Origin of the sequence: Collinsella sp. CLA-ER-H11 (genome assembly GCF_040092445.1) — a bacterium.
Classification (GTDB): domain Bacteria; phylum Actinomycetota; class Coriobacteriia; order Coriobacteriales; family Coriobacteriaceae; genus Collinsella.
The window spans coordinates 1-115,343 of the sequence record NZ_JBBNLN010000007.1; the positions used below are offsets into that span (position 1 = coordinate 1).

Here is a 115,343-nt window from a genome sequence, read left to right on the forward strand (position 1 = left end):
GTCGGGGCTTTAGCCGGGGTGCCATGCGGCACCCCGGGGTATCCGGTATTACCCGTCCTTTCGGGCGGCTATCCCGGGGGAGGGGGCAGGTTCTCCACGTGTTACTCAGCCGTTCGCCACTCGCTTCTATCCGAAGATAGGTGCCGTTCGACTTGCATGTGTTAGGCGCGCCGCCAGCGTTCATCCTGAGCCAGGATCGAACTCTCCGTCCAAAATGTATGGGCTTCGAGCCCGTCCGGTCCTCTCAGTTCATCGCTGATCGGTTCCGTTCGATTCATATGGTTTTAGTATAGGAAAAGGAATTTCTCGGGGCCGCCTCTCGGCGGCCTTGCGAAAAACAAATCCAAGTTAGACCATTTCAAATGGTTCGATGTCTGCCCGGATGCGACACTTGAAGTGTCCATCCTCGCAGTATCCGGTTCTCAAGGTGCACGCTTTGCGGCTCATCCGGTCCGACCGGGCCGCGCGGCAAGGAGATATATTGCCAGACCGGAGGGGCGCCGTGGGCGGGAATCTGGGCGTACACATTTCCTACACATCTTGTGATCCGACTAACGTTTGCCAGCCGTCAACTACCGCTCGCCGAGCATCTCTTTATATAAGGCAGTCTCATGGTTAAAGCGGATACGTCCCCCTAGCTAAAGCACAGCCAGCATCGAGCAACTCATCACGTTCTTCCACCGAGAACCCCTCGGCGTAGACGCGCACCACTGGTTCGGTCCCGCTAGGACGGACCAGCAGCCACGTGTCATCCTCGAATGACAGACGCAAGCCGTCCATATGACTAACGTTTTGCGGCACCTTGCCACAAATCGACTTGGGGTTTACGCCCGGCAGCAGGGTTCGTAACGTTTCGGCATCTTCGGCCTCAAGGCGCAAATCGCGTCGACCGTAACTCGTCTTACCAAAACTGTCCTCGAGTTGGTCGACCAGAACGCCCAAAGGCGCGTCCGTCTTTGCCATAAGCTCACACAGAATCAGACAGGCGAGGATTCCATCGCGCTCGGGCATATGCGCGGCGATGCCGATACCACCGGCTTCTTCGCCGCCTATGAGGACGCCGCCCTTCTTCATCTCCGCCGCTATATATTTGAAACCGACTGGTTTGACGGTCACGCGGCAGCCAAGCGCCTCGGCAATGCGACGTACGAGCGTCGAGCATGAAAGATTGACGACGACGCGCCCCTCCAAATTACGAAATTGAACCAAGTCGCCCAAAACGAGCGCCATGATCTGATGCGGATGTATATATCTGCCGCGCTCGTCAACCGCGCCGATACGGTCGGCGTCGCCGTCGGTCACCAGGCCAGCGCAAGCTCCGTCCTCGACAACCGTGCGCTCGCAAGCGTCCACCCAAGGCTCAACGGGGTCGGGGCAGATATCTTCTTGGTCAGACGCCTGCCCGGCGTGAATCTCGTGCACCTCAACGCCAAGCTCGCGCAGCAAGTCGGCTAGATAGCCCTGGGCTGCGCCGCCCATGGGATCGACAACCACGCGCAGGTGCGCGGCGCGGATGGCTTCGGCATCGACAAACGATGCCACCGCCTGCATATAGTCAGGAATGATATCCGCGGTGCGATATTGCCCCTCGATCCCCATTGGCTCGGGAGCCATAGTCTCTTCGAGCTCTTCGATGACATCCTGGTTGGCGGTCGAGCCGTCACCCATGCGAATCTTGAGGCACAGATAGCCCTGCGGATGATGGGACCCCGTCACCATGAGCGCGCCGCACGCTTCACCGTCATAAGCCGCCGCCCACGTAAGGGCAGGGGTCGGGACAGGTCGCGAAGCGAGCACGGCGTCTAGCCCGTGCGCTGCTAGCACACCCGCCGCAAGCTCAGCGAACTCGCGCGCCAGGGGCCGGGTGTCGAACCCTATATATACCGTTTTGCCCGGATTGGTCTTTTGCCACAACTCGCCGACGGCATCGGCGATACGGGCAACGTTATCGGCAGTGAAGTCCTCATCGACGCGAGCGCGCCAACCGTCAGTTCCAAAATGAATTATCGCGCACACGCGCAGACACCTCACAGTGTTTGGATCATGGTACGCATGGGGTATACCCGCAACATGCACTCGGCAACCTGCCGGCACCAGCATTCACCATTTGGGCAAATGCTGCCGAGGACATGCAAGCAATAAAAAAACCGCCCCGTATGGAGCGGTTTTGCCCTTTATATATCGAGTGCCTCGGCCATCGCGGCCGTAGTGATTGCCGTGGTTCCACAGCAACTGCCCACCATTGCGGCACCGGCATGTCTCCATTCGATGCATGCGCGCGCGAAAGCTTCGGGGTTCTCGTGCCATACGGGGCCATCCTGAGTCTGGACCGGATCGCCTACGTTGGGACGCACCGTGACGGGAGTAGTCGCCGATGTAACCATCCTGGGCACCGCCGCGTTCGCGGCCGCAAGCGAACAGCAATTAACACCAACCGAGTTTGCGCCGTGTTTTTCGGCGTACAAAACGGCTGCCTCGATGTTGAGGCCATCGCCCAACAGGTCGCCTTTATCGTCAACGACAAAACTCACCAGAACAGGCATGCCATCGGCGGCATCTCGGGCGCCGGCAAGCATGGGCTGCAAATTACGGATAGACGTCACCGTCTCGATCAGCAGACCGTCAACGCCGGCATTGAGCAAGGCGTGCGCCTGTTCGCGCGCAATGCCTCGGATTTCACGATACTCGGCAGAGTCCTCGGCAAACCACTCAATACCGATCGGGCCCATCGAGCCTAGCAGCAGCTGAGGGTGCGCCTGGCGGGCATCGTCGACGGCCCCGCGATTGACCTCCGCCACGGACGGCGCAATCTGGTCGTGCTTGAGGGCATAGCTCGATGCCTGAAAGGTGTTGGTAATGAGCACCTGTGCGCCGGCGGCGACATACAAGCGATGGATACGAGAAACGGTCTGCGGCTCTGCCAGATTCCAAAACGCCGGTGGAATGTCGGCGGCATCGTACTCACTCAACAGAACACTGCCCATGGGACCCTGCGCCAACAAGGTCTCGCTCGACAAGCGGCGCGTAAGTTCCTCGGCACCAAACCGGTTGTAATAACTCGTATCCATATATATCCCGCTATTCCTCGACGCTGATTCCCTGCTTTTCGAGATAGGCGAGCCAGCGGTTCATCGTGTCCTCGGAAAGCGCATGCTCCATCATGCAGGACTCGGAATCGGCTCGCTCAAATTCGACACCGAGCTCCTGAACCAAAAACGTGCGGATGAGGCGATGACGGTACCAGATAGCCGTGCCAACCTCGCGGCCGCGATCGGTCAGGACTACCTTGCCGTAGTGCGATTGCTCGACAAGCTCGGATGCCTTGAGAGCCGAAACCGCTTTATTGACCGATGCCTTGGAGACGCCAAGGCGCTGCGCGATGTCGACCGATCGAACGCCGTTGGTTTCCCCCTCTTCGCTTTCAATGCGAACCATGCACTCCAAGTAGTCTTCGTTCGCCACCGTCAGATGTAGTTCGCGCGAGCTATTTGTCGTATCCATGATCTTCCGTCCCTTCTGCATTCAATGGCTGATTCTACCCCATCCAAGCGTCGCGGTATGCCGTGGCATACCGTGCTAGAGTTCTTGTTGCACACGACGACCAAGATTGGAGCGGTCTTTATGGAAAACACCACCACGAACCCCGATGTCCTCGAGCGCTTTTTGCGCTACGTCCAGATCAACACGCAGTCCGAGGATGCAAACTGCGACCAGGTACCCTCGAGCGCCGTTCAGTTTGACCTTGCCAACGTGCTGGCTGAAGAGCTGCGCGAGCTTGGTGCGGAAGATGCCCACGTGACCGAGCACGCCTATGTCTGCGCGCATATCCCCGCAAGTGCGGGCGCTGAGGACAAGCCCGCCCTGGGCCTGATCGCCCATCTCGACACCACCGAAGTTGCACCGGGTGCCGGCGTGAAACCGCACATCGTACACTACGAAGGCGGCGACCTGGTCTGCGGCACGGTTGACGGTAAGCCCGTTGCCATGAGTACCGCCAAGCTTCCCGCCCTGAACGACCTCGCAGGTGAGGACCTGGTCTGCAGCGATGGCACCACGCTGCTGGGCGCGGACGACAAGGCAGGCGTCGCCGAGATCATGTCGCTTGTCACGCGTATCGCTCAGGACCCTTCTCTGCCCCATCCCGCACTCGGCATTTGCTTCTGCCCTGACGAGGAGATCGGCCACGGAGCCGAGCTGTTGGATATCGATACCTTTGGCTGCAAGTACGCCTACACGGTCGACGGCGGCCCCATCGGCGAACTGGAGTGGGAATGCTTTAACGCCGCCGAGGCGACCGTCTGCTTTGAGGGCCAGTCCATCCACCCGGGCGACGCTAAGGGCCGTATGGTCAACGCAGGCAATCTGTTCTGCGACTTCAACGCGTTGCTCCCCTACGTACAGCGCCCGGAGTATACGGAAGGCTACGAGGGCTTTTATCACCTTGAGGGTGTATCTGCGACCGTCGATCACGCCACAGCGCGCTATATCGTCCGCGACCATGACGCCGCCAAGTTCCAGCAGAAACTCGACCTTATTGATGCCGCTGCCTCGATGCTCAACCAGCGTCTGGGTGAGGAGCGCGTGACGGTCGAGATTAAGCAGCAGTATCGAAATATGGCCGAGATCGTTCGTGACTATCCCGAGCTTATTGATGTTGCCAAGGAAGCCTACCTTGCCTGCGGCGTTGAGCCCCAAGTGCTGCCAATTCGTGGCGGCACCGACGGCGCCCAGCTGTCGTTCCGCGGTCTGCCCTGCCCCAACCTTTCCACCGGCGGCTATTGCTACCACGGCGTCAACGAGTTCGTCCCGGTCAGTTCGCTCGTCAAGATGACCGACGTCCTGCAGGAGCTCGTCGCCCGCTTTGCATAGGGAACTCGAACAATCTAGGTAAGCAAAACCGCCCCGTCCTCAGAACCGAGAACGGGGCGGTTTTTGGTGCAAGGGGAGTAGTCAGCACCGCAGGTTGAGCCAACGTCAGCGAGCGACGTCCAAGGCGAACAAGTTGGCATGAAAAAGGCAGGGCATTGACCTTCTGGTCATGCCCTGCCTTTTGAATGACAAATTGTCGCCTTGGGCGGCGCGCAGCGTCAAGCCGTTACGGCGTTTGGTAAAACGCCGTAACTTAGTAGTTGGCTTCGTAGCCGTTGCCGTCGCCGGTGGGCTCTTCGTAGTAGTCCGAATCGCTCGAATCGCTTGAGTCATCGGAATCGTCAGAGCTGACCGATGAGGTTGCGGTACCGTTTGCGTAGTCGTCAGACGTGTTGTTGTTCAGGTCGCCGATCGTAGAGCTGGAACCGTCGGAAAGACCCATGGTGTTGGGACCCTTGGGATCCTTGCCGGCATCGACGCGCTCCATCATTTCCTTGAGCTCGTCCTCGTAGACAAAGACGTAGCTCACACCGTCGATCATGGTGCTGTCGTCGGCATACGAGGGCAGGTTGGCCGAGTAGATACCGTCGACATCCATACCGCGCATGGCGTTGACCGTAGCCACGATATCCTGAACGCTCATATCGGTTACGAGCATATCGGACAGCGAATTAACCAGGCCAAAGATCTTCGTGGCATCGAAGTTATTGAGAATCTGGTTGGCAAGGGCGCCAAGCACCTGACGCTGGTGGCGCATGCGCGTGTAATCGCCGTCGGCATAGGTGTAGCGGCAGCGGGCATAGGTAAGGGCGGTGGCACCGTCCATATGCTGCTGGCCAGCGGTAATCTTAATATCCAGGTGCTCGGGGTCGTCAACATCATCGGTTGCGTTAATGTCGATACCGCCAACCGAATCAATCAGCGCCTGCATACCGTCGAAGCTGACCTCGGCATAGTGGGAAATCTGAACACCGCACAGCTCGTTGACCGCCTCGACCATGGCCTCGGCGCCGCCAACGGTATGGCAGGCGTTGATCTTCATGGTCTCGCCCTTGTACTCGACCTTGGTGTCGCGCGGAACGGAAATGAGCGTCGCCTGCTTTTGCGTGGGGTCGATGCGTGCCAGGATAATCGAGTCGGCACGATACGTATCCTCGCCCGGACGGCCGTCGGTGCCAAGAAGCAGCACGTAGAACGGATCCTTTGCCTCATCGGTGTCAACCAGAACCCGACGCAGATTGTCGGTAATGACATTAGAATCGCCGAGCTTGCCCATAATGGTGGCAAACCACAGGCCGGCAGCGGTAGTGGCACTCAGCAGCACACCAAGCACGACAATGAGCGCGACGTGACGAATCGTGTGGCTACGACGACGTTGACGAGCGCGCTCGGAATAGCGAGCCACGTTATCGCGACTGTAGATCTTGGCCTGCGCACCAGTTGAGGGTCTTCGGGCGGTGGTATCCGCGAGGGGCTTTTTATTAAACATAGGCAACCTGTATTAGTAGATGACGGGATCGGGGACGGTAGCATGCTCGACATGCGCGCCAAGCGCCTGCAGCTTTTCGACAAACTGCTCGTAGCCACGCTTGATGTGATGGATGGCCGAAACCTCGGTCGTCCCGTCGGCAATCAAGCCCGCTACGACGAGGGCCGCTCCACCACGCAGATCGGGCGAGGTAACCTGTGCACCCGAGAAGCCCTTGACGCCATGAATCATGGCATGATGGCTCTCGATACGAATGTCGGCACCCATGCGCACCAGCTCAGAGGCAAACATAAAGCGATTCTCGAAGATGTTTTCGGTAATAACGGAACTGCCGTCGGCAAGGGCGGAGAGCACCATAATCTGCGCCTGCATGTCCGTCGGGAAGCCGGGGAACGGAAGCGTCTGGATGTCGACCGGCTTGATACGCTCGGCACGGCTCACATGGACGCCGTCGTCGGTACGCTCGCAATCGATGCCCATAAGCTCCATCTTCTTGAGCACCATGCCCAAGTGAATGGGGCAAAAGCCCGTGACATCGACACCGCGATCGTCGGCCATCAACGCACCGGCGACGATAAAGGTGCCGGCCTCGATGCGGTCGCCCACTACGCGATGGGTAACGGGATGCAGCTCTTCCACGCCCTCGATGGTCACGACAGGCGTACCGGCGCCGACAATCTTAGCGCCCATCTCGTTGAGCATGTTGGCGAGATCGACGATCTCGGGCTCGCGGGCGGCATTGTCGATAACCGTGGTACCCTTCGCGCGCACAGAGGCCATGATGAGGTTCTCGGTCGCACCGACACTGGCGAACTCGAGCGTGACGGTGGTACCGCGCAGACCTTGGGGCGCATTAGCGTTGATGTAACCGTGGGCGGTATCGAACTCAACGCCCAGGGCCTCGAGACCAAGAATGTGCATATCGATCTTGCGAGCACCCAGGTTGCAGCCGCCCGGCATGGCGATCTTGGCGCGATGGAAGCGACCCAGCAGGGGTCCCATCACGGCTGTGGAAGCACGCATCTTGGCAACGAGCTCGTAGGGGGCCTCCCAAGAATCGACCTGAGAGGTATCAATCTCGAGCGTGTGCTCGTCGAGAACATCGATCGTAGCGCCCATGCCCTTGAGCACCTTGCCCATCACGTGGACATCGGAAATATCGGGCACGTTCTGCAGCGTCGTCTTGCCCGGCGCCAGAAGCGTTGCCGCCATGAGTTTGAGCGCGGAGTTCTTGGCGCCCGAGACGGGCACGGAGCCTCCGATGGCGTGGCCACCCTCAACGCGGATAATATCCAAGGTCTACCCTTTCAAAAAGCATGCCCGGGGTGGCTGGGCCATCCCGGGCATGATGTGTTCGCAAATGGTCGAACGCTAAATCGTTTGACTATTGGGCAAGCTTGAGCTTACACCATGCGATTTCATTATAGAGGTAGGCGCGGCGTGCATCATCCTCCGACAAATTACCCAGCTTCTCTTCAAAACCTTGAATATCAGCTTTAAGCTTGTCGGCATCGACGGTCGCCAAATCGCAAGCGCGCTCGGCGAGAACGGTCACGACATCGTCCGCAACCTGGGCATAGCCGCCGGCCACGGCAAACGTGTGGTCGACAGTGCCCATGGCCTTATCGGAAACGCGAACGTAACCGCGGTCGATCGTGCAGATCTCGCTGGAGTGAGCAGGCAGAACGCCAAACTCGCCATCCGTGGACGGAATCGACACAAACGCAGCGTCGCCCTCATAGGCGCAGCTCACGGGGCACACGATGCGGATACGCATAACCTACTTCTCCCCCATCTTGCGGGCGCGCTCGCGCACGTCCTCAATCGTGGAAGCATAGCGGAAAGCCTGCTCGGGCAGGTCATCGGCCTTGCCGTCGACAATCTCGGCGAAAGAGCGGACGGTATCCTCGACGCGGACGTAGACACCGGGGTTGCCGGTGAACTTCTCGGCGACGTGGAAGGACTGCGAGAGGAACTGCTGAATCTTACGGGCACGGTTGACCGTAAGGCGCTGCTCCTCGGACAGCTCGTCCATACCCAGAATGGCGATGATGTCCTGAAGGTCGGAGTACTCCTGCAGGAGCTCCTGGACCTTGACGGCGACACGGTAGTGCTCCTCGCCGACGATCGAGGGATCGAGAGCGTCGGAGGAAGATGCGAGCGGGTCGATAGCCGGGAACAGGCCGAGCGACGAAATGCTACGCGAAAGAACCGTGGTGGCGTCGAGGTGCGTAAACGTCGTGGCAGGCGCCGGGTCGGTCAGGTCGTCTGCGGGGACGTAGACAGCCTGGACGGAGGTAATGGAGCCCGTCTTGGTCGAGGTAATGCGCTCCTGGAGGTCGCCCATCTCGGTTGCCAGCGTGGGCTGGTAACCAACGGCGGACGGCATACGGCCCAGCAGTGCGGAAACCTCGGAACCTGCCTGGGAGAAGCGGAAGATGTTGTCGATGAACAGCAGAACGTCCTGGCCGCGATCGCGGAAGTACTCAGCGGTGGTAAGGCCGGCCAGACCGATGCGCAGACGCGCTCCGGGCGGCTCGTTCATCTGACCATAGACCAAGCAGGTCTTGTCGATAACGCCAGACTCGCTCATCTCGAGGAACAGGTCGGTGCCCTCGCGGGTACGCTCGCCGACGCCGGTGAACACCGAGGTGCCGCCGTGCTCCTGGGCGAGGTTGTTGATGAGCTCCTGGATCAGAACGGTCTTGCCGACGCCGGCGCCGCCGAACAGACCTGTCTTGCCGCCGCGGATGTAGGGCTCGAGCAGGTCGACGGCCTTGATGCCGGTCTCGAAGATCTCGGTCTTGGTGGTGAGCTCGTCGAAACGGGGCGCTGCATGGTGGATGGGGTAGAACTCCTCCACCTCGGGCATGGGCTTGCCGTCGACGGGCTTGCCCATGACGTTCCAAATGCGGCCGAGCGTCTTGGGACCAACGGGCATCTTCATGGGCTCACCGGTATCGGTGGCGATGAGGCCGCGCTGCAGGCCGTCGGTCGAGGACATGGCGACCGTGCGGACGACGCCGCCCGGAAGCTGGCTCTCGACCTCGAGGATCGTGCTCAGATGACCGATCGGGGTCTCGGCCTCGACCGTGAGCGCGTTGTAGATCGGGGGCACCGCGCCGTCAAACTTGACGTCGACGACAGGGCCGATGATTCGCACGATGCGACCATCACCGGCAGTCGTCTTCTTGGTGGCTTCCTCGACCGCAAGCTTTACGGTGTTATTAGCCATTACTGTTCCTCCAATGCTGAGGCTCCGCCGACGATCTCGTTAATCTCGGTCGTGATCGAAGCCTGGCGCACGCGACTATACGTGCGGGTAAGGGTCGAGATGATCGCGGTGGCGTTTTCCGTCGCGGAGTGCATGGCCTTGCGGCGTGCACCCTGCTCGGCAGCCGCCGAATCGATCAGGGCCTGGTAGATGACCGTCAGGATATAAGACGGCACAAGCTTGCCGAGAACATGCTCGGGAGAGGGCACGAACTCGAACGTGGACGAGATGCGCTTAGGGGCGTCGGTCTCGTTCTTACGCGGACCGTGGGCCATAGCGATCATCTCGGGGTCGAGCGGCAACAGATGCTCGACGCGAAGCTCCTGATCCACGCGGTTCTTGGCGTGGTGGTAGACAAGCTCGACACGGTCAAGCTCACCGGCACGATACGCATCGCAGATATGAGAGGAGATCATGCGGGCCTGATTGAAATCGGGCTCAGAGGAGTTGCCCTCAAAGTGCATGACAACGTTTGCGCGGTCACGGAAATACGTGGCCGGCTTACGCCCGCACGCGATGATCTCGCATTCGATGCCGTCGTTCGCCCAAGAAGCGGCGAGCTTTTCGGCCGTGCGCTCCACCGTCGTATTGAAACCGCCGGCAAGGCCGCGGTCCGAGGCAATAACGACAATCAGGCCATGCTTGACGCTCTCATGCTTCTGCAGCATGGGATCGGTGCCCGAACAGGAGGCGTCGCCGGCGACCGTCAACATGACGTCGGTCAGCGCCTCCTTATAGGGCTCGGCCTGCTTGGAGCGATCGAGGGCACGACGAATCTTGGCCGTAGAGACCATCTCCATCGTGCGCGTGATCTGCTTGGTCGTGGTAACCGAGGAGATTCGCTTCTTAATGTCGCGAAGGTTGGCCATGGGGCTTAGTTCTCCTCTGATCCAGAAACATCCGAATGGTGCTTGGCCATGAACTGCTGCTTGAAGTCGCCGATGACGCGCAAGAGCTCAGCCTTGGTGTCATCATCGATCTTCTTGGCGCGAACCTTGTCGAGCAGCGAACCAAAGCCATTGTCCATGTACTCGATGAGCTCGGCACGGAAGGGCAGCACGTCGGCGATCTCCAGGTCATCCAGGAAGCCCTCGTTGCCAGCGAACAGCGTAACGATCTGCTCGCCAACCTCAAACGGCTTGTAACGCGGCTGCTTCAGGAGCTCGGTCATGCGAGCACCGTGGGTCAGCTGCTTCTGAGTAGCCTCGTCGAGGTCGGAGCCGAACTGCGTAAAGCCAGCGAGCTCCTGATAGGAAGCGAGGTCCAGACGGAGGTTGCCGGCGACCTGCTTCATGGCCTTGGTCTGCGCATCGCCACCGACGCGGGACACGGAGATACCCACGTCGACTGCCGGGCGCTGACCCTGGAAGAAGAGCTCGGACTGCAGGTAGATCTGACCATCGGTAATGGAAATGACGTTGGTCGGAATGTAGGCCGAGACGTCGCCGTCCTGGGTCTCGATGATCGGCAGTGCCGTCATGGAGCCGTAACCGTTCTTCTTGGACATCTTGACGGCACGCTCGAGCAGACGAGAGTGCAGGTAGAAGATGTCGCCAGGATAGGCCTCGCGTCCGGGCGGACGATGCAGCGTCAGCGACATCTGACGGTAGGCCACAGCCTGCTTGGACAGGTCATCGTAGATGACGAGCACGTGGCCGCCGGGGTTGGTCTCGCTGGCGGGCTTGCCGTCCTCGCCGTTGTACATAAAGAACTCGCCAATAGCGGCACCGGCCATAGGCGCGATGTACTGCATAGGGGCGGAATCGGCAGCGGTGGCCGAAACGATGATGGTGTAGTCGAGCGCACCGTGCTGAGCGAGGGTCTCGCGGATGTTGGCAACCGTGGAGGCCTTCTGGCCGATGGCGACATAGATGCAGACCATGCCCTTGCCGCGCTGGTTGAGGATAGCGTCGATGGCGATGGCGGTCTTACCGGTCTTACGGTCACCGATGATGAGCTCACGCTGACCGCGGCCAATAGGCACCATGGAGTCGATAGCGAGCAGACCGGTCTGAACCGGCTCGCACACCGGGGTACGATCGATGACGCCGGGAGCCTTGAACTCGATGGGGCGACGGTGCGTAGCGACGATGTCGCCCAGGCCGTCGATGGGCTGGCCGAGCGGATTGACGACGCGGCCGAGCATGGCACGGCTCACGGGGATATCCATAACGCGGCCAGTGGTGCGGCACTCGTCGCCTTCCTTGATGGAGTCGACGGCACCGAACAGAACGGCGCCGACCTCGTCACGGTCAAGGTTCTGGGCAAGGCCGAAGACGGTCTCACCGGTATCGGAGCTCTTGAACTCCAGAAGCTCGCCTGCCATGGCGCTCTTGAGGCCGGAGACGCGCGCGATGCCGTCGCCTACCTCATCGACCGTTGAAACCTCATGCGTATCGACCGTCGCGGAGAGGCTCGTGAGCTGCTCCTGCAGTTTCTTGGCGATATCCTGGGCATTGAGGGTTTCGGACATTAGGCTTCACCTCCGTACGAATTAGCAGAGTTTGCGAGGGTCTCCTGCGCGATGCGCAGCTGCGTCTTGACGGAAATGTCACGACGCTCGCCGCGGGCCTCGAGCACCAGGCCGCCCACGATAGACGGGTCGACCTGCTCGATAAGGAATACCTTGCGGCCGAAGTCCTGCTCGCATTTCTTAGTGATGGTTTGACGCAGCTCGTCGTCGAGCGGGATCGCCGTGGTGACGGTCACGCCCACTACATCCTCGTCTTCCTCGGCAACATACTTAAAGGCAGCTGCCACCTTGGGAAGAAGGTCGAGCTGGTCGCGCTTGGACATGGTGTCGAGCACGGCGATGATCTCGGGGCTGGCAGAAGCCAGGCGCTCGATCATCTCGAGGTCCTCAAACACATGGTCCTCGGCCTTAGCGGCTTCCAGAAGGGAGCGCGCGTAGGTCTCGAGCACCTTGTCCTGATAGCGGCTAGTCGGCATTCAGGCTACCTGCTTCCTGGATGTAGCGCTCGATGAGCTTCTTCTGCTCGGCATCGTCCTCGAGTGCCTCGCCCACGATCTTGGTGGCGACGGCAACGGACAGGTCGGCGATGGAGCTCGCGGCACCGGCGTAAATGGACTTGCGCTCGTCCTCGACGGTCGTATGGGCCTTGGCGATGATCTCCTCGGCCTCCTTGTGAGCAGCCTCGATGATACGGGCGCGCTCGGACTCGGCGTCCTTACGGGCCTCGAGAACGATGTCGGCAGCCTGACGACGGGCGTCGGTGACGATCGAGTCGGACTCAGCGCGCTTGGCGATAGCCTCCTGCTTGGTCTTCTCGGCCTCGTCGAGGCTCTCCTCGATCTTCTTGCCGCGCTCCTCCATGGTTTTCATGATGCCCGGCAGGGCGACCTTGGCCAGCACGATCCAGATGATCAGGAAGGCGATAAGCGCCGGGATGAACTCCGCCATCTTAGGGATGAGGATGTCCGCACCGGCAGCGCCGTCCTCGGCGAACGCGGAAACCGGCATAAGCAGCGCGGCCGCGGACGCGGAGAGTGCGATCGCGCTCTTCTGGGATGAAAGATTCATACTTGACGCTCCGTGCTATTTAACGATCAGCGCGACAACGAAGCCGATCAGAGCCAGAGCCTCGCCGAAGGCGGAGCCCATGATGAAGACGGTGAACACGCGGCCCTGGACCTCAGGCTGACGGGCCATAGCACCCGTAGCACCCAGAGCAGACAGGCCGATAGCAAGACCAGCGCCGATAACACCGAGACCGTAACCGATAACTCCCACGATTCCTCCTTTGTCGTGCGTGTCTTATTTCACGCAGGATAACCTTTTTATAACTGCCGGGCTCCATGGGTACGGGCACCGGCGGTTTAACGAATTGCCTTACCTTTAAGGCGCGAACGGAAGATTACTCCTCCTCCGCGACCTCCTCTGCCTCGGAGACATACACGGCGGTAAGGACCGTGAAGACGTAAGCCTGGATGGCGCCGACCACAAGCTCGATCGCATAGATCAGGATGAGGATGGCAAGCCAGGCCAGCGAAGGCAGGGCGCCGACGGCGTGGGCCGCGGAAACCTGCTGAAGCAGCGGCTGCATGAACATGCTCGCCATGATGGCGAACGAGCCCATGACCACGTGTCCTGCGAACATGTTGCAGAACAGACGGACGGCGAGCGTGATGAGGCGCAGGAAGGTCGAGAAAAGCTCGACGACCCACACGAGCACGTTCATCGGGAAGCTCACGCCCTGCGGGGCGAGGCTCTTGATGTAGCCGATCACGCCGTGAGCCTTGCATCCGTAGTAGATGAAGTACACGAAGGCGAAAATGGCGAGTGCGGCGGTGGAGCCGATTGCGCCGGTGCCGGGCTTCATTCCCGGGATCAGGCCGATCATGTTATTGATCAGGATGAACAGGAAAAGCGAGCACAGGAACGGGAAGTGCTTCTTCCAGTTCTCACCCACGACACCCTTGCCGATATCGTTCTCGACGTACTCGATGATGTACTCGAAACCGTTGACGAAGAAGCCCTTGGGAACCAGGGTCTGCTTCTTCTTGAACACGGCCAGGACGATCAGGAGCACGATCGTGGAGACGATCAGCCAAAACGAGTACTGCGTGATGCCGCAGCTCAGATCGCCCACGACAGGGGTGGAGCTGAACTCGCTGACCAGATGATTAATCTCATCAGGCAGCTTTTCAAAAATTTCCACGACTTACCTTTCGACCTCATGAGGATCTCGCAGCGCCTTGGCGACGCGAACCGCGCAGGCGGCCATAAAGGCCACGAAGCCGATCGCCTCGCCCAGGAGGAACATGCGAAATGCCTCTCCGAACAACACAAACACAACCAAGGTAAAGACAAGCAACGCGATTGCCGAGACCGCGAGACTCACCATACCCTTGAGCATGTCCGCATTCTGCTTATCGTCAAGAACCGGCTTGAGCGTAAAGACAAAGGGAAGGAAGGCAATCGCGCCCGCGATGGCACCTGCAACGATAGCGAGCAGATCGGCTATCTGAAACACTGGCGTCCTCACTTTCCTTTTTAACGCCTTACAGAACAGTTCCCGCCAAACATTGGTGACTATTGTACGAGCCAATCGCTAAAGTACAACCGAAAAAGCATCGGTTAATACGCACCTGTTCGTTTTCTTAAGACCTTCTTTATGCCGCAGGTACGGTAATACGTTTTTCTCGAACCCTGCAGGGCAAAACGTCCGTTAACAGGAGTGCGCGTGGTCGTCTTTTGCTCGCCCGCGCGCACCATTTCTTCGTATTTTCGACGTTAGCCGGTATGGCCCAGAGATTACAGCGTGCCGTAGATGCGGTCGCCGGCGTCGCCCAGGCCGGGAACGATGTAGGCAGCTTCGTTGAGATGGTCGTCGATGGCGCAGGTATAGATATGCACATCGGGGTCCTTCTCAGTCAGCGACTTGAGGCCCTCGGGGGCCGCGACGATGCACAGCATGCGGATGTCCTTGACACCGCGCTCGCGCAGGTAGCTGATGGCCATCTCGGCCGAACCGCCCGTGGCGAGCATGGGGTCGACGACCAGGCAGATGCGCTGGTCGATATCCTTGGGCATCTTGCAGTAATACTCATGCGGCTCGTGGGTAACCTCGTCGCGCTCCATACCGATGTGGCCCACGCGAGCGGAGGGTACCAAGTCGAGGATGCCATCGACCATGCCAAGGCCTGCACGCAGAATGGGAACGATGGCGAGCTTTTTGCCGGCGAGCTGCTTAAACGTTGCGGTGGTGATGGGGGTCTCGACTTCGACGTCTTCCATGGGCAGGTCGCGCATGGCCTCGTAGCCGTCAAAAAGTGCGAGTTCGCGCACGAGCTGGCGGAACTGGTTGGTGCCGGTGTTTTTGTCGCGCAGAATCGACAGCTTATGCTGGACGAGCGGGTGATCGACAAGGGTCACACGGGACGTATCGTAGGTGACGGTCATGGGTTGATTGCCCCTTTCGTTGCGGCCGGAAGATGGCCTTGCTGACAAGGCGCATGGCGATGTTGTTGCCGCGCGCCGTGCATTAGTTTAGCGGTTTGTTGTATCGAGCAGCCCATCGCAGCCCTACTGTGCGGTACTGAGCGAGCGCTTGACTGCATCACACCAGCCCGCAAGGTTTTGTTCGCGGCGCTCGGCGGACATGTGGGGAAGGAAGGTCCTAACGATCTGGGCATTTTGCTCCAGTTCTTCCAGGTCTTCCCAATAGCCGACGGCAAGACCCGCCAAGTACGCGGCACCGATCGCCGTGGTCTCCACCGTCTCGCACTGCAACACGGGGATATCCAGCAGATCGGCCTGGAATTGCATGATGAACTCGTTGCGCGAGGCACCGCCATCGACGGACAGGCGCTCAATCGAAAGTCCCACGTCCTGCTCCATGGCGCGCAGCACGTCGTAGCTCTGATATGCCATGGATTCGCAGGCGGCACGTACGATGGTCGCACGGCTCGAGGCGCCGGTCAGACCGCACACGATACCGCGGGCATGCGGGTCCCACCAGGGAGCGCCCAGACCCGCAAAGGCGGGGACGAAGTAGCAGCCCTCATTGTCGTTGATCGAAGCGGCGAGTTGTGCCGACTCGCTCACACTCGAGATGATGCCCATGTTGTTGCGCAGCCAGTTCATGGTGGAACCGGCAGCAAAGATGGAGCCCTCGAGTGCATAGCTGATCTTGCCGTCCGCGGCGATACCGATCGTGGAGACCAGACCGTTCTTGGATTCGACGACCTCGTCGCCGGTGTTCATGAGCATAAAGCAACCCGTGCCATAGGTGTTTTTGGTCTGGCCGGGATGGAAGCAGCAGTGGCCGAACAGCGACGCCTGCTGGTCGCCCGCCACGCCCATGATGGGCGGCATGTTGGTCATGATGTCGCTCGCGACGCGGCCGTAGTCGCCCGAGCTCCAACGAACCTCGGGCATCATGGAACGTGGAACGTCAAAGAGCGCCAGCAGGTCGTCGTCCCAATCGAGCGTATGGATATTAAAGAGTGCCGTGCGGCTGGCATTGGTGTAGTCGGTGGCAAAGACCTGACTGCCGGTGAGGTTGTAGATGAGCCAGGTGTCGATGGTGCCGAACATGAGGTCGCCCGCCGCCGCGCTCTCACGCGCACCGTCGACGTTGTCGAGGATCCACTGCACCTTGGAAGCCGAGAAATACGGATCGAGCGTGAGTCCCGTGCGGGAGCGCACCAGCTCTTCTGCGCCCCGCTCGACCAGCTCGTCGATCAGAGGTGCGGTGCGACGGCATTGCCACACGATGGCGTTATAGATGGGTTGGCCGCTTATGCGGTCCCACACCACCGTGGTCTCGCGCTGGTTGGAGATACCGATGGCGGCGATGCGGTCAGAATGGATGCCGCTCTTAAACTGGACCTCCATCATCACGCCGATCTGGCTGGCAAGCACCTCCATGGGGTCTTGCTCTATCCAACCGGGACGCGGGAAGCTGGTTTTGACGCTACGACGTGCCTGCGCGACGATGCAGCCGTACTCGTCGACGATGGTCGCAAGTACCGAGGTGGTGCCGCAGTCGAGCGCCATGATGTAGGAACCGCCAAAGTTAAACGAGGCATCTTCCATGCCCAGGCTGCCCAGATTCAACGACATCGCTTACACCTTTCTATTGCATCGGGTCGGACAGGACCCGTTCGATCTCTGATGCGGGAAGTGCGCCTTGGCGCAGGATCTGGAGCCCGCCGTGCTGGAACGACACGATGGTCGAGGCGTCGCGACACGGGGTCTCGCCGGCGTCGACGGCAACATCGACCCCCTCCAGGATGCGACCCTCGACGGCGGCAAAGCTTGCCGGCGAGGGCGCGCCGTGCGTGTTGGCGCTCGTACAGGCAAGGGGACTGCCGCAGGCGCGGATGAGCGCTTGGACCACAGGCGAGGCCGACGCGCGAAGAGCCACCGTGTCGTCGGCGGCACGCATAAAGGTCGGCACGCAGGGGGCCGCCTTGACCACGATAGTCAGGGCTCCCGGCCAGCATCGTCGCGCGAGTACGCGAGCCTCTTCGGGGATATCCACGCCATAGCGGTCGAGTGCTTCGGCATTATCAACCAGCCAGGCGACCGTTTGGGTGAGCTTGCGCTGCTTGAGGGTAAAGATGCGGCGGTAGCCGGTACCGAGCGCGGGGACCGCGGCGCCATTGACGACAGCCTGCGGATCGCGCGGCCACGATGGGAATTCGCTTGTATCTTGGGGCACGGCGTCCGAGAAGGCGTTGACTGCCACGGCGACACCGTAGACGGTCTCGGTCGGGATCAAGGCCAGGCCGCCGCGGCCGAGCACCTCGGCCGTGCGCTCGACGGCGAGCCGATGCGGCTCGCGCGTTCCCTCGTATACCCGATAGACCGTCTGCATGTGTATGCCAGCCCCTTACGCTCTGGTGCAAGTTTGTTTACTGAGGGGCATTCTCGCACGAAACGTTCAACCTATTTGGCCAGAGTGCATGTTGGTTTGGTGAGCGGCTCTAGTAGTCGGTGAAAGTCAGGGGGTTATTGGAAGGCTACAGACTTCTTTGGTCTTCCGGCGTGACGTTCTTGGGCGGCGTAGCGCTCGATGCTGTCTATCGTTATCATCCGACGGCCATCGACGAGTTCAACATCGAGCTTTCCGGCTTTGACCAGCGCGGTAATCCGCGGAGCGGAGACTTTGAGGTCCAGCGCTGCGCCTTTAAATGTTCGGCACGCCGCTTCCCGAGCGTCCTCGTGGTCGATTTCGACTGAAAGGGCCACGACCTCGGCCGAGTGTTCGTACCCTGCCGGAGTCAAACCGTTGTTGAGGTCGTCGGCCAAAAACGCCATCAGCGCCTCGGTGGCATGGGCAATCGCTTCTTCGCGTGTATCGCCATCGGCAAAGGCGCCGGGAATCTGCGGGAAGCTGGCGCAGTAACCGTCGTCTTCTTTTATGAGAACGCAGTCATAGGTAAATCGCTGCCTCATTTTGCCTCCAACTACCATCCAGCTTGGCGACGAATACTTGCCCACGTGCCCTTCTTTGGTCGATCACCACCAGAGCCGTTCACGGTGACAACACGGTCACCAGAAACATACTTAGCACGACTACCGACTTGCGCGACCTTCACGAATCCATCGTGCTTGGGTAGGGCAATGATTTCCCGAAAGATAGGAGGTTGCATGGGCCGACCTCTTTCAGCCGTCCTAATTATAAACTACTTTATAATTTTTGCTAACCAGTTAATAAATATTACTGGCGCTGCTTAGGCTCGGTGACGATGGCTCGGACGATGCGGGGGCGATCGGTAAGGTCATGGACGATACGCACGTCCGAAAGGCCTGCCTGGCGACAGAGCTCGGCCGCGGCATCGAGGGCACCCTCGTAGAGCTCGCAGGCAAACAGGCCGCCGGCGCGCAGCATGTAAGGCGCCGCATTGAGCAGGCGGCGGAAGATATCGAGGCCGTCGGCGCCGCCCTCGAGCGCCAGGTCGGGCTCAAAATCCTTGACCTCGTGCGGCAGCGAGCGCATAACGTCGGTCGGAATGTAAGGCGGGTTGGAGACGAGCACGTCAAAGGTGCCCCACTCCTCGCGGGGGATGGAGCTCACCAGGTTCGTGAGGCTGAAGGCGACCTCATCGGACGTAAGCCCGAGCGCGTCGCGGTTCTTGGTGGCCAGATCGATGGCGCGCGGCTCGATATCGGTGGCGGTGCAGGTGACATGGCCGCGACGCTCCCAGGCAAGGGAGAGCGAGATGCAGCCCGTGCCGCAACCGACCTCGAGAACGCGGGCAGTGCAGGGCTCGGTTGGGGCAGGCGCAGCGGCATCCTGAGCTAAAGCCGTCTCCTGGCCGGCACCCTCGATGGCGATGCCGTATTCGTCGAGCTCGGACTCGGCGGCTTCCGCGGCTTCGGCTTCTGCTGCCTGCGCGGCGGCTTCCTCGGCCTCGCGATCGGCCAGTTCCTCGGCATAGGCACGGCTGCCCAGTACGTCGCCGCCTAGCGCCGCCTCATCGGCAGCCGTCAGGTTAGCGGCACGGCGCTCGGCGGTCGCCCGTTCGTCTGCCAGCGCGGCCTCGGCCTTGCGTGCCTCCTCGACCTCATCGTTCCAAGGCAGCTCAACACGCTGACGGGCAGCAGCCTCGGGGCTCAGCACCTCGGCATCCAGATAATTGAGGACTTCCTCGACGAGCATCTCGGTTTCGGGGCGCGGAATGAGCACACCGGGAGCGCACGCGACGTCAATCATGCGAAACTGCGTGCTGCCGGTGATGTACTGCAGCGGCTCGCCTTTGGCGCGACGAACGACGGCCGCATGCATGGTCTCGAGCTGGGCCGCGTTAAGCGTCTCGTCCATACGCATATATAGGTCAATGCGCGCCAGGCCCGTGGCGGCGCACAGCAGCCACTCGGCAGAAAGACGGGGGTGCTCCTCGCCGCGCTCGGCCAGGTACTCCTTGGTCCACTCGAGACAACGCTTGATGGTCCAAATCTCGTTTGCCATGGGGCCCTCCCCTCTTAAGCGCCGGACGGCGCGCGAATGTCGGAGCAGATTGTACGCGAGGCCAGCGCATGGCAAGGGGCGATTGAAGGCGATTATCGAGAATCAGCCCAGAATTTTGCACCGGGCTCGCTCAAAGTGTTCATTCGCCGACGTCCATATCTGCATCCGTCAAGCTTTTGGCAAGGTTGACCCAAAACTGACCAATATCTAACCAAGAACTTGCCAAATCACTTGACGCGCGACGCGGTAAAAATCACCCCGCGACTTCTTGAACGATTTTTCGAGCAATATTTTCAATTGCAGATGAAGGCTGCTGATTGCTTTAAGCAGTTAGACAGCTTAATTTCTAACAAAGCAGATTAAATAAACTTGAAAAGTAATTTACCCAACCTAGTCATTTAAGAACGTCCCCAATGACTACCCCGCATCCGGAGCAAGGCAACGCCGCAGGTAGAGGACGGACAGCGAGCGGGTCGCATTTGAGACAAGGTGACGTGAAACGAAAGGGCGCTGACCTTCTGGTCGCGCCCTTGAAGTTGAACGTCAGATTGTCCAAATGCGGCCCGCGCAGCGTCGGCTGGTCCGCCGTTCGGTAGAACGGCGGAACCTACACAGCCTGTGCCAGCTTCTCGGCTCGCTCCGCGGCGGCGAGCGCCTCGATCACGGTGCCGAGCTGGTCGCCCAGAAGGACGCCGTTATAAGTGGAGTTGAAACCGATGCGGTGATCGGTCACGCGGTCCTGGGGCTGGTTGTAAGTACGGATCTTCTCGGAACGGTTGCCGTGGCCGATCTGGCTCTGGCGCTCGGCACCAAGCTCTGCCTGCTGCTTCTCGAGCTCCATCTCGTACAGGCGGGCGCGCAGCATCTGCATGCAGACTTCGCGGTTCTGGATCTGGGAGCGCTGTTCCTGCGACTGTACCACGGTGTTGGTGGGCAGGTGGGTGATGCGCACGGCGGAATACGTGGTGTTAACGCACTGACCGCCAGGGCCGGAGGCGCAGTAGGTGTCGATGCGCAGGTCGGACTGGTTGATCTGGACGTCGATTTCCTCGGCCTCGGGAAGTACGGCGACGGTAGCCGTGGAGGTCTGAATGCGGCCCTGGGACTCGGTCTTGGGGACGCGCTGGACGCGGTGCACGCCGGACTCGAACTTCATGACGGAGTAGACGCGGTCGCCCTCGACCTTGAACTCGATGGACTTAAAGCCGCCGGCCTCGCTGGGGCTGGAATCGAGCACGGTGGTCTTCCAGCCGCGCGACTCGCAGAAGCGCTGATACATCTTGTACAGGTCGCCGGCGAAGATGGCTGCCTCGTCGCCACCGGCGGCGGAGCGAATCTCGACGATGGTGTTCTTGTCGTCGTTGGGGTCGCTCGGGATGAGCATGTACTTAATGTCTTCCTCGAGCTGGGGAAGCTTGGCCTCGTTTTCGGAGATGTCCATCTGGAGCATCTCTTTCTCATCGGCATCGGTGGTGTCGTGGAGCATTTCCTTGGCAGCCTCGATGTCATCGAGCGCGCCGATATACTCGCGCGATGCGGCGATGAGGTCGGACTGGTGCGCGTACTCCTTGTTGAGACGCGTGAACTCCTTGATATCGGAGGCGACGGCCGGGTCGGAAAGCTTCTTCTCGAGCTCCTCGTAGGCCTTGATGATCTTTTCGAGCTTGTCGCGCATGACGGGACTCCTTTATATGCGTGAAGGTGAAAATCGGCAGAATTGATGGGGCGCATGGCGCCACTGCGGGGGTAAGCCCAGCTAGAACATGTCGATCTTCAGATACATGCGCATCCCTTCGCGTATGGGGTACATAGTTGCGGTCTAACCCATACATGATAGCGTGCGCAGGCAAACCTGCATATAACCCGCACGGAATGAGTGGACGTAGCCGTTGGGGACGCTCCTTAACGACTAGTCGTTTAAGAACGTCCCCAACGACTACCAAAGGAACTGTCGCTTTGTCACATTCTAGAACGTTTGAAGCAGAGCGATGAAAAAGCGCACGCCCTGGAGGTAGGCGCGGCGGGTGATGCGCTCGTTGGTGCCGTGGACGCCGCGCTCGCACTCGTCATCGTCTACCACAAAGGCCGAGAAGCGAATGCACTCGGAGCAAATGCGCTGGTAGTTGGCAGCATCGGTCGCACCGATCACGGTCGAGGGAACGATGCCGATAGGAGCTCCGCCCGCCGCCGATGACCCGTTTTCCTCCGTCCCCTTTGGATCGCGGAAATAGCGGGCGGCGATGGCGCGGACGGCCTCGAGCCCCGGTCCGCCGATGCGCGGAGACGGCGAGGGTTCGGAGCTGCCAGGGCCAAGTTCGACCTCCACACGGTTGGCGAGCCCCGCCTCGGCAACGGCGACGCGGCAGCGGGCCACGACATCGGCCACACTCGTGCCCTCGAGCATGCGGAAATTGATATTGGCCCACATATCCTGCGGCATCACGTTAGCACCGGTGCTACCGCCCTCGATTTGGGTCGGTGCACAGGTGGTGGTCACGAGCGGATAGAGCTTCTTGCTGGCGAGGCACTCGCGCACGATGGCGTCCTTGTTGGAGGCGATCTCGTCGGCCGTGTAGAGCCTCAGCTCGACGAGCTGGGCGGCAAGCAGGTCTGTGACGCGCGTCGGCCATTCGATATCGCAGATTGCGGCGATGGCACGGCTCAGTACCTCGAGCGAAGTGCCACCGTAGGGGTTGGAGGAATGCCCGCCCTCGCTACGCGTCCTCAACACGATATCGACGTAGCCCTTCTCCGCGAGATCGGCATGCATAAGCCGGCCCTCGCCCGCGCCGTACTCGGCGGCCGGAACGATGCGGTAGTCGCCCTCGTCGATCAGGAACTCGAGCTCAACACCGCGCTCCTCGAGCACGCGGCCGATGGCACCCGCACCGAACTGCGTGGTTTCTTCGTCCTGGCCAAAAGCCAGCAGCAGGGTACGCTTGTGCTCCCAGCCGTGGGCCAGCGCATACTCAACCGCCTCGAGAATACCTGCGACCTGGTCTTTCATGTCGATGGTGCCGCGGCCCCAAATGTAGGTATCGTCCACATGTCCGCTAAAGGGGGCGTGCGTCCAATCGTCCTCGGTGCCCGGCACCACGGGGACCACGTCCATGTGACCCATGAGCATAACGGGCTTGAGGGCAGAGTCGGAGCCGGAAAGCGTCACCAGCAGCGAATGATCGATGAGCTCGGCCTTGCCCGCCGCAAATACGTGCGGCCAGGCCTGCTGCATATACGCGCGCAGGTCATCGAACGGCTGCCAGTCCACCGCCTCGGCATCCATGCTCGAAATGGTCGGAAACGACAGCACGCGGCTCAGGCGCTCGCATGCACCGGCCTTGTCCAAATCGGCAAAATCACCCTCATGCGCAAAGAAGCGCCAAACCTCGGCCATGACATCCTTTCGATCGTGATGACGAGGGCCGCCCCACCGGAGCGGCCCTGCCACATAAGCGTTTGCGGTCGGTTATTTGTCCTCGAGATAGCGCGAGAGGAACTCGCGGGTACGCTGGTGCTTGGGGTTGCCGAAGAGCTCGGCCGGCGCGGCATCCTCGAGCACCACGCCCTTGTCCATAAAGACCACGCGGTCGGACACCGTGCGGGCAAAGGCCATCTCATGCGTGACGACGACCATGGTCATGCCGTCGGCAGCGAGCTTGCGCATGACCTCGAGCACCTCTCCCACGATCTCGGGATCGAGTGCGGAGGTCGGCTCGTCGAACAGCATGATCTGCGGGTTCATGCAGAGGGCACGAGCGATGCCCACGCGCTGTTTTTGACCACCGGACAGGCGACCCACGGCGGCGTGCGCGAACTTTTCGAGTCCCACGCTCGTCAGATGCTCCATCGCAATTTTTTCAGCCTCGGCCTTGCCCATCTTTTTGAGCGTGACGGGCGCGAGCGTGCAGTTGTCGAGCACGTCCATGTTGTTGAACAGGTTAAAGCCCTGGAACACCATGCCGATGTCCTCACGCAGCTTGTTAATGTTGCAACGCTCGGCCGTGAGGTCCTGGCCATGGAACCAGATATGGCCCGCGTCCGGGGTCTCGAGCAGGTTGAGGCAGCGCAGAAAGGTCGATTTGCCCGAACCCGAAGCGCCGATAATGGTAACGACCTCGCCGGGATTGACGGACAAGTCGATGCCCTTGAGCACCTCGAGCGAGCCGAAGCTCTTGCGCAGGCCCTCGACGCGGATGAGCGACTCTTCAGTTTGTGCGGCGGCCACAGCGCCGGTGGTAGTGGTATCTGCCATGATGATTCTCCTCGTCTTGAGCCTAGTTGGAGCTGGGCAGCGTGACCGGAGCCTCGGCGCCGAGCTTTTTGCCAAAGGCCTCGAGCAGGCGGCTCGCCACGAGCGTCAGGATCAGGTAGACCACGAGCGCCACGCAGTAGACCTCCATCTGGCGGTAGTACACGCCGGCGACGGTGGTGGTGGCGTACATGAGGTCAAACACGCCGATGACCGAGAGCACTGACGAATCCTTGATGTTGATAATGAGCTCGTTGGTGAGCGCCGGAATCGCGTTTTTAATGCCCTGGGGGAACACGACTTTGCGCATGGCTTGCCACTGCGACAGGCCCAGCGAGCGCGCCGCCTCGGCCTGGCCAGGATCGATGGACTCGATGCCGCCGCGCAGGACCTCCATCATGTAGGCGGTGGAGTTGAGCGAGATAGTGACGAGGCCGGCGGTGAAGGTGCTCCAGATCTGGTTGGCCTGGGCGGTCTCGAAGCCCATGCCGCGCAAAACGGTGAAGCCCGCGTAATAGATGAGCAGGCCCTGGACCATCATGGGCGTGCCGCGCACGATGGTGGAGTAGACGGTCGCAAAGCCGCGGCCGATACTCTTAAAGAAGCGCACCAGATCGTTGTCCACGCGATCGAACGTCTGAATACGCAGGAACACAAAGAGCAGCGCCAGGAAGAATGCGATGACGGTGCCGAAGGTGGCAAGTGCGATGGTGATCTCGATGCCGCGGATAAAGAAGTCGCCGCTCTTGTAGGTCATATAGACCAGGCTCGACAAAAAGTCGCTGGGGTTGGAATCCGAGACAATGCTCACCTGTACCAGGTCGATAAACGACATGACGCAACGGTCGATAAAGAAGATCGCCGCGATGGCGACCACGACATAGCTGCCCAGGCGTGCGCCACGACGGAAACGCTCGGATGCGAACGGCGACGTTTCGCGATAGTCGTTCCAGTGCATGAGCTTGGTGACCAGCGCCGCCGCCGACACGACGAGCCACGCCCAAAGGATTGCCCAGAGGCAGTCTTGGAACACGCCCGTAGGCGCCAAGAAGCTCAGCGGCGTGGGGTTGCGTTGGCTAAACGCCAGGCCGAGCGCCGCGATAACGCTCGTGCCCAGGTACACATAACGGTGGTCGGCCTTGATAAAGGAGGCCAGGCGATTGATGGTTTTCATGCTGCCTCCCTATGCCGGCTGACGGTCGAGGCACGCGTCCCACATTTGGTCGCGCTCCTCTTGGCTAATGCCCTTGAGTGTCTTGTCGATGAGCTTAAGCAGCTTGTCCGAGCCCTTGCGGCAGCCGACGTTTGCCGCGACCTCCTGCTTAAAGCCCTCGCCCTCGGCAAAATGAATAGGGACAATGCCCGGATTTTGGGCCATATAGCCCTTCTCGTTCTCGGTGTTGTACGTCACGGCGTCACAAGTACCCTGCAGCAGGTTCGAGAACACCGTGGGAACCGAATCGACCGGGTTCTTGTGGACAACGCCCGGGATCTCGTCGATGACGGTATCGAGCATGGTGTCCTTTTGGCCGAGTACCGTGGCACCGCTAAAGTCGCTGAGCTTGGTGGCGTTTTGGTAGGGGGATCCCTCTTTTACGAACAGGCCAAAGTAGCCAATGAAGTACGGGTCGGAAAAGCCGACGGACTCCTCACGCTCGGGCGTGGCGCTCATACCGGCGATGATGAGGTCGATCTGGCCGTTGTTGAGCGAATCGATAAGGCCCGAGAAGCTCTGCTTGACGGCAACGGGCTCGCCACCGAGGGCCTTGCAGACGATCTTGGCGATCTGCACGTCGTAGCCATCGGCATAGGCGCCCTGCACGTTGTCGATGGGGATGGTGTACTCACTGGCTTCGGAAACCTGCCAGTTGTACGGGGCGTAGGCCGCCTCCATGCCGATGCGGATCTTATCCTTGCCGATAACGGAATCGGACAGGTCGTCGCGACCGCCACCCGTCGTGGGCTGAACTACTTCCAGCGTGGAGGGGCGCTGGCAACCGGCAAGTGCGCCGACGACGACAGTAGCGCTCGCAGCGAGAGCGCTACCCAAAAAGATGCGACGGCTGCATACCGGCTGTGGATGCGCGTCGCGTTGATGGGGAGAATGCATAATCTGCCTTCCCTGTTGAATCGTATGCTGACGACTTAACAGGATACCGCTCAGCGCTACCTCCAGCAAATGCATATATAAATGCATATATACAAGTTTACGAACTGAAAACGATTGATAGTCGTTGGGGACGTTCTTAAACGACTAGTCAAACAAGAACGTCCCCAACGACTAGGCATGAAAAAGGCAAGGCATAAACCTTCTGGTCATGCCTTGCCTTTTGAATGACAAATTGTCGCCCTGGGCGGCGCGCAGCGTCGACCGGCCCGCCGTTCATTAGAACGGCGGAACCTCTAGAGCAGGGTGACGCTAAAGCTACGTTTATCGGTAGCGCCGGGAGCCAAGGTGATGGTGTTGACCTTGTGCTCAAAGACGTCGTCCTCGGTGTCCATGGTGGTGTGACCGGTCCAGGGCTCGAGCGCCACAAACGGGGCGTCGTTGGCGGCAGACCACACGCCAATGTACTTAAAGCCCTCAAAGTCGATCTTGACGCCGTGGCCCGACTTGCGGCCGCGCAGCGTGAGCGTGGAGCCCGGGGTATCAGTGAACATGATGGCGTCGTTATCGAAGCTGCGGTGCGTGATGGGCAGCACGTCCGAGTTATCGGGAGCCTTGTAACTGCCCTCGAACGTCATAAGACCGTCGGGCGTGATGATGGGAGCCTCATTAGTCCAAGCCTCGGTAAACGCCAGCTCGTAATCCTCGAATGCCTCGTCCTCGGCACCGGGAGCCGGTACGTTAAACGCGGGGTGGCCGCCCACCGAGAACGGCAGGTCCACGTCGCCGGTATTGGTGACGGCAAAGGTCTGGGTAAGTGTGGCGTCACCAGTCAGGGCATAGGTCATGTTGAGCTTAAAGTGGAACGGGAACGCCTTGAGCGACTCGGGCGTGTCGGTGATCTCGTACGTTACCGAGGAGCCGTCCTCCGAAACCTCGACCAGCTTGTGTTCGACGATGCGCGCGAGTCCGTGGCGCGGCATCTCGCAGGTGCCGGCCGCAGACGTCGCCGTGTTGTTGCGCAGCGAGCCCACAATAGGGAACAGGATGGGCGCGTGCTTGCCCCAAAAGGCCGGGTCGCCCTGCCACAGATACTCGTTGCCGTTGAGGGCAAGGCTCGTGAGCTGGGCGCCCATGGAATCGATGGCCGCGGTGAGGCCGCCGCGCTTGATGGTAGTGACGGTAGACATGCTACTTCCTCCAAAAATAAACAATAGTGTCGAGGGCTATTGTCCCACTCTTGGCGGCGGGACGGGACAGCAGGCGATTATTGAGTAGTCATAGCGGAATGAGCGGCGAGCACCTACTGGGTATCCACGTAAAGGTCGAACCCGCCCTGCGGTGTGGTGTCGACCGTGTCGGGCGCCTGTGAGTTAAAACTCACGGGGACCATGCGCTTTGAGGCACGGAAGCGCGTGCCGTCGGTGGCGACGGGCGGTTCATCGACGGTGAGCTCGTAGTCGCCGGGCTTAAGTTCGATGCCGTCACCAGCGGAATTGACGTATTGATACTCGTCAATCGTCTGCCCTTTGAGCGTGCGCCCCACGATGTGGATGAGCATTTGGCTGTCGCCGCGCGCGGTGTCCCACGTCGCGCCGTCCTTGACCTCGACCGACACATGTACCGAGCGCGTGCGGCCGAGCGATTGCTCGATAGACATCTCGACCTTGGCGGCGTCTTTTCGCTGTTGTTCAACATGGCTCCAGACGTTTCCAATTACCGAGCATGCGATAACGCCGGCCATGAAGGCGATAAGGATGGGGCCGAGCGGAGAGCGACGTCCTGCATCTTCCTCGCGAGACAGATTGGGACGACGTGTGGGCGCGGGCGCCTGAGCACCCTGCGAGGGCACGTCGAGAATACTGAAGGATGCCGTGCTGTCGGGGTCGATGTTATGGCGCGGCTGCGGGGTCTTGGCCGGCGAGATGGACATGTCCGCCGGCTCACCGAGTGTGGCCGTGGCATCGGCCTTAGCCTCATCGGCCTCGGCTTGGGCCCAAGCCTGCTCAAAGGTCAGGGGCTCGGCGGCATCGGAGGCGGCATCAGGCTCGACAGCGGCATCGTTGCCGGTCTCGTCCTCGTCGCTCGACACGTCACGCGACGCGGGCTCGTCCCACTCCTCGTCCGGAGCCTCGCCCTCGCTATACCACCATTCAAAGTTATCGATATCCATACGGGGCGCCCCTTAGGCCTCGCAAATAAACACTCGCTAGTCTTATACCCCCAGACGGCACCGAAGCTCACCCGCGCCGGACACGAAAACCGTCGCAACATTCGACGTTTTTCCTCGTTTTCGAGATTTTCATCGAATGTTGTGACGGTTTAGGCGGCAGCCACGCCGCGAATGTGACAAAGAGACTGTCCCTTTGTCACATTCTGTTAGAGTTGCAGGGATTGAATCCCGCTTATTCACGCGACATTGGAGTGACAACCTTGACCGCCGCAACCACGCCAAAAAGTAAGTCAACCGCCGCCGCGCTCTCCCCCGCGCGCACCAATCTTTGCCTGGCGCTGCTCGTGCTGTTGGGATTCTCGCTCGGCTGCTCCGAGTTCGTGGTCATCGGCATCGAAAGCGACCTAGCGACGGAACTCGGCGTATCGCTTGCCACCGCAGGCCAACTTATTAGCGTGTTCGCACTGATCTACGCTATCTCGACGCCGGTGCTCGCGCTCAGTACGGGGCGTTTTCGCCGCTACCAGCTGCTCGTGTGCTACAGCATCGTCTTTGTGCTCGGCAACCTGGTCATGGCGTTGGCGCCCAACTTCCAGGTGCTGTTCATCTCGCGCATCATCCTGGGCTCCGTCTCGGGCGCACTGCTCGCCGTGGGCGTGACGTACATCCCCGAGCTTCTGTCTCCGCAGCAAACTTCGCTTGCCATCTCGGTGGTATATGGTGCGTTTTCCGTGGCAATGGTCTTTGTCACTTCGATCGGCAAGTTTGTGGCCGACACGCTCGATTGGCACGTGGCCATGTACGGCACGCTGGCCTTTGCCGTTCTGATCTGCGGAGCGCTCGTGGCGTTTATGCCGCGCGCTGGGCAAACCGACGAGCCCGCCACTTTTCGCGAGCAGGCGGGTCTGCTACGCGAGCCGAGCATCATCACCGGCATGCTCATCTTTTTGTTTGGCGTGGGGTCGGTCTACGTTTTCTACGGCTACGTGACGCCTTATCTTGAGCAGGTGCTGGGCATGGGCACGGTCGAAGCCAGTACCACGCTCATGGCCTACGGCGTGTTCTGCCTGATCTCGAACATCCTGGGCGGATGGATCGATGCGCGCTTTGGCATGAAGGCGCTACTCGTGACGTTTGTGCTGCAGGCTGCAGCGTTACTCGGACTGTTTGCTGTGGGCGGCACCATGCCGCTCGCGCTGGTCTTTGTCTTTAGCCTGGCGCTGCTCATGTACCTGTTCTCGGTGTCGTGCATCACGCACTTTATGGACGTGGCACGCAGCCGCCATCCCAAGTCGATGGTACTCGCAAGTTCGGTTGAGCCCATGGCGTTTAACGTCGGCATCTCGTTTGGCACCGCAGTGGGCGGCACCGTGGTAAGCAGCGTTGGCATTGCATATGTAGGCGCAGTGGGTGCCGCGTTCTCGCTTGTGGCCTGGGTGCTTACGCTGGTGACGATTAAGTTGGCTCGCTGGGAACGCAAGAGGGCGATGGCGCAGGCGTAGATGCGATACTCGAGCTCGATGATGGCGATCGAAAGGAAACCGCATATGCAACGTGTACTGTTCATCTGCTATGGAAACATCTGCCGCTCGACGATGGCCGAGTCGGTGTTTACCGAGCTCGTGCGCCGCGCTGGGCGCGAGGCGGAGTTTGCCATCGATTCCGCGGCGACCTCGACCGAGGAGATCGGCAACCCGCCACACCACGGTACCGTTGCCAAGCTACGCGAGGTCGGGATTCCCGTCGTCGCACATCGCGCACGTCAGGTGCGTCGCGCGGAGTATGGCGACTGGGACCACATTGTCTATATGGACGACGAGAACGCCCGCGCCCTGTACCGAATTTTTGGGAAGGACCCCGATGGCAAGATCTCGCGCCTGCTCGATTGGACCGATCGCCCCGGCGACGTGGCCGACCCCTGGTACACCGGCAATTTCGACGCCACCTACCGCGATGTACTCGCCGGTTGCACCGCCATGCTCGAGCAGCTGTAGGCGCTCGGGCGGCGCGGGCACACGGGCCACGCCATCGGCATAAAACGAGCGTGGATTTTCTCCCACTTTGAGCGTTCGAGTGCGCTCTAAACGGGAGAAAATCCACGCTCGTTATCTCGGTGGGAGAAAATCCACACTCATGAATGTGACAAAGGGACTGTCCCTTTGCCACATCCGGGACCGGTCCTAGACCGGCTTGACCTCCAGCTTTATCCCCTCGGCGCAGGAGTCGCCCAAAACATCCGAAAGGGCCCAGGTCGCATATAGCGGCAAATAGAGAACCGCTCCGTTGCGCTCAACGTTGCCTCTCGAGAAAACAATCCCGAGCCTTACGCCATATTCAGCCGTATCAAGCACATGACCGAGCGCAGCGTGCGCGTGGTAATAGGAGCCCGATTTAACCTCGATCGGAACAGCCGTCCCATCCGGTCCGTCGACCACAAAGTCCACTTCACCGCGCTTTTTTGTCTGATAGTAGTAAAGCTGGCGATTTTGGGCAGCCAGCTGCTGGGCCACCACGTTTTCGTAAATGCCGCCCAGATTGGGCTCCTTGCTATCAAGATACGCCGCTTGGGCGACTCCAACGGGGTAGCGCGCCATCAACATGCCCGTATCCGATTGGTATAGCTTGAACTGCGATGGCCGTGCCGTCTTGAGCAGGGGCGACTTTGGCTCGGTTACGATATCGGCTTTGAGAGCAACGCCGGCATCGACAAGCCAGACAAAATCTCGCTGGTACTTCTCATAATGCGCCTTGGGGTCAATGGAATTGAGCACGAAACGCTTGTGTTCGCCCTCAAGCATAATGGGGAGCTGATCGTAGATGCTCTGCACCTGAAGGGCACGCCCGCTTGCATACTTGGAAATATCCCGTCGGTACTGTTCGTTGAGCTCTGACTGTAGCTGACGAACAGAGGCAAGGTCGCCCTGCGTGTCAAGGAAACGCTGCACGACCTCCGGCATTCCGCCGACAACGGTATAGGTCCTGAAGTTTGCCATCATCGCGTCATGAATGTAATCAGGAATGGGCCTCTCGCTGATACACGCGTTACGTATCGTTTGGCGAGCCCCCTCGCTCACCCCGGTTGCCCAGCAAAACTCCTCAAAATCGAGCGGGAACATCCTAAGCTCGTGGACATACCCCACGGGATAGGACCTGACGCCCTTGAACTGAGTCCCGAGCATTGACCCCGAAAACGCCCAGCGGCACCTCCCGTCCTCAACAAGGAACTTTGCCATCGTCATGATGTCGGGGGCCTCTTGGACCTCATCGATAAACACGAGCGTTTTGCCTGGTGCAATCGACTTTCCCGAAAGAAGCGTCACCCTGCTGATGAAATCATCGGCATCCCGCGCCTCGAGAAGAGCATCTTTTGCCTGGCGATTTTCCATGAGGTTAAGCTCGATGTAGGTTGCATGGTTGGCTTTGCCAAATGCGCGAATCGAATAGCTTTTGCCGATCTGGCGAGAACCCGTAATGAATAAGGCCTTTTGCTCGACAGACTTCAGCCAGCGCTCCAGCTCTGCCGCTATTTTCCTGCGCAGCACAGGCTCTCCCCTCAGTGTCATCAAATGAAATGCAAAGTTTTATACGCTTGATTATCGATAAAACGTAGAATTTTTAGAACCTAAAATCGGATGAAATGCAGAGATTTGAGATTACAAGCACAATAGAAGGAACACCACCGGCGAATGTGACAAAGGGACTGTCCCTTTGTCACATTGCGCTCGACTACTCGTCGACGATCTCGGCAAGCCAGACGTTCAGCGTATCGACCTCGGGACAGCAGAACTTTGCCGTACCGGGCTCGTTGCCAGGCACGGTTCCGCCATAGCGCAGGATATCGATATAGGGAAAGCCCACATGGCAGGCCATGGCGCACATCTTGCCGCGATCTCGGTCAAAGTCAAAAACGTCGCCCGGCTTGTGGCCATGGTGGCAGCGACACGCACCCAGCTGGTCCACGCAGCTCACGCGGATACGCGGCCGCTTGCCCCGCGGCGCGCCGAGCGGCTTGTTCTCGCCCACAGGCTTGGCGCCGCCCTCGCCAGCATTACTCATGGTCAATCACATCCAGGCAGGCCTCGATGGGCAGGCCGGCGGACTTGTCCTCTTGGTCGGCATTGCGCTCGATAAGCTCAGCCACCACACGCATGGCATCGGACGTCGCGCGCTGCAGACTCCAACCTGCCATAACGCGGCCGACGAGCACCGCCGAGAACGTGTCGCCCGTGCCCGGGAAATAGACCGGGATCAGGTCGAAGGGAATCGTGAAGTACTCCCCCGCCACATGGTCGTAACCGATGACGATATTCGCACCGTCGACCACAGCGCTCGTAATGACCACCGACTTGGCGCCCAGGGCACGCACGGCATCCACAAGAGTGCGGCCCTCATCGGGCGTGATTTGCTCGGCAATGGGCGTATCGGTGAGCAGGCACGCCTCGGTGTAGTTTGGCACCGCATAGTCGGCGCACTCGAGCAGGCTGCGCATGAGACCGATCGTGGACTCGGGCACGCCGGCGTAGAGCTTGCCGTTGTCGCCCATGATGGGGTCGACGAACACCTTGGTACCCTTTTGCGCGCGACGGTGGCAGAAGTCCGAAATGATGCGCGTCTCTTCCTCGGTCACGATAAAGCCGGTAGAGATGGCGTCGAACTCAAAGCCGAGCTCCTCCCAGATGGCGAGGCTCTGGCGCACGTACTCGGTGGTGTCGTGGATGTAGAACTTGGGATAGTTGAGCGTATCGGACACAAGTGCCGTCGGCAGGTTGTGGATGCGGTAGCCCATGTGCGACAGCACCGGCAGCATGGCGGAAAGCGCGACCTTGCCGTAGCCGCACATATCGTTGATCAGCAGCAGCTGAGTGTTCTTCATGAGGGTCTCCCTTGGTTCGGGCACGGCGCAGCAGCGCCACAGTGCGACTAAGTGTAGCGCAGGGAGCACGGCAGGCGGGCGCTGGTGCCGTGGAGGTCGAATTGTTGCGGAAAGGTTACGGAAAGGAGGAAGTTAGTCGTTGGGGACGTTCTTAAATGACTAGTCAAACAAGAACATCCCCAACGACTACCGAAGCGGACCGTGCCGGAATCACAGGTTGAGGACGGACAGCGAAAACGCTCCTAGGCGAGCAAGGTGGCGTGAAAGAGGAGGGCATAGGCCTTGTGGCCATGCCCGACGATTGAACGCCAGATTGCCGCTTAGGAGCGTTTGCAGCGTCGGCCGGTTACGGCGTTTGGTAAAACGCCGTAACTATAAGGTCATGCCGCCGAAGTTGAAAGGCAGATTGCTGCTCTGGCGGGTTTGCAGCGTCGAGCCGTTACGCGGTTTGGTAAAACCGCGTAACCACTAGTTTGGTACCTTGACATTCATTTCTCATGCTCCTAGATTGGTTAGGCACAAAACAATTCCACTACCTAACTAAAGAAAGGAGCAACACTAATTCATGTGCGATGAACCTCTTAACCTTTGTTCGCACGAGCCCGACGGCGACCCGTCACAGCCGGCGGATGCACCCGAAGCGGTTAGCTCAGAAGACAAGCTTGCCAAACGCATCCTCAATGGCCTGGGCTTTTGCGGCCATTACATGCATTTTCATGGCGGAGGCGTGTCCGGCAAGGCGCCCATCATCTGCCTGCTGGCCAAGCAACCCGGCGGCGAGATGTCGCAGCAGGAACTCGGCATGCACTTTGACCTCAAGCCGGGGTCGCTTTCCGAGATCCTGTCCAAACTCGAGCTCAACGGCCTCATCGAGCGCAGCCGTAACCCCAAGGATCGACGGCAGCTCACCATTCGCCTGACCGAAACCGGCCGGGAAAACGCCCGCATCGACCAGGCAGCCCGCATTCGCTTTAGAGAGCAGGCCTTTGGTGCCCTCACCCACGACGAGCGCGAACAGCTCGCCGAAATGCTCGAGAAAATCCGTGTAACCTGGGAGGAACTGGATGATTAAAACCCTCATGGGAAGCATCCGCGACTATATGAAAGTCACCGTTGCCACGCCGCTGCTCGTGCTTGGCGAGGTGCTCTGCGAGATGCTGATTCCATTTATCACCGCCAACCTGATCGACGCCATCAAAGACGGCGCCACCGTAGCCGAGATGCTTCCCACCGCAGGCTTTTTGGTGCTCATCGCGCTGACGTCGCTTGCTTTTGGCGCCGCTGCCGGCGTCACCTGCAGCCATGCGAGTTGCGGCTTCGCCAAGAACCTGCGTCACGACCTGTTCTACAAGATCCAGACGTTCAGCTTTGCCAACATCGATGAGTTCTCGAGCTCCTCGCTCGTCACGCGCCTGACCACCGATATCAACAACGTGCAGCAGGCCTTTATGATGATCATCCGTATCGCCGTGCGCGCGCCGCTGGTATTGATCTTCGCCTTTACCATGGCATTTATCATGGGCGGCAGCGTCGCCATGGTCTACCTGGTCATCATTCCGCTGCTGGGCTTTGGACTGTTCTTTATCATCTTTAAGGTGCGTCCCATCTTCTCGCGCGTGTTCCACAAGTACGACGCCCTTAACGAATCCGTCGAGGAAAACGTCACCGGCATGCGCGTGGTCAAGAGCTACGTGCGCGAAGACTTTGAGAAGGAGAAGTTCGCGACCGCCGCACGCGACGTCCAGATGGACTTCACCCGCGCCGAGAAGCTGCTCGCCTTTAACAACCCCATGATGAACATCTGCGTCAACGGCGCGTTTGTCGTCATCATCTACCTGGGCTCCAAGCTCATCATCACGAGCCAGGGCACGCTGTTCGACGTGGGCCAGCTCTCCTCGATCTTTACCTATGGCTTCCAGATCCTCATGAGCCTGATGCAGCTGTCGATGATCTTTGTCATGGTGACCATGGCCGACGAATCGGCACACCGCATTACCGAGGTGCTTGCCGCCGAACCCACGATCGCCGATCCCGCCGAGCCCGTGCTCGAGGTTGTCGACGGCTCCATCGACTTTGACCACGTGAGCTTTAAGTATTCCGCGCATGCGAAGCGCCAAGCGCTCGACGATATCGACCTGCACATTAAGAGCGGCGAGACCATCGGCATCATCGGCGGCACCGGCTCGGCCAAGTCCACGCTTGTAAACCTCATCGCCCGCCTGTACGACGCCACCGAGGGCACCGTGCGCGTGGGCGGCATGGACGTGCGCGACTACGACTTGGACGCCTTGCGCCACCAAGTGGCCATGGTGCTACAGAAAAACGTGCTGTTTAGCGGCACCATCGCCGAGAATCTGCGCTGGGGCGACCCGAACGCCACCGACGAGGAGGTCCGCGAGGCGGCACATCTGGCCTGCGCCGACGAGTTTGTCGACGGCTTCCCCAAGGGCTATGACACCTGGATCGAACAGGGCGGCTCCAATGTTTCCGGCGGTCAGAAGCAGCGCCTGTGCATTGCGCGCGCCCTGCTGCGTCGCCCCAAGATCTTGATCCTGGACGACTCCACCAGCGCCGTCGACACCAAGACCGACGCCAAGATCCGCGCAGGGCTGGCAAGCTATCTGCCCAACACGACCAAGCTCATCATCGCCCAGCGCATTAGCTCCGTGCAGGACGCAGACCGCATCATCGTCATGGAGGGCGGCCGTATCGCGCAGATCGGTAACCACGACGAGCTGCTCAAGACGAGCGAGATCTACCGCGAGACCTTCACCTCGCAGAACAAGATGTCCGCCGAGGGCGAAGGGGCCGTCGAGGCCGACACCGAGGCATCCGCAACACAAGCTCAGACCCAGGAAGGAGGCGAGGCACATGAGTAAGGCAACGACCGCCGAGCGCGCGCTCAACCGCAAGGGCGGCACCATGTCGCGCCTCATCAAGACGCTCTTTGGCTTCTACCCCGTGCTTTTGCCCCTCGTCGTCGTCGGCGTGGTGCTCTGCGCCATCATCAACTCCATCGGCGCGACCTTCCTTCAGAGCGCCCTGCAGATTATTAGCGAATCGTGGCAGTCGGGCGATTGGGAAGCTGCACAGCCCCAGATCGCACAGCTCGTGACCACCCTCGCCTGCATCTACGGCGTCGGCATCCTGTCCTCGCTGTTCTGGAACCGCGCCATGGCCATCGTCACGCAGGGCTCACTCGAGAAGCTGCGCGAGAAGATGTTCAACCGCATGCAGGACCTGCCGATTCGCTACTTCGACACGCACCAGCGCGGCGACATCATGAGCCACTACACCAACGACATCGACACGCTGCGCCAGATGATCAGCCAGTCGCTGCCCAACCTGCTCATGACGACCATCGTCATCGTCACGGTGTTCTTTATCATGCTGTACTACAGCGTTTGGATGTGCCTGGTCATTGTGGCAGGCGTCGCCTTTATGACCTTTATGACCAAGCTGCTCGGCTCCAACTCCGCGCGCTTCTTCATTGCGCAGCAGACCGAGCTCGGCGTGGTCGAGGGCCATATCGAGGAAGTCATGAACGGCCAGAAGGTCGTCAAGGCATTCTGCCACGAGTCTGCCGCCGAGGCCGATTTTGACGAGCGCAACGAAAAGCTCTTCGAGGTCTCGCAGAAGGCCAACATGTACGCCAACATCCTCATGCCCATCCTTATGAACCTGGGAAACCTGCTCTACGTGCTGGTCGCACTGGCAGGCGGCATTTTCCTGGCGCTGGGCGTGCCCAACCTGAGCATCTCGGGCATGGCGCTGTCCATCGCCGTCGTGGTGCCGTTCCTCAACATGACAAAGCAGTTCTGCGGACAGATTGGCCAGATCTCGCAGCAGATCAACGCCGTGGTCATGGGCCTCGCCGGTGCCGACCGCATCTTTGAGCTCATTGACGAGAAGCCCGAGGCCGACGAGGGCTACGTGACGCTCGTCAACGCGCAGGTGAACCCCGACACCTGGCAGCTCGAGGAGGCCGACCACCACACCGGCATGTGGGCGTGGAAACATCCGCACCGCGCGACCGGCGAGATCGAATACGTGCCGCTGCGTGGCGACCTGGTCATGGACAACGTCGACTTTGGCTACACGCCCGACCACGAGGTACTGCACGGCGTGTCCGTGTTTGCCAAGCCGGGCCAGAAGGTCGCGTTTGTCGGCGCCACCGGTGCGGGCAAGACGACCATCACCAACCTCATCAACCGCTTCTATGACATCGCCGACGGCAAGATCCGCTACGACGGCATCAACGTCAACAAGATCCGCAAGGCCGATCTGCGCCGCTCGCTGGGCGTGGTGCTGCAGGACGTAAACCTGTTCACCGGCACCGTGATGGATAACATCCGCTACGGCAATCTGGATGCCACCGACGAGGAGTGCATCGCGGCAGCAAAGCTCGCCGGCGCGGACGACTTTATCACCCGCCTGCCCGACGGCTACGACACGATGCTCACCGGCAACGGCGCCCAGCTGTCGCAGGGCCAGCGCCAGCTGATCTCGATCGCACGCGCCGCCGTCGCCGATCCGCCGGCGATGATCCTGGACGAGGCCACGTCGAGCATCGATACCCGCACCGAGGCCATCGTGCAAGCCGGCATGGACAAGCTCATGGAAGGCCGCACGACGTTTGTCATCGCGCACCGCCTGTCCACCGTGCGCAACTCCGACGCAATCATCTGTCTGGACCACGGCCGCATCATCGAGCGCGGCAACCACGACGAGCTAATCGCCAAGCGCGGATACTACTATCAGCTCTATACCGGAGCGTTTGAGCTGGAGTAGTTCGGCTCGCCGAGATGGCCGATTTGCCGCTCATTCGTCGGGCATGACCCTAAGGTCAATGCCCTCCTCTTTCGGGGCAAATCGACTCATCTCAACGACCCAAACACAATGCGCCGCAACGAATAAAGCCTCCGCAGCCACACGAGCTGCGGAGGCTTTATTCATGCCGGCCGGAAACCGTATCCCACTTTTCGGGCCCAAAATGGGATGCCGTTTCCCGCTGGACCCCCTCCGGGAAACGGCATCCCATTTCAAGGGAGTAAACCGGGATGTGATTTCCCCTAACGGCACCTTTGGGAAGCCGCATCCCACTCTAGACGCACAAAACGGGATGAGCTTTCCCATGGTGATCCAAGACCAGAAGCATGTCCGATAGCGCGGCCAGGTCAAGAACAACAAGGCAAGCGTCACGCCAATTTGGACGAGCGTCTGCTGCAGTTTGAGGCTGCTGGCCCATATGGTAGAGTTAACCACCCATGAATTTCAGCACACTGCGTGCTACCTGTTCTTTTGTCATTTAGGGGAGTGAACTTGTGAATACTTCTGTCGCCAAGAAGGCCGGCCAGGCGGTGCGCCTGCTCATGATGGTGCTCACGGCAGTTCTCATCTTCTTCTTCATCAATGTTATGCTGCTCGTCTCCGATATCCAGGGCACGGCGCGTGTGGTCAACTACGCCGGCCTGGTACGCGGCACCACGCAGCGCATCGTGAAGCTCGAGGACGCAGGCCAGTCACAAGACGACCTGCTCAAGGCCGTGGATTCATACATTAACGGCTTGCGCTACGGAAGCGACGACCTCGATCTCGTCCGTCTCGACGACGATGAGTATCAGGCAAAGATGACCGAGCTTGCAAATTATTTTGATGAGCTTTGCACCGAGATCATCCGCGTGCGCGAAGTCGGCTATGAGAACACCGACATCATCGCCATGAGCGAGGAGTTCTTTGGCATTTGCGACGATGCTACGCGACTCGCAGAGGACTACTCTCAGGAGAAGGCGTCGGCGCTCAACTATCTCGAGGGCCTGGTGATCATCGACATCATGGGCTTGGTGGCGACCTTTGCGGTCGAACTTGTTCGCGCGGTGCGAACTGCCGCGCTCAATCGCGAACTGCAGAACAAAGTCTATCTCGACGAAGCCACAGGACTGCCCAACAAGAACAAGTGCGAGGAGGTCTTGGGGCAGGAGCAGCCTGTCTCCGCGGAGGCGCCCGTTGCGGTGTGCGTCTTCGACCTTAACAATCTGCATACGGTCAATAACAGCTTCGGCCACGAGAAGGGCGACGAATACATCCGTTCTTTTGCCCAGCAGCTGGGGCGCGTGGCGTCGGAGACCTGCTTTGTGGGCCGCGACGGCGGCGATGAGTTTATCGCGGTGCTGCGAGATACCGATCGAGCTGCCGTGGAGTCCTGTCTCGCTCGGGTTCGCGCGAACGTGAACGAGTATTCCGAGACTCATCCCGACATGCCTATCAGCTATGCGGTGGGCTATGCGCTTTCCAGTGATTTTGATGAACCGCCTACGATGCGCGAGCTCTTTTCCCAGGCCGACAAGAACATGTACGTCGATAAGAACCGCGTAAAGGCAGCCGAGACAGCCGACCCGCAACGCGAGGACCGCTAAACCCGTCCCAAATGAGCTATTTGAGGAGTTGGGCCATGGCGTTGACGAATTTTTGGACTTGGAGGGTGGGCTCGAGCGGGTAGTGTAGAAAGACCGGCACCTCGCGCCCGCACAGGAACGGCACACCCACAAAGGCCGGGTGCACCCCCGACCATGCGCCGCAGGTGAGCACCGCGTCACCCTTTTCCTCTGCCTCGTTAAAGAGCGCAAAGTCAAAGCTGTCCACGTCGATCACGTCTACGCCGCCGTCGGCCAACAGATCGATACGCAGACTGTCCATAGCGTCGTTGCCGTGACGGAGCACGCGCAGGCGCATGCCCTCCAAGTCGGCAACCGTGATGCGCGTCTTGCGCGCAAGCGGACTCGTGCGCGGCAGGTCGATATAAAACGGCACGTTGACAATGCGAAGCTTTTGGCAGGCGTCGCCCCAGCGCGGGGTAGAAAAACTCGACTGCACCACATCGACCTCGCGGCCCAAGCTGCGCATGACGGTCTCGCGCTCGTCATAGAGGTCGCTTACCGGCACGATCTCAAATCGCAGCGATGGCTCCAGCTCGTGCACGCCCGTCCACATCGAAAGCGTCTGGCGCCCCGGGCACATCATCGACACGCCCAGGCGTACGGCATCGCCATCGCCTGCCGCGCGTCGGGCACGGCGTAGCGCGTCCTCGGACTGCCGCATGATCGAACGTGCATCGTCCACCAGCAGAGCACCTGCCGGCGTCACCTTAACACCAGAATGCGAGCGCTCGAACAGCGTGATGCCGAACTCGGCCTCGAAGCCCGACACCTGCTTGACGAGCGCCGGGGTCGACACGCGCAATTTTGCCGCCGCACGCGAGAAGCTTCCCAGTTCCGCGGCGGCCGATATGGCCTCAAGTCGTCGATCGTACACGTCAATCTCCCGTTTTCGCGCCTGTGGCCACATGATGCCACAGGGGGTTGTTTTCGCAGGTCACGCGCTTAATTGAGAAAAAACTGCATCGCACGGTGTAAACCTACGGTTAACGCCATTCTAACAAATATGCAATTCACCTGCGCAAATGCAAAGCATACGATAACCAGCGAAAACCACGTGGGTCGGTTAATGGGAGCGACCCACCGGGAGGCACAAGAAGGGAAGTTCCTATGAGCAATTGGCTTAAGCTCGAGGGCGATGTCTGCGCCGTGACTGGCGCACTCGGCGGTATGGGCGTCGAGATTTGCCGCGAGTTCGCCCGCAACGGCGCCAACGTCGTCCTGCTCGACCTGGACGAGGAGAAGGTCAAGGCCGCAGCCGCCGACCTCGCCGCCGAGTTTGGCATCCACGCCGAGGGCTACAAGATGAACGCCACCGACGAGGCCGAGGTTCAGGCCGCCGTCGATGCCACCATCGCCGACTTCGGCCGCGTCGACGTCCTCGTCAACACCGCCGGCATCCTGCGCTTCGCCGCCATGGAGGACCTGCCGCTGAGCGACTGGGAGCAGGTGCTCAACGTCAACCTCACCGGTTACTTCATCACCTCGCAGCGCTTTGGTCGCGAGATGATCAAGGCCGGCCAGGGTCGCCTGGTGCACATCTCGACCGTTGCCAGCCACTCCCCCGAGACGTTCTCGGGCGTGTACAGCTCCACCAAGGCGGGCGTCAACATGATGTCCAAGATGCTGGCTGCCGAGTGGGGCCCCTACGGCGTGCGCTCCAACTGCGTCGAGCCCTGCTTCGTTAAGACCCCGATGTCGGCCAACTTCTACGCCGACCCCGAGGTCGAAAAGAGCCGCAGCCGTCTGATCGCCACGCGCCGCATCGGCGAGGTCAGCGATATCGCCAACGCCGTCATGTTCCTGGCGTCCAAGCGCTCGGACTTTACCACCGGCGACGCCATCAAGGTCGACGGCGGCTTCTCCAACATGATGGGCGACCTCACCGCCAAGCCCGGCGGCCGTCGCGCCTATGCCGACAACTACCTTAAGAACAAGGGTGTCGAGCTCTGGTCCGACGAGTCCGGCGTCGCCAAGCCGACTGACCAGTAAACCAACCTGACAGGGAGGCCCGCGGACACGCCCGCTCCTCCCCCGTATCGATTAGAAAGAGTCAAATGGCTTCCAGCAACTCCAACAAGGGTCGCGCCGTCGTGCTTTCCGCCGCGTGCGTCACCATGTTCTTTATCAGCTCCATCGCGCTGTATTCCGTCGTGAGCAAGAACCTGCTCGCCGTCTACCCCGAGTGGTCCAACGCCCTTACCTGGGCCTTCCCGGTCTTTCAGACCATCATGGCCGTAACGGGCATCTTCGCCGGCCGCATCTCCGATAAGATTGGCCCGCGCAACGTCGTGATCGCCGCCGCCGCGTGCTACGGCCTGGGCTGGTTTATGTCCGGCACCGTCACCGAGCCGTGGCAGTTCTACCTGTGGTTCTCGCTCGTCGCCGCCGTCGGCAACGGCCTGGGCTACAACCCGGCGCTCACCACGGGTCAGAAGTGGTTCATCGACAAGAAGGGCCTCGCCTCCGGCATCACCCTGGCCGCTTCGACCGCCGGCCCCGCCGTGCTGTCCCCAGTGCTCGCCTCGCTGCTCATCCCGAGCCTGGGCATCTTTGGCGCCCTTAAGGCGCTCGGCGTCATCTTCTTTGTGACAATCGCCGCCTCTGCCCTGTTCCTGAAGGCCCCCGAGGCCGGCTGGCTGCCCGAGGGCTTCGAGGCCCCCAAGGGCGGCGCGCACGCCGGCACCTTCGGCGACCTCACCCCGGGCGAGATGGTCAAGACCCCGCGTTTCTGGGTCCTCATCGTCACCTTCGCCTTTGCCGCCACCGCGGGCACCCTGCTCGTTGGCAAGGTTGCCTCCATCGCCGCCGTCCAGCTCTTCGCCGACCCCACGAGCGCCGCGGCCGTCGCCCTCGGCGGTGTAGTGGTCTCCGTCAACACCTGCGCCAACCTGGTCGGCCGCCTGTCCTTTGGCCAGATCATCGACAAGCTCGGCGCCTACAAGTCGCTGCTCATCAGCCTTGTCGTCACCATCGTCGCGCTCGTCATCATGTCGATGAGCTTTACACAGAGCATGTTCTTCGTGGCGCTCGCCCTGCTCGGCTTTAGCTTTGGCGCCCTGCTCGTCATCTACCCGCCGCTCACCGGTGGCGCCTTTGGCACCAGCAACATCGGCGTCAACTACGGCATCATGTTTTTGGGTTACGCCGCCTCCACCTGGATCAGCCAGCCCATCACCGCCGTGCTGTATCACGCCGAGGCCGGCAGCGCCGCCTACCAGCAGTCCTTCTACGGCGCCATTGTGATCGCCGCCATCGCCGTCGTGCTCACCGTCTACATGATGGTCTCCGACAGCAAGAAGAAGTTCGCCTAGTTTTACCGATGCGACAAAGGGACAGTCCCCTTGTCGCATTCCACCGGTCACCAGTATTAAGGAGTCGAAATGTCTGAGCTCAACCCCGTCCGCATTGCCGTTATCGGCGCCGGCGCCATGGGCCGCAACCACATCCGCTTTGTCACCGAGGAGCCCGAGGCCGAGCTCGTCGCCATCGCCGACGCCTTTGAGGGCGCCCGCGCCACGGCCGAGGCCGCCGGCGTGCCGTTTTACACCGATCCCGCCCAGATGATGGACGAGGTCAAGCCCGACGCCGTCATCATCGCCACACCCAACGACCTGCACCTGGGCGTTGCCCGCGAGGCTGTGAAGCGCAACATCGTGCCGCTGGTCGAAAAGCCGATCTCCAACGACCTGGAGGATGCCCAGGCCTTTGCCGCCGAGGCCGAGACCGCCGGCGTGCCCGTGCTCGTGGGTCAGCACCGTCGCCACAACCCCTTCGTCAACAAGGCCAAGGAGATCATCGAGTCCGGCGAGCTGGGCAAGCTCACCGTGTCGAGCTTCCACTACATGATCTATAAGAATGACGAGTATTTCGATGTCGAGTGGCGCCGCAAGAAGGGTGCCGGCCCGATCCTGGTCAACCTGGTTCACGACGTCGACCTGCTCCGTTACCTGCTGGGCGAGCCCGTTGCCGTCCAGGGTATGCAGTCCAGCGCCGCCCGCGGTTTTGAGACCGAGGACTCCGCCGTGGTCAACGTCCGTTTTGCCGATGGCGCGCTCGCAAGCATGACCATCTCCGACGCCACCGCCAGCCCCTGGAACTGGGAAGCAACCGCTCGCGAGGATCCGCAGTACCGCCCCTTCGACGCCGACGCCTACTTTATCGGCGGCACTAAGGGCGCCCTGTCGCTGCCCCGCCTGCACCAGTTCTCCTACGACGGCGCCTCCAACTGGCACAAGCCGCTGCAGATGGAGATTCCGGCCGTCGACCCGGCACTGCCGCACAAGATGCAGCTCAAGCACTTTGTGAGGGTCGTCCGCCGCGAGGTCGAGCCCGTCGTAACCCCCGCCGACAACGTTAAGACGCTCACGCTGCTTAACGCTATCAAGGAGGCCGCCGAGACCGGCCAGCTCGTCGAGCTGTAACGCCTTAAGAGCGGGCCGCGGCAAACTCCCCGCCGAGCGCCTTGGTCCGCCACAAATAAGCCCCTCTTCTTCGCCCCGCGAGCAGCCTCCTGCCCGCGGGGCCTTTTGCTACCTTGCCGACGATTTTTCTGGGACGGGGCGGCAAAAGTGGCTAAAAGAGCCCCGTCCCAAAATGACTACTTGGGTGGAGTGGCGGGTGGTATCCTTGGTAGCCCTGTGCTGCAAACGCACCTTAAACGCAAGGAGTCCCATGGATCTTATCGCCCAGCTCGCCCACGAGCTCAACCTTAAGGCCGCCAACATCGAGGCGGCCGTCAAGCTCATCGACGAGGGCAACACCATCCCCTTTATCTCGCGCTACCGCAAGGAAGCCACGGGCGGCATGGACGACGTCGCCCTGCGCACACTCGACGAGCGCCTGTCCTACCTGCGCAATCTTGAGCAGCGTAAAGAGGACGTCATTCTGCTCATCGACGCACAGGGCAAGCTCACGCCCGAGCTCAAGCAGCAGATTCGCGAGGCCACGCAGCTCCAGCGTGTCGAGGACCTCTACAAGCCCTACCGCAAAAAGCGCATGACCCGCGCGCAGAAGGCCCGCGAGGCAGGCCTGGAGCCGCTCGCCAACATGATCATCATGCAGGCCCCGGCCAAGGGCAGCGCACTCGACGCCGCCGCGGCCTACGTCAACGAGGAAGCCGGCTTCGACACGCCCGAAAAGGCGCTCGCCGGCGCGGCGGACATCGTGGCCGAGACGGTGGCCGAAGACCCCGAGAACGTCGCCGACCTGCGCGCCTTTACGCAAAACACCGCCGATATCGTCGTCGAGGCCACCGACCCCGCGGAGAAGACTCCCTACGAGCCGTATTACAGCTATGACGAGCCGCTGCGCCGTATACCCAACCACCGCGTGCTGGCTATCGACCGCGGTGAGCGCGAGGGCAAACTCCGCGTGCGCGTGAACGTCGACGGCGCCGCTGCCACGGCACGCCTCGGCAGCCGTTGGCCCCGACGCCAGGGCGTCTTCGCGCCCGTCTTTGACGCCGCCATCGCCGACGGTTACAAGCGCCTCATGGCCCCCTCGCTGGAGCGCGAGGCCCGCGCCAAGCTCACCGTCCGCGCGCAGACCGAGGCCATTAATGTCTTTGCCAAGAACCTCGAGGGCCTGCTCTCGGCACGCCCCGTGCGCGGCGCCCGCGTGCTCGCGCTCGATCCGGGCTACCGCACCGGCTGCAAGGTCGCCGTCATGGACGAGACCGGCAAGCTGCTCGACCACGGCGTGGTCTATCCCACCAAGCCGCGCCACGACGTCTCCGGCACCAAGCGCGAGCTCGCCCGCCTCGTCAAGAAGGACAGCGTCAACACCATCGTCATCGGCAACGGCACCGCCAGCCGCGAGACCGAGGAAGTCGTCTCGGAGTTCATCGCCGAGCAGGCGCCTGAGCTGCGATACACCATCGTTAACGAAGCCGGCGCATCGGTGTACTCCGCCTCCGAGCTCGCCAGCCAGGAATATCCCGACCTGGACGTCACCGTGCGTGGCGCCATGAGCCTGGGCCGCCGCCTGCAGGACCCGCTGGCAGAGCTCGTCAAGATTCCGCCCCAGTCTATCGGCGTGGGCCAGTACCAGCACGACCTTGACCAGGCCGAGCTTTCGCGCACTCTGGGCCACGTGGTGGAGGACGTCGTCAACCGCGTGGGCGTCGACGTAAATACCGCGAGCGCGAGCCTGCTGGGATACGTATCGGGCATCACGCCGAGCGTGGCCAAGAACATCGTGGCCTACCGCGAGGAAAACGGCGCCTTTACCGATCGCCGCCAGCTTAAAAAGGTCCCCAAGCTGGGGCCCAAGGCATATCTCAACGCCGCGGGCTTCCTGCGCATCAGCGGCGGCAAGAACCCGCTCGACGCGACAAGCGTCCACCCCGAGAGCTACGAGGTGGCCACGGCCGTCCTGGAGCGCGCCGGCGTGGCGGCCAGTGAACTCAGCCGTGGCGGCGTGCCCGATATCGAGCGCCGTCTGGGCAGCATCTCGGCGCTGGCAAGCGACCTGAACTGCGGCACCCTCACGCTCATCGACATCGTCAACGAGCTCAAGAAGCCCGGCCGCGACCCGCGCGACGACGCACCCGAGGTGGTCTTTAGCCGCTCAGCGCTTTCCATCGACGACCTGGAACCCGGCATGGAGCTCAAGGGCACGGTGCGCAACGTCGTCGACTTTGGCGCCTTCGTCGACGTGGGCGTGCACCAGGACGGCCTCGTGCACATCTCCAAACTGGCCAACCGCTTTGTCAAGCACCCCAGCGACGTGGTGCGCGTCGGTGACACGGTCAAGGTGTGGGTCGAAAAGGTCGATCGCGACCGCAAGAAGATCTCCCTCACCATGGTGCAGGGGAAGTAAACCGCCAAAGCAGGGGTACCCCCTGCAGCGACGTGCAAAATCGCGAGTATTCTGCAAATTCCGCCGTTCCGGATGCCCTTCAGAGGCGAAAAAGCAAAAACAGCCCCCGTTTTAGCGTCGTCAGAGCCAAAACGGGGGCCGTTCCATGCTTCGGTTAACTGATAAAGACCTTTACCTTGCTGAATACTCTCAATTTTGCACGTCGCTACAGGGGATACCCTTGCTTACGGCAGAATATGAAAGCCGAGCGAGGCGATATCCTTGGCAAAGCCGCGGACGGTGTCGAGCGAGACCTCGTACGGGTCGCGACCGATGTTCTTCCGCTTGGCCAGGATGCTGTTGGGCACCGTAATGATCTGGCAACCGCAGGCCTCGGCCTGGTAAATGTTGATGAGCTCGCGCGTGGACGCCCACAGGACCTCACAGTTGGGCTTGGCGGCGGCCTTCTTAACCGACTCCGTCATAAACGGAATGGGGTCGACGCCGGTGTCGGCGATGCGGCCGGCAAAGAGCGAGATGATGGACGGCGTCTCGGCGTCAACGGCCTCGACCATCTCATCGACCTGCGTAGGCGTAAAGATGGTGGTGACGTTGACCTTGATGCCGTCGGCGGAAAGCTTGCGGACCAGCTCGGCGGTGGACTCGCCCTTGGTGGTCACGCACGGAATCTTGACGTAGACGTTCTCGGCCCAGGTAGCGATCTCGCGGGCCTCGACCTCCATGGTCTCGACGTCGTCGGCAAAGACCTCAAACGAGACGGATACATCGGTGATGTGGGCCAGGACCTCCTTGGCAAACGCGCGGTAATCCGTCACGCCGCCCTTCTTCATAAGGGACGGGTTGGTCGTGAAACCCTGAACGTTGCCGTTCTCGTACATGTCGAGCATGCCCTCGAGGTTTGCACCGTCAGCGAACACCTTGATTGCCATCTGCCTGATTCCTTTCGTTAGCATACGGCCGATAAACTGCTAAACACTTTACCTACGTTTATCAAGGCGTGAACTGCGGTTTTTTATCTTCTCGGCGAACGGTATAAACACCTCAGTGTTTGGATTGATAAATCGATTGAGCATGCAAAAGCAAAGAGTCGCAGTTTGAGCAAACGTCAGAACGCGGGATTCATTAGATGAGGCCGAAATGCTGCATCGCCGTGACGGTACCGTCGTGTGCGACATCGTCGGTCACGTAGTCGGCGACCGCCTTGACCTCGGGCATGGCGTTGCCCATGGCCACGGCCGTCTCGACCGCAGCGAGCATGCCCAGGTCGTTACCCGAATCGCCGAAGCCAAAGGTGCGCGCGTTGCCGGTGCGACCCAGGTATTCCAGCGCTCGCGCCACGCCCACGCCCTTGTCAATGCCCTTGGGGCTCAGCTCGCGATTCTGACCACCGGTGTTGCACAGCTCAAACTCGCGATCGATAAAGCCGTCATCGTTGGCTACGCGAGCCAGGTAGCTCGCGACGATGCACACCTTGCCCACGCGCAGACTGCCGTCGACGCGCATCTCCTCGGCGGTGTGCACCACAGAAGTGCCGATCAGAGACGACTGCTCAACACCCGCGGGTTCCAGGGCAAAAGTAGCCACGTTGGTCTCGAAAAAGGCCTCAATCCCTGCCGCTGCCATACGGCGCGCAAGCTCCTCGATAACGTCCTCGTCAAAGCAGTCCTCATGCACCACGCGGCCCTCGACCTCGAGCGTCGCTCCCGCCATGGCAACGACACCCGCCGGGTTCAGCGCGCGCAGGCCATCGGCAATCAGCCACAAGGGACGACCCGTGCAGATAAATGCATGGTGTCCCGCGTCGCGCAGACGATGAAACGCCTCGACGACCGCCTGCGAGGGGTGAACCGCCGAAAAGTCCTTGTCGGTCATGTTGTCGGGATCGAACGACGTCAGCGTGCCGTCCACGTCAAAAAAGAGCACGGCGGAATCGGGGCACGCATCAATCATATGGGTTCCTTTCGGGGGCGAGAGTAAACGAAGTATCCATCATATAATGGAGCGACGCAACCAGAGAGGTCACCCATGGAATTTTACGCAAGCTGCCCCGAGGGCTTTGAGTCCGCACTCGCCGATGAGCTTAAACGCCTCGGGCTTTCGCATGTTCGCCGGCTGAAGGGCCGCGCTACATTTGAGGGCGAGCTCGAAGAAGGCTACCGCGCCTGTCTGTGGTCGCGCCTGGCGAGCCGTGTGTTCGTGGTACTCGGGCGCTTTGAGGCGCAGGATGCCGATGAACTGTACGATAGCGTTTACGACATCGCCTGGGAGACCATCATCCGCCCCGGCGCCACCATCGCCATCACCGCCCGCGGCGTGACCGAGCAGCTGCGCAACACGCGCTTCTCGGCCCTGCGCGCCAAAGACGCGCTGTGCGACCGTCTGGCCGAGACCACGGGCCGTCGCGCCGACGTCGATGCCGCCGACCCCGATGTTCACCTGTTGCTTTCGCTGCGTCAGCGCCGCGCGAGCATCAGCCTGGACCTTTCGGGCGACCCGCTGTTCAAGCGTCTGCCGCCCGCTGCGACTCGTGCCGGCGAGGGCGCACACGTGTTGCGCCCCGACTACGCCGCCCTGGTGCTGGCGCAGGTCGGCTGGACCGCACTATGCGAGCGCGAGCTGACGGCCGACGATTACGAAAACGAAGCCCTTCCCACGCTGGTCGATGCCTCGTGCGCCGGCGGCGGTCTGCTGCTGGAGGCCGTGAACATTCTGACCGACCGCGCCCCGGGCGCCGCACGCGAGCGCTGGGGCTTTGAGGGCTGGCAGCTGCACGACGCTGTCCTGTGGGAGCAGCTGCTTGCCGAGGCGCGCGAGCGCGAGGCGGCAGCGCGCGAGCGCCAGGCGCGCATCGTGGCCGTAGACATCGACCCCGCCGCCCGCAAGACTGCCGAGCGCATGGTCAAGTGCGCCGGCTACAAGCGTTTTGTCGACTTTTGTGCCGCCAAGCCCGCCACCGTGCTGGACCATGCGGGCGCCGTCGCCGGTGCCGCCCTGGTCGCGGACACGACCGAGACCCCGCTTTCGCTCATGCACGATGCCATGACGCTCATCGGCGAGCTGCGCCGCGCCCCCGAGCTCGCTTCGGCGCCGGTCGCCGCTCTCACCCGCGACGGCTTGCTGGCCCGCGCGCTCCACGCCGAGCCCGAGCGCTCGATCGCCGTCATGCCCAATAACGAGGAGGCGGCTCTTGAGGTTTGGCCCTCACTCGACCACGCCGCTGCAGCGTTTGAGGCTGCGACCAGCGCGGATGCCGAGGCCGAGGCTGCGGATGCCAACGAAGCCAACGACGAAGCCGCCGCTTCCTCCATGCCCGAACCTGCCGCCACGCTCGACTTGGGCGACGGCAAGCCGCTGCCCGTGCTCATCCCGGAGTCCGAGCAGTTCGCCAACCGCCTGCGCAAGAATGCCCGTCTGCGCCGCAAGTGGGCCAAGCGCGAGGGCGTGAGCTGCTATCGCGTCTACGATGCCGACCTGCCCGACTACTCCGCTGCCATCGACCTGTACGAGGGTTGCCCGCAGACGCCGGGCCGCTGGCTCGTCATCGCCGAATACGCCGCGCCCAAGACCATCGACCCCGCGCTGGCCCAGACCCGCATGCTCGACATCTTGGCCATCGCGCCGCGCATCCTTGATGTTCCGGCCGAGCATGTGCACGCCAAGGCCCGCATGCGTTCGCGTGGCGGCTCGCAGTACGGCAAGCAGGGCGCCGGCAAGGGCGGATCGGGCGAGCGCGCCAACATCGCGCGCCGGCGTCTGCCGCTCATCGAAGAAGGCGGGCTCACCTTTGCCGTCAACTTTGACGACTACCTGGATGTGGGCATCTTCCTGGATCACCGCGTCACCCGCAACCTGGTGCGCGAACACGCCAAACAGGCACGCCGCTTCCTCAATCTGTTCGCCTATACCGGCACCGCCACCTGCTATGCGGCCGACGGCGGCGTCGAGGAAACCGTGACAGTCGACCTTTCCAACACCTACCTGGACTGGGCCGAGCGCAATATGCGCCAGAACGGCTTTGTTGGTCCGCAGCATCATTTTGTGCGCGACGACGTGCTCGCCTGGATTCGCGACCAGCGCCAGACGCGCAACCGCTGGGACTTGATCTTTGTCGACCCGCCCACGTTCTCGAACTCGTCCAAGATGGGCCGCCGCACCTGGGATGTCCAGCGCGACCATGTTGAGCTTTTGGCCGGCGTATCTCGCCTGCTTGCACAGGGCGGACATGCCATCTTTAGCTGCAACCTGCGCGGCTTCCGCCCCGAAACGCGCAAGCTCGCGCGCGCGGGCGTCGTGCTGGAGGACATTACGGCACAGACCATCCCCGAGGACTTCGCGCGCAACCAGAAGGTGCACCACTGCTATATCGTGCGCCGACTGCCCATCGAGGACGCCATGGCCGAGGTCGGCTTTAGCGCCGAGGAGATTGCCGAGCGAACCGAGGAGCTGCGCAACCCCGAGGCGCGCAAGCCTCGTGCAGCAGCGCCCGCGCCCACGCAGGCCGGCAACGGCAAATCAAACTTTGCCGGCAAACCCTCCCCTGCCGGCAAGTCCAAAAAGAAGAAGTTCTACGCCAGCAAGCCCAAGGGCAAATAACAAAGTTGCGGTGGAATACGGACTGTTTTACCTGGAATTAGGCAAATATAGACCGTATTTCACCGCAACTCATAGTGGGATGGCGGACGCCGTCCTACCCTTGGGTGACCAGGCGGTAACCGATGCCCACGTGCGTCTGGATATAGCGCGGATGCGCGGGGTCGGACTCGATCTTCTTGCGCAGCGTGCCCATAAAGACGCGCAGGCTCGCCAGGTCGCTCTTAGTTGCCGTGCCCCAAATCTCGTGCAGGATAAACTGGTGCGTTAGTACCTTGTCGGCGTTATGTGCCAGCAGGCACAAGAGCTTGTACTCAATCGGCGTCAGATGCAGCTCCTCGCCATCCATCGTGGCAATGCCGGCATCAAAGTCGATATGCAGCTCACCGGCATCGAACGTGCCCTCGGATGCAACGCCGCCCGATTGCGCATACGAAAGGCGCCTGAGCGTCGTGCGAATGCGCGCGAGCAGCTCCTCGACCGAAAACGGCTTGGTCAGGTAGTCGTCGGCGCCGGCATCGAGTGCGCGAATCTTGTCCGCATCCTCGCTACGCGCCGATACCACGATAATCGGCATGCCCGACCATGCGCGCACCGACTCCACCACCTTGACGCCGTCCATATCGGGCAGACCCAGGTCGAGCAGCACAATGCTCGGTGCCTGCGATGAGGCGGCAGCGATGGCGGCATGGGCGGTCTCCACGGCCATATGACGCAAGCCGTGCGCCTCGAGCGCGGCAACAATAAGATTGCGGACAGCGGGGTCGTCCTCAACGACCAAGATGAGCGGTTTTACGGCAGAGTTCGGCACAGCGCTACTCCTTATCAAACGAAACGTCGGCGACGGGAAGCTCAATCGTAAAGACCGAGCCGTGCGGGTCCGCCGCGGCAACCTCTATGCTACCGCCATGCGCCAGCGCAATGGAGCGGCAGAGCGAAAGCCCCAGGCCCACACTACGGTGGCTGTCGGCCAGGCCATGGTTGGCGGTATAGAACGACTCGAAGATGCGCTCGCGATCCTCGGGTGCGATGCCTGGACCATCATCGGCCACCGAGCACGCCACGCGTCCATCGTCGACGCTAATCGAAATCATGATATGCGAGCCTGCGGGCGTATAGGTGATGGCGTTGTTCACCAGATTGACCACCAGCTGCACCATCAGGCGCGCATCGACGTTGACGAGCGCCGGCTCATCGCACGCCACCACCTTAAGGTCGTGCTCGCGCACGGCAGGGTTCACGTGGCGCAGCGCCTCCTCCACGATATCGTCCATGAGCTCGAGCGTGGTCGACAGGCGCATACCGCCGCCCTCGAGCTTGGTGATGGCGAGCAGGTTCTCGACGGTGGCGTTGAGCCATTGCGCATCCGAGCGAATGGACAAGAGCAGGCCGCGGCGCGTTTGGGCGTCGAGCACGGCGGTGCCGGTCGAGCCCTGGTCGAGCAGCACATCGGCATTGCCCGAAATACTGGTGAGCGGCGTGCGCAGGTCGTGCGAGATGGAGCGCAGCAGGTTGGCGCGCAGCTGCTCATTTTTGGCAAGCACCGCCGCCTCCTCGCGGGCCTCCATGGCGCGGGCGCGGTCGAGCGCCAGCTCGCCTTCGCTCACGATGGCATCGGCAAGTGTCCGCTCCTCATGCGTCAGCACGTCGGGCTCGGCAACGATAGCCAGCACGCCCACTACCGAGGCGGGATCGCCCGAGCGGACGAAGCCGTTGCCCGTGCGAACCGTCAGGTAGATGCCATAAAACGCCGAGCCGCCAAACGTGGCATCGAGCGGCGTTCCCACATAGGCGGACGCCGAGAGCTGCGGCGGCATCTGCGGCGCCAGTTCATGCACCGGTGCGGCATCGCCCACGGCCGTGTATGTCGCACGCGGCAGCAGGTCATCGCCCTCGGCGTCGGCGCTGTACCACACGACCGGACAGCCCGAAAGACGCGCCAGCTGCGTCGCCATGGCATGGACAATCTGCTGCTGATCGGCGCACCGCTGCAGCATGCGGTTGGTCTCGAGCACCATATGCGTGCGGCGGTCGCTGGCGGCAGCCTGTGCCAAGGCGCGGCGCAGGGCCAACGCAATCGAGCTCGACACAAGCGAGACCACGAACATGATGAAGAACATGCCGGGATAGCCGCGGTCGATAAGCGACAGCGAGTAGCGCGGGTCGACAAACAAGAAGTTGTAGAGTGCCACGGCGGCAGCCGAGCTCAGCAAGCAATACAGGCGACTCCAGGTAAAGAATGCGCACAGCTGAACGGCGAACACATAGACGATCATGATGCTCGGCGCGAGACCCGGATGGTCGAGCAGCGCGCCCACAATCGTCGCCGCGACCAGCAGCCCCACCGATACGCAAGCGTCATACAGAGGAGTGCGGCGCGTCAGCGTTGTGCGCCGCCACCAAAAGCTATCGGCAATATCGCCGTCCGTACGGACGTCCATCAGCGCCCCGCCCCTCTCTCGAAAACAAAAACCACCACAAAGGGACAGGCACCTTTGTGGTGGTTTCCCCTTGTGGTGGTTCCAAGTGTAAAGCCTTTGCAACCTGCGGACGTTAGACAAACAGCACGTGCGCGAGCAGTGCGCACACGCACGCCGCTCCAAATACCAGTGCCACGATCGAGATCACGCGGTCGGCCATGTCCATGTTGGCACGATTCGTAAAGAACCGATCTTCGGCGGCGTCGACGCGCGCCTCACGCACCATTTCGACCACCGCCTCACGGCCATCGAGCGCCTTTGTATCCATGTTTACCTCCCCGGCCCCATGCTTATCCATCAAAAACCAACTCCGTGTAGCCGCCAACGTCTACGGCCGCTCGTTGGGAGCCAGGCGTTGCATCTTGTTCACGGCCTTGAACTTGGTGAACAGCGGCACGTACTCAAAGCTCACGTTGGAGTTCTCCAGGCCGTACCAACGCGCGGGCGTGCCGGCGGCGCGGCGGATGATGTACTTGAGCGTGATGGCCGTACGCTCGCTGGGCTCCACATCGCTTTCGGGCGCCAGAAGCTTACGGATCAGGACGAACTTGAACGTGCCGATGTTGCCCGGATCCTTGTAGACCGAGTAGTCATGCGTCTGCGGCGGCAGCTCGCCGGTGGCAGCCAGGTCCTGAACAACCTGACGCAGGTAGGCATTGACGCGCTGGTTGATCTTGTAGCCCAGGTACAGATGCACGCGGAACACGTAGTCGGTGCCGAACGTCTCGACCGAATAGGCAAAGGTATGCGGCTCGTCCATGGTCTCGACATTCACGAACCACCAGGCGCGGGCGCGCTTGGGATGCTTGTCCAAGATCGAATAGACGATATCGCGGTCGATGTAGTCGGTATGGGTGTCCTTGGTCAGGTACACGACGTTGTCGCTCATGCGCTCGTAACGGTCGTCGTCACGCAGGCGCTTGAGCTGCGGCAGGTAGCTGCGCAGCGGCAGCAGCGTAAACTGGCGCTGCTCGACCGCCGTGCCGTTGTACCAGCACACCATAATGCCCATGATGAGTGCAGCCATGAGGATGGTGAAGTAACCGCCGTGGAAGAACTTGGTGAGCGAGCTCACGAAGAAGAAGCCTTCGAGCAAAAGGAAGAAGGCCGCGAAGATCCACGGAGCAACCTTGAGCTTGCGCTCCTCGTGCAGGTAGAAGAAGAGCAGCAGCGTGGTGCACATCATAGTCAGCGTAATGGCAAGGCCGTACGCGGCTTCCATATGCGCCGAGTTCTGGAACAGCAGCACCACGATGACGCAGCCGACAAGCATGACGTTGTTGACCATGGGGATGTAGAGCTGGCCCTTGGTCTCGGCAGGGTAGAAGACCTGCATGTGCGGCATGAGATCCAGACGGCTGGCCTCGGACACCAGCGAGAATGCGCCGGTGATGAGCGCCTGCGAGGCAATGATGGCCGCGACGGTGGAAAGGCCGACGGCAAACGGGCGCAGGCCCGGGGCGAGCATCTGGTAGAACGGGTTGAGGTCGGCAATGCCCATGAGCTCGGGGTTGGCAGCGTTGTTCATAAGCCAAGCGCCCTGGCCCATATAGGAAAGCAGCAGGCAGCACTTAACGAACGGCCAGGTAGCGTAGATGTTGCCGCGGCCGACGTGGCCCATGTCGGAGTAGAGCGCCTCGGCACCGGTGGTGGCGAGGAAGCAGCTGCCCAGAATCATGATGCCCGCGTGGTTGTTGGGGCTCAACAAAAAGGCGATGCCGCGGAGCGGGTTGAGGCACAGCAGCACGGCGGGGTGCTGTAAGACAAAGAACAGACCCGTGCCGCCCAGGAATAGGAACCACAGCGTCATGATGGGGCCAAAGGCGTGACCGATCTTGGCCGTACCGATGCGCTGTACCAAGAAGAGCACGATGATGATGGCGAGCGTAATGGCGACGACGCGGCCCTGGTCATCGCCCAGCACGGCATGGACCGCCGGGATGGTGCGCAGGCCCTCGATGGCCGTGGTAACGGTAACGGCCGGCGTCAGGATGCCGTCGGCGAGCAGCGCGGCGCCACCCAGCATGGCGGGGATGATAAGCCACTTGCCGCAACGCTTGACCAGGCTGTACAGGGCAAAGATGCCGCCCTCACCATGGTTATCGGCGCGCAGCGAGATGAGCACATACTTGATGGTGGTCAGCAACGTGACCGTCCACACGACAAGGGAGAGCGCGCCGAGCACGAACTCCTCCGTGACGCTTCCGATGCCGCCGTTGCCGGCAACGAGCGCCTTGGTTACATACATGGGGCTGGTGCCGATATCGCCGTACACCACGCCCAGCGTGACGAGCATCGCCGAGATGCTCACAGGAATCGCAGCGTGCGAGGCTGCCTCCTTGGCCTTTTGTTCCATAAGCCGGTTTCCTCCCAACTTTAATGTTCGAAGGGATTATAGGTAATCGGCCCATGTTTTAATGCACTGTTTTCCCAGCTAGATAAAGATTTATACAGTCTTTAGGCTACCGCGGCGATATGGAATGCAGCAAAGGAACTATCCCTTTGCCGCATCTGTCATTTTCCGAGCCAGTTTTTGAACCACCACTCCATGGATCGGCTCATCTCGGCCATAAAGGGACTGGTGTGTTTGCGGGTGTAGATATCCACCACGCGCTCGCCCACCTCGCGGGCATGCGGGCGAAACATCGCATCCATCTCGGCCACCTGTGCATCCATAGTCGCGGTATCGGCGCGGCGATAGCGCTCCTCGTGCACCAGGTTCACCACGGGATGTGCGATTGCCGGGCGCTCCTTGCGGGGCGTGCCGATGATGAGCATCGATAGCGGCATGGTATAGGGCGGCAGATCGAGCAGCTCGGCAACTTCCTCGGCGTTCTCCACGATGTCGCCAATGTAGCAGCTCCCCAGGCCCAGGGCCTCGGCGGCAACCACGGCGTTTTGCGCAGCGATCACGGCATCCTGCGCCGCGATGGCAAAGTCGCCCAGACCCGGTGCACAACGGGGCGACTTGCCCGTGCGCTCGACAAACTCGGGCTCAAAGCAGCCCACGTGCTCAAACAGATCGATCCACTTGGCATAGTCGACCACAAATATTAGTGCCCAGGGCGCCTTGGCGATCATGGGCTGGTGGTCACACAGGTCAGCCAGACGGTCCAGCGTAGCCTGCTCGCGAATGCTCACGATGGAATACATCATCATGGCGCCCGCCGACGGTGCGCGGCTCGCCGCATGCAAGATCGCCGCCCGCTGCTCGTCGGTCACCGCTACGGGACGGTCGCTGTCATCGCGCGCGAAAGCACGCGTGGACGAGCGGTGTTCCAAGATGTCCAGCGCCGCGTTGCCCGTAGTCTCGACCGGATAGCCGCCCGCGTCCACGCCCACAGCTCCGCCGCAGTACTCGGCGCCCGTCATACAAACCTGCTCGCCCATAGCTCTATCCTCGCTAATTCTTTAAGAAGCCTTTACGTTTCCGTGTAATTCCCGTCCATTATCGCGCAGGTCGCCACTACATTGCGCCACACCGCCACACGTGCGCGTTAATATGGCTGGTTGTTGTGCGCAGCCACCAATTGCAGCGCATATCTTGGTAACAATCGGGTAAACCCCCGCTTTCGTAGGTTTTAGTTTGTGAGGAGTCTCAGCATGTTCGCAGCCGCCATCTCGCTCGTCGGTCTTGCGGCGACCGTCTACCTTGTTTTGCGCGAGGCCAAGGCCATTCGCGCTCAGTCGGACACCGTTGCCAAAAGCGCTCTTGGGTGGAGCGTCGCCTTCGGCCTGTTCCAGCTCTTTTTGACCATTTGGGGCGCCATTGGCCTCGTCGCCCAAAACGAGCCGCTCGCCTTTGTGATGCTCATCCTGACCAATGCCATTCTCACCGGTTGCGCCTGGGCCAGCATCGCCCGCGACCGCATCGCCCCGCGCGTCTTTGCGTTCGCTGCCACCGATGCCCCCGCCCCCACCGGCAAGCTTGCCCGCCTGCGCGGCGCCTTTGTGGGCAAACCGCTCGTCGCCGCTGTCTTGTGCCTGCTGCTCGCCGGCGTCTTTGCGCTGCTGGGAATGGAAGTCTCGTCCAACCACGACTTTACCTGGGTCTACCCCCTGTGCATCCTGCTCGAGTGGGCCATCATCACCGTGCTCATGACCGGCCTGTTCTTCCTGTTCCAGCGCCACGGCGCAGCTCCCGCGGTCCTGGCCTTTGCCCTCTTTGTCCTGGGCATTGCCGAGTTCTTCGTCATCACGTTTAAATCCATGCCCATCCAGCCGGGCGACCTTTCGGCCATCTCCACCGCCGCCGCGGTCGCCGGCACCGGCTACACCTTCTCCATCTCGCTGTTCTGTGTGCTGTCCATGGGCTTTACCGCCATCGCCATGCTGCTGTGCGAGTACGCCGGCCTGGTGGCACCGCACCGTCAGAAGGGTGCCGCCAACGCCAAGCGCATGCTGCTCACCAACCTGCTCGTGGCAGTGCTGTGCCTGGGCGGCGTAACCGCGCATGTCACGCTCATCGACTACTACAACACCCTCGGCATCACCGTCTACACCTGGCGCCCGCTCGAGAGCTACTGGCGCGAGGGCTACCTGCCCGCCTTTATTAGTGCGGCGCAGTCCATCAAGCCGCCCAAACCCGCCGACTACTCCGTCGACGATGCCAAGGCCACGCTCAAAAAGTACGCCAAGGCCTACGACAAGTCCGACGCGGCCAAGAGCGACGAGCGCGCCGCCGCAAAGGAGCAGTTCGACAGCGAGAAGCCCACGGTCATCGCCATCATGAACGAGACCTTCTCAGACCTTTCGATCTACCAGAACATGCGCGCCGGCTACGAGGGCCCGCAGTACTTTAAGAACCTGTCCAACTGCCTCAGCCGCGGCAAGCTCTATGTGAGCGCCTACGGCGGCGGTACCGCCAATACCGAGTTTGAGTTTATGACCGGCAACTCCATGGCCAACCTGGGCTCGGGCGTGTACCCCTACACCATCTACAACATGGAGACGACCGGGAACCTGGCAGAACAGTTCAAATCGCTCGGCTATTCCACCACGGCCATGCACCCCAACCACGCGACCAACTGGAACCGCGAGAACGTCTACAAGGACTTTGGCTTTGACCAGTTCCTGTCTATCAATGACTTCCAGGGAGCCGACACCCTGCGCGGCATGGTGACCGACCAGGCTACCTACGACAAGATTCTTGAGCTGCTCGACCAGAACGCCGATCCGCAGTTTATCTTCGACGTGACCATGCAGAACCACTCGGGCTACGATACGGGCCTGCTGCCGGTCGACAAGCAGATGCACCTGAATATCGACACGACCGATTTGGACGCCAAGACCGTCGAGGACGGCACGCTCTCCGATGTCGACGAGTATGTCTCGTGCATCGAGCAGTCCGACCAGGCGCTGCGCTACTTCCTCAACGCCCTGAGCAAGCTCGACCGTAAGGTGGTCGTGGTGTTCTGGGGCGACCACCAGCCGTTCTTCCCGTCCAAGTTCAATGACAAGTGGTTTACCGGCGAAGACGATGCTACGCATCAGGAGCGCCTGTGGCAGACCGACTACATCATCTGGGCCAACTACGACGTTGCCGGCTGCGACCAGACGAGCGAGACCGACGCCCTGTCCACCAACTACCTGTCCACCCAGCTGATGCAGCTGATCGGCGCCCCGCTGACCGACTACCAGAAAGCGCACATGACGCTGCGTAAGTCGCTGCCCGCCATCAACTCGGTGGGCTACGAGGACGCCAGCCTGCGCTGGGCGCTCTCCTCCAACGTCACCGGTGACGACGCCGCTGCCGCAGCCGCAACCAAGGCGCGCGAGGATTACGCCAAGATGCAGTACTACGAGATGTTCCGCGACGGCAAGAACGTGTACACCGAGCACTTCCAGACCGAGGCCAACGAGACCGACCCCAACCTGGCGCCGGGTACGACCAAGATCAAGTAGCGGCGCGTCTTAACTGGTTCGTCTGCCCGGCGACGCGGAACGTAAGGTTCCCTGCTCGGTCAGTCCTGCGCAAGACGAAGGCCACATTAAGTGGCCTTCTTTGCGTGCGGAACTCGCGATGAACCTTATATGCCTCCGCCTGGACAGACTCCCTGATGTTGGGGCGTGGCTTGTCTTGGGTGTATCGCCGAACATATATAAGTTGAAGGCCACGTTATGTGGCCTTCTTTGTTTGCGGAAAGTGTGTCCCGGAATTCTTGTCTGGAATGGGATGCAGTTTCCACTTGGGACCCGATTGGGAAAGTGTGTCCCACTATTCAGCTGGATTCCGGGATGTATTTTCCGGTTGAGGCTCGTTGGGAAAGTGCGTCCCACTTTGGGGGCTGATTCTGGGACGTGGTTTCCGGTTGGCTCTCATTGGGAAAGTTCATCCCATTTCTCGGCCTAATTATGGGACGCAGTTTCCCGTTGAGGACCCTTTGGGAAAGTGCGTCCCGGTCTGGGCGCTCAAACTGGGATGGATTTTCCGGATGAGGGCTTGACGGAAAATGTGTCCCGTTCCGGGCGCTAATTGTGGGATGCAGTTTCCGCTTGCGGAGTCTCCACTCAACAGAAAACCCGGGTGGCCTGTTTTTTGGCTACCCGGGTTTTTGGGTTGTCGATATGTTCGACTGGCTACTAGTGGGTCTTGCGGCGCTTGATCAGCATGATGAGGGCTATCACTACGAGCGTTGCTCCCGCTGCTGCTGCGGTGGCGACTAGAGCGAATGTTTGGTCGCCGGTGTTTGCGAGGTTCTTCGCTGTGGTCGTAGTCTTGACCTTGGTGTCGGTCTTAGCTCCGTTGTCGGACTTGGGCTTGTCCGGGTTCGTCGGGGTCTCAGGAGTCTCGGGGTCCTTTGAGCCTTCGGAATCGGTTGGGCCGGCGGTGTTTACCAGCGTATGGTCCAGGAACTTCTTGGCGCCCGCACTTGCCTGTGAGAACAGGCGGCGCGTGCGGATCGGGGTGGCGTTCACCGTTGTGGGCGCCGTCTCCCCGGCCTCGATATTCACGAGCGTCGTGCCGGTGTCGAGGCCCACGTCGTTGTATCCCACGTGGCAGTAATACTGCGCACCGTCATCGTCTGCGGTCAGGTCAATCTCGAGCTTTGAGGCCGTTCCAGCCGCGAGGTTGCCATCGGCACCCACGAGCTTAAACTCTGTCTCGCCGCGGCCCTTGCGGTACCACATATAGGTCGGTGCCAGCCCTGTTTCGCTATCGTCGGCACCGAGTTGCTTCACATGGCCAATCGCCGAGAGCGTCAGGTGGCTTCCCGCCGTGCGCTCAACCGAAGAGTCGTATCCAAGATCCGACCCCTCCGCAGCATCCGCCGCAGGTCCGCTCACGGTCATCGTCATGCCATCGGGCATGGTCTTGACCGTGATGATTGCCGAGCGAATACCTGTTTCGGTCGTGGATCCATTCTTAACGGCGGCGATGGCGAATCGATACTCCGTATTGGGCTGCAGCCCATCCCACTTGAGCGAGGTCTGCGTGTTGTCGGCAATCTTCCAGCTATTGACGACCGCATCCGCCGCATTGCTCTGCAGCATGCCCACGCCGTAGCTAAAGCCACTCTTGTTTGCGAGTACATCGTCCCAGCTAAACGTAACGCTGGTCGAATCGACGGCGTTTGCCGTAAAGCCCGTCACGGCCGGCGCGTCGGGCATCTCGACGTCCTTAACGTCATAGCCCACGATCCAGAACTGGTCGGTGTCCTTGGTGCCGAGCTTGTCGCCCGAGTCTGCCTCGAACTTGTCGACATCCACCGCGTTGACGCCCAGACGCCACACAAAACCGTACTTGCCCTGCGCGGCCTCGGGCAGGTTGTCGACGGTGCCGCCGTATTCGGTCGATTCACTCGAGGAGTTACCCGTAGTAAAGCCGGCGTTGGCACCAAAGCACAGGCCGCCAAACAACTCGTGCTTTGCGAGCTTCGCGCCCATGACAACGCTGCCGTTCAGCGTCAAGCCGAGCTCGAGCTCCTGCTCCTTGCCCTCCTCGACTTCGATGGTCTGCTCAATGCTCGCCCCCGACTGCGCGGCGGCGCCGTTAAACCCATCGTGCGTGTAGGCGCGCGTTACGCCAGGCTTGCCCAGGCCAAAGGAATCCCCAACGGGAGTCTCGCCGTTGAGCGTCGTTTGATAGGTTCCGGGTTCTCCCGACCGGTTGGTCAAAAAGTAGCTGAGCGGCGTCATATTGTGCTGTTTGGCAATGCGGTCATAGGCCTCGACATTAACGACCGAGGTCTGCGCGCCGAGCGACACGGGCGCCGCCATCACGCCCTTGCCACCAGTTTCCTCATTTTCGATCTCATACTCGTAATAGACCATCGGAATCGTGTAGAGCACGGTCTTGTCACCCTCGCCGGCATGCGACTCATAGCTTACGCTTGCGCTGACCGTGCGCTCGCTCCGGTAGTCATAGCATCCCTCGGCGGCAAAATCGACTGAAGCATTCATCGCGACCAGGGGCGGACCGGTCTGCACCTCGACGGCAACGCCCAACTCGGCGCCAATGGTATAGCCCTGGGATGTCCCCGTGCCCTTTTCCTCTCCGTATGACGTGCCGCCCAACACCAGATAGCCGTATGCCTGCTCCAGATCCTCAACATAGGGCGCATCCTGCAGCACGGCAAGCACGCGCGGGTTGGTATAGACCTTGTAGCGGTCCTTGTACGTGATCTTGACGCTGTCGTTGTCGACATCGGGCAGCGCGAGCGAGATAAATGTGCCGTAGGTAGTGCCGCGACGGTTGCTCTCGCTAATCACCTGCTCCTCGCCGCGGCGCACCTTTCCGTTCTCGTCGAGCGAAAAATGCGAGGCGGTCATCCAATAGTAGTCATCGTTCTTGCGCAGGTCCTCGTCGCGGTGCTTGCCCACCACGGCGATAAAGCTCTCGTTATAGCGGTCCGAACCCGAGACGCTGCCCGCCTTGACGTCGCTGATCCACACCTGCTCTATACCCTTGTGGTCATGCTTGTTGCTGCTGTTGTATTGCTGACCGCTCATGCTCATGGTTCCGACCATGGACCCCAAGCCCTGAGCCCCGCTCTGTGCCGTGTTGCAGGCAAAGTCGCGGAACACATCGCCGCCCACGAGCACCTCGTCGACCGCCAGCTGCTCGGACAGGCCGTCAAGGTTGGCAGTGGCAAGGGCAATAGGCGCCAAGGTGCACGGATAGCGCTTATCCTGAGCGCTATCTTTCCATGCGCTGTTGGGCACATGCGTCAGCCCATAGGAGGCGAGGAGCCCATCTCTGTATTCCTTGCAATCGGAAAGCTTGAACTCGCCAGACTCCGAGTCAAAATACGCGTAGCGGTACAGCGCGCCGTACAGCCCCTTGCTGCCGTCAGAAGCGCCGTAATCAAAAGCGCTGCGTTGTCAGTCATAGCCCGCAAGAATAAAGCCCGTGACGGTTTCACCCGTCTTCTTTCCTTCTTCATCGTAGGCGGCAAACGTGCCGAACGTCGCATTCGCAGCGACCATGGTCTTGCCGTTCGCGGAGAGGGAGATTGCGCCCGCGTCGCCCAGAGCATCGACATGGACGAGCGCACCCTTGGATGCATCCCACGAAAACAGCTCGCAATGCGTCGACTTATCAATATTCTTCTTGCCGTAGGGTGCCGAGACCACGATGGCGAGGTCATCGCAAAAATCGCGATCGAGGTCGCCGGCCGCTAGCGAAACGACAGGAGCTGACTGAAGCTGCGTCCAGGAGTCGTTCCCGCCCTTGTTGTGCGTGGTGTAGTCCGCGGCGTTACCGGCATCGATCTTGACGACGCTTTGCTTCCAGTTGCCGCCCTCCAAGTCATACATGTCGACTACAGCCTTGCGCACGCCGTTCTCGTCGACATAGCAGCCCGCGTAGACAAAAAGCTCGTCGACGCCGTCGCCATCGACATCGCCCGCCTCGACATCAAAGACGGCGTCGTGCTCTTGCAGGTAACCGGCATCCAGGTACTTAAAACGGCCTTCGTACATCATATTAGTGTTGACCGTCACCGGCAGGTGTGTGTCGAGAGTGCGCGTACGCCCGTTGCTAAACGAGTAGAGGACCAGCTCAACCTTTCCGGCGTATGACTTGCCGTCAATCGTCGTGGAGGAACTGTCGCCGTAGGCACGGAGCTCGGCAACGCGGCCCTTTTTGCCCGTGCTGGCGTCGCTGCAGAACTCAACACTCGTGGCGTGAATGCCCGAGAAACCGTTGTTGTCGTTGGCGAGTACTGTTGAGGACTCATTGTTGCTTAGGTACGACCAGGTGCCGCCACCGTAGTCGCTATGCTTGTAGAGATCGCTGTTCGTATCGAAGTTGTTGACGTTTTGCCAGAACTTTGCGGCGCCCCACACACTTCCATAGCCATCGGTGAGTTTGCTGCTGCCGCCAATGTCACCGCGCTCGACGTTCTCGAGCTTGTCGCGCAGAGCGTAGCGATTGCCATGGCTACCGTTAGCTGCCATATAGACCTCGCTGCGCGTGGCAAACGTCGTGGGGGTATCAGTGGAATAGGGGCCAACGGTATCGGCCGGAATGTCCTCGCTCGTGCCCAGACCCAGGGCTTGATAATCCTGCTCGGTCATATCGGTGATTGCGGGCGCGTCTGCCGCCTGGGCAACCTGGGGCGTGACCGTGAAGCAGGCGACGCTCGTGGCGATCAACGCAGCAAGCGCCGCCGTCCCAACAAGCGGGATTTTCGACAGCCTACGGATACGGGGGTGTGGAACGTACATGAGGGACCTCGCTTTATTCGAGTGGAGTGGACTCATTTTTGCAAATGATACATCCGATGCCCGATATCACGTGTCTCATTTTCGCCAACGGCGTGTCTCATTTTTGAGAATCCGAGATGCCGCGGAAATCTTATCCCAGCTCAAAGGCCATTTCTGGGATGTATTTTCCGTCGAGTGCCTCATCGGGAAACTGCATCCCATTTCAAGCGTCGATTCTTGGACGCACTTTCCCCTTAGACCCTCAACCGGAAACCGCATCCCACTTTGAGCGCAAATTCCGGGATGCATTTTCCGCTTGAGCCTCATTGGGAAACGGCGTCCCACTTTGAGGGCTGATTGTGGGATGCATTTTCCGGTTTTGCTCTCATTGGGAAAATGCATCCCGTTTCTTGACCGAATAATGGGACGCAATTTCCCGTTGGAGCGCCTTTGGGAAAGTGTGTCCCACTTCGACCGCCCAGAGTGGGATGCACTTTCCGCAAAGCACCTCAACGGGAAACTACGTCCCATTCCAAAGGCAAATTCCGGGACGCATTTTTCGAAAGCCTGCCCATCCGGAAAGCCCGTCCCACTTTGGACGCATCCGGGCACGGAACCATCGACCTATCAGGCCTCCCATCAATAAAGAGGCGTCCTCCCGGACGGCGGGGCACGAAGTTCATCGCGAGTTCCGCACGCAAAGAAGGCCACTTAATGTGGCCTTCGTCTTGCGCAGGACTGTAGAGCAGGGAACTTCGTGCCCCGACGCCCGGGAGGACGTTTCATTTAGAAAGATGGACCGACCGCCGTCAGCGATGGGAGCTACTCCCCCAGCACGGCCTTTTTGGCGGCTGCGGCCATGTTGCCCAGATCCTCCTTGGTGGGATGGTCCTTCGCGGCAACCCAGTTGTCGAGCAGCATCTTAAATCGGGCGTTGTCGGGATCTTGCTCGAGCATGGCCTCGTAGCGCTGCTTGACCGCGGGGCCCATCTTGCCCTGGCACATCGCCCAGCCCGCAAGCTCGGCATCCTCGGCCAAATTGGAAGTTACGCGGTCGATAATCTGCTGATAATAGCTCTGGTCGGCCCCAAAGCCGCAGGTGCCAAACAGGAACACGCGCTTGCCGTGCAAGGCGGAGAGCAACGCCGCGACCGAAGGCGTGCACGCGCCCTTGTCGCACCAAAAACCGACGAGCACCGTGTCGGCCGTGCAGGCGCCCTGCGCCTCGAGCGCAACCTGATCTGCATCCGCATCATCGCTCAACGCCGCGGCATGGACAAACTCAACACCCGCAGCCTGCAGAGCGCGCTTGATCGCGCCCGAAACCATCCTGGTATTACCGCTCTTGCTGTTAACCACCAAAGAGCACGTCATAGTCACGCTGCCTCGTTTCCCCCAAAACTAAAGCCACTAATGCAATTTATTAGATGAATATCTTAGTACTAACGTGACAGATGTAAACCACCGTCTGTCGATTGATTAATTTGCCCCACGGGCTTGCTTACTGGGCGAATTGGCTGCGGTAGAGTTCGGCGTAGAAGCCGCCTGTCGCTAGCAGCTCGTCGTGCGTGCCGTGCTCGATAATCTGGCCGTCGCGCATCACCAGGATGCAGTCGGCGTTGCGAATCGTGCTCAGGCGATGCGCCACCACAAAGCTCGTACGGCCAGCCATAAGCTCGTCGAATGCCGCCTGAACCTGCAGCTCAGTGCGGGTATCGATGCTCGAGGTCGCCTCGTCCAGCAGCAGAATCGCCGGGTCGGTGAGCATGACACGCGCGATGCACAGCAGCTGTTTTTGACCCTGGCTAAACGTGCCGCCGTCCTCGCCGATCACTGTATCGTAGCCGCCTGGCAGCTGCACGATAAACTTGTGCGCGTGCGCGCGCTTGGCCGCCTCGACAACCTGTTCGCGCGTGGCATCGGGACAACCATAGGCGATATTTTCCGCCACCGTGCCCTCGAACAGCCACGTATCCTGCAGCACCATGCCAAAGGCGCGGCGCAGGCTTGCGCGCGTGTAGTCACGCGAGGAACGGCCATCGACCGCAATGCGACCGGCATCGATATCGTAAAAACGCAGTAGCAAATTGATGAGCGTCGTCTTGCCGCAGCCCGTAGGGCCAACGAGGGCAAAGCGCATGCCGGGCTTGGCCTCGATGCAGATATCCTGCAGCAGCTTGCGGTCGGGCACGTAGCTAAAGTCCACATGCTCAAAGGTCACCTCACCCTGCGGGGCGGCAAGCTCCACGGCATCCGATGCGTCGGGCTCCTGCTCGCGCGCATCGAGCAGCGCAAACATGCGGCGCGCCGAGGCATAGGCCGTCTGGATCTGCGTAATGACGTTGGTGACCTCGTTGAACGGCTTGGTGTACTGGTTGGCGTAGGACAGGAAGATCTGTACGCCGCCCACCGTAAGCGCCGCGGGCACGCCCGTGATCACGCCCACGCAGCCGATCACAGCGACCACGGCATAGATGATGTTATTGATAAAACGCGTACCGGGGTTGGAGAGCGAACCCATAAACTGCGCGCGCTCACCTGCCGTATAGAGCTCGGCGTTGAGGACATCGAAGCGCTGCTGGGCGTTCGAGCCATAGGCAAAGGCGTCGACAAGCTTTTGCTCGCCCACGTACTCCTCGATATGGCCGCCAAGCTGACCCTGAATACGCTGCTGCGCCGTAAAGCTCTTGTTGGAGAGCTTGGCGATGGCGCTGGCCGCAAAGATGGAGAGCGGCGTGACGAGCACCACCACGAGCGTCATGGTCAGGTTGATGGAAAGCATAAACGCGAGCGTGCCCACGATGGTAATAACACCGGTGAAGAGCTGCGTGAAGCCCTGCAGCAGACCGTCGCCCACCTGGTCGACGTCGTTGACCACGCGGCTCATAAGGTCGCCGTGGGCATGGCTGTCGATAAAGCTGAGCGGCATGCGGCTGAGCTTATCGCTCGCCTCCACGCGCATATCGCGCACCGTTTCGTAGGACAGGCGGTTGACGCAATAGCCCTGCAGCCACTGGAAGGCCGCGGCGCCTACCACGACGAGCGCGAGTTTGGTGACAAGCGGCAGTAGCGCGTCGAAGTCCACCTGGCCCGCGGCAACGATCAGGTCGATGCCCTCGCCGATGAGGATGGGCGTATAGAGTTGCAAAATTACCGAGACGGCGGCACTCACAAACGACGCCGCAAACGAGACACGGTGCGGGCGAACATAGCCCAGCAGGCGGCGGGTCACCGCGCCCACGGGATAGCGCTCGGGATCGCCGGGCTGGCGCGGACCGTCGCCCAGGTCGTTGAGGTTATCGTTACCGGACACGTTGGCCGTCATCGTGGCGACCGAACCGGAGGAAGTGTACGGATTCATTTAGCAGCCCTCCTTTGCGCAGACGGATGCGGGGGCGCACACGGCGCCTGGGGCGGACGCGGGTCTTGGGGTGGGCGTGGGCGTCGTGCTCCCCTGCTGGCCCTCGAGCTCCTCGCGTCGCAGCTGCGACTGGCAAATCTCGCGGTAGAGCTGGCAGCTTGCATACAGCTCGTCATGCGCGCCCAGGCCCGCAACCGAGCCGTGGTCGAGTACGCAGATCATGTCGGCGTCGCGCACGGTCGAAACGCGCTGGCTTACGATCACCGTAGTCAGCGGCAGCCCGCCCTCAGCAGCGCCACACACGCTGCGCTCGTGGATGGCATGGCGAAGCGCCGCGTCGGTCTTAAAGTCGAGCGCCGAGGCAGAATCGTCCATGATCAATATCTGAGGCGAGCCCACCAGGGCGCGCGCGATGGTCAGGCGCTGGCGTTGGCCACCGCTGAAGTTCTTACCGCCCGCCTCGACCGGGGCATCGAGCCCCTGCGGCTTGTTGTGCACGAACTCGCTGGCCTGCGCCGTATCGAGCGCCGCCCAGAGCTCCTCGTCGGTCGCAGCTTCATCGCGCCAGGTCAGGTTGCTGCGGATAGTACCGCTCACCAGCGACGCGCGCTGCGGAACGGTCGCGACCGCATGGCGCAGCTGGTCGAGCTGCCAAGCGCGCACGTCGGAGCCCATCACGCTCACACTGCCGGTGCCTGCATCGTACAGGCGCGGGATAAGCGAGACGAGCGTCGACTTACCGCTGCCCGTGCCGCCGATAATGCCAAGCGTCTTGCCCAGCGGGAGCTCCAGGGTCACATCGTTAACGGCGTTGGCAGCGCCGGCGCCAAACGAGAAGCTCACATGGCTCAAGCTCAGCGCGGGGACCGGAACAGCGCCACCCGCCAGTTCGCTCGGCTTGGGCAGCGCGACCGGCCGGTTGCCCTCGTCGGTGATGCTCGGCACACAATTGAGCACCTCGTTGATGCGCGACGCGCTGGCGCTCGCCTTGGTAAAGACCACGACCAGGTTGGCGACATACACGATGGAGGTCAGGGTCTGCGTCATGTAGTTGACGAACGCCATGACCTGGCCCTGCGTGAGCTCGCCCACGTTGACCTGGATGCCGCCCACCCACAGGATGGCGCACACGCCCAGGTTCATCACCAAAAACGTGACGGGGTTAAGGATCGACGAGAGCTTGCCCACCGCGATGGCGGTATTGGCCTGGTCATCGGCGGCTTGGGCAAAGCGCTCGCGCTCGTGATCTTCGCGTACAAAGGCGCGAACCACACGGGCGCCCGAAAGCCCCTCGCGGCAAATGAGCGCAATGCGGTCGAGCTTTGCCTGCAGCTGCTTATAGTACGGAATGCAGCGCGCCATGACAAACCAAAACACCAGGCCAATGGCGGGCGTGCAAATCAAAAAGATCATGCCGAGCTTAAGGTCGATGGCAAGGGCCGCGCACATAGAGCCCACCGCCAAGAAGGGCCAGCGGATGAGCATGCGTACGCCCAGCGCCACAGCGAGCTGCACCTGATTGACGTCGTTGGTAATGCGCGTGATGAGCGACGGCGTGCCAAAGCGGTCGAGCTCGGCATAGCTCAGTTTGTTGATGTGCTCGTAGAGCGCGCCGCGGATATCGGTACCCATGCCCTGCGAGGTGAGCGCCGCCATCTTTTGGCAGACGAGCGTAAACGAGATGCCGGTCACGGCCATGGCGGCGAGCACCATGCCGTAGTGGACGACAGCGTTCACATCGTGTGCGCCAATACCCTTATCGATCATCTGGGCAATCACCAACGGCGTCAGCAGGTCAAAAATCACTTCGATCAGCTTGCACGCTGGGCCAATCACCATATACCGGCGAAACTTGCCACCAAAACGCCCGAGCAGCTCAATCATGTATAGGCGCTCCCTATCATCATCCACATTCAATTCGAACCATGATAGTACCGCCACCCCAAAAGAAGCGTAAACAACTCGTCATTTCTAACGGGATTCAGTTTTCAGGGGGGGGGTATACGCGCACACCCAGCCAGTGTCGGGTCAACTAGCATGGTATATTTACATTAGTGCTACCAAGTTAGTCGCCGACCCTTGAAATGAGGTGCCGAGATGAACGACATTCTCGCAAGAAGAGCAAGACGAGCAACTGTGGGCATCGCCCTTTCCGCGGCACTTGTCGCGGGAATCGCCCCCGTAGCGGCGATCGCGGCAGAAACCAGCTCCCCCACCGGTGCAGTTGCCTTGCAAACGGAAGACGCGGCCGCCGCAAAAGACAAAGCGTATGCAGCCATGCAGGAAGCGCTCAAAACCCTCGAGGCCGCAAAGACGCCGCAAGTCCCGAGAAACTTGCGGAAATCGATGATGACATTGCCGCATTTCAAGAACTCTACGACATGGTGGTGGCGGAAGCCGCCAAACGGAGGGAACCCCTTCCCGCCATGCAAGCGAACGTCGATGCAGCCCAAGCCAAATACGATGAGGCCCACAACCGGACAAGCGGCCTTCAGGCAGAATTAGATAAGGCACTTGAAGCACTCGGCGGCGAGGAGCCCAGCACAGCTATTAAGGAGCATATTAAGCAGTTGCGCATGGAGATCATGACGGCACAAAGGCGAGAAGAATCTTGTGAAGATGATCTTCACCGCTACCAACGCCGGCTCGAAAGCCAGGAAAAACAGGTTCAGTATTTCGAAAGTGAGGCAGAGGAAGCTAAAGCCCACATCGATGAGGACAAAGCCAAGCAAAATGCGCTCCTCAGCGATTTGGAAAAGGCGCAAGCGGCCTATGACGACGCCTGCGAAGCATACGAAGAGGCAAAGGCCGCGGCAGATAAGACCACCTCGCCCGAGATAACGAAACCCGACGAGACGACAAAACCCTCCAGCTCAGTGCAACCGGCCGAGACGGCGCAGCCCACCAGCTCGCCCGCGACCGGCAAAGACGCTCCATCGAGCTCCACCAAGCAAGCAAATACGACCGCCGGCAAGCTCGCGAACACGGGCGACACAGCACCGAGCGCAATAGCACTCGCAGGAATCGCCGCCATGGGACTCGGAATAACCGCCACAGCCACACGCCGCATCAAGAACTCAAAATAGCCGACAGAGCATTCTGCCTTCACCAATCCACAAGCCCAGAGACAAAAAGAGGCTCGTTTCCCCAACCTAGGGAAACGAGCCTCTTTAACTGCAAAAACTCAAGCAACAGCACCGCCGCCTCTTGAACCACGTAGCCATCAATGCCCAGACAACGCCAACGAGCAGCATTCCTTAAGGGATAGATTAAATTAGATAAACGCGCCTTTACGGGTGATTTTTGGACGACGGGGCCCGGCCGGCGGCGAGGTGTTTGGTAGTCGAGCGATCCCGCAGGCGAAGCCGAGGACCAGCGAGACACCAAACACCTCGCCGCCGGCCGGGCCATGTCGCGGCACCAAAAAACGCCCGTGCGTTCGATGGATTCGGATGCCCGACAGAGGCTCCTTATGGCTGCTTCCTTCCGGACCTGACCAGATTCGGAACATGTCGTCATCCGAACCCATCGAACGCGCTAGGCGCTCGGTATATCTTACCTGCTCCCGCCCGCCAGAGCAAGGTAGCTAATTTGGGACGGAGCTTTTTTGACTACTTTTGCAGCCCGATTGCCAGAGCAGCCAATGAGTAGTCAAAATAGTCCGATCCCAAAATGACCGGCTTGGTGCCACACCACAGAAAGGACCTATCTACTACGTTTAGGCCGCAAGGGTCAACCATAGCCGGCTTTTTCGAAAATCGGCAAGCTTTCTACCTGCGGTTTTGTTTTTGCAAATTCCGGGATGGTCGAAGGTGGCCGGTTTAACGTAGTAGATGGCCGCATTTCGTGGCAAACGGTCCGACCCAAGGCACAAGGCGGTCAACCTCGAATGGCCATTCTCGAAGTTGCGGTGGAATACGGACTGAATTGGCCCCTTAAAGGCAAAAACGCTCCGTATTTCACCGCAACTTATCGAGGGGATGGGTTTTAGATACGGCCAAGGTCGTAGGATCGAGCGGCTGCTTCGCCGGCGCAGATAAGGTTGGCTGTGGCTTCTTGCGGATCGAGTGCCTGCTCCAGGTCCATGGGCTTGCGACAGATCGGCAAAACCAAGTCAATACCCTGCTCATGCACCGCATCCAGGTTGTCAGCGCGACCGCCCACGACGGCAACCACCGGTTTGCCACACCGCTTGGCACGGCGCGCCACGCCCACCGGCGCCTTACCGGCGGCGGATTGCTCATCCATATTGCCCTCGCCTGTAATGACCAGGTCGACATCGCGCACGCGCTCGTCAAACCCCACGAGATCGAGCACCGTCTCCACACCCGAGCGTAGCTCCGCGCCGAGCGCCAGCAACGCCGCGCCCAAGCCACCGGCAGCGCCCGCGCCGGGCACGCCGAGCACCGAGCCAAATGTCCGCGCACCCTCGGGTGTGCGCAACAACCCCTGGGCTCGAGCTCCGGTAATTGCCGCATCGAGCAGGCAGCCGTAGCCGACCATCCAGCCGTCGTATCTGCGCAGCACCTCGGCATCATCCGCCGGCAGACCCTTCTGTCCGCCGAACACCGCAAGCGCGCCGCGACGCCCTGCGAGCGGATTCTCGACATCCGAAAGCACAACGATACGAGCGCCATCCAAAGCCTGCAGCGCGGGCGCCAAATCAACGCTCGCCACCTGCTCAAGGCCGGCAAGACCGGGGGCGACATCGCAGCCCTGATCATCGACCACACGCGCGCCCAGCGCCTGCAGCATGCCGGCGCCACCGTCGTTGGTGGCACTGCCACCCAAGCCAATATAGATAGTCTTTGCGCCTGCGCGAACCGCATGGATCATAAGCTCGCCCACACCATAGGTCGAAGCCGCAAGCGCCGCCGATTCCGTGCAAGGCGAATACCCAATGCCGGCCGCCTCGGCCATCTCGATGACCGCGGACTTGCGCTCGACATCAACCAGCATCCGGGCAGACACGCGGTCGCCCAAGGGCCCTACGACCTCGCAGGTTGAGAGCTCGCCACCGCAGGCGGCAACGGCATCGAGCGTCCCCTCACCGCCATCCGCCAGCGGCAATGCGCGCACCTCGGCATCGGGCCACACACGGCGCATGCCTTCGGCAACCGCCGCCTCCGCCTGCGCACTCGACACGCTGCCCTTAAAGGAGTCGATCGCCAGCAGCACACGGCGGGGCCGGCGGCACGCAGGACCAAAGTCAACCGCCGTGCCAGCATCCTCACCGGCACCTGCAAGCGCTGCGGCGTGAGCGGCGTGTGCTTCAAGATCGGCCCCACAACCGCAATCAGCGCCGCCCGCTCCGCGCAGACCGCCAAAATAGCTACTCAGCAGCTCGCGGCATTCATCCGCCAGGACCCCAGCCGTCACGTTAAACCGATGATTCAGGCGCGAATCGGCATTCAAATCGTATAGGGATCCCAACGCGCCCGCCTTGGCGTCGCTCGCGCCATACACGCAGCGCCCCACGCGCGCGTTAACCATAAGGCCCGCACACATGCAGCATGGCTCGAGCGTCACGTAGACCGTGCAATCGGAAAGGCGCCAGCGACCGAGCGACCGAGAGGCAGCGCACAGGGCCGCGAACTCGGCATGAGCCGAAGGATCCTGATCGAGCTCGCGCCGATTGTGCGCCCGCGCGACAATCTCGCCCGCGCGCACCACTACGGCTCCGATGGGCACCTCGCCCACCGCCGCGGCGGCTCGCGCCTCCGCCAACGCCTCGCGCATGAACTTCTCGTCGATTTCGGTGATCGTCATCGTTCGCCTTCCCTGTTGCAAATTCAAAACGATGCTATCATTACGACTCACGGAGAGATGGCAGAGCGGTTGAATGCGGCGGTCTTGAAAACCGTTGAGCGCGAGAGCGTTCCGGGGGTTCGAATCCCCCTCTCTCCGCCACTCCTAGTGATGCACCGGTGTCATGGTCCGCTCAAACAGCGCATCGACCACGTCGGCTATCTCAGGTCGACGCTCAAGATCGTGGCCCGATTCCCACCATATCGTGAAAAGTCGAATAATACCGCCGGCGACAAACTCAGACGTCGTCTCGAGTGACACGGGAGCCAGGGCATCCTCGGCAAGCACGTTCATCACACGCTCGCGGATGGAACGGGCAATGCGGTCGCAAATAACGTTGGTCAACATGCCCGACATGCTGCTTGCCAAAATGTTATCCATGAGCTGCTCGTGCGCCAGAATCAAATCCATGGCATCGTCCAAAATCGCGTACCGAAGCGCGCGCACGTCCTCGGCAGACACTGCGCCGGCCTCATCGGGCTGTTTTTGCGGCAAGCCCGACATGAGCTCATCGATATAAAAGGCAAAGTAATCGTTCTTGTCGCGAAAGTGCTTGTAGAACGTCGTGCGGCGAATCATGGCCCGGTCGCACAGCATGGCGACCGTCAGGTCCTCAAACCGATGCTCCTCGAGAAGCTCGGTAAAGGCATCGAACAGGGCGCGGTAGGTTTTCTTGATGCGAAGGTCCACTGTTATCGCCATCCCCAGGACAAAGACAACACTCGTCAATCTGTCGCATATCTTACACCTGTACCTCGCGCGCTTTGCCCCGGTGCCAACCCCGCCGAAAACACAACGCTTACCGGAAAGTTCGGCACGGTAAAACGTTGCGGGTATACTAGTAGCGTTATACCAACGGCAGCTGGCGCATGCCGCCGCGGCCATTCGAAACGGAGACATCATGATTACCGTCATCATCGGCATCGTTGTTGTCATTGTGATTGTCTGCGCCATCGCCGGCATCTACAACAACATGGTCACCAAGCGTAACCGCATCGATAACGCCTGGCAGAACATCGATACGCAGCTGCAGCGCCGTAACGACCTGATCCCCAACCTGGTCGAAACCGTCAAGGGCTACGCCAAGCACGAGCAGGAGACGCTCTCCGCCGTGATCAGCGCGCGTAACACCGCCGTCAAGGCCACCACGCCCGAGGCCAAGATGGAAGCCGACAACGTGCTGACCGGCGCACTGCGCCAGCTCTTCGCTGTGGCCGAGGCCTATCCCGATCTTAAGGCAAACACCAACTTTACGCAGCTGCAGGCATCGCTCGAGGACACCGAGAACAAGATTAGCTATGCACGCCAGAGCTACAACGACTGCGTGCTCAGCTACAACAACGCCATTCAGACGTTCCCGGCTGTCATCTTTGCCGGCATCTTCCAGTTTAAGGAGCGCCAGGGCTTCGAGGCCGCTGAAGCAGCCCGTCAGGCCCCGACCGTCAAGTTCTAGTAGTTTGGCAGCGCATCCTTAATCGGCCAAATGCATAAACCGCCCCGTCGAATGCATACTTCGACGGGGCGGTTTCCTTTTTCGCGAAGGTCCCCCTCTAAGCGCCGTGCATTTTTAGGAGTATTCAACATAACCAAGAGCTTCGGGCGCCACGATAAATGCCAAAGACCGCGAATATCCCTGCAAATCAACCGCTGTCAGCCCATAACCCCGCCCATCATCCGTAGAAAACATCGAGAAATCCCGATTTTTTGCCCGAGGTCGGTATGCAGGGGCCTTCGATTGCAGAATACTCGCAAAAATGCACGTCGCCACCGCCCCCACATGGCGCGAAGCAAAACAAAAGGGCGACCCTCCTTTCCGGCGCACTCCGCAGGACGCAAGAAGCCCTCGCCGCACGAAGTGCGCAGCGAGGGCTTCTTGCATGTCCGAGGACGCGCCGGGAGGGAACTTGCTCTCTGCCCGGATAGGTAAGACAAATTACGCGACGGTGTAAACCCAGTTGTGCTTGTCCTCGACAGCACCGGACTGGATGCCAGTCAGGGTCTCGCGGAGCTTCTTCATCACAGGACCGATCTCGGTGTAGCCAGCCGGGAAGGTCACGGTCTCGTCGGCGCCGTAAACCTTGTTGTCGATCTCGCCAACCGGGGAGATGACGGCAGCGGTGCCGCACAGGCCGCACTCCACAAAGGTGCCGGCCTTGACCTCGGCCCATTCGACGGGGCGCTGATCGACGGTCATACCCAGGTCCTGAGCAACCTGAACGAGCGAACGACGGGTGATAGAGGGCAGGATGGAGTCGGTGTGCGACTGAGGAACGACGAGGGTGCCGTCCTCCTTCACGAACAGGACGTTGGCGCCACCGGTCTCCTCGACATAGGTGCGGGACTCGGAGTCGAGATACAGGTTCTCGGCATAGCCCTCGCGATGGGCCTCCATCGTGGGCTTAAGGGACATGGCGTAGTTGAGGCCGGCCTTGATGTTGCCGGTGCCGTGCGGTGCGGCACGGTCATACTCGGAAACGCGCAGCTTGACGGGCTTGAGGCCACCCTTAAAGTACGGACCGACCGGGGTCACGAGAATGCGGAACGTGTACTCAGGAGCGGGAGCCACGCCGATCACGTCACCGGAGCCGATCATAAACGGACGCACGTACAGGGTCGCGCCGGAGCCGAAGGGCGGAACCCAGGCGGCGTTGGCAGAAACGACCTGCTTGACGGCCTCAACGAACTTGTCCTTGGGGAACGGGGGCATCTCAAGGCGCTGGGCAGAGTTGTACATACGCTCGGCGTTCATGTCGGGACGGAAGCAGACGATGCTGCCGTCCTCGGCGGTGTAGGCTTTCAGGCCCTCAAAGACCTCCTGGCAGTAATGGAAGATGCCGCCGCACTCGGAGACATGCAGGGTGTGGTCGGTGGTCAGGCCGCCCTCGTCCCACTCGCCGTCCTTCCAATGGGCCTCGTAGCTGTAATCGGTCTTCATGTAGCCAAAGCCGAGGCTACCCCAATCGATATCCTTCTTCTCGACAGTCATATGCCGCTCCTTACATACACAGTTGCATACTCGCGAACCCGCACGCAAGGACCGAGGCCGACCGCGTCGCAACGTCGCACGCCCGGAGCGTAGAGCCGGACGGGACACGCGAGCAGCATCAAAGCCGATGGCACGTCGATTCGCATGCACGAGATTGTACTCCCCGCACGCGTCTGATAAAACGTTTTTCTTTAACTAACTAAAGTATTTTCATTTGACCGAAGCTAAAGAGGCCCGCCACCGTAAGCAGTGACGGGCCTCAACTGTACGGTTTGCGCGTTGGCTCGAGCTATGCGTTCTTTTTGCCCAGCTTAGCCTTGACCAGACCGACCACGGTCGGGATGATCGACACGGCAACGATGCCAACGATTAGCAGCTCAAAGTGCTCCTGTACAAAAGGAATGCCGCCAAAGAAGTAGCCCAGCAGCGTAAAGACCGTCGACCAGGTAATGCCGCCCAGCACGTTAAAGACGACAAAGTTGCGCCAGTGCATGCCGCCCATGCCAGCGATAAAGGGCACAAAGGTGCGGATAAACGGAAAGAAGCGACCCAGGAAAATGGCCAGGTGACCCCACTTGTCCAAGAAGTCCTCGGACTTTTTAATGCGCTCGGGCGTCATGGCCTTGACCTTGCCCGAAGCGATGATCTTGCGGCCAAAGAAGTGACCGATCATAAAGTTGCACTGGTCGCCCAGGATGGCAGCAGCCCATGCGACGGCCAAAAGGGCCACGATGTTAAAGCCGCCGTTGTGGGCAAAGAAACCCGAAGCAAACAGCAGCGAATCGCCGGGAAGGAACGGGAAGAACACCACGCCCGTCTCGATAAAGATGATCAGGAACACGCAGCCGTAGGCCATAAGCGGGCCGGCGGCGATCCAGCTGGCGATCGCGGTGCGCGGGTCCTTGAGCAGCTCGGCGATAAAATTGATGAAACCCATGAAGTAAAACCTCTCAGTTGTGGGCGCGGATACGTCCAAGTTGACCAGTATACGGTTGCGGCGCCCCCTCGTGCGCAACCCCACAAAAGCATGACTCCATTACCAGCAAGTTTGCATAACTGACACCTGTCGCGCAATGCCGCCAAGATTGTCCTTCCTAATCCCTAGCGAATCGCTATACTTTATTGAATCGCATTGCCATGGCGCTAAGGGAGGGCGGCCGGTGAGCTTTATCAATACCATTCGCGAGGACATCAAGACCGTCCAAGCGCAGGACCCCGCCGCGCAAAACGGTCTGGTCATCTTCCTTTCCTATCCTGGCCTGCACGCCAAGTGGAACCACGTGCCCGAGCACTGGCTGTGGGAGCATGGACATCGCTCGCTCGCCCGCGTGCTCTCGCAAATCACCCGCCACATCACCGGCGTCGAGATTCACCCCGCGGCACAGATCGGCAAGCATTTCTTTATCGACCATGCCATGGGCGTCGTCATCGGCGAGACCACCATTGTGGGCGACAACTGCGTGCTCTATCAGGGCGTCACGCTCGGCGGTACCGGCAACGAGACCGGCAAACGCCACCCCACCCTGGGCAACAACGTCACCGTGGGCACGGGTGCCAAGGTGCTCGGCAACATCCGCATCGGCAACAACGTCAAGATCGGCGGCAACTCGGTTGTCGTCAAGGACGTGCCCGACAACTGCACCGTCGTGGGCGTGCCGGGACGCATCATCAAACGCAACGGCTGCCGCGTGTTCGAGGAGAGCTTCGATGCCAAGCAGCATCGCGAGTACATGCCCGATGACGCCGCCGAGCAGAGTGCCCTCAACCGCCAAGGCATCACCGAGAACGCCCGCCGCGTCAAAGAACTCGAGCGAGAGGTGGCCGAGCTCAAAGCCTTCGTCGCCAAGCTCGTGGACGAGCGTTAGGAACGCAAGCGGCACAAAACGACATCGGCATCAACGCAAGAAGGCGCGCCAGGGAATTCATCCCCGGCGCGCCTTTCTTTTTGATGTGACATGCGGGACTGTCCCTTTGTCACATTATGCGAACTGACTCAGATAGAGGTCGGCATAAGCGCCCTCGGCCGCGAGCAGCTCCTTATGCGTGCCCTGCTCGATAATGTTGCCGTGGTCCATGACCAAGATCAGGTCGGCGTCCACGATCGTCGACAGGCGATGCGCGATCACAAAGCTCGTGCGCCCGCGCATAAGCGCGTCCATGGCACGGCCGATGGCAAGCTCGGTGCGCGTGTCCACGCTCGACGTCGCCTCGTCCAGGATGAGAATCGCCGGGTTGTTGAGCAGCACGCGTGCGATGGTCAGCAGCTGACGCTGGCCCTGGCTGATGCTTTCGGCATCGTTGGCCACGCGCGTGTCGTAGCCCTGCGGCATGGTGCGCACAAAGAAGTCGACCTGCGCAGCACGGGCAGCCGCAACGATCTCCTCGCGCGTTGCCTCGGGGCAGCCGTAGGCGATGTTCTCGGCAATCGTGCCGTCGAACAGCCAGGCGTCTTGCAGCACCATGCCAAACTGCTGACGTAGCTCGCCGCGATCCATGCGGCTCGTATCCACGCCGTCGAGCGTAATACGCCCGCCGTCAATCTCGTAGAAGCGCATGAGCAGGTTGATGAGCGTCGTCTTGCCTGCGCCCGTGGTTCCCACCACGGCAATTTTCTGGCCCGGCTCGGCGGTAAACGAAACGTCGTGCATAAGCGGCTTGTCGGGCGAGTAGCCAAAACGCACGTGCTCAAAGGAGACGCGGCCCTCCACGCGACCCGGCAGCTTGGCGGCCTCGTCCGGCAGCGGATCGGCCTCCATCTCGGGCTCATCGAGCAGGTCGAACACGCGCTCCGCACTCGCCAGCGCGCTCTGCAGCGAGTTGAAGGTAAACGACAGCTGCGTCATGGGTTCGGACGCCTCGTAGATAAACTGGAAGAACGCCTGGAACACGCCGACGGTCATGTGACCGGCAACCAGCATGCTGCAGCCCACGAGCGCAATCACGATCTGCGCCAGGCGACCAATAAAGCGAACCGCGGGTCCGACGGCGTTGATCATAAAGTCGGCCTTGGTACTCACGCGCGCCAGCTCGCCCGAGGCCTCGTGCACCTCGGCAGAACTCTGACGCTCGCGGTTAAACGCGCGAATCACCAGACGGCCCGAGTAGCCCTCCTCGACCGCGCTCGTGATTTTGGACACCCACTCCTGGCGCTCGCCGGTCACGTCATGTGTGCGACGCGAGACCACTTTGGTCATCAGCAGCGACAGCGCCATAAAGAACAAAAAGACGAGCGTGAGCGGCACGCTAAACACGAACATCACGCTCACGGCGCCCACCACGGTGCCGATCGACACCAGCAGCTGCAGCAGTCCGCGCTGCATACTCTCGGACATCTTGTCCAAGTCGTTGGTCGCGCGACTGACCACTTCGCCGGGGCGATGCGCGTCAAAGTAGGCGAGCGGCAGACGGTTGAGCTTTTGCGCGATGCGGTTGCGCAGGCGCAGATTGAGGCGCTCAGCGACGCTCGACATCAAAAAGCTCTGGAACGCATAGAACGAGGCAGCGGCAGTCCAGATCATAAAGTAGACGAAGATGGTCTTGCCGCAGTTCTCCCAAGTGATGTTGAAGGTGGTCCCGTTGGCAAACGCCACCTGAATGTGGCCCCACAGCTCATCGATCACGCGGGCGCTATATGCCGGCGCAGCGGTGTTAAAGATGGCGTAGAACACAATGCTCGCGAACACGATATAGAAGCGCCAATGGTCGCCGGCAGCCTCGCTCCACAGGCGGCGCACCGTCGCCCAGGTGTCGCGGGGTTTCTCGTCCTCGTCCTCGTCGTCCACATCGCGCATGCGCTCTGCCTCGGCGCGGGCGCGCTCGTCCTCGGCGCGTTCGTTTTCCTCGTAGAGCGCTTGGCGGCGAGCCTCGCGCTCGGCTGCAGCCTTGGCGGCCTCGTCCAGCTCGGGTGCTACGGCAGCCGTTTCCTCAACCAGTCCCGCGGCAACGGCGTCATCAACGCTGGCCTGCTTCCTGAGCTCCTCGGTCATGCTACTCACCTCCCTTCATCTGCGATTCCGCGATGGCGCGGTACACCTCGCAGGTTTCCATAAGCTCGCCATGCGTGCCCAAGCCCACAACCTCTCCGTCCTTGAGCACGACAATCTGGTCGGCATGCAAAATCGTCGAGATGCGCTGCGCGATGATGAGCACCGCAGCGTCACGCGTCTCGTCTTGCAACGCATGGCGCAGGGCGGCATCAGTCTTAAAGTCCAGAGCAGAAAAACTGTCGTCGAAGATATACAGGTCGGCGCGCTTCATGAGCGCGCGAGCAATGGCCAGGCGCTGGCGCTGGCCACCCGAGAAGTTCGTACCGCCCTGCGCCACCGGGGTATCGAGCCCCTGCGGCTGATCGAGCACAAAGGTGCTCTGGGCAACCTCAAGCGCGTGAAGCATGTCGTCCTCGGTCGCGCCTTCGTTACCAAAGCGAAGGTTGCTCGCCACCGTGCCCGAGAACAGCCACGCCTTCTGCGGCACATAGGCAATGCGCCCGCGGATTTCGCCTTGCGTAAGCTCGCGCAGGTCCACACCATTCAGGCGAATGGAGCCCTTGGTGGCATCGTGGAAGCGCAGCAGAAGCTTTGCCACCGTCGATTTGCCCGAGCCTGTCGAGCCAACGATTGCGGTCGTCTGACCGCGACGACAGGCAAAGCTCAGGTCGCACAGGGTGTCCTCGTCGGCATCGTCAAAGCGAAACGACATATGATCGAACACGGCAACAGCATCCGCATCGTCCTCGGAGGCAGGCGCCCCGTCACCCAGCGTGCGCTCGCCATCGACGATGCTCGGCTCAATCTCCAACACCTGCTGCGCACGGTTCAGGCACGCGGCAGCACGCGGAAGCGTCAGCACCACCATCTGCGCCATCATCACAAAGAACAGAATCAGGATTGCGTACTCAAGCACCGCCGAGATACTCGCAATCTGCATGGCGTGGGCGCCTACGCGGTTGCCGCCCACCCACAGCACCGCCACCTCGGCGATGTTCATCAAAAAGAAGCTTGAGCTGTCGAGGCCCACAAACAGGTGGTTGACTTTGATGGCGTTGGCGGCGTATTCGCTAAACACCTCGTCCAGACGCCGTTCCTCGTGGCGCTCCTTGTTAAACGCACGGATGACGCGCACGCCCACAATATTCTCGCGCAGCACCACGTTCATGCGGTCGATAAAGCCCTGTAGGCGCATAAAAATCGGCGCCGCGTTGGCAACCGTAAAGACCGCCGCCACCAGCACGATCGCAACCACCACGCCCAGCAGCGTTCCCATGGCGGGATCGATGAACCAAGCAAAAATGATGCCCGCGACGGCCAAGAACGGCACCGGCAGCACCAACTGAATCGTCTGCAAGATAGCCTGCTGAATCACGTTGATGTCGTTGAGCGAGCGCGTGATCATCGATCCGGTGCCAAAGCGCTCAAAATCGCTGGCCGCGAGCTCGAGCGATTTGTCGTACACGGCATTGCGGATATCGCAAGCCACGTTGGCGGCCAGGCGCGCCGAAAGATAGCAGCCCAGCACCGTGCCGCCGCTAGCCATGCTGGTCGCGATAAACATGTATAGGCCGTTGCGTAAAATGTAGTCGATATCGCCCGTGGTAATACCGGTGTTGACCATGTTCGCCAGCATCGTGGGAACCAACAGCGTACCGACGTTATCCACCAGCAGCACCAGCAGCGTCACTGCGACAAGCCCTCGATAGGGCTTCAAAAACCTCATTAACAGTCGCACGACTCCCCCTCACCCTGATTCTCGGCCTGGCTCTCGGCAGCGATATGCTGCTTAAAGGCATCGCACTCATCGCTGAGCACCTGAGAGAATTTGCCGATCAAGCGCATAATCTCGCGCTGTTCACACGGCTCAAGCGCGCCAAAGGCTCGCTGTTCGGCCTTGAGTGCCGGCAGCGCATAACGCTCGGCAAATCGCCTGCCCTCTTCGGTCAGGCTCACAACCTTGTTCTTACGACTGCCTTCAGCAAACCCCAACGTTGCGAAGCCCCGCGCCGTCAAGGTTTTAATTGCCGAGTTGATGGTCTGCTTGCTGTAGAACCATTCGCTTGTCAGACGGCTTACGGCAATACTGCCGCCCGCCGTGCTGGTATCGACGAGCATCCAGTAAGCGCAGTCCGAAAGACCGCAGGCGCGCGAGAACTCCGAATAGATATGGTCGAGTCCATTGAGCAACCGGTCGAAGTCGACCAGCGTAACCGCACTATTCATCTATCCCACCATTCAATCGTCCGATTTTTGACCAATTTTGTGTCTCTAGATTAGTCCGAGTTTTGACTATCGTCAACAGCCTCTCCGCAAATGCGTGCACTTTTATGGCCTATCGGCAGAAAAAGACCGCCGGCGCGGGGGCGGCGCCAGCGGTCACGTGAAAATCGGGTTTTATTGCCTGTTAAGCGGCGACGGCCTCATAGACCGTGGCGCCCGAGAAGCTGTCATGCAGGCTCTTGCCGGCAATCCACGGCAGCTCGACGACCTCGCAGACCGTGTTGACCAACTCAGAGCAGTCAGTAAAGTGGCCCTTGTCGTTAAGGGCCTCGCAATCCTGAACACGCCAATAGCCATCGGTGTGCGTGATGTAGTACTCGTGATCGTTAATCGACACGAAAGCGCGCGTCTTGGAACGCAGCAGCTTCAGAAATCCTTCGAAATCGGTCTCGACGACATCTCCAGCCTGGAACATGATGTTACCTCCTGGCCCGGCGCCACCACGGCGCATTGATAAACGTTGGTACTCCTTTAGTAAAACCTTTATCAGAGGTTATGCGTTCGTCATTTAGGCAAGTGGTAAAAAACCGCAGGGTAGACGGGATAAAACGTTTAACCATCCCATTTGTTTGTCACATTCTGAAGGTACTTTTATGCAAACCTACTTTCCCAATTGGAATCTATCCTTTTGGCCGGGCAATTGACCGTCTATCGTTTAAGCCCGGCGGGTATGAACGGGGCATCTGCAACGCCACCGCAAGGAGACACCATGGAGACTATCGAAGCACTCATTCACCGCCGCAGCTGCCGCAACTACAGCGATCGTCCCGTCGAGACCGAAAAGCTTGCACGTATTATCGAAGCCGGCCAATATGCACCGAGCGGCATGGGGCGCCAGCCGGTGACGTTTGTCGCCGTCACCGACCCCGCGACCGTCGAGCGTCTCTCACAGCTCAACGCCCAGGTCATGGACAGCAACAGCGACCCCTTCTATGGCGCCAAGACCGTTGTGGTGGTGCTGGTTGACCGCAGCGTGCCCACACATCTGGAAGACGGCTCGCTCGCCATGGGCAACTTGCTCAACGCCGCCTATGCGCTGGGTGTCGATTCGTGCTGGATTCACCGCGCGCATGAGGTCTTTGACTCGCCCGAGGGCCTGGAGCTGCTGGCCAGCTGGGGCCTGCCCGCCGACGGCAGCCTGCGCGGTGTCGGTCACTGCATTCTGGGCTATGCCGAGGACACGCTACCCGAGGCAAAGCCGCGCCGCAACAACGTGGTGTACGTGAAATAGTACAGGAACGTCAGCAGGGGTAGCTAATTTGGGACGGGGCTATTTTAGCTACCCCACTCGCAACTTATATTGACGTCGCCGTTGTCGTCGTTTCGTTCGTCTGGGCCGTTTCGGCGCCATCGCCCTGTTCGTCCTCGTCCTTTTGCGCATCGGCGATGGTGGAGGCCGCCGCAACGATACCGCGCTGGGGCGCGACGCCCGTCTGGGCCTGAGCGCCCTCGACAACTTCTGTACCTACATGCGCGAGCTCGGGCGATTTAAACATTGCGTCCAAGTTGGCGCCACCGCCGGCGTAGCCAAGCGCAGCGAGCGCGATGACGATCACTGCAACGGCGGCCACGATCGGCACGTAGCGATGCCAGCCGGCGGGATTGAGCCCGCTGCGGCGAGCCGCCCCGCGGCTGATGTAGCCGAGCGTTCCGTCGTGCTTGAGCTTTGAGCCCACCACGCGTTTGCGGCCCAACAGCGAGGACTCTGCCTGCATTGCCAAGCGGGCGCTTGCCGAAGGATAGCCGTATTTAGTGCGCTTGAACGAGCCATCAAACCCCGAGGCGTTTTTGCCCCACGTCACCGATGTCGTGCGTCGGTTAACCGGCGCGGCGCTCCGCCTTCTGCGGCTCGGTTTTGAAGTCTCAGCCATATGCCCTCGCACGCCGTAACCAAATCGAAACAATAACGCTTTGGACTGTAGCACACGCGTCGCGCGCGGTCACGGGCGCCTCGCTCAACGGTCATCGTCCTTCAGCAAGCGCCACAGCGTTGTACGGCTTATGCCCAGCACCTCCGCCGCACGGGTTCGGTTGCCGTGGAGATGGTCTACAACCAGATGCGCGATATCTCGCTCGGTATCGGCCAGCGGTCGCAGGATATACAGGTCACTTTCGAGCGTCGGGGCGCCAAAGGTTGCGGTCTTAATCACGTCCTCTTGGGCGAGCACTTCCTCCGCCACAGCGCGGTCCACCGTGCCCGCCCCCACCAATATATACAGTCGTTCCGAGACCTCGCGGAGCTGCAGATAATTGCGCGGCCAGCGGTAAGCATCGAGCGTCTTCGTCGCCGCGGCAGACAGCGTGGGCGCTGCCGTCCCAAATGCATCAGCGAGATATTCCAAATAGCGCGCAGCCTTCGTCGACGCGGCTCCCTGCTCGGCGATTGCCGGCGCCACGCTCACCGCACAGGCGAGGCGCTCGGTCACAAAGGCGGCTTGATCACTTTCGCCGCCGCCCGGCATGTCATTCGCCGTCAGCACCACATGGCAGCGCGTCGCCAACGCGGTGTCGGTCATCGTGGAAACCAGCTCGCGGAGGCGCTGGGGGCCAACCGCATTCCAGCCCTCAATGCAAAGGGTCAGCCCCGTTTGGAACAACGGCGATTCGGCGCTTTTGAGCACATGGCGCCAACCGCGCTCGGTGAGTTCATCGAGCGCGACGGAAACAAAGGGTTGATCGGCAAAAGGGCCATCCAGATAGAGGCGCTTGGCGATCTCAACCTGACCCGCTCCCAGCTCGCCCTCGAACATAAGGGGCACGCCGCGCGCATAGCTCTCGGCAACCGGCGCAGCCACCGAGGCCGCCCCCTCAACGATGCCGTACGCGCTCGATTCGTAGCGGGCCTCAACCTCGTCGGCGTTGAGCCACTCGATGCCCGCATGCGCCGCGGCGCCGCGCACCTCGCGGACCACGACGACTCAAAGGTCCCCGCCCTCTTTGTCGGTGGGGCGAACGGTCAGGCTCAGGCGCGTACCCGCACGCCCCATAACCAGACGCGCGCCGTCTCCTATACGGTCGAGGCGCTCAGCGACAAAAGCCGCCACATCCCGCTCGAGCGCCGCGTCATTCATGGTCGAGATCGCGACGTCCCCACGCGCATCGATTGCCAATGCCGAGGCCCCGGCAGCAGCCAGGGCCTCGGTCAAGATGTTCAGCCTGGCATCGCTATCCATTATTTGCCCCTGTCCGCAGCGACGTGCAACCGCCGACGGTCGCACGACCGAGTGTTTCAAAATTGAACGATATTGCTCACCAAACACTATAGGGCAGAAAGCGCCGTCCTGCGAGTATAGGTGTTGCCCCGCATCGCCATCCTGGCGGGGCGATAAGAGCTCTTCGGGACTTATAAACCTGCGGACAAGCCATACCCGCAAGAGCTCCTATCGCTCCACCGTGAGAATGCGCTCACCAGCACGCAGCACGCAAACAAGCTACTTCTCTACCAGATTCCCAGCACGTGTTGCATTCCCAAACTCATGCACGCAATGCCAATCCAGCAGCAAAAGCCCAATGCGATGGGCTTGCCGCCCTTTTTTACCAGCTCGACGATATCGGTATTAAAACCAATAGCCGCCATGGCCATCACAATAAAGAACTTCGACAGCTCCTTGATGGGCGCCGTAATGGATGCAGGAAGCTGAAGCACCGTAGTGATCACGCTCGCCAGCACAAAGAACAGCACGAACATGGGAAACGCGCGTTTAAGGGAGAACGTGCTTTTGGCGTCACCGCCGGCCTTGCGCGCCAGATGCATCTGCCAGCAAGCAAGCGCCAGCGTGATGGGAATGATGGCCAGCGTCCTGGTGAGCTTGACCACCGTGGCGCTCTCGAGCACATTGGCGCCGGGATGCATGCTGTCCCAAGCGCTCGCCGCAGCCGTTACGGACGAGGTGTCGTTGATGGCGGTACCGGCAAACAGGCCAAAGCCCTCGTTGGTCAGCCCGAGCATGCCGCCGAGCGTCGGAAACACGAGCGCCGCGATAACGTTAAACAGGAAGATGACCGAAATAGCCTGGGCAATCTCGCGATCGTCGGCATCGATGACGGGTGCGGTCGCGGCGATGGCCGAACCGCCGCAAATCGACGAACCCACACCCACAAGCGTCGCGATCTTACCCGGCACGTTCATAACGTGGCAGAGCACAAAGGCGATGACAAGCGAGGTCGAGATTGTCGCCACGATAATCGGCAGCGACTGGGCGCCCTTGGACAGAATCTGGGAGAGGTTCATGCCAAAGCCAAGCAGGATAACCGCGTACTGCAAGACTTTTTTGGACGTATAGGTAACGCCGGCGGCGAGCTGTTCGCGACGTTTCTTGGGAAAGACGAGCGCCAGGACCATGCCAAAGAGAATGGCAAACACCGGCCCGCCGACCACCTCAACCTGTTTGCCGAGCAACGTCGCGGGAATGGCGATGATCAGGCAGAACAAGACGCCTTTCCAGCGCTCGCGTACGATATTTGCCAGTTGCATATGGGATTCCTTCTTTCTATTTCACGTTTGCGACGGCTTATGATACGGCAACATTGAGCGCAGCCTTGCGCAAACACAGACTAAGATGCCGCAATAGTTCTCAGGCAACAGCCGAATTACCCACCGCGGAGAGCTGATTCGCGGCATAATTAACAACTGACATATGAGTTTGATAGAACGGTTGCGAGGCGCTATGGAAGAATCGATGCACGTCGGCGAGCAGGAAACGAGCCTACAGGACCAGTCCTACCACACCATTCGACGCAAAATCGTCTACCTGGACTACAAGCCGGGCGAAAAGCTGGGCGTCAAGCAGCTTTGCGATGACCTGGACATGGGTCGCACGCCCGTGCGCGAGGCACTGGTGCGTCTGGCGCAAGAGGGCCTGGTGCGCACCGTGCCCCAGAGCGGTACCTACGTCTCACCCATCAACCTCACCCTTGCCGAGAGTGCCTGCTACATTCGCGAGCATCTGGAAAAGCAGGTGATTGTGGAGTGCTGTGCGCGCGCCACGTCGGCCGGCATCGAGCAGCTCGACCGCGCCATCGCGCTGCAGGAAAAGGCCATGGCCGAAGAGGATCGCATCGGCTTCTTTTTGAGCGACAACCTCATGCATCACATGATTTTTAGCATCGCATGTCGCAGTACCGTGTGGTCGTGGCTCGAAGAGACCAATGCCGACCTGGAGCGCTTCCGCTGGTTGCGCGCCGCCACGCAGGTTCTCGACAATCAGGACATCGTGAACGAGCACAAGCAGATTCGCCGCGCTATCGCCGGTCGCGACCCCATCGAAGCGAGCTTTTTGGTCAGCAAGCACCTGCACATGATGTTCCGCAACCAGACCGAGGTTCTGGACCAGTTCCCCGAGTACTTCGAGACCAGCAAGCTCCGCTAACCTGCCAAAAAGGGACAGGTTCATTTTGGCAGGTTTTATCTGGGCAAATGCAGAAAAGGCCCGGCTCCGTCTTGATGCGGAGCCGGGCCTTAGTCGCTAGAACGGCGGAACCAACTATTCCACGGTCACGCTCTTGGCGAGGTTTCGGGGCTGATCGACATCGCAGCCGCGCAGGATGGCGACCTCGCGGGCGAGCAGCTGCAGCGGGACGCTCGCCGTGATGGGGCTGAACACGTCGCGGACTGCTGGCACGCGGATGATGCAGTCGGCGATCTTGTTGATCTCCTCGTCGCCCTCGGTGGCAACGACGATGACCTTGGCGCCGCGCGCCTTGCACTCCATGAGGTTCGACACGGTCTTGTCGTAGGTGGCACTCTTGGTGGCCACAGCGATGACAGGGAAGCCCGGGTCGATCAGGGCAATGGGGCCGTGCTTCATCTCACCGGCGGCGTAGGCCTCGGCGTGCAGGTAGCTGACCTCCTTGAGCTTGAGCGCACCTTCGTAGGAAATAGCGGCGCCCATGCCGCGACCCACGAACAGTGCGGACTGCGCGTCCTTGCACAGCAGGGCGGCCTCATGCACGGCCTCGGTTTGGGTATCCAAAATCCACTGGATCTGCTCGGCCGTATCGGAAAGCTCGCGGAACAGCATGCGCGCCTGCTTGGTGGTCAGACGGTACTTGACCTGCGCCAACAGCAAAGCCAGCAGCGTGAGGCTCACGACCTGGCCGATGAAGCTCTTGGTCGAGGCGACCGCGATCTCCTTGTTGGCCTTGGTGTAGATGACGCCGTCACTCTCACGCGCCACGGGGCTGCCCACCACGTTGGTGATGCCGAAGACCTTGGCACCCTTAATGCGCGCGTCTCGAATGGCGGCAAGGGTATCGGCCGTCTCGCCCGACTGGGACACGGCCACGACGAGCGTCGTCGGCGTGATGATGGGATTGCGATAACGGAACTCGCTGGCCGCCTCCACCTCGGTGGGGATGCGAGCCCAGCCCTCGATGAGATTCTTAGCAATGAGGCCAGCGTGATAGCTGGTGCCGCAAGCGATCACGTAGACGCGGTCGATGTCGTTGAGCTCCTCGAGCGAAAGGCCCAGCTCGTCGATGTCGAGCTCGCCGGCCGGCGTCATACGACCGACCAGCGTGTCGCGCACGACGCGCGGCTGCTCGTGAATCTCCTTGAGCATAAAGTCGGGATAACCGCCCTTTTCTGCCATGTCCAGGTCCCAGTCGATGTGGGTGACCTTGGGCTCGATAACGTTGCCGGCCTCGTCGGTGTACTCGACGCCTGCGGGCGTGAGCTTGGCAAACTGACCGTCCTCGAGCACCACGACGTCGCGGGTTGCGTCGATGAGCGCGATGACGTCGGAGGCGACATAGGCGCCGGTCTCGCCCGCGCCGACCACGATCGGGGAATCCTTGCGGGCCACGGCGATCACGCCGGGCTCGTCAGCGCACACGGCGGCCAGACCATAGGCACCGACCACGTGGGTGCAAGCCTCGCGCACGGAGGCCATCAGGTCGTGCGTCTCGGCATAAGCCTCTTCGATCAGATGCGCGAAGACCTCGGTATCGGTCTCGCTCTTAAAGTGGTGGCCGCGGCCCTCCAGCTCTTCGCGCAGCTCGGCGAAGTTCTCGATGATGCCGTTGTGGACGATGGCGATACGACCGTCGCAGCTGGTGTGGGGGTGAGCGTTAACGACGGAGGGCTTGCCGTGGGTGGCCCAACGGGTGTGGCCGATACCGCAGGTAGCGTCGCTGTCGATATTGGAAAGCTCGCTCTCCAAGCCCGCGACCTTACCCACGCGGCGGATGACATCGAGGTGCGCCGCGGCGCCCTCGCCCACCTCGAGCGCGACGCCCGAGGAGTCATAGCCGCGATACTCCATACGCTTGAGGCCCGTGACCAGGATGTTCTTTGCAATATCAGAGCCGGTGTAGCCGACAATTCCGCACATAGGATAAATCCCTTCGTCCGCTTGACTGCAAAACGTCCACGCACAGGGGGCGCTGAGACGCATAACGTTCGAGTATTGTACTCACGCAAACGCAAGCTGATATACCAGAAGTGGTATCTCAACTTAGATACCACTCGATGCACACACGTCCAGCCGGTCCAAACCACCACAAAGGTACCTGCCCCCTTCGTGGTGGTCGCGCTGGCAACGGCGTTTCCCCAGATAAACCTGCCAAAATAAACCTGTCCCTTTTTGGTAGGTTTGGGATGCTACAATCTGGCTTGTACTTGAAACGCATCAAAGGGGCCGCTATGGCAAAGGTAAAAATCAGCGACGTCGCGCGCGAGGCCGGGGTTTCGCTGGGCACGGTTTCCAACGCGCTCAACCATCCCGAAAAGTTGCGCCCCGAGACCCTCAAGCTCATCAACGAGACCATCAATCGCCTTGGCTACCTGCCCAACCAAAGCGCCCGTCAGCTCGCCGGCGGCGCCACCAAGTCCTTTGGCCTGGTGCTCCCCCGTCTCGATCACGGCTTTTCGCTCCAAATCGCCAGCGGCGCCCACAACGAGGCCCGTAAGCACGGCTACGACTTGCTCATCGCCAACGCCGATAACGACGATATTCTCGAGGACCATTACCTGCGCTACTTTATGGGCACCCAGATGTCCGGCGTCATGGTTCAGCCCATGGCATCCCCCGACTGGCACCCCGTCATGGCCAAGATGCCCGTGCCGATCGTCCACCTGGACATCCACTGTTCCGAGCCCGGCTACTACGTAGCGGCCGACAACGAGGCCCAGGGTCGCATCATTGCCGAACTCGCCATCACCCGCGGCGCGCACCATATTGTCGTCGTCGGCCGAGCAGCATTTATGCAACTCACCCTGCGCGTCCTTGGCATTCATAAGGCGCTCGCCCTGCACCCCGATATCAAGATCGAAGTCATCGACGCCGGCGAATGGAATACCGCTGCCGACGGCTACGGCATCGGTGCCCAAATCGCCGAGCGCCCCGCGGACGAACGTCCCGATTTTGTCGTCGGCCTGACCGACGTGTTGGCCTCGGGTGTCGTTTCGGCACTGGTCGACAAGGGCATCTCTGTCCCCGGGCAAGTACGCGTAGCAGGCTGCGATGGCAACCCACTCGCTTGGAGCGGATCGGTCCCGCTCACTACGGTAGCGCCCCCGGGCTACGAGATTGGCCGCAAGGGCGTTCAATTGCTCATGGAGCAAATCGAGAACAAGGCCCCGGCAAAGATCAAGCATATCCGTGTCGGCTCCGCAGCACGTACCGTCACCGCAGTCGCCGCCGAGGATATCAACCGCCAAGAACTGGTACGTCCGTTCCTACTGGAACGCGCCAGCACCCAGGCAAGCAGCCAGACCGACGCCACGGCCATCAACCTCGGTGCGTATCTATAGCACGCCCGCGAGTATGCTAAGTCGCCGCTCAAGCAAAAGGGGCCCGACCATTGCCGGACCCCTTTTGCTTGAGCGCAAACGTGAGCAATCGCTCGTTTCAACGCCGCAATTTTCTAGCGCACAGTCTTGATTGCCGCCACCAGGTCGAACAACGTATCGAGCACGGCCTCGCAGCCATCCACCACGTCCTGCGGCAGCGGCACGATATCGGGGACGGCAAAGACATGGCAGCCGGCCATGATGCCCGAGACGCAACCATTGCGCGAATCCTCGACCACGGCGCACTCCCCGGGGGCAAAGCCCGCACGCTCGCAGGCGAGCAGATACATCTCGGGGTTGGGCTTGCCGTGCACGACGTCCTCGCCACACGTTACCGTTTCAAACTTGTCAAAAAGACCGACCATCTTAAGGTTGCGCTCGGCCGTAACGAGGCGCGACGACGTCGCTAGGCCCACGTGATAGCCCGCAGCCAGCAGCTCGTCTAGGCACTCGGCGGCGCCGGCCTTAAGTTCCAGTTCGGTCTTGACCATCTCGTCGCGAATCTCCTTGTGGCGACGATAGATCGCCTCGGTGGTTTCGTGGCTGCCATAATGCTTATCGAGGATGTTCATGACATCGGGCAGCGTGCGGCCGATAAACTGATGGATCAGCGCTTCATCAATCGCGAGCCCCAGCTCAGCGGCGCCTGCCTTCCAGGCCTTAATCCCCAAACGCTCGGTGTCGACCAGCGTTCCGTCCATGTCAAAAATAACAGCCTTGATCATATCGGCCCCCTCACCGGATTGTGTTACTGCCACTCTACCGCACTTTACAAACTTGTATATAACGTATATAGCATATTGCACTTTCGTTACACAGATAGAAGTCTTATGGCAAGTAACGCATTAGGATTATAGTTTTCGATCGAGTACTCAACGATAAGGATCGTTTCATGATTTTAGACACCACGGCACCCGCAGAGGAGCTTCAAGACAAGCTATCGGCGCTCGAACAGCTGCTTTTGGCATACGGGCGCGTGGCTATCGGGTTTTCCGGCGGCGTTGACAGCAGCTTTTTGGCCGCCGTATGCGCCCGCATCATGCCTACCAATACCCTCCTCGTCCATCTCACCACGCCGCTCATCGGCACGCCCGAGCAGGCTTCGTTTGAGCAGTCCGTTGATGGGCAGGCCAATGAGGGGCCGCATTTTAAGCTCCCCGTGCTCAATCTTTCGGTTGATCAGCTGCAGCTCCCCCAAGTAGCCTGCAACGATGCCAATCGCTGCTACCACTGCAAGCACGCCGGCTTTACCGCCATCGTCAACCACGCCAAGTCGCTCGGCTTTCCCACCGTCATCGATGGCAGCAATGCAAGCGATCGCGGTGACTACCGCCCCGGCATGCGTGCGGCAGAAGAGCTCGGCGTACGCTCACCCCTTATGGAGGTCGGCTTTACCAAGGACGAAGAGCGCGAGCTGCTGCGCGCATGGGGTTATCCCGTTTGGAACCTGCCGGCGGGAGCATGTCTTGCCACGCGCGTCCCCACGGGCGAGGAGCTTACGCGCGAGAAGGTCTCCCTGATTCGCGCCTGCGAGGATTACCTGCACGATCTTGATCTGGCACAGGTACGCGCGCGCTTGGTCGGCGGCTGCATGCATATCGAGGCCGCACCCGCAGATGTCGCCAAGATTGCCACCCTCGGCGGTGCCGCCGTCGACGACAAGGGCAAGACCCCGCTGCCCGCCGTTATCGAGTCCGCGCTGCGCGAGCTGGGCTGCGACCATATCTCCCCCGAGGTCACCCCCTACATTCACGGCAACATGAACCTTTAGGTTACGCCGTTTTACAAACGGCGTAACTGCTCGGCGCTGCGCGGGCCCCGGGCACGGCAATCTGACGTTCAACTTCACGGGCGCGACCAAAAGGTCAGCGCCCGCTTGTTTCACGTCACCTTACCGCACCCGGAGCCCGCTCGCTCGCATATGCTCAACCTGGACTGCGTTAACTGACCTACCAAAAAGGGACAGGTTTATTTTGGCAGGTTTTATCTGGGGAAACGCAAACAGGGCCGCGACACCTATATGGTGTCGCGGCCCTTTTCCTTGGAGAAGGATCAATTGATTGAACGGGATGACCGTTCTAGTCTTCGAGTCCGCTATTGATGAGCTCCGCAATCTCAACGGGATCGGTGCTCGCGCGCACCTTGTCACGGAAGCCGGCGTCCATCAGCATCACGGCAGCCTTGGAGAGCAAACGCAGGTGCGTGGTTCCAGCCTCGCCGGCGGGCACGTACAGCGCGAGCGCAACATCGACGGGCACCCCATCGAAGCTCGGCCATTCAACGGGCTCGGCCAGTTTAAGCACGGCAACGCCCGGCGTGTGGATCGCGTCGCTTTTGGCATGCGGAACGGCAAAACCGGCGACGAGGCCGGTCTCGACCTCGTTCTCGCGAGCAATAAAGGCAGCCTCTACGGCAGATGCGTCATCGGCAAAACCGAGCTCGATGGCCTGCTCGGACAAATAATGTAGGGCGTCCTCGCGCGAGGCGGCGGTATACCCGATCGTCACTTGGTTGGCAGATACAAATCCCATGGAAACCTTCCTTACAACACGGACCTAACCGCAGCTTCGATGCCGTCGGCGTCCAAACCGTACTTGTGCAGCAAATCGACCGCAGGGCCGGACTCGCCATACACATCGCGCACGCCGACGCGTCGCATCGGCACCGGATGCTGCTCCGCGAGCACCGAGGCCACGGCCTCGCCAAGACCACCGATAATCGAATGCTCCTCGGCAGTGACCACACGACCAGTCTTCTTGGCGCTGGCAACCACCAGGCGCTCATCAAGCGGCTTGATCGTGTGCATATTGATGACCTCGGCATCGATACCATCGGCAGCGAGCGCCTCGGCAGCCTCAAGCGCCTCAGCGACCATAAGGCCACAAGCGATGATGGTCACATCGGACCCCTCGCGCACGACCACGCCGCGACCAATCTTGAACTCATAGTCCTCGCAGTCGTTGATGACCGGTGTTGCCAGGCGTCCGAAACGCATGTAGACCGGCCCCTCAAACTCATAGGCGGCGCGCACGCATGCGCGAGCCTCGATGTCATCGGCGGGAACAATCACCGTCATACCCGGGATCGTGCGCATGAGCGCGATGTCCTCGCAGCACTGATGCGTGGCACCGTCTTCACCGACCGATATGCCCGCATGCGTGGCACCGATTTTGACGTTGAGGTGCGGATAGCCGATGGAATTACGCACTTGCTCGTACGCGCGGCCGGCAGCGAACATGGCAAAGGTGCTCGCAAAGGCGACGTGACCCGTGGTCGCAATGCCGGCGGCAAGCCCCATCAGGTTGCTCTCGGCAATGCCGGCGTCGTAGAAGCGCTCAGGGTGCGCAGCCTTAAACTTACCGGTCTGCGTGGCGGCGGCCAGGTCGGCATCGAGAACCACAAAGTCATCGCGCTCATTGCCCAGCTCGACAAGTGCCTCGCCATAGCTAACGCGCGTGGCGACTTTCTTGACGTCTGCCATTAGAGCTCCTCCCCTGCTGCCGCGAGCTCGGCCATGGCCTGCTCAAACTGTTCATCGTTGGGTGCCTTGCCGTGCCAGCCCACCTGGCTTTCCATAAAGGAGACGCCCTTGCCCTTCACCGTCTCGGCGATAATGGCCACGGGCGAGTCGCTCACTTTGCGGGCCTCGGCAAAGGCGGCGGCAATCTGCGCCATGTCGTTACCGTCGGCGAGCTCGATCACATGCCACTTAAAGGCGCGGAACTTGTCAGCGAGCGGCATGGCCGAGTTGACCTCATCGATCGTGCCGTCAATCTGCAAGCCGTTGTGGTCGACGACGGCAACAAGATTGTCGAGTGCATGGTTGCCGGCGAACATGGCCGCCTCCCACACCTGGCCTTCCTCGCACTCACCGTCGCCCAGCAACGTGTAGACACGGTAGCCGTCGCCCCAGTGCTTAGCGGCAAGCGCCATTCCAACTGCAGCAGAGATGCCCTGACCGAGCGATCCGGTGGACATATCGATGCCAGGGGCGTCGTTCATGTTGGGATGGCCCTGCAGTCGGCTGCCAATATGGCGGAGCGTCTCGAGCTCTTCGACGGGAAAATAGCCGCGATTTGCCAACACCGAATACAGGCCCGGCGCCGCGTGACCCTTGGAGAGCACAAAGCGATCGCGATCGGCCTTGTGAGGGTCGGCGGGATCGATATTCATTTCCTCAAAGTACAGATACGTCATGATGTCGGCAGCACCGAGCGATCCACCCGGGTGTCCCGACTTGGCCGCGTGAACCGCAGTCACGACACCCTTCCTGACCTCATTGGCGACCTTCGCCAGCTCCTGGTTGGTCATACGAATTCCTCTCTTGAGAACAACCCCGGCACCGGATGACGCGATGCCGGGGCAATCCACTCGTTAAGCCTGAGCGACGACCTTCTGCCAGTCGGCCTCGAACGAGGCAAGGCCCTGATCGGTCAGCGGATGGCGCAGGCACTTCTTAAGGGCTGCCATGGGCACGGTCGCGATATCGGCGCCAAGCAGCGCGGCCTGGGTTACGTGGTTGGGCGTACGAACCGAGGCGGTGATGATCTCGACGGTGTCGTCGACGTTCTTGCCCGTCCAGTCGTAGTTCTTAATGCAGGTCACGACGTTGTCGAGCTGCGAGATACCGTCCTCGGCGATGTCGTCGAAACGACCGACAAACGGGCTGATGTAGCGAGCACCGGCGTTGGCGGCCATAAGGGCCTGCGTCGGCGAGAAGACGAGCGTCATGTTGACGCGCACGCCAGCATCGGCCAGCGCACGGCAGGCGGCAAGGCCGGCCTCGCACACGGGAAGCTTGACCACGATGTTGGGGGCGAGGGCGGCAAGGCGCTTGCCCTCCTCGATCATACCCTCGGCAGTGGTAGCGGTAGACTCGGCGGACACGGGCAGGCCCTCGCAGAGCTCGGCAATCTTGAGCATATGCGGCTCAAAGTCGGCAAGCTTGCCGCCGGTCTTGGCGTACAGGGACGGGTTGGTGGTAACACCGGCCAGGCAGCCCCAGCTCTTGGCCTCGGCAATCTCGTCCAGATTGGCGGTATCGATAAAGAACTTCATGGTGAACCCCTTCAAAGGAAGCTAAAACTCAAAAGAATGGGACAAAGGGACTGCCCCTTTGTCCCATGTGCCGGGCCTGCAGCTGGGACATGCCCCAAGCCCGGCGTCGCGTAGGAAAAGCTACTTACTCGGCAAGAGCGGCCTCGATGCGGGTCGTAACGCCCTTGAGGTTAAGACCGACGACGTACTGCTTGATCGGGCGCTTGATGTGCTCGATGACAAAGCGCTTGCCGTCGATGTCCTGAGCGGCGAGGTTGCGGTAGAGCTTCTCGACCTGCTCCTTGACCTCAGGATCGTTGAACGCATAGTGACCGGAGACATCCAGGATCTTCAGGCTGAGCTCATCGTCGGCAAGAATGTCGTCGACCTGCAGGTTGACGTCGTCGCCAGTCATCCACTTGCGCCAGCGCTCGGTCTTGATAGCCTTGACCAGCAGGGTGTGATACAGGTCGGAGGGATCATCGCACAGACCGTTGTCGACCAGGATCTGCTCGGTGGCGCAGAGCTTGAGATAGGCGCGGGTCTCCTCGGTGCCATACTGCGGAGCAACGTTGGAGGCGGTCACGTGTGCCGGGATGTGCTCGAGCAGCGTCGCGTCGTCCAGATAGTCGGCGTTGTGCTCCTTCAGGCCCACGCCGTAGCGCTTAGCCATGTCGGCGAGCTCGCGGGCATTCTTGAAGTTGTAATGGCCGACCTGCTCGGTCCAACGGGTGAGCGTACCGGTCTGGCCGACGATAAAGGTGGGCATGGGGCAGCCGCGCTTCTCGAGCTCGGGCTGCAGCTGAGAAATGAACTCCTCGTACTTATCGGTAGAGGTCAAGCCGCCATTGGTCTCCTCGGTACCGACCTCATAGGCAACCTCGGGCAGGTTATGCTCGCGACGGTACTGCTCAAGGTAGTCGATAAGATCAATCGTGCGGCGAAGCACCACGTCGAGCGGAATAACCTTGCCGATCTGATAGGGGTCCTTGGTGGGGTCGACCATCAGCAGGTCAAAGCCCGCCTCCATGTCGGCGACGAAGGACTTGCGGGCGAGCTCCATGGCCTCGTCCTCGGGCAGGTGGGCGTTACGCTCCTCGTCGCGCTGCCACGGACCGCCGTGATCGCGGCACAGGTAGTACGGACCGGTGTAACCCACCTCGTCGGCAACCTTCTTGATGTCGGCGGCAAAGCGCGTCTGGTCCCAACCGTTGACGTAGCCGGCGCCCATCTCGTCCATATCGACCTGGTTGCGGCTGGCGATAAACATGGGCGGGAAATCCTCGTCCTTGGCAAGCTCGAACACGGCCTGAATCAGGTTGGGGCTCATGGGGCCAATGCCGACCATGGTTGCGTGATCGCCGCTATCCTGCAGCTTGAGCATGCCCTGAACGGCCTGACGGATGGTGAGGTTGGACATTTTGTTCTCCTTCTCCAGAGGATTTTTGACAAAAGTTCCCTGGGACCCAGATGTGGGCCCTATCAGTACGGATGGATTTTGTTGTGTAGGGGCGGTTGTGCGGAGTCAAATCCATCCCTCCGCACAACCGGAGTCCTTAAAGGTTTACTTGGCCTGCTTGTCGAGCGTGGGCTTCATGGCAATCAGGATTGCAGCGGCGACCACGGAGCCAATCACGATGTCCAGGCAGAACAGCGCGACGTTGTTGGTGGCAAGGGCGACGATAAAGCCACCGTGCGGGACGTAGCAGTCGATACCCTGGAAGGCGGCAAGCGCCGCGCCCACGGCAGAGCCGATGCAAATGCCGGGAAGGGTGTGACCGAGGTCCTTGACCGCGAAGGGGATAGCGCCCTCGGTAATACCGATGCAGCCCATGAACAGCGCGGAGATGCCCATCTGACGGTCAGCGTCATCAAACTTGTTCTTGGCGATGAGCGCAGCGAGGCCACAGGCAATCGGGGGAACGGCAACGGCGACGCGGAACATACCATTAGGACCGTAGATGCCGGAGGCCATGATGGCCATGGTGAAGGTCGAGGCGGTCTTGTTGATGGGACCACCCATATCGAAGGCGGTCATAACGCCAATGACCAGACCCAGGACAACTGCGGAACCGCCCTGCAGGCTGCCGAGCACGCCGGTGAGCCAGTCCATCACAAAGCCAAGCGGCGTGGCCAGGATGTAGATATAGGCCATGCCCAGGACAAGCGAGGTCAGAATCGGGATAATCAGGATGGGCATGATGGTCTGGATGGTGTTGTTGACCTTCCAGGTCTTCATCCAGCGGACAAAGTAGCCGCAGATAACTGCCATGATCATGGCGCCCAAGAAGCCGGTCGAAACGCTGTTGCCGTTAGGGGTAACGACTGCGTTGTTGACCAGGTAGCCCAGGACAAAACCGGGGGCGAGCGCGGGCTTGCCGGCCATCGAGTAGGAGATGTAAGCCGCAAGCACCGGGATCATCATGGAGATGCCGGCCATGCCGATGGTGTTAAGGCTCACCATCAGCGGATTCGTAACCTCCATGCCGTTGGCGCCGGCGGTACCGGATGCCAACGAGAAGGCGAGGAACACGCCACCGATAACGACAATGGGGATAAAATAGGAAACGCCGGTATTGAATGCATTGAGCAGCGTCTTGCCAGGATCGGCAAAGATAGACTGCTTGGACGCCGGTGTCGGGGCCTGCGGGGCAGCGGAGACGGCCTTCTTCTCTGCCTTGGCCTCGGCCTTGGGCGCGTCAACGGCGCCACCCGTCGCCTTGATAATCTCAACAGCCTGGTCGATGATCTTGACCGGATCGGCGATCACATCGGAAGTACCGACCTTGAGGAACTTGCCCTCGGCCATCTTCTGCTCAAAACGGTCCTCGTTCTCGACACCCACGTCGACGGACTCCAAGACCAGGTCGGCGGAGTCCACGTCTTCCTGCGTGAGCTCATTCTCGATACCCAGGCCACCCTGAGCCTCGACCTTGCACTCGATGCCACGGGCGGCGCATTCATCCTGAATCGCCTTCTGGGCCATATACGTGTGGGCGATACCCACGGTACAGGCGGCAACGCCTACGATCTTCATTGCTTCCCTCTTTTCATAGAGTTGCGTGCGCAAGACACCGTTTGCGGAGGCCTCCGGAGCATCCCCTGCCGTTTGGACTTGCTGTCTTTTCGACAAGAACAATATAGGTGCTCGTTTTTCTTAATGCCAGCTTATTTCGGTAAACGCGCAGGTCAGAGCGTTGGTTATGCGATTTAGTTATGCGTTTAACCAAAAATGAATCCTGCGATTTTGCCCTCGATTTCAAAAGTCAAGAAGTATTTGATTTTCTCGGTAGACGGCAGATGCGCATGCCGGTCACAAATTTCGACCCCACCCGTATGCCGCATTTGTTGCATACTCATATGAAAGGAAAAAGCCGCTCACCGAAGCGTATCCTTCACCAAGACTCAAAGTCATCATGTTGGAAAATGCTCATCTGTCGGAAGGAGTCGCTGTGGCAAAACAGCGCGTTACGATCGCAGACGTCGCTCGAGAGGCGGGAACCTCGACGGCAAGCGTCTCGTATTACCTCAACGACAAACGAGAAAAGCTTAGCGAGAAGACGCAGAACAAAATCGCGCGCGTCATTAAGGAACTCGGATACGTTCCCAACGCCCAAGCGCAGACGCTCACCGGCAAGCAAACCCACGTCATTGCCATCATCATTTTGGATAACACCAACAAATGGGCGGGGCTCGTTCTCAATGGCATGGAGCAGGTCATGCTCCCCGCGGGCTACCAGACGGTCGTTTGCACGAGCAACTTTAACCCCGAGACCGAGCTCATGTACGTCGACAAGATGCTCTCGCTGGGCGTCGATGGCTTTATCATCCAGCCCACGGCAAACTTCAAAGCCGTGCATGACCGCATTAGACGCGCCGGCAAGCCGGTCGTCTTTTTCGATGCAGCCATCTATAGCCCAGGTACCAGCTGGATCAAAACCAACCTTTACGACGGCGTGTACAACGCCACACAGGCACTCCTCGACGCCGGCTACGAAGATTTCTTTTCCATTGCCGCCAACATGACCGAAATGCGCACCCGCATGGAGCGTTTTCAGGGGTATGCCGAGGCGCTGGCAGCGAACGGGCAGCTCTACAAAGCGATTCCCATCGATCACAACAAGCCGTCAATCAACGAGCTCACCGAATACTTTAAATTCAAGTTCAATCCCGCCAAGCGAACCCTTATCTTCGTGCAAAATCAGTGGGCACTTCCCCGTGTCTACAAGGCCCTCCAGCCAATGGCCCATCTGCTTCCGCAGCAAATCGGCCTTTTGGGACTCAACTGCGAAGACTGGACTAATCTCACCACACCGACCGTCTCCACCATCATCGAGCCCGTCGACCAAGAAGGTCGCGAAGCAGCCGAGATGCTGCTCGCCCTACTTGACGGAAGCAGCGAACCCGGCGAGCAGCGCATTCTCGAGTGCAAGCTCAACTGGCTCGACTCCACCTCGATCTAGACCGCGGGACAAATGAATCAGTAGCGTTTGTCTCAAATCTTAAGTATTTGTTCGACAGAACGGCCCTTGCCGGCTCCTGCTAGACTGGTAGATTCCCAACCGTCCCTCCAGGAGCCTCAATGTCGCGCAAGCCCGCCTACAAGCAAATACTTTCCATTGGCACCGCCGTGGTGCTGGGGTTTGCGCTGTTTACGGGATCGCTTGACGGGGCGCCCAAGCTGCTGTCGCCGCAAAGCGATGAGCAGGCGGCGGCTCTGGCCGAAAAACAAAACGAGAGCCCCAGCCGCACCGACGACGAGGCAGACCTGGTTGCCCGGCTCGAATCGGGAACGGCGAGCTCCCCGGACCCTCAAAACGGCCAGGACTCTGGCGATGGCTCCGATTCCGCCGCGACCGACACCGATGACGACGTTTCCGCGGACAGTGCCGCCACCCCCATCGACGAGGTCGAAAACCCCGACCTCAACCGCGCCCGCGGTGTTTATCTCAGCAGCATTCCCGACTACGCCGGCAACCCCTACGTTGCCCTTCGCGCCGACAGCACGCACCCGCTCGGCACGCCATCATTCACGCTCGATGAATACGAGCGCGCTACAGAAGAGGGCTGCTTTAAGAAGTTCTCCAAGCTCGACAGCCTGGGCCGCACCCGCAAAGCACTCGCCTGCGTGGGCCCCGAATCACTCGGTCAAGGCGAGCGCGGCGATATCTCGCGTATCCATCCTGCCGGTTGGCACCAGCAGCGCTACGACTTTATTCCGGGCCAGAGCCTCTACAACCGCTGCCACCTTATCGCCTGGTCGCTCTGCGGCGAAAACGCCAACCGCAAAAATCTCCTCACCGGCACGCGCTATCTCAACGAAACGGGCATGCTGCCGTTTGAGGAGCAGATTCTCGGCTACATCCGCGACACGGGCAACCATGTGCTCTACCGCGTCACGCCCATGTATAACGAAGAGGAACTTGTCTGCCGTGGCGTGCGCCTTGAGGCGCAATCGGTCGAGGACCACGGCAAGACCCTCTGCTTCCACGTGTACTGCTACAACCTGCAGCCGCATGTGCAGATCGACTACGCCACCGGCCGCAACCAGACCTCGGGAGTTTAGGGCCGACCAAGCTGCCCGTAACCCAAAAAATGATCCGTTTTCCTCCGTCCCCAAGGAATCAAAAAGGGCCGCCCCGGTTACCCAGGGTGGCCTTTTCGTCAGCACCTACATTGCAGGCAAAATCACACGCTACTTGGCGCGACCCTCCTCATAGCGCTCGACCAGCTTGGCCTGAACGTCATAAGGCACCTGCTCGTAGCCAGCGGGCTTCATGGTAAAGTCGCCCGTGCCGCGCGTGATAGAGCGTAGGCGCGTCGAATAATCCGTCAGTTCTGCCAGCGGCGCCTGGGCAATGACCACGGTATCGCCGCGCTCATCGGTCTCCATGCCCGTCACGCGACCGCGCGAGGCCGAGATGTCGCCCATCACGGCGCCGGCGTAGCTCTCGGGGATAGTCACCGTAATTTCCTCGATGGGCTCCAGCACCACTGGGTCGGCATCGGCACATGCCTTGCGCAGGCCGATGCGAGCCGCCGCGCGAAACGCCATCTCGTTGGAGTCGACGCTGTGATACGAGCCGTCGTACACAGCCACGCGAATGCCCGTGAGCGGGTAGCCGGCAATGATGCCGTCCTTCATGGTCTCCTGGACGCCCTTGTCCACGGCGGGAATCAGCGAGCGCGGAATGCGGCCGCCTACGACCTCATCCACAAACTCGTAGCCGTCGCTCGTGCCGTCGGGCCCAATAAGCGGCTCCACGCGCAGCCAGCAGTCGCCGTACTGACCGGCACCACCGGTCTGCTTCTTGTGGCGGCCCTGGGCGCTCGCCGTGCGGCGGATGGTCTCGCGATACGGAATGCGAATCGGCACGCTCTTGGCCACGACCTTGGTACGGTCCTCCAAACGGTTGAGCAGCACCGAAACCTGCGCCTCACCCACGGCGGAGATAATGGTCTGGCCGGTCTCCTCGTCGCGGTCGATGCTCATAGTCGGATCGGCCTTGCAGGCCTTCTCGATAAACGTGTAGAGCTTCTCTTCGTCCCCGCGATTCTCGGCCTCGATGGCAATGCGGTACTGCGAGTTGGGGAACTTAAACGCCGCAGCCTCGACCTTGCCGGTAATCGAGAGCGTATCGCCCGTCTCGGCCGCCAGCTTGGGTGCCACGATAATGTCGCCGGCATAGGCGTGACCGACCTCGGTCATGTCGCGGCCGCACATCACATACAGGTGAGCCAGACGGTCGCCCTTGCGCGTGCGCGCGTTGACCAGCTCAAGGCCCGGCTCAAGCGTACCCGTCAGCACCTTAATAAAGCTGATGCGACCCTGCTGCGGATCGGCCAGGGTCTTAAACACAAACGCCACCGGACGATCATCGTCGCTCGAAATCTTGAGCGAATCGCCGTCGATAAGCGGCATCTCGCCGTAGTCGGTCGGCGCCGGGAAGTATGTGGCGATGTCGTCCATCAGCGAGTTGACGCCCTGCTCCTTAATGCAATCGCCCGCAAAGACTGGCACAAAGATGCGCTCGGCGATCGCCTTCGACAGCAGGCCTTCAAGCTCCTCCTGCGTCAGCGTCTCCTCGCCTTCCAAGTACTTCATCATCAGTTCGTCGTCAGCCTCGGCCACCAGCTCGCACAGATGGTCATGGGCTTCCTCGGCCTGGGCACGATACTCCTCGGGAATCTCCGACTCAACGGCTTCGGTGCCGTTGCAATGGCGCGCCTTCATGCGCACCAGGTCGATGATGCCGTCAAAGTCCTCGCCCTCGCCCCAGGGAAGGGTCACGGCGCCCAGGCGCGTGCCAAAGCGCTCTTGCAGCAGGTCCATCGTGGTCGCAAAGCTGGCCTCGGAGCGCGACAGGCGGTTTACGAACACCGCACGCGCCAGGCGCAGGTCCTCGGCGGCATACCAGAGCTTAACCGTCGTAGGCTGCGGGCCGGCCTCGGCGTCGACAACAAACAGAGCCGTCTCGCAGACGCTCATCGCGGCAAAGGCGTCGCCGATAAAATCGGGGTAGCACGGGGCATCGAGCACATTGATGCGCGCGCCCTTCCAGTCGATAGGCGCAATGGTCGTCGAGATGGAGAATGAACGCTTGACCTCTTCGGGGTCATAGTCGAGCGTGGGCTTGGTGCCGTCGTGGCCGCCCAGGCGGGCGGTCTTGCCGGAAAGGTGGAGCATGGCCTCGGCGAGTGAAGTCTTGCCCACCCCGCCTTGGCCTACGAGCACCACGTTCCTTACGTTACCGGTCTTGGGAGCACCCATGATGACCTCCTTGCAGGGCCGCGCGCAATGCGCGACGCCAACGGGGAGAGTTCGCGGTCGGTGCCATCCCGGGAGCAGCATGGTCGGCAACCGAGCCGACTCACCCTCCAAATGTCCTATGCCACCACCCTACCCTCACGGGCGGCCGTCCATGCATACCTTTCGGCGCACGTATGAATACAGGCGGCGAGAGGAAGAGACAAGCTTGTGAGGCGATTATTGAACCCCGTCGATGCAAACAAAAAGCCGCCACAGACCGTAAGACCTGCGACGGCTTCGCCTCAATTAATAGTTGAGTAAATACCTGAGCCTATCCCTCGATACGGCTCAAGAACTCACGGGTGCGCTGCTCACGCGGATGGTCGATGACCTGCTCGGCAGGACCCTCCTCGACAATGCGGCCGCCATCCATAAAGACCACGCGGTCGGCAACATCGCGCGCAAACTGCATCGCGTGGGTCACGATCACCATCGTCATATTCTGCGCGGCAAGGTCTTTAATGACATGCAGCACCTCGGCCGTCAGCTCGGGATCGAGTGCCGAGGTTGGCTCGTCAAAGAACAGGATCTCCGGGTCGAGCGCTAGGGCGCGGGCAATACTCACGCGCTGCTGCTGACCGCCCGAAAGCTCACAAGGAACCTTGTTCTCGTTGCCCGTAAGCCCCATCTGCGCGATCAACTCGCATGCACGTGCCTCTGCCTGCTCGCGCGGACGCTTGAGCACGCGAATCGGAGCATCGGTGATGTTTTTCATCACGGTATAGTGCGGGAACAGATTGTAGTTCTGAAACACCAGACCAAACCGCGAGCGCGCCTGTTTAGGAACATCGCCCTTTGCGTACACCGCGCCCGAACCCGCATCCGTCGCGACGGCAAGGTCGCCAAACGAGAGCGATCCACCGTCGAGCGTCTCGAGCAGCGTGGCGCAGCGCAGCAGCGTGGACTTACCGCCACCCGAAGGCCCGATAATCGCCACGACCTCGCCGCGCTTCACCTCAAGCGAGATATCCTTGAGCACCTCATTGCCGCCAAACGCCTTACGCGCGTTTTCGATTTTCATCACTGAGTTAGTCATGATAATAGTCCAGCTTCTTTTCGGCGGCGCCCAGCAGCATCTCGACGACGAAGTTAAAGACCCAGTAGATTAGCGCCGCGATCGCAAACGGCACCATGCTCACCTGCGAGGCGACCAGCGCCTTGGCCGTCGAGAACATCTCACCCACGCCAATGGCAAACGCCAGCGACGTGTCCTTGACCAGCGTGATGATCTCGTTGCCCATCGCAGGCAGAATACGCTTGGCGACCTGCGGCATCACGATATACAGAAACGTCTGCATGCGCGAGTAGCCCAGCACCTCGGCAGCCTCGTATTGACCGCGAGGAATGGACTGCAGGCCCGAGCGATAGATCTCGGCAAAGTAACCGGCGTAGTTGATGATGAACGCCACAACGCACGCCGTCCACTTGGAATCGGGCGTGAGCGAAATGCCGAACACGTAATACGGGGCAAAGTAAATGGCAAACATCTGCAGCATGAGCGGCGTGCCGCGCATGACCGAGATATAGATGCGCGCAATCCAGCGGAGCGGCGCAATTTTGCTCATGCGCATAAACGCCACGGGGATTCCCAGCGGAATCGATCCCAACAGCGTCAGCACAAACAACTGCAAACTGACCAAGAAACCCTGGCCAAGCATCTGCATCATGACCTGAATAGACATTACTTGAGCACCCAATTATCGAAAGATAGACCATAGCTTGAATACTTGTCGCACAGGTCCTTAACCGTGCCGTCCTCGTAGAGCGCCTTGAGCGACTCGGTCACGGCGTCGGCCGACTTGGTGTCGCCCTTCTTAAAGCCGACGGCGTAGTGCTCGCTGGACAGCGGCTCATCAAGCTGCGTGTAAGCATCGGGCTTGGCGGCAAGCTGATACTGGGCAATCGAAAGGTCGCAAGCCACGGCATCGACCGCGCCGCTCTCGAGCTGCATAAAGGCCGTGTTGTACTCGCCGATCGTGTCGAGCGTGGCAAACGTCGCCGCCAGATCCTTCTGGTCACCCTCGAGCACATCCTGCGCAGCGGAATCGGTCTGGGTAATCACGGTCTTGCCGGCAAGATCGTCCCAGCTCTTGATACCCGCATCCTTCTTGACCACCAGCACCTGCTCGTTGAGCATGTACGGCTCGGAGAACGTGTAGTCGTCCTCGCGACCCTCCATGGTAAAGCCGTTCCAGATGCAGTTGATGGCGCCGGAGTTGAGCAGCGTGTCCTTGGCATCCCAATCGATGGCCTCGTATTTGACCTCCCAGCCCTGCTTATCGGCAACAGCCTTGGCCAGATCGAGATCAAAGCCGGTGTACTCGCCATCGTCGCCCACAAAGCCGTACGGAGGATAGGACTTATCAAAGCCCACCACGAGCTTCTTGGACTCCGCAGCGCCCTTCACATCCTTGGCCGCGGCAGAGCCAGCAGCGGAGCCCTTGCCGGCACCACCGCCGCAACCGACAAGACCAAGGCCAAGCACCGTGGCAAGCGAGCCGGCTAGACCAACAAACTGACGACGAGACATATCGGTGTTCATGGTATTCCCCCTTGATGGCACTTTAGTTAGGTAAAGTGAGTCATGTAACGTCCAGAATCATACACTTTAGTGAGATGGAGTACAAGGGAGGGTTTGCCCGGCGTGGGCGGGGAGCGGCGCGTAATTAAGTTTCCTGCTCTACAGTCCTGCGCAAGACGGAAAGCACGCATGGAGCACTAGGTTGGAGCACCCGGCTGAGTGGCGCCCGGCGCGGAGTTTAATTTGCTGCTCTACAGTCCTGCTCACGACGGAGGCCACATTAAGTGGCCTCCTGTTCGTGCGGAACTCGCGACAAATTAAACTCCGCGCCGGGCGCCACTCAGCCGGGAGACAACGTGCTCGAAACCTTAAATAGCCTCCTCTCCAAACGGGCACGTTGAATGCACGGTACAATTGCTTCGGACTTTTCTTTTATTTAATAGTGGGGTTAATTCATGGCAGAATCTCGTGCGGAGCGTAAGGCTCGTCGTGCTTTGATCGAGGCGGCTGAGGGGTCAGAGGAGAAAAAATCTTCTAAGAAATCCAAGTCGTCTCAGGACGCGAAGGGTAAGTCGGCCAAGGGCAAGGCTAAGGCCAAGCGTCCCGGCTCTCGTCGGAACGAAGATAAGGCATCTCAGACTCGCTCCAAGCGCTTGCATAAAGATCTGGCTTCGTCTGCGCGTAAGGCTGTGGACCCCAAGTCTCCTTGTTCCATCATGAAAGCTTGCGGTGGGTGTACGGCGCTCAATCGTCCTTATAAGAAGCAGCTCGCCGCCAAGCAGGCTGCTATGGAGGAGCTTTTTGCTTCGCTTTGTGAGCGTGAGGGCATTGCTGTAGATCCTATTCGTGGCATGGGTGTCACCCTGGGCGACCCGGGCAAATATCCTGCGCCGCGCGGTTTTCGCCATAAGGCCGCCACTCCCTTTGCTCCCGGTAAGGAGGGCGCTGTCCGTTGCGGTTTCTTTGAGCGCGGCACGCACAAGATCGTTGCCGTACCCGAATGCCCCGTCGAGGCACCGGGCGCCCGACAAATTCTTAACGGCATCGCGCGTGAAGCTGAGCGCCTGCACATTCCCGCCTTTAACGAGGACAAGCATCTGGGCTTGCTCCGCTATGCCGTCGTCCGCTGCGGTTGGCGTACCGACCAGGTCATGGTCACGCTCGTGACCGCTCAGCGCGACTTGCCGCATGCGCAGGAGTTCTTTGAGGCTGTCGCCGCACTCGATCCGCGCATCGTCACCGTCGCCCAAAACATCAACGGACGTCCCGGCAACGCCATCCTCGGCGAGGAAACCCGCATCGTGTATGGCGCCGAATGCATGCGCGACCAGCTGCTCGGCTGCGAATTCGACATCTCCCCCACCGCGTTTTATCAGACCAACCCGCAACAGACCGAGCTGCTCTATCAGCTCGCTATCGACGGCATGGATTTGCACCAGGGCGATGTGCTCATGGATGCCTACTGTGGCAGCGGTACCATAGGTCTTTGCGCAGCTAAAGATGCCCAGAACAAGGGTATCGGCATTATGCTGCTCGGCGTGGAGCGCAACCCGGCGGGCATTGCCGACGCACGTCGCAATGCCGAGCTCAACGGCCTCACCCGCAGCGCTTGGTTTATGGCCGACGACGCCACCGATTACATCCTGGATGCCGTCGATAACAACGAGCGGGTCGATGTCCTTTCCATCGATCCGCCGCGCGCCGGCTCTACCCCCGAGTTCCTCGAAGCTGCCTGCGCGCTTAAGCCGCACCGCATCACCTATATCAGCTGCAACCCCGTAACTCAAGAGCGCGACCTGCATCAGCTCCTCGACGAAGGCTATCGCCTGCTCAAGATCACGCCCGTAGACATGTTCCCTCACACCGACCACACCGAAACCGTAGCGGTCCTCGAACGCCGCTAACCAACCTCAGTAGATTTTTGGCACAAGAAAGGGGGCGACCCGCCTGGGCCGCCCCCTTCGCTTGGTTTATAAACTCCGCTACATCCCATTGCGCAGATCGCACACGCCGGCTGCCGCCATCTCGCGCAGCAGCGTCTCGCGGTCGCGCGTCACGATCAAATCCAGCGGGAAGTGAATCTCGTCGAGCATCTTGCGCGCGTGATCGAGCTTGCCAATGGCCATGCCAATGTGGGCATCGGTTGACACGCCAATGCCCACGCCCAGCTCGGCGCAGCGCTCGGCGATCTTGCGGCATACGGCCCAATGCTCAGTGTCAACACCGTGTTCAAGACTATGGTTGTTGATCTCGATAATCTTGTGCTTGGCCTTAGCTGCCAACAGCACCTCGTCGATATCGAACGGCACGCCCGAACGCCCCGTGTGACCCAGCATGAACACCTTGGGGTGCTCCAGGGCATTGATATACATCTCGGTCGTCTGGGCCAGCGTCGCGCCTTCAGCAATCTGCGGATTATGCACGCTCGCAACCAAATAATCCAAATTTCGCGTAACCAAATCGAACAACGAATGCTGACGGCTGTACGAATCGCCGGCAATATCGAGCGTGACAGGAGTGTCCTCGCCAAACAGGCTTCCGTCCAGCGAAACGATATCGGCCTCGGCACCACGCAGCACCAGCACGCCGCTCCAAATGCGCGGCCAGATATCCTGGTTGATAAAGAACTGGTAACTGCGCAGGTCATTGGGGCAAGCCGTAACCATAGAGCTCAAATGGTCGGCAGATCCGAGCACCTGCAGACCACGCTCTGCCGCCCAGTACACATTCTCCTCAATGGTCGAATATGCATGCGCAGAGAACATCGTATGGGTATGAATGTCACAAGAAAGCAGGTAGGGCATCAGGTCTCCTTATCTGGCACGGCCGTCGCTTATATTCATTGTACGCATAGCCTTCGATAGTCGTAAAACCACTCCATCCCAAAGACACAACGTCCATGACAACGGGGTCCGGCTTAACACCAAACCCCGTTTCACGTAAAACATTGTAGGCAGAGCGCTTTACTTTTAACGATACTCGTCCGTCAACTGTTTCCAAGCGGGTAGCGAATTGACAATCGTTTCGTAGCTCACGCAATAGCCCAGGCGGAACCAACCCGGCATACCAAAGCTGTCCGAGGGAACCGCAAGCAACTCATACTTCTTTGCGCGCTCGCAAAACGCATTCGCATCGGGCTCGAGTGCCTTCACCCACAGGTAGAAAGCACCGTCCGGCTCAACATAGGTATAGCCGTAGTCCGTCAAAGCATCGGTGAGCGCCGTGCGGTTGCGGGCATAGGCCCCGACATCACTCGGCTCATCGATGCAATCGATGATCACGCGCTGGAAGAGTGCCGGTGCGCATACAAAACCCAGCGTACGGGCAGCGCCCGCAACAGCCGGCATCAGACGGGCAGCCTGCGGATTGGTGTTGGGAACCAAGATCCACCCCACGCGCTCACCCGGCAGCGACAGCGACTTGGAATACGAGTAGCACACGATGGTGTGCTCGTAGATCGAGGGCACCCAAGGCACCTCGGCACCGTACACGATCTCGCGGTACGGCTCATCCGAGATGAGCATAATCGGATTCTCGGGATCGCGCTGAGCGTTGGCCTCGCGCAGAACATTGGCCAGTCGCGTCAGCGTGTTGCGTGTATATACGGCACCAGTCGGATTGTTGGGCGAGTCGATGATGACGGCAGTCGTCTTATCGGTAATCGCCTTGAGCACGTTGTCCACGCTCAGCTGGAACGTATCTTCATCGGCGAGCGCCTCAACACACGTACAGCCGGCCTTCTCAATCCAAACGCGATACTCCGGAAAGTACGGGGCGATAACAATAACCTCGTCGCCCGGGTTCGTAACGGCGTTGAGCGTGCAGGTGAGCGAAGCCGCGGCACCCACCGTCATAAAGACGTCCTTACCCTCATAGTTCGTTCCAAAGCGGCGGTTGAGCGATTCGGCGACGGCTGCTCGACATTGCGGCAGGCCCGGAGCGGGGGTGTAGCCGTGCAACTGGTCACTCGGCAGCTCCAGGGCCTTCTTAATGGACTCCGCCACAGCAGCGGGTGCCGGAACGCTCGGATTGCCCAGCGAAAAATCAAATACGTTTTCCGCACCGATCTGCGCCTTGCGCTCAAGGCCATAGCTAAAAATCTCACGGATGATGGAGCTTTCCGCACCGCGAGCATACATAGTTTCGTTGATCATCTGTTCCCCTTTCGCATAGGCGCTATTGTACGCTTTAGCCGAGCAAAGTGCCGCAGCAATGTTGATTGGGGACAGACTTAAATGCGTGAAAACGCTCATTTTAGTCTGTCCCCAATCAACAGACGGCCCCATATCGCTCAAAAGAAAAAGCCTCCGCAGGTTTCCCCGCGGAGGCTTTCGCCACAAAGACTATTTGTCGGTGTCGGCACCGGCATTGACGGCACGGTCATCGGCGGCATCATCGGATGCGACTTCGGCATCCTCCTGCATGGCCGCCTGCGCAAATGCGGCGGCATCGGCCGCAAGCTCCTCCTCGCTCATGCGAGGCGCACGCTTCTTGGTCGGCATGCCGGCAGCCTTGGCGTTGCGCTCCTCCTTGGCCGCCAGGATATCGTCCTCGCGCTCAAGGTAGGCGTCCCACTCGTTATCGAGCAGGGCGTTCACGGCGTCGCCCTCGACGGTCTCGCGCTCGAGCAGCACCTTCGCCATCAGATCGAGCTGATCGCGACGGGCATCCAGGATCTCGGCCGCACGACGATGGGCCTCGCGCATGATGCGCTGAACCTCGATATCAATGCGACGCGCCGTCTCCTCGGAGTAATCCTGATGATCGGCATAATCGCGGCCCAGGAACACCTGATGCTGCGCCTCGCCAAAGACCTGCGTGCCCAGCTCCTCGCTCATGCCCAGACGTGTGACCATCTCGCGCGCCATCTTGGTCGCGCGCTCCAGATCGTTGCTCGCGCCCGACGTGATGTCGTCGCACATGAGCTCCTCGGCAACGCGACCGCCCAAGAACACGGCGAGCTCGTCGAGCATCTCGTTCTTGGTCTTGAGGAAGTGGTCCTCCTGCGGAAGCTGCAGCGTGTAGCCCAGGGCCTGACCGCGGCTGACGATCGAGATCTTGTGGACCGGATCGGAGTGCTCCAGGATATGGCCCACCAAAGCGTGACCGCTCTCGTGGTAGGCAATCGTGGTGCGCTCGGCCTCGGTCATCACGCGACCCTTGCGCTGCGGTCCGGCAATCACGCGCTCCATCGATTCCTCGACCTCGTCCATCGAGATCACGGAACGATGGCGGCGGGCAGCCAACAGTGCAGACTCATTGAGCAAGTTCGCCAGGTCGGCGCCGGTAAAGCCAACGGTCATCTGGGCGAGCTTCTCAAACTTCACGTCCTCGTCCATCGGCTTGTTCTCGGCATGCACGCGCAAGATCTGCTCGCGGCCCTTCACGTCCGGACGGTCGACCGTAACCTGACGGTCAAAACGGCCGGGACGCAGCAGCGCCGGATCCAGAATGTCAGGGCGGTTGGTCGCAGCGATCAGGATGACCGACTCGCTCTCCTCAAAACCGTCCATCTCGACCAGCAGCTGGTTGAGCGTCTGCTCGCGCTCGTCGTGACCGCCGCCCAAGCCGGCTCCGCGCTGACGTCCCACGGCGTCGATCTCATCGATGAAGATGATCGACGGGGCCTGAGACTTGGCCTCCTTAAAGAGGTCGCGCACGCGGCTGGCGCCGACGCCCACGAACATCTCCACAAAGTCAGAGCCCGAGATGCTAAAGAACGGCACGCCCGCCTCGCCGGCAACGGCCTTGGCCAGCAGCGTTTTACCGGTGCCCGGAGGGCCAACCAGCAACACGCCACGCGGGATCTTGGCGCCCAGCTTGCGATAGCGATCCGGATCGCTCAAAAAGTCACGGATCTCCTCGAGCTCCTCGACTGCCTCGTCCACGCCGGCAACGTCTTCAAACTTGACCTTGGGGCGCGTGGCCTCGTTGGTCTTGGCGTTGGTCTTGCCAAACTGCATGTTCCTGTTGTTGGCGCCCATCATCTGGCGCATAAAGTAGAACATGATGGCGATAAGGGCGATCGTCGGAAGCACACTCATCGCCAAGTCGCCCCAAAAATCGGGATCGTTGGTGTTGACGATGTACTTGGTATCGGGGTGCTCCGCCATAAGCTCGGCAAGCGAATCGGAGCCGACATAGGTCGAGGAGAAGCTCTTGAGCTCGCTCGTATCGCCCTTGTCCTTCTTCGTCTTCCAGTAATGACCCGTCACGCTTCCGTCTTGAACCGTATAGGTCAGATCTTCGACGCGATCCTGCTTGATGGCGCCCACCATCTCGCTCGTCGCGAGCTTAACGGTATTGCTGGAATTGGCAAAGCCGGAGCCCATGTTAAAGAAGGCGTAGCCCAGAAGCGCGCAAGCCAAAATAAAATACAGCCAGCCCGTACGCGTGGGCTTCTTGCCTCCGGGCATCCCCGGGATTTTAGGCTCCCGGGGAGTCTGGGAATTGTTGTCGTTACGGTCGTCGGGCATCTTACGAATAAACCTCCGGTTTCAAAATGCCCAGATACGGAAGGTTGCGATAGCGCTCGGCATAGTCGAGGCCGTAGCCCACCACAAAGGCATCGGGGCAATGGGTTCCAACATACTTGGGCGTGATGGCCGAGACGCGGTCCTCAACGTCCTTCCACAGGAAGGCGGCGACCTCCAGAGAAGCGGGCTTGCGGCTCTCGAGGTTCTTCATCAGATACTTGAGCGTCAGGCCCGAGTCCAGAATGTCCTCGACGATCAGCACGTCGCGACCGCGGATGTCGATATCCAGGTCCTTAATGATACGCACGATACCCGAGGACTTCACACCGTCGCCGTAGCTCGAAACAGCCATGAAATCGATGTTGGTCGGCAGCTCGATCTTACGCATCAGGTCGCCCATAAAGACCACGGCGCCGCGCAGGACCGCAATCAGCACCAGATCCTTACCCGCGTAGTCGCGCGTAATCTCCTCGCCCAGGCGAGAGACGATACCGTCGATATCCTCCTGCGTGAACAGAACCTTCTCGATATCCGGATGTTGAGAAGCCATGACAACCCTTTCTTGTGCTTATCGCCCACACACCGCCGTATGGACGCGAACTACACATTCTAGCAGCGCACGGGGTAAATTTACCAGCCCGTGCGCCATCAGCGCGGGAATACCGTCAACGTCGCACAGAATAGCAGGCGTGGGACGCTATTCCGCATCGACCACGCGGAGCAGATATGCCACGCGCGTTGCGGCCGTGCACTTAAAACGCTCGTCCGCGCGAACTCCGGCGACCCACACCACGGCACCCCCCGGCGCCGTCCTCACCACGGGCACGCCGGCGCGCTCGGAAACGGGAATGCGAGCCTCGCCTAGCAAGTCGGATACCTTCTTGCTTCGGCCACTCATTCCTAACGGGCACATCACGTCTCCCGGTGCGGGACCGTCCACCCACAGGCGCGCCAATCGCGCCTCTGCAGGGATCTCGCCACGTGAGCCCGCCAGGATCCGCTCACTATCGCTGTCGGCAAAACCCAGGGCAGCCGCGTCTACCAAAGCTGTCACTTCCCCGGCAGCCGCAAGCTCACGGGCGCGGCGCACGATATCGCATCCCGGCTCAACGGCCATCGGCTCTGCGACCAGCATGCGCCCCCCGCCCAACGGCAAACGACCGGGTACGGTAACCCAGTCCGCGACCAGGCCCTCGCGAGCCGCCGGCGCCTTAAACGCCAGCATGCCAAACTCAATGCGTGCGTCAATCCCCGCCGAAAGCGTGACCGAGCCGGCGCCCTCGGCAACGCAGGAAAGGACTCGCTCCACATGTCGCATCTCTGGACGAGCGTCCGGATCGATGCGCTTAATCGCCAGTCGCACGATGCGCCGCGCGATTACCACCTCGGCCGCAGCAAGGCGCCTGGCATCGAGCACCAGCGCGCCCGCCGCCTCCTTACGCAGGCAGCTTCGAAACGCCTGTGCCGAAAGCTGAGACAAAAACGCGTCCTCATCGCCTAAGATCTCACAGGCGGCGCCAATCGTCTTGCAGACGCTCGCGTTGCGCTGCGCCACCACCGGCATCACTCGATGGCGCACGTAGTTTCGCAGATACGAGATATCCTCATTGCTCTCGTCTTCACGCCACGGCTGACCATGTACCTGTAGATAGCCCACGAGCTCGCCATGAGTTAGGTCGAGCAAGGGACGCACCACGATATTCCTCCGGCGAGGAATGCTCGATAGACCAGCGGGCCCCGAACCCTTAATCGCGTTCATCAAAAACGTTTCCGCGCGATCCGAAGACGTGTGCGCGGTGCAGATACGAGCCGCCGTTCGCGGCGCCCCCGTC

At 60.6% G+C, this 115,343-nt stretch carries 94 protein-coding genes, 1 tRNA gene, 1 rRNA gene and 1 other RNA gene (1 of these 97 running past the window's edge); 24 read left to right on the forward strand and 73 right to left on the reverse strand.

Going from position 1 to position 115,343, the window contains the following annotated elements; all coding sequences use genetic code 11:
- The 4 genes from AAAX35_RS06230 to AAAX35_RS06245 form a co-directional block, all read right to left on the reverse strand.
- Positions 1–212: ribosomal RNA gene (locus AAAX35_RS06230) — 16S ribosomal RNA — on the reverse strand; the annotation flags it as partial.
- Positions 213–615: 403 nt separating this feature from the next.
- Complete coding sequence (locus AAAX35_RS06235; RefSeq protein WP_271734731.1) at positions 616–2,016, reverse strand: phosphoglucomutase/phosphomannomutase family protein; 1,401 nt, start codon at positions 2,014–2,016, stop codon at positions 616–618.
- 158 nt (positions 2,017–2,174) lie between these two features.
- Positions 2,175–3,068 (reverse strand): homocysteine S-methyltransferase family protein, encoded by an 894-nt coding sequence (locus AAAX35_RS06240; RefSeq protein ID WP_152067899.1) that lies wholly within the window; start codon positions 3,066–3,068, stop codon positions 2,175–2,177.
- A gap of 10 nt (positions 3,069–3,078) precedes the next feature.
- Complete coding sequence (locus AAAX35_RS06245) at positions 3,079–3,501, reverse strand: metal-dependent transcriptional regulator (protein WP_349117088.1); 423 nt, start codon at positions 3,499–3,501, stop codon at positions 3,079–3,081.
- A gap of 120 nt (positions 3,502–3,621) precedes the next feature.
- Here AAAX35_RS06245 and pepT point away from each other — a divergent pair, with 120 nt between their 5' ends.
- Positions 3,622–4,869, forward strand: coding sequence for a peptidase T (gene pepT / locus AAAX35_RS06250; protein ID WP_349117089.1), 1,248 nt, complete (start codon positions 3,622–3,624; stop codon positions 4,867–4,869).
- A 253-nt stretch (positions 4,870–5,122) separates the two neighbouring features.
- Here pepT and AAAX35_RS06255 read toward each other — a convergent pair whose 3' ends face one another.
- The 23 genes from AAAX35_RS06255 to AAAX35_RS06365 all read right to left on the reverse strand — a co-directional run bounded on the left by AAAX35_RS06255 (position 5,123) and on the right by AAAX35_RS06365 (position 28,603).
- On the reverse strand, positions 5,123–6,358 hold the full coding sequence (locus AAAX35_RS06255; RefSeq protein ID WP_006235722.1) for an LCP family protein: 1,236 nt from the start codon (positions 6,356–6,358) through the stop codon (positions 5,123–5,125).
- Between the two features lie 12 nt (positions 6,359–6,370).
- Entirely contained in the window at positions 6,371–7,654 is a 1,284-nt protein-coding gene (gene murA, locus AAAX35_RS06260) for a UDP-N-acetylglucosamine 1-carboxyvinyltransferase (RefSeq protein WP_349117090.1), read from the reverse strand.
- An 88-nt stretch (positions 7,655–7,742) separates the two neighbouring features.
- Positions 7,743–8,135, reverse strand: a complete 393-nt coding sequence (gene atpC, locus AAAX35_RS06265) for an ATP synthase F1 subunit epsilon (RefSeq protein ID WP_006235718.1) — start codon at positions 8,133–8,135, stop codon at positions 7,743–7,745.
- 3 nt (positions 8,136–8,138) lie between these two features.
- The gene (atpD, locus tag AAAX35_RS06270) at positions 8,139–9,593 is read right to left on the reverse strand and encodes a F0F1 ATP synthase subunit beta (RefSeq protein ID WP_006235717.1); all 1,455 of its coding nucleotides are present in this window, start codon (positions 9,591–9,593) and stop codon (positions 8,139–8,141) included.
- The gene (gene atpG / locus AAAX35_RS06275) at positions 9,593–10,501 is read right to left on the reverse strand and encodes an ATP synthase F1 subunit gamma (RefSeq protein ID WP_006235716.1); all 909 of its coding nucleotides are present in this window, start codon (positions 10,499–10,501) and stop codon (positions 9,593–9,595) included. The genes atpD and atpG overlap by 1 nt, the downstream gene beginning before the upstream one ends.
- Before the next feature lie 5 nt (positions 10,502–10,506).
- Entirely contained in the window at positions 10,507–12,105 is a 1,599-nt protein-coding gene (gene atpA, locus AAAX35_RS06280; protein WP_006235714.1) for a F0F1 ATP synthase subunit alpha, read from the reverse strand.
- Positions 12,105–12,581 (reverse strand): F0F1 ATP synthase subunit delta, encoded by a 477-nt coding sequence (locus tag AAAX35_RS06285; RefSeq protein ID WP_260699621.1) that lies wholly within the window; start codon positions 12,579–12,581, stop codon positions 12,105–12,107. Before AAAX35_RS06285 ends, atpA begins: the two co-directional genes overlap by 1 nt.
- A complete protein-coding gene (gene atpF / locus AAAX35_RS06290; protein ID WP_006235712.1) occupies positions 12,571–13,173 on the reverse strand; it encodes a F0F1 ATP synthase subunit B in 603 nt (200 codons plus the stop codon). Before atpF ends, AAAX35_RS06285 begins: the two co-directional genes overlap by 11 nt.
- Before the next feature lie 15 nt (positions 13,174–13,188).
- Positions 13,189–13,383 (reverse strand): ATP synthase subunit C, encoded by a 195-nt coding sequence (locus AAAX35_RS06295; protein ID WP_022094262.1) that lies wholly within the window; start codon positions 13,381–13,383, stop codon positions 13,189–13,191.
- A 124-nt stretch (positions 13,384–13,507) separates the two neighbouring features.
- Entirely contained in the window at positions 13,508–14,311 is an 804-nt protein-coding gene (gene atpB / locus AAAX35_RS06300; RefSeq protein ID WP_022094263.1) for a F0F1 ATP synthase subunit A, read from the reverse strand.
- 3 nt (positions 14,312–14,314) lie between these two features.
- Positions 14,315–14,626 (reverse strand): hypothetical protein, encoded by a 312-nt coding sequence (locus AAAX35_RS06305; protein WP_035138788.1) that lies wholly within the window; start codon positions 14,624–14,626, stop codon positions 14,315–14,317.
- A gap of 281 nt (positions 14,627–14,907) precedes the next feature.
- Positions 14,908–15,555, reverse strand: a complete 648-nt coding sequence (gene upp, locus AAAX35_RS06310) for a uracil phosphoribosyltransferase (protein WP_117746943.1) — start codon at positions 15,553–15,555, stop codon at positions 14,908–14,910.
- A 123-nt stretch (positions 15,556–15,678) separates the two neighbouring features.
- The gene (glpK, locus tag AAAX35_RS06315) at positions 15,679–17,220 is read right to left on the reverse strand and encodes a glycerol kinase GlpK (RefSeq protein ID WP_349117091.1); all 1,542 of its coding nucleotides are present in this window, start codon (positions 17,218–17,220) and stop codon (positions 15,679–15,681) included.
- Between the two features lie 13 nt (positions 17,221–17,233).
- Entirely contained in the window at positions 17,234–17,977 is a 744-nt protein-coding gene (locus tag AAAX35_RS06320) for an L-threonylcarbamoyladenylate synthase (RefSeq protein WP_260699617.1), read from the reverse strand.
- A gap of 134 nt (positions 17,978–18,111) precedes the next feature.
- The gene (locus AAAX35_RS06325) at positions 18,112–18,603 is read right to left on the reverse strand and encodes a type II toxin-antitoxin system HicB family antitoxin (RefSeq protein WP_349117093.1); all 492 of its coding nucleotides are present in this window, start codon (positions 18,601–18,603) and stop codon (positions 18,112–18,114) included.
- Positions 18,604–18,823: 220 nt separating this feature from the next.
- Positions 18,824–20,074 carry a HemK/PrmC family methyltransferase gene (locus tag AAAX35_RS06330; protein WP_349117094.1) on the reverse strand — a complete coding sequence of 417 codons (1,251 nt, stop codon included), beginning with the start codon at positions 20,072–20,074 and terminating at the stop codon, positions 18,824–18,826.
- 607 nt (positions 20,075–20,681) lie between these two features.
- Positions 20,682–21,749: a peptide chain release factor 1 gene (gene prfA / locus AAAX35_RS06335; RefSeq protein WP_055252487.1), complete on the reverse strand. Its 1,068-nt coding sequence runs from the start codon at positions 21,747–21,749 to the stop codon at positions 20,682–20,684.
- Between the two features lie 291 nt (positions 21,750–22,040).
- Positions 22,041–23,468: a M20/M25/M40 family metallo-hydrolase gene (locus AAAX35_RS06340; protein ID WP_349117095.1), complete on the reverse strand. Its 1,428-nt coding sequence runs from the start codon at positions 23,466–23,468 to the stop codon at positions 22,041–22,043.
- Positions 23,469–23,540: 72 nt separating this feature from the next.
- Positions 23,541–24,326, reverse strand: coding sequence for an amino acid ABC transporter ATP-binding protein (locus tag AAAX35_RS06345; RefSeq protein ID WP_349117097.1), 786 nt, complete (start codon positions 24,324–24,326; stop codon positions 23,541–23,543).
- A 22-nt stretch (positions 24,327–24,348) separates the two neighbouring features.
- Positions 24,349–25,497, reverse strand: coding sequence for an amino acid ABC transporter permease (locus tag AAAX35_RS06350; RefSeq protein ID WP_349117099.1), 1,149 nt, complete (start codon positions 25,495–25,497; stop codon positions 24,349–24,351).
- A 9-nt stretch (positions 25,498–25,506) separates the two neighbouring features.
- Positions 25,507–26,433, reverse strand: coding sequence for a transporter substrate-binding domain-containing protein (locus AAAX35_RS06355; protein ID WP_349117100.1), 927 nt, complete (start codon positions 26,431–26,433; stop codon positions 25,507–25,509).
- Positions 26,434–26,726: 293 nt separating this feature from the next.
- On the reverse strand, positions 26,727–27,620 hold the full coding sequence (locus AAAX35_RS06360) for an aldose 1-epimerase family protein (protein ID WP_217108334.1): 894 nt from the start codon (positions 27,618–27,620) through the stop codon (positions 26,727–26,729).
- 113 nt (positions 27,621–27,733) lie between these two features.
- Entirely contained in the window at positions 27,734–28,603 is an 870-nt protein-coding gene (locus AAAX35_RS06365) for a hypothetical protein (protein ID WP_349117102.1), read from the reverse strand.
- 251 nt (positions 28,604–28,854) lie between these two features.
- Between AAAX35_RS06365 and AAAX35_RS06370 the strand changes: the two genes are divergently transcribed.
- Together AAAX35_RS06370 and AAAX35_RS06375 are read left to right on the forward strand one after the other, a co-directional pair.
- Positions 28,855–30,105: an MFS transporter gene (locus AAAX35_RS06370; protein WP_342996160.1), complete on the forward strand. Its 1,251-nt coding sequence runs from the start codon at positions 28,855–28,857 to the stop codon at positions 30,103–30,105.
- A 45-nt stretch (positions 30,106–30,150) separates the two neighbouring features.
- Complete coding sequence (locus tag AAAX35_RS06375) at positions 30,151–30,597, forward strand: low molecular weight protein-tyrosine-phosphatase (protein WP_035138777.1); 447 nt, start codon at positions 30,151–30,153, stop codon at positions 30,595–30,597.
- A 186-nt stretch (positions 30,598–30,783) separates the two neighbouring features.
- Here AAAX35_RS06375 and AAAX35_RS06380 read toward each other — a convergent pair whose 3' ends face one another.
- The 3 genes from AAAX35_RS06380 to AAAX35_RS06390 form a co-directional block, all read right to left on the reverse strand.
- On the reverse strand, positions 30,784–32,145 hold the full coding sequence (locus AAAX35_RS06380; RefSeq protein ID WP_349117104.1) for an ATP-binding protein: 1,362 nt from the start codon (positions 32,143–32,145) through the stop codon (positions 30,784–30,786).
- A 184-nt stretch (positions 32,146–32,329) separates the two neighbouring features.
- Positions 32,330–32,659, reverse strand: a complete 330-nt coding sequence (locus AAAX35_RS06385; protein WP_349117106.1) for a TIGR04076 family protein — start codon at positions 32,657–32,659, stop codon at positions 32,330–32,332.
- Complete coding sequence (locus tag AAAX35_RS06390) at positions 32,652–33,476, reverse strand: PfkB family carbohydrate kinase (protein WP_349117107.1); 825 nt, start codon at positions 33,474–33,476, stop codon at positions 32,652–32,654. The genes AAAX35_RS06385 and AAAX35_RS06390 overlap by 8 nt, the downstream gene beginning before the upstream one ends.
- A gap of 565 nt (positions 33,477–34,041) precedes the next feature.
- On the opposite strand from AAAX35_RS06390, the gene AAAX35_RS06395 reads away from it, so the two are divergent.
- From AAAX35_RS06395 to AAAX35_RS06410, 4 genes are all read left to right on the forward strand, one after another.
- Positions 34,042–34,548: a MarR family winged helix-turn-helix transcriptional regulator gene (locus AAAX35_RS06395; protein WP_195521271.1), complete on the forward strand. Its 507-nt coding sequence runs from the start codon at positions 34,042–34,044 to the stop codon at positions 34,546–34,548.
- Positions 34,541–36,355: an ABC transporter ATP-binding protein gene (locus AAAX35_RS06400; protein ID WP_342996165.1), complete on the forward strand. Its 1,815-nt coding sequence runs from the start codon at positions 34,541–34,543 to the stop codon at positions 36,353–36,355. Before AAAX35_RS06395 ends, AAAX35_RS06400 begins: the two co-directional genes overlap by 8 nt.
- Positions 36,348–38,267 carry an ABC transporter ATP-binding protein gene (locus AAAX35_RS06405; RefSeq protein ID WP_349117109.1) on the forward strand — a complete coding sequence of 640 codons (1,920 nt, stop codon included), beginning with the start codon at positions 36,348–36,350 and terminating at the stop codon, positions 38,265–38,267. The genes AAAX35_RS06400 and AAAX35_RS06405 overlap by 8 nt, the downstream gene beginning before the upstream one ends.
- A gap of 533 nt (positions 38,268–38,800) precedes the next feature.
- Positions 38,801–39,892 carry a GGDEF domain-containing protein gene (locus tag AAAX35_RS06410; RefSeq protein ID WP_349117111.1) on the forward strand — a complete coding sequence of 364 codons (1,092 nt, stop codon included), beginning with the start codon at positions 38,801–38,803 and terminating at the stop codon, positions 39,890–39,892.
- Positions 39,893–39,908: 16 nt separating this feature from the next.
- Here AAAX35_RS06410 and AAAX35_RS06415 read toward each other — a convergent pair whose 3' ends face one another.
- On the reverse strand, positions 39,909–40,787 hold the full coding sequence (locus AAAX35_RS06415; protein ID WP_324249189.1) for a LysR family transcriptional regulator: 879 nt from the start codon (positions 40,785–40,787) through the stop codon (positions 39,909–39,911).
- Positions 40,788–41,020: 233 nt separating this feature from the next.
- Here AAAX35_RS06415 and AAAX35_RS06420 point away from each other — a divergent pair, with 233 nt between their 5' ends.
- The 4 genes from AAAX35_RS06420 (at position 41,021) to AAAX35_RS06435 (ending at position 46,732) form a co-directional block, all read left to right on the forward strand.
- Positions 41,021–41,902: an SDR family oxidoreductase gene (locus AAAX35_RS06420; RefSeq protein WP_118934451.1), complete on the forward strand. Its 882-nt coding sequence runs from the start codon at positions 41,021–41,023 to the stop codon at positions 41,900–41,902.
- A 65-nt stretch (positions 41,903–41,967) separates the two neighbouring features.
- Complete coding sequence (locus tag AAAX35_RS06425; protein WP_349117112.1) at positions 41,968–43,224, forward strand: MFS transporter; 1,257 nt, start codon at positions 41,968–41,970, stop codon at positions 43,222–43,224.
- Between the two features lie 69 nt (positions 43,225–43,293).
- Positions 43,294–44,334 carry a Gfo/Idh/MocA family oxidoreductase gene (locus AAAX35_RS06430; protein WP_349117113.1) on the forward strand — a complete coding sequence of 347 codons (1,041 nt, stop codon included), beginning with the start codon at positions 43,294–43,296 and terminating at the stop codon, positions 44,332–44,334.
- A gap of 250 nt (positions 44,335–44,584) precedes the next feature.
- Complete coding sequence (locus AAAX35_RS06435; protein ID WP_349117114.1) at positions 44,585–46,732, forward strand: Tex family protein; 2,148 nt, start codon at positions 44,585–44,587, stop codon at positions 46,730–46,732.
- A 224-nt stretch (positions 46,733–46,956) separates the two neighbouring features.
- Here the strand turns inward: AAAX35_RS06435 and AAAX35_RS06440 are convergent, their stop codons facing one another.
- Positions 46,957–47,661, reverse strand: coding sequence for a transaldolase (locus AAAX35_RS06440; RefSeq protein WP_233543052.1), 705 nt, complete (start codon positions 47,659–47,661; stop codon positions 46,957–46,959).
- Between the two features lie 193 nt (positions 47,662–47,854).
- Positions 47,855–48,682, reverse strand: coding sequence for an HAD-IIB family hydrolase (locus tag AAAX35_RS06445; protein WP_349117115.1), 828 nt, complete (start codon positions 48,680–48,682; stop codon positions 47,855–47,857).
- 75 nt (positions 48,683–48,757) lie between these two features.
- On the opposite strand from AAAX35_RS06445, the gene rlmKL reads away from it, so the two are divergent.
- Positions 48,758–51,325 carry a bifunctional 23S rRNA (guanine(2069)-N(7))-methyltransferase RlmK/23S rRNA (guanine(2445)-N(2))-methyltransferase RlmL gene (gene rlmKL, locus AAAX35_RS06450; protein WP_349117116.1) on the forward strand — a complete coding sequence of 856 codons (2,568 nt, stop codon included), beginning with the start codon at positions 48,758–48,760 and terminating at the stop codon, positions 51,323–51,325.
- A 94-nt stretch (positions 51,326–51,419) separates the two neighbouring features.
- Here rlmKL and AAAX35_RS06455 read toward each other — a convergent pair whose 3' ends face one another.
- The 5 genes from AAAX35_RS06455 to AAAX35_RS06475 form a co-directional block, all read right to left on the reverse strand.
- Positions 51,420–52,133 (reverse strand): response regulator transcription factor, encoded by a 714-nt coding sequence (locus AAAX35_RS06455; protein ID WP_055310151.1) that lies wholly within the window; start codon positions 52,131–52,133, stop codon positions 51,420–51,422.
- Positions 52,134–52,137: 4 nt separating this feature from the next.
- Positions 52,138–53,763, reverse strand: coding sequence for an ATP-binding protein (locus tag AAAX35_RS06460; protein ID WP_349117117.1), 1,626 nt, complete (start codon positions 53,761–53,763; stop codon positions 52,138–52,140).
- A 112-nt stretch (positions 53,764–53,875) separates the two neighbouring features.
- A complete protein-coding gene (locus AAAX35_RS06465; RefSeq protein ID WP_349117118.1) occupies positions 53,876–54,070 on the reverse strand; it encodes a hypothetical protein in 195 nt (64 codons plus the stop codon).
- A gap of 60 nt (positions 54,071–54,130) precedes the next feature.
- Positions 54,131–56,158 carry a KUP/HAK/KT family potassium transporter gene (locus AAAX35_RS06470; protein ID WP_195363688.1) on the reverse strand — a complete coding sequence of 676 codons (2,028 nt, stop codon included), beginning with the start codon at positions 56,156–56,158 and terminating at the stop codon, positions 54,131–54,133.
- 158 nt (positions 56,159–56,316) lie between these two features.
- Positions 56,317–57,192: a nitroreductase family protein gene (locus AAAX35_RS06475; protein WP_271747497.1), complete on the reverse strand. Its 876-nt coding sequence runs from the start codon at positions 57,190–57,192 to the stop codon at positions 56,317–56,319.
- 213 nt (positions 57,193–57,405) lie between these two features.
- Between AAAX35_RS06475 and AAAX35_RS06480 the strand changes: the two genes are divergently transcribed.
- Positions 57,406–59,706, forward strand: coding sequence for an LTA synthase family protein (locus AAAX35_RS06480; protein WP_349117119.1), 2,301 nt, complete (start codon positions 57,406–57,408; stop codon positions 59,704–59,706).
- 678 nt (positions 59,707–60,384) lie between these two features.
- Here AAAX35_RS06480 and AAAX35_RS06485 read toward each other — a convergent pair.
- From AAAX35_RS06485 to AAAX35_RS06505, 5 genes are all read right to left on the reverse strand, one after another.
- A complete protein-coding gene (locus AAAX35_RS06485) occupies positions 60,385–62,967 on the reverse strand; it encodes a fibronectin type III domain-containing protein (protein ID WP_349117120.1) in 2,583 nt (860 codons plus the stop codon).
- A 159-nt stretch (positions 62,968–63,126) separates the two neighbouring features.
- The gene (locus AAAX35_RS06490) at positions 63,127–64,473 is read right to left on the reverse strand and encodes a hypothetical protein (RefSeq protein WP_349117121.1); all 1,347 of its coding nucleotides are present in this window, start codon (positions 64,471–64,473) and stop codon (positions 63,127–63,129) included.
- Between the two features lie 801 nt (positions 64,474–65,274).
- Positions 65,275–65,826: a flavodoxin family protein BilS gene (bilS, locus tag AAAX35_RS06495; RefSeq protein ID WP_349117122.1), complete on the reverse strand. Its 552-nt coding sequence runs from the start codon at positions 65,824–65,826 to the stop codon at positions 65,275–65,277.
- A 127-nt stretch (positions 65,827–65,953) separates the two neighbouring features.
- On the reverse strand, positions 65,954–67,813 hold the full coding sequence (locus AAAX35_RS06500) for an ABC transporter ATP-binding protein (RefSeq protein ID WP_349117123.1): 1,860 nt from the start codon (positions 67,811–67,813) through the stop codon (positions 65,954–65,956).
- Positions 67,814–69,697, reverse strand: coding sequence for an ABC transporter ATP-binding protein (locus tag AAAX35_RS06505; protein WP_349117124.1), 1,884 nt, complete (start codon positions 69,695–69,697; stop codon positions 67,814–67,816).
- A gap of 542 nt (positions 69,698–70,239) precedes the next feature.
- Between AAAX35_RS06505 and AAAX35_RS06510 the strand changes: the two genes are divergently transcribed.
- On the forward strand, positions 70,240–70,899 hold the full coding sequence (locus tag AAAX35_RS06510) for an LPXTG cell wall anchor domain-containing protein (RefSeq protein WP_349117125.1): 660 nt from the start codon (positions 70,240–70,242) through the stop codon (positions 70,897–70,899).
- A gap of 350 nt (positions 70,900–71,249) precedes the next feature.
- Here AAAX35_RS06510 and ffs read toward each other — a convergent pair.
- Positions 71,250–71,345, reverse strand: an RNA gene (gene ffs / locus AAAX35_RS06515) — signal recognition particle sRNA small type.
- Between the two features lie 455 nt (positions 71,346–71,800).
- Entirely contained in the window at positions 71,801–73,582 is a 1,782-nt protein-coding gene (gene tadA, locus AAAX35_RS06520; protein WP_349117126.1) for a tRNA adenosine(34) deaminase TadA, read from the reverse strand.
- Positions 73,583–73,633: 51 nt separating this feature from the next.
- Here tadA and AAAX35_RS06525 point away from each other — a divergent pair.
- Positions 73,634–73,723, forward strand: a tRNA-Ser gene (locus tag AAAX35_RS06525).
- Between the two features lie 3 nt (positions 73,724–73,726).
- Here the strand turns inward: AAAX35_RS06525 and AAAX35_RS06530 are convergent.
- Complete coding sequence (locus AAAX35_RS06530) at positions 73,727–74,311, reverse strand: TetR/AcrR family transcriptional regulator (protein ID WP_349117127.1); 585 nt, start codon at positions 74,309–74,311, stop codon at positions 73,727–73,729.
- A 211-nt stretch (positions 74,312–74,522) separates the two neighbouring features.
- Here AAAX35_RS06530 and AAAX35_RS06535 point away from each other — a divergent pair, with 211 nt between their 5' ends.
- The gene (locus AAAX35_RS06535; RefSeq protein ID WP_082421874.1) at positions 74,523–75,074 is read left to right on the forward strand and encodes a LemA family protein; all 552 of its coding nucleotides are present in this window, start codon (positions 74,523–74,525) and stop codon (positions 75,072–75,074) included.
- Positions 75,075–75,554: 480 nt separating this feature from the next.
- Here the strand turns inward: AAAX35_RS06535 and AAAX35_RS06540 are convergent, their stop codons facing one another.
- A complete protein-coding gene (locus tag AAAX35_RS06540; protein ID WP_035138743.1) occupies positions 75,555–76,607 on the reverse strand; it encodes a branched-chain amino acid aminotransferase in 1,053 nt (350 codons plus the stop codon).
- A gap of 289 nt (positions 76,608–76,896) precedes the next feature.
- On the reverse strand, positions 76,897–77,544 hold the full coding sequence (locus tag AAAX35_RS06545; RefSeq protein WP_022093822.1) for a VTT domain-containing protein: 648 nt from the start codon (positions 77,542–77,544) through the stop codon (positions 76,897–76,899).
- Positions 77,545–77,767: 223 nt separating this feature from the next.
- Here AAAX35_RS06545 and cysE point away from each other — a divergent pair, with 223 nt between their 5' ends.
- Positions 77,768–78,472 carry a serine O-acetyltransferase gene (cysE, locus tag AAAX35_RS06550; protein WP_349117128.1) on the forward strand — a complete coding sequence of 235 codons (705 nt, stop codon included), beginning with the start codon at positions 77,768–77,770 and terminating at the stop codon, positions 78,470–78,472.
- 114 nt (positions 78,473–78,586) lie between these two features.
- On the opposite strand, the gene AAAX35_RS06555 is transcribed toward cysE, so the two are convergent.
- The 4 genes from AAAX35_RS06555 to AAAX35_RS06570 form a co-directional block, all read right to left on the reverse strand.
- Entirely contained in the window at positions 78,587–80,593 is a 2,007-nt protein-coding gene (locus AAAX35_RS06555; protein WP_349117129.1) for an ABC transporter ATP-binding protein, read from the reverse strand.
- Between the two features lies 1 nt (position 80,594).
- On the reverse strand, positions 80,595–82,319 hold the full coding sequence (locus tag AAAX35_RS06560; protein WP_349117130.1) for an ABC transporter ATP-binding protein: 1,725 nt from the start codon (positions 82,317–82,319) through the stop codon (positions 80,595–80,597).
- Entirely contained in the window at positions 82,319–82,819 is a 501-nt protein-coding gene (locus AAAX35_RS06565; RefSeq protein WP_349117131.1) for a MarR family winged helix-turn-helix transcriptional regulator, read from the reverse strand. The genes AAAX35_RS06560 and AAAX35_RS06565 overlap by 1 nt, the downstream gene beginning before the upstream one ends.
- 181 nt (positions 82,820–83,000) lie before the next feature.
- On the reverse strand, positions 83,001–83,291 hold the full coding sequence (locus tag AAAX35_RS06570) for a hypothetical protein (protein WP_006235631.1): 291 nt from the start codon (positions 83,289–83,291) through the stop codon (positions 83,001–83,003).
- Positions 83,292–83,585: 294 nt separating this feature from the next.
- On the opposite strand from AAAX35_RS06570, the gene AAAX35_RS06575 reads away from it, so the two are divergent.
- Positions 83,586–84,107: a nitroreductase family protein gene (locus AAAX35_RS06575; protein WP_349117132.1), complete on the forward strand. Its 522-nt coding sequence runs from the start codon at positions 83,586–83,588 to the stop codon at positions 84,105–84,107.
- A 64-nt stretch (positions 84,108–84,171) separates the two neighbouring features.
- On the opposite strand, the gene AAAX35_RS06580 is transcribed toward AAAX35_RS06575, so the two are convergent.
- The 4 genes from AAAX35_RS06580 to AAAX35_RS06595 form a co-directional block, all read right to left on the reverse strand.
- Positions 84,172–84,747 carry a hypothetical protein gene (locus AAAX35_RS06580; protein WP_349117133.1) on the reverse strand — a complete coding sequence of 192 codons (576 nt, stop codon included), beginning with the start codon at positions 84,745–84,747 and terminating at the stop codon, positions 84,172–84,174.
- Positions 84,748–84,831: 84 nt separating this feature from the next.
- Positions 84,832–85,788, reverse strand: coding sequence for a helix-turn-helix domain-containing protein (locus AAAX35_RS06585; protein ID WP_349117134.1), 957 nt, complete (start codon positions 85,786–85,788; stop codon positions 84,832–84,834).
- 6 nt (positions 85,789–85,794) lie between these two features.
- Positions 85,795–86,049: a hypothetical protein gene (locus AAAX35_RS06590; RefSeq protein ID WP_349117135.1), complete on the reverse strand. Its 255-nt coding sequence runs from the start codon at positions 86,047–86,049 to the stop codon at positions 85,795–85,797.
- Positions 86,050–86,315: 266 nt separating this feature from the next.
- On the reverse strand, positions 86,316–87,350 hold the full coding sequence (locus AAAX35_RS06595; protein WP_349117136.1) for a YeiH family protein: 1,035 nt from the start codon (positions 87,348–87,350) through the stop codon (positions 86,316–86,318).
- Between the two features lie 193 nt (positions 87,351–87,543).
- Between AAAX35_RS06595 and AAAX35_RS06600 the strand changes: the two genes are divergently transcribed.
- Positions 87,544–88,245 carry a GntR family transcriptional regulator gene (locus AAAX35_RS06600; RefSeq protein WP_226790702.1) on the forward strand — a complete coding sequence of 234 codons (702 nt, stop codon included), beginning with the start codon at positions 87,544–87,546 and terminating at the stop codon, positions 88,243–88,245.
- A gap of 114 nt (positions 88,246–88,359) precedes the next feature.
- On the opposite strand, the gene glmS is transcribed toward AAAX35_RS06600, so the two are convergent.
- Complete coding sequence (gene glmS / locus AAAX35_RS06605; RefSeq protein ID WP_035138734.1) at positions 88,360–90,207, reverse strand: glutamine--fructose-6-phosphate transaminase (isomerizing); 1,848 nt, start codon at positions 90,205–90,207, stop codon at positions 88,360–88,362.
- A 311-nt stretch (positions 90,208–90,518) separates the two neighbouring features.
- On the opposite strand from glmS, the gene AAAX35_RS06610 reads away from it, so the two are divergent.
- On the forward strand, positions 90,519–91,628 hold the full coding sequence (locus AAAX35_RS06610; protein WP_349117137.1) for a LacI family DNA-binding transcriptional regulator: 1,110 nt from the start codon (positions 90,519–90,521) through the stop codon (positions 91,626–91,628).
- Positions 91,629–91,741: 113 nt separating this feature from the next.
- Here AAAX35_RS06610 and AAAX35_RS06615 read toward each other — a convergent pair whose 3' ends face one another.
- Positions 91,742–92,392, reverse strand: a complete 651-nt coding sequence (locus AAAX35_RS06615) for an HAD family phosphatase (RefSeq protein ID WP_349117138.1) — start codon at positions 92,390–92,392, stop codon at positions 91,742–91,744.
- A 167-nt stretch (positions 92,393–92,559) separates the two neighbouring features.
- Between AAAX35_RS06615 and AAAX35_RS06620 the strand changes: the two genes are divergently transcribed.
- On the forward strand, positions 92,560–93,438 hold the full coding sequence (locus tag AAAX35_RS06620; RefSeq protein WP_349117139.1) for an ATP-dependent sacrificial sulfur transferase LarE: 879 nt from the start codon (positions 92,560–92,562) through the stop codon (positions 93,436–93,438).
- 307 nt (positions 93,439–93,745) lie between these two features.
- Here AAAX35_RS06620 and AAAX35_RS06625 read toward each other — a convergent pair whose 3' ends face one another.
- From AAAX35_RS06625 to AAAX35_RS06650, 6 genes are all read right to left on the reverse strand, one after another.
- Positions 93,746–94,198, reverse strand: a complete 453-nt coding sequence (locus tag AAAX35_RS06625) for a PTS sugar transporter subunit IIA (protein WP_349117140.1) — start codon at positions 94,196–94,198, stop codon at positions 93,746–93,748.
- Between the two features lie 11 nt (positions 94,199–94,209).
- Positions 94,210–95,148 carry a transketolase family protein gene (locus tag AAAX35_RS06630; RefSeq protein WP_346978755.1) on the reverse strand — a complete coding sequence of 313 codons (939 nt, stop codon included), beginning with the start codon at positions 95,146–95,148 and terminating at the stop codon, positions 94,210–94,212.
- Positions 95,148–95,978 carry a transketolase gene (locus tag AAAX35_RS06635; RefSeq protein WP_349117141.1) on the reverse strand — a complete coding sequence of 277 codons (831 nt, stop codon included), beginning with the start codon at positions 95,976–95,978 and terminating at the stop codon, positions 95,148–95,150. The genes AAAX35_RS06630 and AAAX35_RS06635 overlap by 1 nt, the downstream gene beginning before the upstream one ends.
- Before the next feature lie 63 nt (positions 95,979–96,041).
- Positions 96,042–96,725, reverse strand: a complete 684-nt coding sequence (gene fsa / locus AAAX35_RS06640) for a fructose-6-phosphate aldolase (protein WP_349117142.1) — start codon at positions 96,723–96,725, stop codon at positions 96,042–96,044.
- Between the two features lie 124 nt (positions 96,726–96,849).
- Positions 96,850–98,124 carry a class II D-tagatose-bisphosphate aldolase, non-catalytic subunit gene (locus AAAX35_RS06645; RefSeq protein ID WP_195192740.1) on the reverse strand — a complete coding sequence of 425 codons (1,275 nt, stop codon included), beginning with the start codon at positions 98,122–98,124 and terminating at the stop codon, positions 96,850–96,852.
- A gap of 144 nt (positions 98,125–98,268) precedes the next feature.
- Positions 98,269–99,741 (reverse strand): fructose-specific PTS transporter subunit EIIC, encoded by a 1,473-nt coding sequence (locus tag AAAX35_RS06650; protein WP_070097143.1) that lies wholly within the window; start codon positions 99,739–99,741, stop codon positions 98,269–98,271.
- A 415-nt stretch (positions 99,742–100,156) separates the two neighbouring features.
- Here AAAX35_RS06650 and AAAX35_RS06655 point away from each other — a divergent pair, with 415 nt between their 5' ends.
- A complete protein-coding gene (locus AAAX35_RS06655) occupies positions 100,157–101,167 on the forward strand; it encodes a LacI family DNA-binding transcriptional regulator (protein WP_040359542.1) in 1,011 nt (336 codons plus the stop codon).
- A 119-nt stretch (positions 101,168–101,286) separates the two neighbouring features.
- Complete coding sequence (locus AAAX35_RS06660) at positions 101,287–102,270, forward strand: DNA/RNA non-specific endonuclease (protein WP_349117143.1); 984 nt, start codon at positions 101,287–101,289, stop codon at positions 102,268–102,270.
- A gap of 129 nt (positions 102,271–102,399) precedes the next feature.
- On the opposite strand, the gene AAAX35_RS06665 is transcribed toward AAAX35_RS06660, so the two are convergent.
- The 4 genes from AAAX35_RS06665 to AAAX35_RS06680 form a co-directional block, all read right to left on the reverse strand.
- Positions 102,400–104,475: an elongation factor G gene (locus tag AAAX35_RS06665; protein WP_342996204.1), complete on the reverse strand. Its 2,076-nt coding sequence runs from the start codon at positions 104,473–104,475 to the stop codon at positions 102,400–102,402.
- 310 nt (positions 104,476–104,785) lie between these two features.
- Positions 104,786–105,550, reverse strand: coding sequence for an amino acid ABC transporter ATP-binding protein (locus AAAX35_RS06670; RefSeq protein ID WP_349117144.1), 765 nt, complete (start codon positions 105,548–105,550; stop codon positions 104,786–104,788).
- Positions 105,543–106,196 (reverse strand): amino acid ABC transporter permease, encoded by a 654-nt coding sequence (locus AAAX35_RS06675; RefSeq protein ID WP_117806870.1) that lies wholly within the window; start codon positions 106,194–106,196, stop codon positions 105,543–105,545. The genes AAAX35_RS06670 and AAAX35_RS06675 overlap by 8 nt, the downstream gene beginning before the upstream one ends.
- Positions 106,196–107,056, reverse strand: coding sequence for a transporter substrate-binding domain-containing protein (locus AAAX35_RS06680; RefSeq protein ID WP_099432383.1), 861 nt, complete (start codon positions 107,054–107,056; stop codon positions 106,196–106,198). Before AAAX35_RS06680 ends, AAAX35_RS06675 begins: the two co-directional genes overlap by 1 nt.
- A 434-nt stretch (positions 107,057–107,490) precedes the next feature.
- Between AAAX35_RS06680 and rlmD the strand changes: the two genes are divergently transcribed.
- On the forward strand, positions 107,491–108,939 hold the full coding sequence (rlmD, locus tag AAAX35_RS06685) for a 23S rRNA (uracil(1939)-C(5))-methyltransferase RlmD (protein ID WP_349117145.1): 1,449 nt from the start codon (positions 107,491–107,493) through the stop codon (positions 108,937–108,939).
- Between the two features lie 78 nt (positions 108,940–109,017).
- Here rlmD and AAAX35_RS06690 read toward each other — a convergent pair whose 3' ends face one another.
- From AAAX35_RS06690 to tilS, 5 genes are all read right to left on the reverse strand, one after another.
- The gene (locus AAAX35_RS06690; protein WP_349117146.1) at positions 109,018–109,839 is read right to left on the reverse strand and encodes a phosphatase; all 822 of its coding nucleotides are present in this window, start codon (positions 109,837–109,839) and stop codon (positions 109,018–109,020) included.
- 165 nt (positions 109,840–110,004) lie between these two features.
- Entirely contained in the window at positions 110,005–111,189 is a 1,185-nt protein-coding gene (locus tag AAAX35_RS06695) for a pyridoxal phosphate-dependent aminotransferase (RefSeq protein ID WP_349117147.1), read from the reverse strand.
- Between the two features lie 189 nt (positions 111,190–111,378).
- Positions 111,379–113,451, reverse strand: a complete 2,073-nt coding sequence (gene ftsH, locus AAAX35_RS06700) for an ATP-dependent zinc metalloprotease FtsH (RefSeq protein ID WP_349117148.1) — start codon at positions 113,449–113,451, stop codon at positions 111,379–111,381.
- A 61-nt stretch (positions 113,452–113,512) separates the two neighbouring features.
- Positions 113,513–114,061 carry a hypoxanthine phosphoribosyltransferase gene (gene hpt, locus AAAX35_RS06705; protein ID WP_022093938.1) on the reverse strand — a complete coding sequence of 183 codons (549 nt, stop codon included), beginning with the start codon at positions 114,059–114,061 and terminating at the stop codon, positions 113,513–113,515.
- Positions 114,062–114,208: 147 nt separating this feature from the next.
- On the reverse strand, positions 114,209–115,343 hold the 3' portion of the coding sequence (tilS, locus tag AAAX35_RS06710) for a tRNA lysidine(34) synthetase TilS (RefSeq protein WP_349117149.1). It continues 404 nt past the right edge of the window; the window shows 1,135 of its 1,539 coding nt (coding positions 405–1,539); the start codon falls outside the window, past its right edge; it ends in the stop codon at positions 114,209–114,211.

Bases quoted from the DNA above. Each gene is read 5' to 3' on its own strand.
- AAAX35_RS06240 (WP_152067899.1), bottom strand. From the start codon at position 3,068: ATGGATACGAGTTATTACAACCGGTTTGGTGCCGAGGAACTTACGCGC.
- AAAX35_RS06245 (WP_349117088.1), bottom strand. From the start codon at position 3,501: ATGGATACGACAAATAGCTCGCGCGAACTACATCTGACGGTGGCGAAC.
- pepT (WP_349117089.1), top strand. From the start codon at position 3,622: ATGGAAAACACCACCACGAACCCCGATGTCCTCGAGCGCTTTTTGCGC.
- AAAX35_RS06255 (WP_006235722.1), bottom strand. From the start codon at position 6,358: ATGTTTAATAAAAAGCCCCTCGCGGATACCACCGCCCGAAGACCCTCA.
- atpC (WP_006235718.1), bottom strand. From the start codon at position 8,135: ATGCGTATCCGCATCGTGTGCCCCGTGAGCTGCGCCTATGAGGGCGAC.
- atpD (WP_006235717.1), bottom strand. From the start codon at position 9,593: ATGGCTAATAACACCGTAAAGCTTGCGGTCGAGGAAGCCACCAAGAAG.
- atpG (WP_006235716.1), bottom strand. From the start codon at position 10,501: ATGGCCAACCTTCGCGACATTAAGAAGCGAATCTCCTCGGTTACCACG.
- atpA (WP_006235714.1), bottom strand. From the start codon at position 12,105: ATGTCCGAAACCCTCAATGCCCAGGATATCGCCAAGAAACTGCAGGAG.
- AAAX35_RS06285 (WP_260699621.1), bottom strand. From the start codon at position 12,581: ATGCCGACTAGCCGCTATCAGGACAAGGTGCTCGAGACCTACGCGCGC.
- atpF (WP_006235712.1), bottom strand. From the start codon at position 13,173: ATGAATCTTTCATCCCAGAAGAGCGCGATCGCACTCTCCGCGTCCGCG.
- upp (WP_117746943.1), bottom strand. From the start codon at position 15,555: ATGACCGTCACCTACGATACGTCCCGTGTGACCCTTGTCGATCACCCG.
- glpK (WP_349117091.1), bottom strand. From the start codon at position 17,220: ATGTCGTTGAATCTGGGCAGCCTGGGCATGGAAGATGCCTCGTTTAAC.
- AAAX35_RS06320 (WP_260699617.1), bottom strand. From the start codon at position 17,977: ATGCAGACGGTCTATCGGGTATACGAGGGAACGCGCGAGCCGCATCGG.
- AAAX35_RS06330 (WP_349117094.1), bottom strand. From the start codon at position 20,074: ATGGCAAACGAGATTTGGACCATCAAGCGTTGTCTCGAGTGGACCAAG.
- prfA (WP_055252487.1), bottom strand. From the start codon at position 21,749: ATGCGCGACAAGCTCGAAAAGATCATCAAGGCCTACGAGGAGCTCGAG.
- AAAX35_RS06340 (WP_349117095.1), bottom strand. From the start codon at position 23,468: ATGGCCGAGGTTTGGCGCTTCTTTGCGCATGAGGGTGATTTTGCCGAT.
- AAAX35_RS06345 (WP_349117097.1), bottom strand. From the start codon at position 24,326: ATGGCAGATACCACTACCACCGGCGCTGTGGCCGCCGCACAAACTGAA.
- AAAX35_RS06350 (WP_349117099.1), bottom strand. From the start codon at position 25,497: ATGAAAACCATCAATCGCCTGGCCTCCTTTATCAAGGCCGACCACCGT.
- AAAX35_RS06355 (WP_349117100.1), bottom strand. From the start codon at position 26,433: ATGCATTCTCCCCATCAACGCGACGCGCATCCACAGCCGGTATGCAGC.
- AAAX35_RS06360 (WP_217108334.1), bottom strand. From the start codon at position 27,620: ATGTCTACCGTCACTACCATCAAGCGCGGCGGCCTCACCGCGGCCATC.
- AAAX35_RS06365 (WP_349117102.1), bottom strand. From the start codon at position 28,603: ATGGATATCGATAACTTTGAATGGTGGTATAGCGAGGGCGAGGCTCCG.
- AAAX35_RS06375 (WP_035138777.1), top strand. From the start codon at position 30,151: ATGCAACGTGTACTGTTCATCTGCTATGGAAACATCTGCCGCTCGACG.
- AAAX35_RS06385 (WP_349117106.1), bottom strand. From the start codon at position 32,659: ATGAGTAATGCTGGCGAGGGCGGCGCCAAGCCTGTGGGCGAGAACAAG.
- AAAX35_RS06390 (WP_349117107.1), bottom strand. From the start codon at position 33,476: ATGAAGAACACTCAGCTGCTGCTGATCAACGATATGTGCGGCTACGGC.
- AAAX35_RS06395 (WP_195521271.1), top strand. From the start codon at position 34,042: ATGTGCGATGAACCTCTTAACCTTTGTTCGCACGAGCCCGACGGCGAC.
- AAAX35_RS06400 (WP_342996165.1), top strand. From the start codon at position 34,541: ATGATTAAAACCCTCATGGGAAGCATCCGCGACTATATGAAAGTCACC.
- AAAX35_RS06405 (WP_349117109.1), top strand. From the start codon at position 36,348: ATGAGTAAGGCAACGACCGCCGAGCGCGCGCTCAACCGCAAGGGCGGC.
- AAAX35_RS06420 (WP_118934451.1), top strand. From the start codon at position 41,021: ATGAGCAATTGGCTTAAGCTCGAGGGCGATGTCTGCGCCGTGACTGGC.
- AAAX35_RS06425 (WP_349117112.1), top strand. From the start codon at position 41,968: ATGGCTTCCAGCAACTCCAACAAGGGTCGCGCCGTCGTGCTTTCCGCC.
- AAAX35_RS06430 (WP_349117113.1), top strand. From the start codon at position 43,294: ATGTCTGAGCTCAACCCCGTCCGCATTGCCGTTATCGGCGCCGGCGCC.
- AAAX35_RS06435 (WP_349117114.1), top strand. From the start codon at position 44,585: ATGGATCTTATCGCCCAGCTCGCCCACGAGCTCAACCTTAAGGCCGCC.
- AAAX35_RS06440 (WP_233543052.1), bottom strand. From the start codon at position 47,661: ATGGCAATCAAGGTGTTCGCTGACGGTGCAAACCTCGAGGGCATGCTC.
- AAAX35_RS06445 (WP_349117115.1), bottom strand. From the start codon at position 48,682: ATGATTGATGCGTGCCCCGATTCCGCCGTGCTCTTTTTTGACGTGGAC.
- rlmKL (WP_349117116.1), top strand. From the start codon at position 48,758: ATGGAATTTTACGCAAGCTGCCCCGAGGGCTTTGAGTCCGCACTCGCC.
- AAAX35_RS06460 (WP_349117117.1), bottom strand. From the start codon at position 53,763: ATGGACGTCCGTACGGACGGCGATATTGCCGATAGCTTTTGGTGGCGG.
- AAAX35_RS06465 (WP_349117118.1), bottom strand. From the start codon at position 54,070: ATGGATACAAAGGCGCTCGATGGCCGTGAGGCGGTGGTCGAAATGGTG.
- AAAX35_RS06470 (WP_195363688.1), bottom strand. From the start codon at position 56,158: ATGGAACAAAAGGCCAAGGAGGCAGCCTCGCACGCTGCGATTCCTGTG.
- AAAX35_RS06475 (WP_271747497.1), bottom strand. From the start codon at position 57,192: ATGGGCGAGCAGGTTTGTATGACGGGCGCCGAGTACTGCGGCGGAGCT.
- AAAX35_RS06480 (WP_349117119.1), top strand. From the start codon at position 57,406: ATGTTCGCAGCCGCCATCTCGCTCGTCGGTCTTGCGGCGACCGTCTAC.
- AAAX35_RS06490 (WP_349117121.1), bottom strand. From the start codon at position 64,473: ATGTACGTTCCACACCCCCGTATCCGTAGGCTGTCGAAAATCCCGCTT.
- bilS (WP_349117122.1), bottom strand. From the start codon at position 65,826: ATGACGTGCTCTTTGGTGGTTAACAGCAAGAGCGGTAATACCAGGATG.
- AAAX35_RS06500 (WP_349117123.1), bottom strand. From the start codon at position 67,813: ATGAATCCGTACACTTCCTCCGGTTCGGTCGCCACGATGACGGCCAAC.
- AAAX35_RS06505 (WP_349117124.1), bottom strand. From the start codon at position 69,697: ATGATTGAGCTGCTCGGGCGTTTTGGTGGCAAGTTTCGCCGGTATATG.
- AAAX35_RS06510 (WP_349117125.1), top strand. From the start codon at position 70,240: ATGCAAGCGAACGTCGATGCAGCCCAAGCCAAATACGATGAGGCCCAC.
- tadA (WP_349117126.1), bottom strand. From the start codon at position 73,582: ATGACGATCACCGAAATCGACGAGAAGTTCATGCGCGAGGCGTTGGCG.
- AAAX35_RS06535 (WP_082421874.1), top strand. From the start codon at position 74,523: ATGATTACCGTCATCATCGGCATCGTTGTTGTCATTGTGATTGTCTGC.
- AAAX35_RS06540 (WP_035138743.1), bottom strand. From the start codon at position 76,607: ATGACTGTCGAGAAGAAGGATATCGATTGGGGTAGCCTCGGCTTTGGC.
- AAAX35_RS06545 (WP_022093822.1), bottom strand. From the start codon at position 77,544: ATGGGTTTCATCAATTTTATCGCCGAGCTGCTCAAGGACCCGCGCACC.
- AAAX35_RS06555 (WP_349117129.1), bottom strand. From the start codon at position 80,593: ATGACCGAGGAGCTCAGGAAGCAGGCCAGCGTTGATGACGCCGTTGCC.
- AAAX35_RS06560 (WP_349117130.1), bottom strand. From the start codon at position 82,319: ATGAGGTTTTTGAAGCCCTATCGAGGGCTTGTCGCAGTGACGCTGCTG.
- AAAX35_RS06565 (WP_349117131.1), bottom strand. From the start codon at position 82,819: ATGAATAGTGCGGTTACGCTGGTCGACTTCGACCGGTTGCTCAATGGA.
- AAAX35_RS06570 (WP_006235631.1), bottom strand. From the start codon at position 83,291: ATGTTCCAGGCTGGAGATGTCGTCGAGACCGATTTCGAAGGATTTCTG.
- AAAX35_RS06575 (WP_349117132.1), top strand. From the start codon at position 83,586: ATGGAGACTATCGAAGCACTCATTCACCGCCGCAGCTGCCGCAACTAC.
- AAAX35_RS06580 (WP_349117133.1), bottom strand. From the start codon at position 84,747: ATGGCTGAGACTTCAAAACCGAGCCGCAGAAGGCGGAGCGCCGCGCCG.
- AAAX35_RS06590 (WP_349117135.1), bottom strand. From the start codon at position 86,049: ATGGATAGCGATGCCAGGCTGAACATCTTGACCGAGGCCCTGGCTGCT.
- AAAX35_RS06595 (WP_349117136.1), bottom strand. From the start codon at position 87,350: ATGCAACTGGCAAATATCGTACGCGAGCGCTGGAAAGGCGTCTTGTTC.
- AAAX35_RS06600 (WP_226790702.1), top strand. From the start codon at position 87,544: ATGGAAGAATCGATGCACGTCGGCGAGCAGGAAACGAGCCTACAGGAC.
- glmS (WP_035138734.1), bottom strand. From the start codon at position 90,207: ATGTGCGGAATTGTCGGCTACACCGGCTCTGATATTGCAAAGAACATC.
- AAAX35_RS06610 (WP_349117137.1), top strand. From the start codon at position 90,519: ATGGCAAAGGTAAAAATCAGCGACGTCGCGCGCGAGGCCGGGGTTTCG.
- AAAX35_RS06615 (WP_349117138.1), bottom strand. From the start codon at position 92,392: ATGATCAAGGCTGTTATTTTTGACATGGACGGAACGCTGGTCGACACC.
- AAAX35_RS06620 (WP_349117139.1), top strand. From the start codon at position 92,560: ATGATTTTAGACACCACGGCACCCGCAGAGGAGCTTCAAGACAAGCTA.
- AAAX35_RS06625 (WP_349117140.1), bottom strand. From the start codon at position 94,198: ATGGGATTTGTATCTGCCAACCAAGTGACGATCGGGTATACCGCCGCC.
- AAAX35_RS06630 (WP_346978755.1), bottom strand. From the start codon at position 95,148: ATGGCAGACGTCAAGAAAGTCGCCACGCGCGTTAGCTATGGCGAGGCA.
- AAAX35_RS06635 (WP_349117141.1), bottom strand. From the start codon at position 95,978: ATGACCAACCAGGAGCTGGCGAAGGTCGCCAATGAGGTCAGGAAGGGT.
- fsa (WP_349117142.1), bottom strand. From the start codon at position 96,725: ATGAAGTTCTTTATCGATACCGCCAATCTGGACGAGATTGCCGAGGCC.
- AAAX35_RS06645 (WP_195192740.1), bottom strand. From the start codon at position 98,124: ATGTCCAACCTCACCATCCGTCAGGCCGTTCAGGGCATGCTCAAGCTG.
- AAAX35_RS06650 (WP_070097143.1), bottom strand. From the start codon at position 99,741: ATGAAGATCGTAGGCGTTGCCGCCTGTACCGTGGGTATCGCCCACACG.
- AAAX35_RS06660 (WP_349117143.1), top strand. From the start codon at position 101,287: ATGTCGCGCAAGCCCGCCTACAAGCAAATACTTTCCATTGGCACCGCC.
- AAAX35_RS06665 (WP_342996204.1), bottom strand. From the start codon at position 104,475: ATGGGTGCTCCCAAGACCGGTAACGTAAGGAACGTGGTGCTCGTAGGC.
- AAAX35_RS06670 (WP_349117144.1), bottom strand. From the start codon at position 105,550: ATGACTAACTCAGTGATGAAAATCGAAAACGCGCGTAAGGCGTTTGGC.
- AAAX35_RS06675 (WP_117806870.1), bottom strand. From the start codon at position 106,196: ATGTCTATTCAGGTCATGATGCAGATGCTTGGCCAGGGTTTCTTGGTC.
- AAAX35_RS06680 (WP_099432383.1), bottom strand. From the start codon at position 107,056: ATGAACACCGATATGTCTCGTCGTCAGTTTGTTGGTCTAGCCGGCTCG.
- rlmD (WP_349117145.1), top strand. From the start codon at position 107,491: ATGGCAGAATCTCGTGCGGAGCGTAAGGCTCGTCGTGCTTTGATCGAG.
- AAAX35_RS06690 (WP_349117146.1), bottom strand. From the start codon at position 109,839: ATGCCCTACCTGCTTTCTTGTGACATTCATACCCATACGATGTTCTCT.
- AAAX35_RS06695 (WP_349117147.1), bottom strand. From the start codon at position 111,189: ATGATCAACGAAACTATGTATGCTCGCGGTGCGGAAAGCTCCATCATC.
- ftsH (WP_349117148.1), bottom strand. From the start codon at position 113,451: ATGCCCGGAGGCAAGAAGCCCACGCGTACGGGCTGGCTGTATTTTATT.
- hpt (WP_022093938.1), bottom strand. From the start codon at position 114,061: ATGGCTTCTCAACATCCGGATATCGAGAAGGTTCTGTTCACGCAGGAG.